The organism is Streptomyces sp. NPDC002795 (assembly GCF_042888725.1).
Taxonomy (GTDB): Bacteria; Actinomycetota; Actinomycetes; order Streptomycetales; family Streptomycetaceae; genus Streptomyces.
Genome location: NZ_JBIAQB010000001.1, coordinates 172298 through 287640, shown reverse-complemented (window position 1 = coordinate 287640; position 115343 = coordinate 172298). Strand labels below are relative to the sequence as shown.

The window sequence follows — 115343 nt, the reverse complement described above, 5'->3', positions numbered from 1 at the left end:
AGCGCGTCCATGCGGCCCTCGCGGGTGAGGCGGAGCTGGAAGTGCGGAGCGACGCCGGGCGTGCGCAGCACGATCTCCTCGACCTGCGTCGGGAACAGGTTCACGCCCCGCAGGATCACCATGTCGTCGCTGCGCCCGGTGATCTTCTCCATGCGCCGGAACGCCGGCCGCGCCGTACCCGGCAGCAGCCGCGTCAGATCCCGCGTCCGGTACCGGATCACCGGCATCGCCTGCTTGGTCAGCGACGTGAAGACCAGCTCGCCGTGCTCACCCTCGGGCAGCACCTCACCCGTGATCGGGTCGACGACCTCCGGATAGAACTGGTCCTCCCAGATGTGCAGCCCGTCCTTGGTCTCCACGCACTCCTGGGCGACGCCGGGCCCCATGACCTCCGACAGGCCGTAGATGTCGACCGCGTCGATCCCGGCCCGCTCCTCGATCTCGCGCCGCATCTCCTCGGTCCACGGCTCCGCACCGAAGATGCCGATCTTCAGGGAGCTGGTGCGCGGATCGATGCCCTGGCGCTCGAACTCGTCGAGGAGCGTGAGCATGTACGAGGGTGTCACCATGATGATCTCGGGCTTCAGGTCCAGGATCAGCCGCACCTGGCGTGACGTCATGCCACCCGACGCCGGGATCACCGTGCACCCGAGCCGCTCCGCCCCGTAGTGTGCGCCGAGCCCGCCGGTGAACAGGCCGTACCCGTACGCCACATGGACCTTGTGCCCCGGCCTGCCGCCCGCCGCGCGGATCGCCCGCGCCACCATGTCCGACCACATCGACAGGTCGGCCCCGGTGTACCCGACGACCGTGGGCAGCCCCGTCGTGCCGCTGGACGCGTGCAGCCGCCGCACCTCGCTCTGCTCCACGGCGAACATCCCGAAGGGATAGTTCTCCCGCAGGTCCGCCTTGGTGGTGAACGGGAAGCGCCCCAGGTCCGCCAGTGTGCGGCAGTCCTCGGGCCGCACACCCGCCTTGTCGAACGCCTCGCGGTAGAACGGCACCCGCTCGTACACCCGGTGCAGCGTCCCGCGCAGCCGCTCCAGCTGCAGCGCGCGCAGCTCGTCCGCGCCGAGCCGCTCGCCCTCGTCCCGCCAGTCCGTCTCCATCGACGCCATCGCACGCACTCCCGAAACTCCCGACCGATCATTCGGTTGCCCTGCTGTCGATCAGTAATTCAAGGAGTGACCACACCCGTCAAGACATGCGACGTGCCGGTTCCGATGTCAGCGGGCGACCGGGGGCTCCCGGACGTACGGCGTGGTGGTCCCGAGCGCCACGAACCCCAGGCGTTCCAGGATCGGCCGGCTGTACGCCGACGCGTCCACCTGGACGTACGCGAATCCGCGCTCGGAAGCGATACGGACCCGGAAGGCGACAAGCGCGCGGTAGATCCCGCGGCCCCGCCATCCGGGGACCGTGCCGCCGCCCCACAGGCTCGCGAAGGCCGTCCCCGGGTGGAGCTCCAGGCGGGCGGCGCTCACCGGCTCGTCGCCGTGCAGCGCGACGACCGCGGGGACCGTGGCCGGGTCCTGGGCCAGCTGCGCCCGGAGCTGGTGGCCGATGGCCGAGCGGACGGAGCCGAAGGCCCGCTCGTGCACCCGCTCGACCAGCTCCACCTGCGCCGCATCGGTGACGGGGAGCAGCCGGATGCCGGCCGGGGGCTCGCTGGCGAGGGGCAGCGCGGCGGTCTCCGCGACGAGCAGGGTTTCCGGCTCCTCCGGTACGAACCCGGCTGCCTTGAGCCGGTCGGCAAGGTCGGCGGGGCGGTCGTGTGTGTACGTCTTCCACTCGAAGGCCTGGCCCAACTCGCCGAAGAACCGCACCTGTTCGGCGATCGCCGCGTCGGCGGACTCGTCGTCGAGCCCCGACCACAGCACCCCGTTCCAGCCGGCCGCCGGGCCGATGTGCCGCACCACGTCCCCGACCCGCTCGACCCGCGCCCCGGCCTCCTCCGGCCGCGCCCCGCGCCGCATCTGCTCGTCGAACAGGTCCCGCACCTTCGCATGATCCATGCGGGCACTTCAGCACCGGGAAGGGGGCCCGGCAACCGATAATTCCTGTCGCGGAACAGAACACCCTTGCTAGGGTGCGCCGATGGCATCGATCAAGAAGGTCCAGATCACTTTCGACTGCGCGGAACCCGTTCGCGTCGCCCGCTTCTGGTGTGAGGTGCTCGGGTACGTCATGCCGCCGGGGGCCGACGAGGACGAGTCCTGGTCCCTTGCCGCCGACCCCGAGGGTGAGGGGCCGCGGCTGTACTTCCAGCGCGTCCCCGAGGGGAAGGTCGCCAAGAACCGGGTGCACCTCGATGTGCGGGCCGGCACCGGGCTCGTCGGCGACGAGCGGCTCGCGGTGCTCGAAGCCGAGGCGAAGCGCCTGTACGCGCTCGGCGCGACGCATGTACTGACGCAGCGCGCCGACGACGAGAACGAGTCCTGCATCACGCTGCAGGACATCGAGGGCAACGAGTTCTGCCTCGACTGAACCCGTGATCCTCTCGCGGAGCGGAACCTACGCGTTCCCGTCCGCGGCCATCTGTCGTGCCCACCGGTAGTCGGCCTTGCCGCTCGGCGAGCGCTGGATGCTGTCCGTCACCACCAGCTGGCGGGGGATCTTGTAGCCGGCGAGGTGGGACCGGCAGTGGTTCTGCACGGCGTCCAGGGTCAACACGTGGGCGCCGTCCATGAGTTGGACGACCGCCGCCACATGGTTGCCCCACTTCTCGTCCGGCACGCCGGCCACCAGCGCGTCGTAGATGTCGGGGTGGGACTTGAGCGCCTGCTCGACCTCCTCCGGGTACACCTTCTCGCCGCCCGTGTTGATGCACTGCGAGCCGCGCCCGAGGACCGTGACGATGCCCTGCTCGTCGACCGTCGCCATGTCACCGAGCAGCACCCAGCGCTCGTCACCCTTCTGGAAGAACGTCTCGGCGGTTTTCGCGGGGTCGTTGTAATAGCCGAGCGGGACGTGCCCGCGCTGCGCGATCCGGCCCACCTCGCCGACGGCGACCGGCTCGTACGTCGACGGATCCACCACCTGCGTACGGGAGTTGACCTGGACGTGGAAGCCGGAGCCCGCGCCCGAGTCGGCCGTCGCCGTGCCGTTGAAGCCGGACTCGGACGAGCCGAAATTGTTGAGGAGCATGGTGTTCGGGACCAGTTCCTGGAACTGGGCGCGCACCGTGTCCGACATGATCGCGCCCGAGGACGAGACACTGAACATCGACGAACAGTCCGTGCCCTTCAGCGGCCCCCTCAGCGCGTCGATGAGCGGGCGCAGCATCGCGTCGCCTACCAGGGACATGCTCGTCACCTTCTCCTTCTCGATGGTGCGCAGCACCTCCTCCGGAGCGAACTTGCGGTGGATGACCACGCGCTGACCGAAGTTGAAGCCGATGAACGCGGTGAGCGTCGAGGTGCCGTGCATCAGCGGGGGAGTGGGGAAGAACGTGATGCCGTCGCCGCCCGCCGCCACCCGCTCGGCCAGCTCCTCGGGCCGTGACACCGGCTCACCCGTGGGTGCTCCACCCCCCAACCCGGCGAAGAACAGGTCCTCCTGACGCCACATCACCCCCTTCGGCATCCCGGTCGTACCGCCGGTGTAGATGATGAACTGGTCGTCGGGGGAGCGCGGCGCGAAGCCGCGTCCGGGCGAGGACTGTGCCGTCGCCTCCTCGAAGTCCACCGCCTTCAGTGGCGGCGCGCCTGCCTCGGGGGCACCCACCCGCACCAGGTGCCGGAGCTTCTCCGCACGCGGCAGCGCCGCCGCCACACGCGGTGTGAACTCCGTGTCGAAGACGAGGGCCGCGAGATCCGCGTCCTGGTAGAGGTAGGCCAACTCCTCCTCCACGTAACGGTAGTTCACGTTCACGGGGACGACCCGCGCCTTGAGGCAGCCGAGCGCCGTCTGCAGGTACTCGGTGCCGTTGTAGAGGTGCAGGCCCAGGTGCTCGCCGGGGCGTATCCCGGCCGCGATCAAGTGGTGTGCGACCCGGTTGGCCGCCGCGTCCAGCTCGGCGTACGTGAGCCGGCGCTCGGCGCCCGTACCGGGATGATCCACGTAGACGAGCGCCTCGCGGTCAGGGACCACGTCGACGACCGACTCGAACAGGTCGGCAAGGTTGTACTCCACCGCGCTCCTCCTGATCCAGATGATCCAGGGCCGGATGTCTCCCGGGCGCCTCCTGGCCGTCATCAGAACAGAACGGGGGGTAAGGGGGAAGGGGCCCCGCACAAGAAAACTGACTGAGTGTCAGAAAACTCTTGAACTGGCACGTGCCCTACTGCAACCTGTTCCAGGTCCGAGGCTGCGGCTGACTGGAGGACCCCTCATGGGTGGGACCGAACATCTCGACATCCGGCGCGAGGGCGCCACGCTCGTACTCACGCTCAACAGGCCGGAGGCCAAGAACGCGCTGTCCCTGCCGATGCTCGTCGGCCTCTACGACGGGTGGCTGGAGGCCGACGCGGACGACTCGATCCGCTCCGTCGTGCTCACCGGGGCGGGTGGCGTGTTCTGCGCCGGCATGGACCTCAAGGCCCTCGCGGGCAAGGGGATGGAGGGCGAGCAGTACCGAGACAGGCTCAAGGCCGACCCCGACCTGCACTGGAAGGCGATGCTGCGCCACCACAGGCCGCGCAAGCCCGTCATCGCGGCCGTCGAGGGACACTGCGTCGCGGGCGGCACCGAGATCCTTCAGGGCACGGACATCAGGGTGGCGGGGGAGTCGGCGACGTTCGGGCTCTTCGAGGTCAAGCGCGGCCTGTTCCCCATCGGCGGCTCAACGGTGCGGCTGCCGCGCCAGGTCCCCCGTACCCACGCCCTGGAGATGCTGCTGACCGGGCGGCCCTACCCGGCGCCGGAAGCCGCGGCGATCGGGCTCGTCGGGCGTGTGGTGCCCGACGGGACGGCGCTCGACGCGGCCCTTGAGATCGCCGAACAGATCAACGCGTGCGGCCCGTTGGCCGTCGAGGCGGTCAAGGCGTCCGTCTACGAGACCGCCGAGATGACCGAAACCGACGGTCTCGCCTCCGAGTTGAAGCGCGGCTGGCCCATCTTCGACACCGCCGACGCGAAGGAGGGCGCCCGCGCGTTCGCGGAGAAGCGGCCCGCCGAGTTCCGGCGCGAGTGAGGCCCGCAGCCGTGCCGTTCCGTCCCGTACGCCCATCCGTCAAGGAGGCCTCATGACATCCACCGCCCAACCGGAGGTACTGCGCGCGCCGTTGGTCGTGGAGTTCCCGTTCACCCGCTCCCTCGGTCCCGTCCAGTCCGCCTTCCTCAGCGGCCTTCGCGACCGCACCGTCCTCGGCGTCAAGACAGGCGACGGGAAGGTCATGGTGCCGCCGGTCGAGTACGACCCCGTGACCGCCGAGGAGATCCGCGACCTCGTCGAGGTCGGCGCCACCGGCACCGTCACCACCTGGGCCTGGAACCCCCAGCCGCGGCGCGGCCAGCCCCTCGACACCCCCTTCGCCTGGGCCCTGGTCAAGCTGGACGGCGCCGACACCGCCCTGCTGCACGCGCTCGACGCCCCGGGCCCCGACGCCGTGCACTCCGGCATGCGCGTCCGCGTCCGCTGGGCCGCCGAACGCGAGGGCGCCATCACGGACATCGCGTGCTTCGAACCGTACGAGAGTGACCCGGATGGCCGCCAACCAGCCCCGCACAGCGGCGAGTTCGAGGACCCCGTCACCGGAATCGTCGCCCCCGCCCGCCTCGACTACACGTACAGTCCCGGTGGCGCGCAGACCCGCTACATCAACTCCCTCGCCGAGCGCCGCACCGTCGGAGAGCGCTGCCCGTCCTGCCGCAAGGTCTACATCCCGCCCCGCGGCGCCTGCCCGACCTGCGGAGTCGCCACCGAGGAAGCGGTCGAGGTCGGACCCGCGGGCACCGTCACCACGTACTGCATCGTGAACATCAAGGCGAAGAACCTCGACATCGAAGTCCCGTACGTCTACGCCCACATCGCCCTCGACGGCGCCGACCTCGCCCTGCACGGCCGCATCGGCGGCATCCCGTACGACCAGGTGCGGATGGGCCTGCGCGTCGAACCCGTGTGGACGGAGGGCGGGCGCTACCCCGACCACTACCGGCCCACCGGTGAACCCGACGCCGATTACGAGACGTACAAGGAGATGGTCTGATGCGGCCGCCGATCCGGGACATCGCCGTCGTCGCCTTCGGGCAGACCGACCACACACGTACCTCCGACGAACAGTCGGAAGTCGAGATGCTGATGCCCGTCCTGCACCAGGTCCTCGACGCCACCAGCCTCAAGACCAGTGACATCGGGTTCACCTGCTCGGGATCGAGCGACTACCTCGCCGGGCGCGCCTTCTCCTTCACCATGGCGCTCGACGGCGTCGGCGCCTGGCCGCCGATCTCCGAGTCCCACGTCGAGATGGACGGCGCCTGGGCCCTGTACGAGGCGTGGACCAAGCTGCTGACCGGCGAGGCCGACACCGCGCTCGTCTACTCGTACGGGAAGTCCTCACCGGGCTCCGTACGTGACGTCCTGACGCGCCAGCTCGACCCGTACTACGTCGCCCCGCTGTGGCCCGACTCCGTCGCGCTCGCCGCCCTCCAGGCGCAGGCGCTGATCGACGAGGGACACACCGACGAGCCCGCGCTCGCCGGCGTCGCGGCCCGCAGCCGCGAGTCCGCCACCGGAAATCCGCACGCCCAGCTGCGGGGGAACGTGCCGCACGGCGATTACGTCGTAAATCCGCTGCGCACCGGGGACTGCCCGCCGATCGGGGACGGCGCGGCGGCCGTGATCCTCGCCGCGGGCGATCGCGCCAGGGAACTGTGCGAGCGGCCCGCCTGGATCCGCGGCATCGACCACCGCATCGAGGCACACAGCCTCGGGGTGCGCGACCTCACCGACTCGCCGTCCACCCGGCTCGCCGCCGAGAAGGCCGGGGCCTTCGAACGGCCCGTGGACACCGCCGAGTTGCACGCCCCGTTCACCTCGCAGGAGGTCGTCCTGCGCCGCGCCCTGAGCCTCGGCGACGACGTCGACGTGAACCCCTCCGGAGGTGCGCTCGCCGCCAACCCGGTGATGGCCGCCGGGCTCATCCGCATCGGTGAGGCCGCCGCCCGCATCCACGGCGGGAACTCTCGGCGCGCCCTCGCCCACGCCACCTCCGGGCCCTGCCTCCAGCAGAACCTGGTCGCCGTACTCGAAGGGGAGGACCAGTGATGTCCAAGGCCGTGTCCCACAAGGAGCCGGTAGCCGTCGTCGGGATCGGGCAGACCAAGCACGTCGCCGCCCGCCGCGACGTGTCGATCGCCGGACTCGTCCGCGAAGCCGCCCAACGGGCCCTCGAAGACGCCGAGTTGACCTGGGCCGACATCGACGCCGTCGTCATCGGCAAGGCGCCCGACTTCTTCGAGGGCGTCATGATGCCGGAGCTGTACCTCGCCGACGCGCTCGGCGCCGTCGGCAAGCCGATGCTGCGCGTGCACACCGCCGGATCCGTGGGCGGGTCCACCGCGCTCGTCGCCGCCAACCTCGTCGCGGCCCGCGTCCACGGCACCGTACTCACCCTCGCCTTCGAGAAGCAGTCCGAGTCGAACGCCATGTGGGGGCTCTCCCTGCCCATCCCGTTCCAGCAGCCGCTGCTCGCGGGAGCCGGCGGCTTCTTCGCGCCGCACGTACGCGCGTACATGCGCAGGACCGGCGCCCCCGACACCGTGGGCTCCGTCGTCGCCTACAAGGACCGCCGCAACGCGCTGAAGAACCCCTACGCACACCTCCACGAGCACGACATCACCCTGGAGAAGGTCCAGGCCTCGCCGATGCTCTGGGACCCCATCCGCTACTCCGAGACATGCCCCTCCTCCGATGGTGCCTGCGCGATGATCCTCACCGACCGCGCGGGAGCGGACCGCTCGTCGAAGCCGCCCGCCTGGATGCACGGCGGCGCGATGCGCAGCGAACCGACCCTCCACGCGGGCAAGGACTTCGTCTCCCCGCAGGCCGGCAAGGACTGCGCCGCCGACGTGTACCGGCAGGCCGGGATCGCGGACCCGCGCCGCGAGATCGACGCCGTCGAGATGTACGTGCCGTTCTCCTGGTACGAGCCGATGTGGCTGGAGAACCTCGGGTTCGCGGACGAGGGCGAGGGCTGGAAGCTCACCGAAGCGGGCGTCACGGAACTCGACGGGGACCTCCCCGTCAACATGTCGGGCGGCGTCCTGTCCACCAACCCCATCGGCGCCTCCGGGATGATCCGCTTCGCCGAAGCGGCGCTCCAGGTGCGCGGTCAGGCCGGGGAACACCAGGTCGACGGCGCGCGGAAGGTCCTCGGGCATGCCTACGGAGGCGGCTCGCAGTTCTTCTCCATGTGGCTCGTCGGCGCCGAACCCCCCACCCGTTGAACGCGCGTTGACCACCATCGCCCTTCGCGGCCTGTGCGCGGCACGGACCGATCGCTAGGCTGACGCACGGACGACGAACCGGGAGGAGCACGGACGTGGCCGAGAGCACCATCGACCAGCACCCGCTCATGGGGTGGCAGAAGCCGGACCTGGATCTCAGCAAAGCGGATTGGCGGTCCAGCAGCGGGGGGCAGGGCGATGTCCAGATCGCCTTTGTCGAAGGCTTCATCGCGATGCGCAACGGCGGACACCCAGAGAGCCCGTCCCTGATCTTCACGCCGGCCGAGTGGGGGGCGTTCGTGAGTGGTGCCCGAGAGGGCGAGTTCGATCTGACGTAGTCGCTTTCACGGCTCTTTGCACACGCGGTTCCGACACGGGACCTACGGCCCTGTCCTGTGGCCCCGGCATTTGCGAGCCTGGCCACAGGAACAGCCGGTCAATGAGGGCGCGGCGACGCGCCCGGTGTCGGAGGCGAAGAGATCATGCCCAGCGCTCACCACCTGCCCGTCCTCACCGCGGTGGACGGCTCTGACGACAGCCTCCGCGCCCTGGAATGGGCGCTCGCCGAGGCGGCCCGGCGCGGCGCCGAGCTGCGCGTCGTACATGTGCAGCAGTACGCGCCGTTCCTCCAGGCCGAGGTGCTCGTGGCGGACTTCGACGAGGAGCCCGAGAACGACACCGTGCTCGCGGAGCTGCGCAAGCACCTGGAGGGGCGCGAGGGGCTGCCGCCACTGGAGTTCATCAGCCGCACCGGTCTTCCGGCCGTGGTGCTGGCCGAGATGAGCGCCGAGGCCCAGCTCCTGGTCGTCGGCTCGCGCGGGCGCGGCGGCTTCGCGGGGCTGCTGCTCGGCTCGAACAGTGTGTCGGCGGCGCGCGACGCGGCCTGCCCGGTCGTCGTGGTACCGAAGCCGGGGCGCGAGGTGCACGGCGACGCGGAGCTGCCGCCAGGGCCGCGCGTCGTGGTCGGACTCAAGGCGGACGCGCCGGACCACGCGGCGCTGGCCTTCGCGTTCGCGCACGCGGCCCGTACGGGTGCCCGGCTGCAGGTCGTCGTCGCGTATCCGTGGCCGGTCCTTGCCTGGACGGCGTACGGGGACTTCACGCCCACGGCCGTCGACCAGGAGGCGGCCGAGCGCGACACGCTTCGAGTGGCCGATGAGAGTCTCGCGGAATTGCGGGACTCTCACCCTAAAGTTGAGGTTGAGGCTTTGGTGGTGCCGGGGGACGCGGCGGGCCATCTCGTCGAGAACTCACGCGACGCGGAACTGGTCGTCGTCGGCCGCCACCGCCGCCGCCTCACCCGCCCCGCCCCGATGCTCGGCTCGGTCACGCACGCGGCCCTGCTGCACGCGGCCGGCCCCGTCGCGGTGGTGCCGCCGGAGGCGGACGCGGACGCGGGCTGAGCCGCTCAGCGCAGCACGACACACCCCCGCCCGGCCAGCTCGTCGAGCAGGCCGGGCGCCAGGCGCACCTCGTTCCAGCGCAGGTCGAGCTTCTCCAGGCAAGGCAGCTCCACGACCCACCCCGGCACCTCGCGCAGCCGATTGCCGCGCAGGTCGAGCCGGCGCAGACGGGGCAGGCCGCGCAGCGCCTCGGGCACGGCGGCGAACGCGTTGTCCCGCAGCTCCACCTCCCGCAGCTCCGCCAGATCCCGAACGGACGCGGGAAGCGCGGACAGCCGATTTCCGCGCAGCCACAGCTCCCGGAGCGCGGTGAGCCCGCCGATGCCGCCGGGCAGCGCTTCGAGCCGGTTGTGCTGCGCACGCAGCTCCACGAGGCCGGTCATCGCGCCGAGCGTGGAGTGCAGCGCCGTCAGCCGGTTCTCGCCGACATTCAGATACGCGAGCCGATCGAGGGCGCCGAGGGATTCCGGCAGCGCGGTGAGCCGGTTGTCGTGCAGATACAGGAAACGGCTCAGGCCGGTGAGCGTACCGAGCTCCGCCGGGACCGACGTGAGCCGGTTGTGCCCGAGGTCGAGGGTGTGCAGCCGCGTCAGCGTGCCGATGCGTTCGGAAAGGTGTGCGAGCCGGTTGTCGGCCAGCAGCAGCACCTCCAGCGCGGGATGCCGCCACACCTCCTCGGGCACGGCGTCCAGGTCGCCCCGCCAGTGGTCGAGCACAGTCACTGTCATGGACGCGTACCTTAATGGCACCCGATTTTCGTACCGAGATTGCCGCATCACGCTCCGGCGGGGGCGCCCCGGCGTACGCTGAGGTGCCTGGAAACCGTGGTGCGCGACCGCGCCGCGGGTGGGGGTGCGCCATGGTGCGGAGCGCCGGCAGGGGCAGGCGGAAGCTGTTCGAGCGGGACAGTGAACTCGCCGTCGTGGACGCGGTGTTGAACGAGCTGACCGGTATCCCGCAGCAGGGCGCGGAGCCCCCGGACCGGCCGCACGGCGCGCTGCTCGCCGTCGCCGCGACCGCCGGACTCGGCAAGACCAGCCTCCTCGCCGAAGTACGCCGCAAGGCCGCCGCCAAGGGCTGCACCGTCCTGTACGCACGCGGCGGCGACCAGGAGCAGGGCGTCGCCTTCCACGTCGCACGCCAGCTCCTCCAGCCGCGCCTCGCGGGCGCCTCCGCCGCCGACCTGCATGCCACGCTGGGCAGTTGGTACGCGATCGTGGGCCCCGCCCTCGGTCTGTGCGCCCCCACCGAAGGCGCGCCACCCGACCCGCAGGGTCTGCGCGACGGCCTCGACTGGGTGCTCACCCACCTCGCCGTGCAACAGGCCCCCATGGTCCTCGTCCTCGACGACGCCCACTGGGCCGACCCGGAATCCCTGAGCTGGCTCGCCGCGTTCGCCCCGCGAGCCGAGGAGCTGCCGCTCCTGCTCGTCGTCGCCTACCGCCCCGAGGAACTCCCGGACCACGCCGAGGCCCTGCGCGGCCTTCCGGGTCGCTCGGGCCGCCGCGCCCTCGGACTCGAACCGCTCAGCGCCACCGCCATCGCAGGCCTCGTCCGCGAATCGCTCGGCGGCCACGCCGACGACGCGTTCTGCCGCGAATGCTGGGCCGTCACCGCGGGCAACCCCTTCGAAGCGGTCGAGCTGACCGCGAAGGTGCGCGACCGCGGCCTCGTCCCCACCGAGACCGGCGCCCACCTGCTGCGCGACCTCGCCGCCGCCGCGAAGGGCAGCGGACTCGTCGCCCGCATCGAACGACTCGGCACCTCCACCGTCCGCTTCGCCTGGGCCTGCGCCGTGCTCGGCACCGAGATCGCGCCCGAACTCGCCGCGAACGTCGCCGGGTTGGGCTCCGAAGAGGCCGCCGACGCCACCGACCGGCTCAGGTCGGCGCGCGTACTCCAGGGCGTGGAGTCGCTCGAATTCGTCCACCCGCTCATCGCCACCGCCGTCTACCGCGCTATCCCCGGCGGCGTCCGCGTCGCCCTGCACGGGCAGGCCGCCTGGACCGTCCTCGACGCGGGCCTCGGCCCCTGCGCCGCCGCCCGGCACCTGCTGGAGACCCACCCCGAAGGCGACGCGTGGGTCGTGCGGCAGCTGCGCGCCGCCGCCGCCGAGACCGTGCGCGCGGGCGCACCCGACGCCGCCCGCCGCTACCTCGCCCGCGCCCTGCGCGAACCCCCGGCCTTCGACGACCGCGCCGCCGTCCTCTACGAACTCGGCAGCGCGTCCCTGCTCACCGAACCCGCCACCACCGTCAACCATCTGCGTGCCGCCCTCGAAGAGCCCATCACCGACCCGGCTCTGCGCCACGGCATCGTCTACCGCCTCTCCCAAGTCCTCGCCCACACCGACCGGTTGGCCGAGGCGTCGGAGACCCTCGCCCGCGAGGCCCGCGTCACCGACGACCCGCGCGTACGCCTGCGTATGCAGGCCGAACAGTTCATGTGGGACGCCTTCCGCGCCGACGAACCCGACTCCCCGGCCCGCTCCCGGCGCCTCGCGAAACTCGCCGACCGGCTCACCGGCCGCGACCTCACCGAGCGCTACCTCATCGGCCTGCGCACCTGGGACGCCACCCTGCGCGGCGAGCCCGCCGACACGGTGATCCAGCACGCCGAGCGCGCCCTGGCCGGCGGCCTGCGCTGGGCCGCCGACGACGACCGCGGCTTCGAGGTCCCCGTCCTCGTCGCCATGGCCTTCCTCTACGCCGACCGTCCGGGCCGCACCGAGGAACTCTTCGTCGAGGGCATCGCCGACTTCGAGCAGGCGGGCTGGCGCGGCGCCCACCTCTCCTTCGCCTACACGCTGCTCGGCTACATCCGCTACCGACGCGGACGGCTCGCCGAGGCCGAGGACTTCGTGCGCGCCGGCCTGCGCCTCGCCCGGCGCGTCGGACCCGGCACCCCGGCCCACTGGTACGCCGTCGGCACCCTGGTCGAGGTGCTGCTCGCGCGCGGCCGGGCCCCCGAGGCCAAGGAGGTGGCGGAGGAGCACGCCTTCGGCCCGCCGTTCCCCGCCGCCGTCGTCTTCCCCGACGCACAGACCGTGTACGGAGAACTCCTCCTCGCGCTCGGCCGCACCGAGGACGCCGTCGAGGAGCTCGCCGCGGCGGGCCGCCGCCTCGACCCGCGCGGCATGCGCAACCCCGCCTGGTGCCCCTGGCAGCTGCACCTCGCCCGCGCCGAGGCGCCCGACGCACCCGGGCGCGCCCGGGCCCTCGCCGCCGACGCCGTCGAGCGGGCCCGGCACTACGGCGCGCCATCCGCCGTGGGCCAGGCCCTGCGGATCATGGCCGAGGTCTCCGCCGGTACCGATTGCGCCAAGCTCCTGGAGGAGTCCGTCGCCCACCTGGAGCGCTCACCCGCCGGCTACGAGCTGGCCTGCTCGCTCGTCGCCCTCGGCGCGGAACTGCGCCGCGAAGGCCGGGCCAAGGAGGCCGCGGACCACCTCTACCGGGGGCTCGACGCGGCGGTCGGCTGCGGCGCCGACGGCCTGGCGCAGCACGCCCGCGACGAACTGGCCGTGGCCGGTCTGCGGCCGCGCCCCCTGCACGGCGCGGTCACGGACACGCTCACCGCGCGGGAGCGGGCCGCGGCACGCTGCGCCGCGCGCGGCCTGTGTCCCGCGGAAGTCGCCGCCGAGCTGCGCCTGGACGAGCCGACCACGGTGCGGCTGCTCTCCGCGGCGTACCGGAAACTGGGCACGAACCCCTCGGGGCTCGCCGCCGCGCTGGACGGGACGCCACCCTGACCCGCCCCCGCACCACGCGCACACAGGCGAAACCCCGACGCAGGCTCACGCCGCGCGTCGACGTACCATGGAGCGCATGTCCTTCCTCCGCCGCCGCGCTGCGACCCCCGCGGGTCCCGACTTCGACGTCCTGGCCATGGATCCGGGCGACTGGCCGGGCAACCTGGGCGCCGGTCTGCTGCCCGCCCCCGACGGAACGTGCCAGGGCGTGTTCCTGCGCTACGACCTGTTCGGCGGCCGCGGCCCCGCGATGGTCATCGGCAACCTGCCCGAGGGCTCACCGGCCCGCGAGGTGGACGACGGGGACATCCCCTTCGAGGTCGCCCAGCTCCTCGTCGCCCTCGAGAACGACGAGGAAGTCACCGTCACCGACGTGGAGGACGTCCCGGTGATGCAGGGCGACAACCTCCTCGTGGTGCGCCGCCTGAAGCTCTCCGAGACGCGGATCTCCTGCGTCCAGTTCGACCGCAGCGACAATGTGCTCGTGACCATCGCGTCCTGGGACCGTCCGATCACGGACGACCTGTACGCGCTGCTCAAGCCGCTGCCGGCGGAACTGTTCCAGCAGGGCTGAGCAGCGCGCACGTCAGGCCCTCAGGACACGGTCGACGGCAGCACCCGTACATCCGCCGCCCGCACCCACGCGACGCGGTGCCCGAACTGGATCTCGTAGTACACGTCCTTGCCCTTGACCACCTTGTGCGACGAGGTGTCGAACGTGGGGGAGTAGAAGTACTCGCCCCTGGTCGTCCCGCCCGTCGCATAGCGCTGGCCCGACAGGAGCTTGTACGGCAGCGGCGAGATCGCCTGCGGCGTCATCCCCGACGGGTAGGCCTCCTTCTCCGGGTAGGCCCGCCCGTACACCGGGACCTCGCTCGCGCCCGGCTTCGGCGTCACCACAAGTCCCTTGGCCGGTACGGCGGTCCGCTGCGCGGACGGGTTCTTGAACCAGGCCTTCTGGCCCAGGTACCAGATGGCCGTCCAGTCGCCCTCGCGGCCCGCGACCGCGTACTGCTGGCCGGCCGAGACCCGCGACGCCATGTCGTTGACGTCGATCGTCGACGGCTCGCCACCCGGGCGCAGCCCGATGTCCTTGATCAGGGGGGCGTCCTCGCGAGGCTCCGAGTAGAGCCGCACGGCGCTCGAACCGTGCGGCGCGCAGGCCACGCCCGCCTTCTCGCAGCCGGTGAACTTCGGCTGGTTCTCGTCGAATTCGGGGGCGACGGTCACGAGGCCGCCGTTCGGCCCCGCCGTCTGATGGAACGGCTTGCCCATCAGGGCGAAGTAGTGCGACCAGTCCCAGTACGGACCCGGGTCCGTGTGCATCGACTTGATGGTGGACGCCGTCGTACCCGGCACCGTGTCATGACCCAGGATGTGCTGCCGGTCCAGCGGGATGTCGTACTTCTGCGACAAGTACTTCACCAGGCGCGAGGACGACCGGTACATCGCCTCCGTGTACCAGGAGTCCGGCTGCGCGAGGAAACCCTCGTGCTCCAGGCCGATCGACTTCGCGTTGACGTACCAGTTGCCCGCGTGCCAGCCGACATCCTTGTTCTTGATGGACTGCACGATGTGCCCGTCCGTCGAGCGCAGCGAGTAGTGCCACGCCAGATACGTCTTGTCCTGGACCAGCTTGAGCGTCTGCTCCCACGTCGCCTCCGTGTCATGGATAACGATGTAGTCGACGCTCTGGTCCTTCGGACGGTCCGCGAGATCGTGATTGCCGTAGTCACCGTCGCCGAACTCCTCGTACGGCGCCGGGATCCACTCGCACGACACCGTCTTCGGGCACTCGGCCCCGCCCGCGTCCACCTTGCGCAGGCCCATCTTCTCGATCTGCGCGGCCTGCGGCTTCGCGTCAGGACGCGCGCGGAGGGTGACCTCCTGGCCGGCGTCCGTGGTGCGCCGCTCGCCGTCGCGGATCACCGCGAACACCTCGTTCGCGTACGTGCCCGCCGTCGCGGCGTCGTCCGCGCCGGAGAACGTCGCGACCGCTCCGTACCAGTCGGCGGGCCGGTCACTGAGCGGCTTGCCGAGCTTCTTCTGGGCGGCCGCGAGGAGGGCGGCGCCGCCCCGCACATTCGCCGCCGGGTCGCCGCGCAGCTGCTCCGCTGACATGCCGGTGAGCTCCGCGGCATGCGGCAACGTCCGCAAACGTGCCGGGAGTTGGGTGTTCTCCGGCACGGCATGCGAGGCCCTGAGCGGGGCCCGTGAGTCGTCGCCGCGAGGGTCGCCCGCCGCCTCGCTGTGCCGCGTCGCGTTCGCGAGCGCGGTGCGCGCGTCCGTCAGGTGCATGGGGCCGTAGCCGCCGGTGACGCTCGGCGCCCCGCCGTGCGCGTCCCACCGCGACTGCAGATACGACACCCCGAGGAGCACGCTCTGCGGCACCTGGTACTCGGCCGCCGCCGAAGAGAACGCGCCTTGCAGCCGGCCCGAAGGGACCTCGGCCGAAGCGCCGGGCGGAGCCGCACCGAGCAACGGCAACAGCAGCGCCGCCACGCCGATGGCGCCGCCCGCCACCCGCACACCCGCACGGGAACGTCTGTTGGTGAAGGATCGGGACAACGGTGCCTCCTGGGAACGCCGGGTTCGGGATGCTGCGCGCGGTGCCTGCGGGCCGATGGTGGGTCAGTGCTATCGGCTCGCCGACGATCCGTCAATCATGCGGTGTGCACCGGTTTTCCCCTCGGATTTCACCGGCCGACGGGCGTGTGCGGAGCTTCCGGCCCCGGACATACGAAAATCCGCGGGGCGGCCCGAATGTTCCGGGCGCCCCGCGGATCCTCGTCCCCGTCAGCGAGTGCCGACTGCTGCTCGCACCGCCTTGCGGGCCATATTGCAGTCGTCGTGCAGGCGGCGCAGCAACAGCCGCTGCTCCTCACCGGACGGCGCAGCACCGGAATGGGCCTGAACCGACGGTGCCGCCGGGGTCTGTTCGTGCAGCGAACGCTGCACCGCCATCTCGTACGTACGGATCTCCCGTGTCAGTACGAGCATCAGGTTGACCAGGAACGCGTCACGCGACGCGGGCCCGCCGGACTGTGCGAGCTGACTGATCTGACGCCGCGCCACCGGGGCGTCACCGAGCACGGACCAGAGCGTCGCCAGGTCGTAGCCCGGCAGGTACCAGCCCGCGTGCTCCCAGTCCACGAGCACCGGACCGGTGGGAGCCAGCAGCACGTTCGACAGCAGGGCGTCGCCGTGGCAGAACTGGCCCATGCCGCCGCGGCCCGCGGTGTGCGCGATCCCGTGCATCAGCTTCTGCAGGTCGCCCATGTCCCGGTCCGTGAGCAGGCCCAGGTCATGGAAGCGGTTGATCCGCACCGCGTAGTCCAGTGGCGCGTCGAAGGTGCCCGCCGGCGGCCGCCACTGGTTGAGCCGGCAGATCGCACCGAGTGCGGCGCGCACGTCCGCCCGCGGCGGAGCCTCGGCCGGGTGGCGCTGCAGGGCCGCCACCCGGCCGGGCATCCGCTCGATCACCAGCGTGCCGTTGTCGGGGTCCGCGGCGATGAGCCGCGGCACCCGCACCGGGGGCCGGTGTCGGACGAACGAGCGGTATGCGGCTATCTCGTGCCGGATCCGCGCCATGTAGGCGGGGGCGTGGTCCAGTAAACACTTCGCGACGGCGGTGCTGCGCCCTGTCGTACCGACGAGGAGCACGGAGCGCGGGGAACGGCGCAACACCTGCACCGGATGGAACTCCGGGCAGATCCGGTGCACCGACGCGATCGCCGTGCGCAGCTGGGCGCCCTGAGGGCCGGACAAGTCGAGTCTCCCGCTGAGCGGTTGAGCGGAGAGCCCCGGGGCGCGACGCGGCCGGGCGATGCCGTTTAGTGCCGGAGCGGCGGGCCGCGCGGGGTCGAGGTACGGGCCGCTTCCGCCGACCGCCGGACGGGCGGGGCGCAGCGGCCGGGGCGGGGCGGACACGGAGGACGATGCTGCGTACATGGGCGAAACAGATCCCTTCGTGTGCCAGTGAGTTGCTGCGCCGTCCCGGCCCGGTCGACTCGGTACACCCTGGGGAATGCCCTGCGGCGACCGGGTCGGGGTGGCGCACTCCTACCTGACACCAGGCGCCCAAGAGCACAACAGCTGGCGCACCCTGGCGAACCCTGGCGAATAGTCGCCCTGCAACTGACAGAGGGCTACTGTCAATTTCAGCCGAGAACCTGGGGGCTTACGTGAACGGACAATCCAACACCCGCCTGAACGACCTGTTCGGCCTGGCCGGCTGGTCCAAGGGCGAACTCGCGAGACTGGTCAACCGGCAGTCCGCGGCCATGGGCCACGCGCAGCTGGCGACCGACACCTCGCGGGTGCGGCGGTGGATCGACATGGGAGAGATCCCGCGCGATCCGGTGCCGAGGGTGCTGGCGGCGCTGTTCACCGAGCGACTCGGCCGTGTCGTGACCATCGAGGACCTCGGTCTCGTCCGACACGGGCGCGTAGGGAAACGGCACGGCGGCGGCCCGGAGGAATCGGGCCCCGACGGAGTGCCTTGGGCGCCCGAGCGGACAGCGGCGGTCCTCACCGAATTCACGGGAATGGACCTCATGCTCAACCGACGCGGCTTGGTGGGCGCGGGTGCCGCGCTCGCCGCAGGCTCCGCACTCAGCAGCGCCATGCACGACTGGCTGCACACCGACCCGGCCCTCGCGGCCGATGCCCCCAGGATCAACGATCCACTGTCCTCTCCGGTCCACGCCGACGCGGCCGGGTCCGACCGCTACGAGGCCGCCCCCATCGGGTCCCAGGAGATCGAGGAACTGGAGCGCTCGGTCGAGGTGTTCCGGGCCTGGGACGCCTCCCGAGGGGGCGGATTGCAGCGCAAGGCGGTCGTGGGCCAGCTCAACGAAGTCGGCGGAATGCTCTCCTACCGCCACCCCGACCATCTGCAGCGGCGCCTGTGGGGCGTCGCCGCCAATCTCGCCGTCCTCGCGGGCTGGATGTCCCACGACGTCGGCCTGGAACCCACGGCGCAGAAGTACTTCGTCATCGCCGCGCACGCCGCGCGCGAGGGCGGGGACCGGCCGCGGGCCGGCGAGGCCCTGTCGCGGGCCGCCCGCCAGAAGATCCATCTCGGAGCGCCCGACGAGGCGCTCGACCTGATGAAGCTCGCCAAGTCCGGCTCCGGCGACCAGGTGTTGCCGCGTACGAAGGCGATGCTCTACACCATCGAGGCCTGGGCGCAGGCGTCCCTGGGCAAGGGCCAGGCGATGCGCCGCACACTGGGCCGGGCGGAGGAGCTGTTCGTCTCCGACCGGGGCGATGTGCCGCCGCCGAGCTGGATGCAGATGTTCGACGAGGCGGACCTGCACGGCATGCAGGCCCTCGCCTACCGCACGCTCGCCGAGCACGAGCCGGCCGCCGCTGTCATCGCGCAGCGGCACGCCGAGGAGGCCCTGGCACTGCGCGCGGGAGGCAGGGACCGCTCGAAGATCTTCGACCATCTGTCGATGGCCTCAGCCTGCTTCATCGCCGACGACCCCGAACAGGCGGACAGGTACGCGCGGTTGGCGCTCAACTCGATGGGCTCCAACTCCTCGCACCGCACCTGGGACCGGCTGCGCGAGATGTACCGGCTCACCGGTCACTACGCGGACTACCCGAAGATCGACGATCTGCGTCAGGAGATCAAGCTGGCGCTGCCGAGGTCGACGGGGAAGCGGATCCAGGCGTAACCGCCGGAGGTACCGGCCGGAAGTACGCGTACGTCGTCAGGAACCGATCCTGGCAACGAGAACACAGGCGTCGTCCTCACGCTCACCCTGACCGAACTCGTCCCGGAGCACGTGCACGCACTCCTGCGCGTCACGGGCCGCGGTCAGCGGCTCCGCCAGCGCGAGCAGTCGGCCCACGGTCGCGGTCGAGCCACGCCGCGGCACGAGCCCGTCCGTGTGCAGGAGCAGCAGGTCTCCTGCGCGCAGCGGCTCTTCGGCCTGCCCGTAGGCGGCGCCGGACGTGGCGCCGAGGAGGACGCCATCGGGGGGCGTGAGCGCACGCCCCGTCCCGTCGCGGAACAGCAGCGGGGCGGGGTGTCCCGCCTGCGCCCACGCCAGTGTGCGGGCCTCGGGGTCGTAGCGGCAGCACAGCGCGCTGCCGAGCGCGGGCTGCGCGGATGAGTCGAGGAGGTGGTTGAGGGAGCCGAGCAGCTCGCCGGGCGGGGTGCCGCACATCGCCATGCCGCGGACCGCGCCGAGCAGCATCGCCATGCCGGAGGTGACGGCCACGCCGTGCCCGGTGAGATCGCCGACGGTCAACAGGGTGCGGCCGCCCGGCAGTTCGAGCGCGTCGTACCAGTCGCCGCCGACGAGGTTGCCGACGGAGGAAGGGAAGTAGTGGGCGGCCAGATCGAGGCCGCCGGGACCGCTGTGCGGGAGCCGCAGGGAGCCACGCCACGGCGGTAGCACGGCTTCCTGCAGCTCGACCGCGAGCCGGTGCTCGGTCTGCGCGATGTGCCGTTGGCGCTGGAGCGAGTCACGGGTCTCGCTCACCGCGCGCTGGCTGCGGCGCAGTTCGCTGACGTCGCGAACGACCGCCCACATCGAGGCGGTCGCGCCGTCGGCGTCGAGCACGGGCTCGCCCATCATGTGCACCGTGCGCACGGATCCGTCCGGGCGTACGACGCGGAACTCCCCGTCGATCGGCTTGCCGTCGATCAGGCAGTCGGTGACCATCGCGGTCAGCTTCGGCTGGTCGTCGGCGTGCACCAGGGCGGGCAGCTCGTCGAGCGTGAGCGGGGGCGCGGCGGGGTCCCTGCCGAGAATCTGGTACAGCTCGGCGGACCAGGTGGCCTCGTCGGTCAGCAGATTCCATTCGGCGCTGCCCACCCGGCTCAGCAGAGAGCCGGGCGGCGGCGTCGCGGTGACCCGCTGGGGCGGCAGGCCCGCCAGGGGGGCGGGGCCCTCCCGCAGCTGTGCCAAGTGCCGGTCGAGGTCGCTGAGTTGGTGCACCGCCAGTTCGTACAGGGCGCGCTGCCAGCGGGACTCGGGGTCGGCCTCGTCCGTCATCACCGATTCGCGGCGCACCGCGTCGACGTCGCCGAGGAGGCGACGCGTCTGCGAGATCAGCGCGTCGACGGCGCCACGCTCCGGCGGTTGGCCGGCGGGGCGGTCCGCGAAGGTATGGGGCGGCATGAGGAAACTCCGATGCGGGCACTGGTGGCCAGGGCTGACGGAAGGACCGCTTAAGACTCTGGCACAGGGCGCGTTGCCCCGTAAGGGATTTGGCCATACACGATGCGGTCGTGCCCATGGTATATGCCCATGTCCTCCGGGTGGACTTTTCCGCGGGCCTGCTTCGAACGCACGGCCGAGAATGGCGTATGCCGCGCTCATACGTCCGGTCATCCGTGCCCCACCGATCGGCGTAGCCAAACCTACGTACGCAGCCAGGCCGCCGTATCGGCCGGCAGTCGCCCGTCGCCGTCCAGGGAGCCGCTGCTCAGCAACACCCCTTGGTGGGGCGGAAGTCGGGCGGGCTCTGTTCCGAGGTTCACGACGCACACGAGGGCGTGTCCGCGCGTGAACGCGAGGATCCCGTCGGGCGCGCTCAGCCACCCCAACTCGGCGCCGCGAAAACCCGGTTGGCATGCCCGCAGGCGCAGTGCCCTGCGGTACAGCGAGAGCATCGAGTGCGGGTCGTCCTCCTGGCCCTCGGCCGCGTACGTCCCCCAGCCGGGCGGCTGCGGCAGCCAGGACTCGCCCGATTCACCGAAGCCGTACGTCGCGCCGTGCGCGGTCCACGGCAGCGGCACCCGGCAGCCGTCGCGGCCGGGGTCGACACCCCCCGACCGGGCGTGCATCGGGTCCTGGATGTGCGCGCGGTCCACCTCCACCTCGGGCAGCCCCAACTCCTCGCCCTGGTACAGGTACACGGAACCGGGCAGGGCGAGCGAGAGCAGCGCCGCCGCGCGTGCCCGGCGCAGGCCGAGTCCGAGGTCGGTGGGGGTGCCGAACCGTTTGGTGGCGAAGTCGAAGCGGGTGTCGGCGCGGCCGTAGCGGGTGACGGTGCGGGTCACGTCGTGATTGCACAGCACCCACGTCGCGGGCGCGCCCACCGGGGCGTGGTAGGCGAGGGTGGCGTCGATGGACGCGCGCAGTGCGGCGGCGTCCCAGGGGCGGGTCAGGAAGTCGAAGTTGAACGCGGTGTGCAGCTCGTCGGGGCGCAGGTAGCGGGCGAAGCGCTCGGGGTCGGGGACCCACAGTTCGCCGATCAGGACGCCGCCGTAGTCGTCGGCGACGGCGCGCCAGGCGCGGTAGACGGTGTGCAGCTCGTCGCGGTCGACGTAACCGCTCGTGTCGTCGTCGCCGGTCGCGTCGGCGAGCTCCGGGTCCTTGGCGAGCAGCGCAGCGGAGTCCACGCGCACGCCGGCCGCGCCCCGCTCGAACCAGAACCGCAGCACGTCCTCGTGCTCCTGACGTACCGCCGGATGCGCCCAGTTGAGATCGGGCTGCTCGGGCGTGAACAGGTGCAGATACCACTCGCCGTCCGGCACCCGGGTCCAGGTGCCGCCCGAGAACTGGGAGGGCCAGTTGTTCGGCGGCAGCTCACCGTGCGCGCCGCGCCCCGGCCGGAAGTGGAACAGCTCGCGCTCCGGGCTGCCGGGGCCCGCCGCCAACGCCGAGCGGAACCAGGGGTGTTGGACCGACACATGGTTCGGCACGATGTCCACGATCACCCGGAGGCCGAGATCGCGCGCCTCCGCGATCAGCTTCTCGGCCTCGGCGAGGGTGCCGAACGCCGGGTCGATCGACCGGTAGTCCGCCACGTCGTAGCCGCCGTCCGCGAGCGGCGAGCGGTACCAGGGCGTGAACCAGATGGCGTCCACGCCGAGCCCGGCCAGATACGGCAGGCGGGCCCGGACGCCGGCGAGGTCGCCGGTGCCGTCCCCGTCGCCGTCGGCGAAGCTGCGGACGTACAGCTGGTAAATGGCAGCACTGCGCCACCAGTCGTCGGCCACCACTAAGGGGTCCTTTCGCGCGAGAGTCACAAGAAGAGGGAGGAGCGGGGCGGGTCAGCCCTTCAGGCCGCCGGCGGTCAGGCCGCTCATGATGTTCCGCTGGAAGAGCAGGAAGACGATCAGCGTCGGCACGGACGCGATGGTGAGCGCGGCGATCAGCTGGTTCTGCGGGACGCCGTTGGACAGCGAGTAGATGCCGACGTTCAGTGTCTGCTTCGACGGGTCCGGCAGCGTCAGCATCGGCCACAGGAAGTCCTTCCACACGCCGACCACCGCGAAGATGGAGACGACGCCGAGGATCGGCCGGGAGATCGGCAGCACCACCGAGCGCAGCGTGCGTAGCGACGAGGCGCCGTCGATGGACGCCGCGTCGAGCAGCTCCTGCGGGATCGAGTCGAAGAACCGCTTGAGCAGGAAGATGTTGAAGGCGTTGGTGACGGAGGGCAGCCAGATCGCCCACGGGCTGTTCAGCAGATTCCGCTCGAAGATCGGCACGTCGAGGACCGTCAGATACTGCGGGACGACGAGCACCGTCGCCGGGATCATCAGCGTCGCCAGCATCATGCCGAGGACAACGTTGCCGAACAGTGGGCGCAGCTTGGAGAGCGAGTACGCGGCGGCGACGTCGAGGACGAGCTGGAAGGCGAGCGCGCCGAACGCGTAGTAGAGCGTGTTGAACAGCAGCTTGGCGAGGTCCATGACCTGCCAGGCGGCCTGGTAGTTCTCCGGGTGCACGCTGTCGGGGACCAGGGTCGGCGGGGACTGGACGATCTCCGCCGTGGTCTTGAGGCCGCCTGTCACCATCCAGTACAGCGGGCCGAGGAAGATCAGCGTGAACAGGGCCATGGTCACGCCGAAGACGGTCCAGTAGAGGATCCTGCCTCGGCGCCGGCCGAGCTGGGCGGGGGAGATCAGGGTGCGGGGGCGCATCGTGTCGGTGGCCATGGGTGCCGTCTCCTCAGTCGTCCGATGCGCGGCTCAGTCGTACGTACACGGCGGAGAACGCCGCGAGCAGGACGAGCAGGACGAGGCCCAGGGCCGCCGCGCCGCCGTAGTTGTTGAAGTTGAAGGCGTACTGGTAGATCAGATAGACGACGGTCGTGGTCGAGCCCTCCGGGCCCGCGCCGTTGGTCAGCAGGAACGGCTCCGTGAAGACCTGCATCGTCGCGATGATCTGCATCAGGAACATCAGCGAGAGGATCAGCCGCGTCTGTGGGATCGTCACGTGCCAGATCTTGCGCCACAGGCCCGCGCCGTCCAGCTCCGCGGCCTCGTACAGTTCGCCCGGGATGCCCTGGAGCGACGCCAGGTAGATGAGCGTCGCGCCGCCCATGTTCATCCACGTCGCCGCGATGACGACGGACAGCATCGCGGTGTCGGTGGACTGGAGCCACTGCTGGTCCGGTATCCCGAAGACGCCGAGGACCCGGTTGAACAGGCCGTACCCCGGATCGTAGAAGTACTTGAACAGGAGCACGGACGCGACCGGCGGCAGCATCACCGGGAGATAGACCAGCATCCTCAAGTAGCCCTGGCCGTGCCGGAATTCATTGAGCAGGACCGCCACGAAGAAGGGGACGGCGAAGCCCAGGAGCAGGGCCAGGGCGGTGAACAGGAGGGTGTTGCGCCAGGCCTGCCAGAAGGCCGGGTCGTTGAAAACGTATGTGAGATTGGACCAGCCGGCCCAGGTGGTGCGGCCGTCCTTCGTCTTCTGGAAGGCCAGCAGGAACTCCCTGACCATCGGGTACCAGGAGAAGAAGGAGAAGCAGAGCACTGCGCCGATCAGGAAGCCGTGGGCGGACAGATTGCGCTTCACCGAGCGCGCCAACGAGCCGTCACGCGGGGCGAGTTGGTGCCTTCGTGTGGGCGGTGCGGACTGCCGGGGCTTCGCGGGCAGCGTAGGGGCCGACATGGTCGCTCCTCGGGTCACAGGTGGTGGCTCGACGGCTTACTGGTTGGCCAGCACCTGGTTGACCTGCTGCTCCGCTGCGGCCAGGAGCTTGTCGACGTCGGCGTTCTTGTTGGTCAGGACGCCCGACATGACGTTGTCGAGGACCTTGTAGACCTCCTGCGCCTTCGGCGGCTCCGCCTTGCCGCGCACCGGGTTCGCCATGAACGGCTCGAAGTTGCGTACGGGCATGGTGGCGTTGGCCGTCCGCGACTTGAGGTCGTCCGCCTTCACCGTGCCGGTGAAGAAGTTGGGCTGCGGGAGGCCGACCGGGAGCTTGTCCCCCTTGGTCCGCGCCCAGTCGAACTGGCCCTTGCCGGGGGTGAGCGTCTTGAAGTTGAGCCAGGCGATCGCGGCCTTGATCTTGTCGGGCGAGGAGCCCTTCTTGATCATGTAGTCGTTGCCGCCGAAGAGCGTGGCCTTGCCGCCGGGGATCGGGCCCATCCCGAAGTTGTCGTAGTCCGCGCCGAGTTGCTGCACCATGTACGTCACGTCGTCGGGCGCGGCGAGGAACATCCCGAGCTTGTCCGACGCGATCTGCTTCTGCAGGTCGCCCCACTTCAACAGCTGCGTCTTGCCCATGCTGTCGTCCTCCCAGCGCATGTCGTGCAGCTGCTTGGCGACCTGCTTGCCGGTGGCGTCGTTGAACGCGGCCTTCTTGCCGTCGGTGGAGACGACGTCGCCGCCGAGCCCGTACATCGTCGCCGTGAAGTGCCAGCCGCCGGTGTTCTCGGCGCTGTACTCGCCGTATCCGGAGATGCCGTCCCCGAGTCCGGAGATCTTCTTCGCGGCCGTGCGGACCTCGGCCCACGTCGTCGGCGGCTTGTCCGGGTCGAGCCCGGCCCGCTCGAACAGCTTGCGGTTGACGAGCAGGCCCATCGTGTAGTTGCTGGTGGGCAGGCCGTAGAGCTTGCTGTCCTTCTTCAGCGCGCCGAGGACGCCCGGGTCGATCGCGTCGAGCGCCGGGACGGTCTTCTTCGTGACGTACGGGGTGATGTCCTCGGCGCCGTCGTTGTCGAGCACCTGCTGGAGATCGGTGAAGTACGTGTAGAAGACGTCCGGTTGGGACTTCGCCTTGAGCGCGGCGGTGAACCGGGCCGGCTCCTCGCACTGTCCCGCGGTCGACTTCCCGTTGATCGTCACGTTCGGATACTTCTCGTTGAACGCCTTGACGTCCTCGTTCCACTGCCGCCGCTCGGCCGCCTTCGCTTTCGGTGGCATGCAGTCGATGGTCAGCGAGACCTTGGTCTTCGGGTCGAGCGGGGCGCTGATGTCGGCCTTCGATCCGGCGCCGCCGGCCTCTTCGCCGTCGTCGGAGCTGCTGGTGCCACAGGCCGCGAGCGAGGCCAGTGCGAACGCGGTGACGACGACCTTCACGGAAGTGCTTCTCATCGGTGGGTCCCCTCAGGGCCTGAGCCTGTGCAGGCAGGAACGTGGAGGCCCGCGGCGCCACCGTCGGCGGGACCGGGGTGCCGGAGCGAGCCACACTCAAGCACCGCCGACCGATGTGAGCAAGATGTCGCGCGTATTCCGCAAAAAATGAACAGGCGGTCCGTGTGGGGGAGTCGAGTCCCTTCTACGATGCCGGGGCCGGTGGCGCCGTGGAGCCGCGCACCACCAACTCCGGCTCGAACAGCAGCTCACCCGGCGGCACCGTGCCCCCCTGGATCTGCGCGACGAGCAGCTCGACCGCGGCCCGCCCCATCGCCTCGATCGGCTGGCGCACCGTGGTCAGCGGGGGCTCGGTGCAGTTCATGAACGCCGAGTCGTCGTAGCCCACCACCGAGACGTCACCCGGCACGGAGAGGCCCGCGCGACGGGCGGCCCGCACCGCGCCGAGAGCCAGGGGGTCACTGGCACAGATGATGCCCGTGATGCCGCGGGAGAGGAGCCGGGCCGCCGCGGCGTGCCCGCCCTCCAGGGAGAACATGGCCCGCTCGACCGCCGAGCCCGGGAGCTTCCCGTCCATGGCGCGGGCCGCGGCGAGTTTGCGCTGCGAAGGCATGTGGTCGTCGGGGCCGAGCACCAGGCCGATGCGCTCATGGCCGAGCGAGGACAGATGCCGCCACGCCTGCTCCACGGCGACCGCGTCGTCGCACGCCACGTAGGGGAAGCCGAGCCGCTCGATGCCCGCGTTGACGAGCACCACCGGCACCTGGCGCTCGGCGAGCCGCTGGTAGTGGCCGTGCTCGGCGTCGCCCTGCGCGAACAGGCCGCCCGCGAACACCACGCCGGAGACCTGCTGTTGGAGCAGCAGCTCCACGTAGTCCGCCTCCGAGACGCCCCCCTTGGTCTGCGTGCACAGCACCGGAGTGAGGCCCTGCTGGGCGAGCGCGCCACCGATCACTTCCGCGAACGCGGGAAAGATCGGGTTCTGCAGCTCGGGGAGGACCAGGCCGACCAGGCGGGCCCGTTCGCCGCGCAGCTGCGTCGGCCGCTCGTAGCCGAGAACGTCGAGCGCGGTGAGCACCGACCGGCGCGTCGCCTCCGACACTCCGGGCTTGTTGTTGAGCACCCGGCTGACTGTGGCCTCGCTGACCCCGACCTTCTTCGCCACCTGAGCAAGTCTGCGTGTCATGGAGCGCAAGATTAGAGCAAGAACTTGCGTCCTGTTTGCGTGACGGGAACATTCGCCGAGGCCACCGGCCCCCGCGCGGTCAGCTGTGCGGGACGATCGCGACCGGGCTGGTCACATGGTGCACCACCGAGTGCGCGGTGCAGCCCAGATGGGACGCGCCGGTCCGCCGACCCACCACCGTGAGGCTCGCCCCCGTGGCCGCCTTGAGGAGATGGTGGCCCGGCTGCCCGTACAGGAGCCGCTCCTCGACCCGCACCTCCGGATACTTCGCCCGCCAGGCCCGCACCGCCTCCGAGAGGGACCGGCGCAGCCGCTCCTCCTGGCTCGCGGCGTCGCCCGGCCTCGCCCCGTCCGGATGGATGCCGCGCATCGGCGGCAGCGTCCAGGCGTGCAGCGCGTGCAGCGGGGCGTCGCGCAGGGCCGCGGCCTCGAACGCGTACGAGAGGAGTTCGTCGGCGGGCGCCGTCACGTCGAGCCCCACGACGACGGGACGGAAGTCGGGGCCCTCCCACTCGTCCTCCGGCAGCCCGCCGGCCCGCACCAGGATCACCGGGCGCGTCGCGCGCGCCGTGACCGCGAGGGCGACCGAGCCGACGAGGAACCCCGAGTAGCCGGTGAAGCCCCGTGAGCCGAGCACCAGGGTCTCCGACTCGGCGGCCGCGTCCAGCAGCGCGGCCACCGGCTGCTCGGGGCGGCGCCGGGCGATGATCTCGAGGGCGGGATGGGCGTACGAGAGCCGGAGCGCGACCACGTCGAGGACGCCGCGGTCGGGCAGATCGACGTCCGGGAGCCGGGGCGCGGGCCGCTCCGCGCCCGCCGCCTGCACGAGCCGCAGCGGCAGGCGGCGGCGCAGTGCCTCGCGTGCCGCCCAGTCCGCGGCGTGCACGCTCTCGCGTGAAGCGTCCGTCCCGACGCTCAGTACGCGACTACTGGTCATGACGGGAACCTCTCCGTGGCGATGACGCGGACGGTGTGCCTCCGGTGCGGGTTCCACGCCTGGCGGTGGTCACTCGTGTGGAGCACGGACGGATCGGGTGCTCACGGGCCCCGGTGTCCGGGACCCTCTCACCGGTCCGACCTGCGCAGGGAGAGGCGAACCGGCCCTCGGCGAGGGGCCGTTCGGCCCCTGTGCCGGGCCGCCCGGGAACGCGAGCGTGGCTTTACTCTGGCAGGGAGGTGACGATGACGACCTGCAAGAAGTTCAGGCAAGCCAAGGGCAACCCCCTGCGGCGCAGGTCGGACGCGGTCGAGGGATGGGCGGCGCTGCTGCTCGGACTGCTCGCCCTCCTGGTGGCGCCCGTCGCGGGTGTGGCGGCCGGCTGGGCGGCCCATGCCGACGCCGCCGTGCACGCCCGCGCCCAGGTGGCGCAGCTGCAGCAGGTGCGGGCCACACTGGTGCGGGACGCCCCGGACTACGTGCCGTCCCAGAGCGGCGTGCAGAACGAGGTCATGTACCCGGTCAAGGTCCGCTGGACCGATGAGGGAGGAGGCCCCGTCGTGGCGACGGCGCCCGTCTCCGCCGGGCTCGAACGGGGCGATCGCACCACCGTCTGGCTCGACCGGCAGGGCCGGGTCGCCACCCAGCCGTGGGGCTCCGAGGCCATCTGGGCCCGCGCGCTCACCGCGGCCTTCCTCGTCACCGTCACCACCGCGACCCTCGCCCTCCTCGCCCGCTGCCTCCTGCGCCGCGCCCTCGACCACCGCAGGATCGCGGCATGGGAGCGCGACTGGCGCCGGGTGGGACCCGAGTGGAGCCGGCGGCACGCGTAGGGCTGGGGCCCCAGGCCGCCGCTGCGCCGGACGGGAGTGCGGCGGCGGCACAGAGCGCCTGCTCAGAGGCCCGACAGGCCCCTCGCCAGAGCCGACAGGGCCCTGCGCAGGAGCCGTTCGGCCCCTGCCTGCGCGGGCGCGGACCGGGCATCGTCGAGGTATCGCAAGGACGCCGTCCGCAAGCCGCGATGACGCCGTCGGGGCCCGGCCCCGCCGACAGCCGGGCCCCGGCGGCGCCCCGAAGCGAAGCGCTCCCGGCCGTCGCCCGAGCCCCGAAGGAGGCCGCTCATGACCACCACGGCACCACGGATGAGTCAGACCCTGCCCGAGGAGTACCGCGGCCGGCTGATGCGCTTCGCCCGCGACGTGAGCTTCCCGGACGGCACCCGGCTCTTCGACGAGGGCTCACGCGCCGACCGCTTCTGGATCCTGCGCAGCGGCACCGTCGCCCTCGACATGCGCGTGCCGGGCCGGCACGCCCCCGTCATCGAATACCTCGGCCACGGCGAACTCATCGGTTGGTCATGGCTGTTCCCGCCGTACGTGTGGCAGCTCGGGGCGCGGACCGAGACCCGGGTCAGGGCCCACGAGTTCGACGCCTTCACGGTCCGCCTGCTGTGCGCCTCGGACCCCGGCCTCGGCTCGTTCGTGGCCCAATGGGTGGGCGGGGTGCTCGCGCACCGGCTCAGCGTCACCCGCACCCGGCTGCTCGACCTGTACGCCCCCTACGGATCGGGGGCCGCGTAGGCCGACCCAGCACGGACGACGGTCCGCCAGGGCCAGGTGGACGGTACCGTTCGGCCCTGGCGGATCAGTCCCTGCGGCCCCAGGATCTAGACGGGTTCGCACCCACCCGTCCGGGAACACCACATCCGAGGGGGCCGTATGCCACAGCCACGTACTTTCTCAGCGGACCGGCCCATTCGCATCCTGCTGCTCGACGACCACGAAGTGGTACGGCGCGGGCTGCGCGACCTCCTCGGAGCGGAACCCGACATGACCGTCGTCGGGGAGGCCGGCACCGCCGCGCAGGCGATCGCGCGGGGACCCGCGCTCCGTCCCGATGTGGCCGTGCTCGATGTGCGTCTCCCGGACGGAGACGGCATCACGATCTGCCGCGAACTGCGCGTGCTCATCCCGGACGTGAGCTGTCTGATGCTGACCTCGTTCGACGACGACGACGCGCTGCTCGACGCCATCATGGCCGGAGCGGGCGGCTACGTACTGAAACAGATCAAGGGCTCCGACCTGGTCTCCGCCGTGCGCACCGTCGCCGCGGGCGAGTCCATGCTCGACCCGGCGACGACGGCCCGCCTGATGCGCAGCCTGCGCGGCCCGGAGCAGGGCGAGCAGGCCGTTCAGGAAACCGCTGGAGCGTCGCCGGCCGAAGGTGTCGAACTGACGGACCGGGAGCGGGACATCCTCGCCCTGGTGGGGGAGGGGCTCACCAACCGACAGATCGGGCGGCGGCTCTTCCTCTCGGAGAAGACGGTGAAGAACAACATCTCGCGGCTGCTCGCCAAGTTGGGCGTGGAGCGCAGGATCCAGGCAGCCGTGATCGCGACGAAGCTGCCGCAGGACAGGTACCGGCCGTGACAGTCACCGGCTCACGCGCCCTGCGGCGGTGAGCCGAGCGGCACCGTCCATTCCAGGAGGGTGCCGCCGCTGTCCCGCGCCGTGGCCGTCAGCGCTCCGCCGCGCCGCGCCGCGCGGGCCGCGAGGTTGGCGAGCCCGCTGCGATGGCCGGCGGACGCCGAAAGGATCCCCACGCCGTTGTCCGCCACGGTCACCGTCAGTGCCCCGCCGCGCACGACGAGGGCCACATCGGCGGACGACGCGTGTGCGTGCCGGGCCACGTTCGTGAGCGCCTCGCCGAGCACGGCCACGGCGTCGTCCGCGCAGGGCCCCGGCACATCCGCGTCGATCAGGCCCTCCATGCGCAACGACGGTGTGAAGCCGAGCACTTGGGACGCGTCCTCCACCGCCCGTACGGCCCGCGACCGCAGCCCTGATCCGGTCGGCGGGACGCCGCGCTCGCGCAGGCCGAAGATGGTCGAGCGGATGATCTTGATGGTGGTGTCCAGGTCGTCCACGGCCCGCAGCAGGCGCTCCGACGCCTCCGGGTGCTGCACGAACCGCTGCGCGCTCTGCAGTGTCATGCCGGTCGCGAACAGCCGCTGGATCGCCAGGTCATGGAGATCGCGGGCGATCCGGTCACGGTCCTCGAGCAGGCTCATCTGCTCCGCGTCCCGCCGCCGGTCCGCGAGCTCCAGGGCGAGGGCCGCCTGCCCCGCGAACCCGCCCAGGGGTATCAACTCGGCGGCGGAGAACGGCGGATGCTCCGCCCGGCGGGCCAGCATCAGCACTCCGCGTACGCCCTCCGACGTGCCGATCGGCACCGCCACGGCCGGACCGAGACCCTCCCAGCGGTCCGGCTGGTAGGTGATCCGCGGGTCCTTGCGGATGTCGTCCGATGTGACCAACCCGCCCGCAGCGAGCGCCGTTCCGGCGAAGGTGCCCTCGCGCGGCAGTGTCACGCCGGTGTGCGCCTTCGCCCGTTCGCCGAGCGCCAGCATCTCGTGCAGCATATGGTCGCCGGGGACGAGGAGGGCCACCACCCCGAGATCCGCCGCGGTGATCTCGCGCGCCCGGTCCACCATGAGCCGCAGCACTTCCGCCTCGTCGGCGCCCGACAGCAGGCTCCCGGTGAACTCGGCGCTCAACTGCAGCCAGCGCTCCCGCAGTCGGACCTCCTCGTACAGCCGCGCGTTCTCGATCGCCACGCCCGCCGCGGCGCCCAGCGTCTGCAGCACCGCCACATCGTCGTCGTCGAAGTCGCCGCCGCCGCGCTTCTCCGTCAGATACAGGTTCCCGAACACGTCGTCACGCACCCGGATCGGCACACCGACGAACGTGTGCATCGGCGGATGGTGCGGCGGGAAGCCCGCGGAGGCGGGGTGCCGTGCGAGCTCCGACAGGCGCAGCGGTTCCGGGTGCCGGATCAGCTCGCCCAGCAGGCCGTGCCCCGACGGCAGGTCACCGATCTCCGCGCGCAGTTCGTCGCTGAACCCGACCGGCAGGAACTGCGAGAGCCCCCTCCGGTCCTCGCCGATCACCCCCAGCGCCCCGTACTCGGCGTCCACCAGGACCACGGCCGACTCCACGATCCGCCGCAGTACCTGGGAGAGATTCAGCTCCTGGCCCACCGAGAGGACCGCCTCGAGCAGTCCCTGCAGGCGGTCCCGGGTACGGCGGACCGCGCCGATGCGTACCTGGAGTTCTTCGAGCAGTTCGTCGAGCCGCAACCTCGGCAGCGGGCCCGACCCCCGTGCACCGTCCTCGGCCATCCGTCCTCCGTGGGCCTCGGTGAGGTGTCGTTCCGTACCCAAGGTAGCGACTGTTCGCGCCCTGACGACCTGCTTCGTCACACCCCGGACGGTGGAACGGCGGAGTCCGCCGAGGAGGTGGCGTGCAGGGCGGCGATCTGGGAACGGGAGGTGAAGCCGAGCTTGGTGAGGATGTGCTCCACATGGGAGTCGATCGTCCGCTTCGACACCACGAGCTTCGCCGCGACCTCCCGGTTGGTGCAGCCCTCGCCGACGAGAGCGGCCACCTGACGCTCGCGTGGCGTCAGCCCGTCGGTGGGGCCCGAGCGCTGCGGCGGCACGTCGGGGGACGGCGCCGACTCGTCGTCGAGCGCCAGGTCCACCACGACGTCGAGCGGCAGCGCCGCGCCCTCCTCGAACGAGTGGTGGTACCCGTCGGCACCGAGCACCTCGCGGGCCAGATCCCCGGCCCGCGCGTGCAGTTCGTGCAGCACGGGGAGGCCGAACCTGGCCTCCTTCGCGGCCCTGCGCCACAGCGCGTCGGCCGCGCCCTGCAGCGTGGCGACCCGCTCGAAGCGCCGCAGCTGCGCCGCGTGCCAGGCCAGGCCCTCCATCAAGTGGGCGAGCCCCATCAGATCGTGCAGCGCCGCCTTGCTGCGGATGCCCTCACGGGCGCACTCCACGGACGCCTCGTGATCACCCTTCAGCCACAGGCCCACGCTCTTGACCCACAGGGCCCAGCTGCGCGCCCACTGCTCGCCCGGATGTGCGGCGCCGCGCGAGAGCGAATCGTCGCACCAGGCGATGCCCTTCTCGTGCTCGCCGGTGATGATCAGCATGAACCCGGCGTAGAAGCCCAGCATGAGCAGGCCGGTGTCGTCGCCGAGCGCCGTCATCCGGGCCCGGACCTCGTCGAAGTCGTCGGCGCAGCCCTCCATCTGACCGAGGAAGTACCGACGATGCGCCTGGAAGGAGAACGTCCACGTGGCGCCGATCCGGTCGCCGATCCGCGCGGCGACCTGCTCGGCCTCCTTCAACAGGGCCTCGTTCTTGCCCCGTTCCCCCTGGATGTCCATGTACCAGCTGATCAGCCACAGCGCCTTGACGCGCTGCGGGGTCTCGTCGCGGCAGCCGTCCAGGGTGCGGCGCAGCCAGTAACGGCCTTCGGTGAGCAGCCCGGTCGCGTGCCAGTAACCCCACAGCGCCGTCGCCATCTCCAGGCCGTCGCAGTGCAGCCGCGGCGTCGCGACGCAGTGTTCCAGGGCGATCCGGACATTGGCCTGGTCCCGTACGAGTGCCCGCAGCAGGGGGATCTGCGCGTCACCCGTCCACTCCTGGTCGAATGCGCGCGCGGCGTCGAGGAAGTATTCCAGGTGGCGGCGCCGGGCCCGCTCCTCGCCGCCGAGCGCGGCGAGCTGCTCATGACCGTACTCGCGGATGGTGTCGAGCATGCGGTACCGCGTGCCCTCGGGGGTCTCGACCCGCACCACGACCGACTTCTCGACGAGGCCGATCAGCGAGGTCAGTACGTCCTCGACGGGCAGGATCTCCTCGTCGGCGCACACCACTTCGGCCGCCTGGAGCGTCAACTCGCCCGCGAACACGGACAGTCGGGCCCACAGCAGCCGCTCCGCCGCGGTCGACAGATCGTGGCTCCAGCCGATCGCCGTACGCAGCGTCTGATGGCGCGGCACCGAGGTACGGCGCCCGCCGGTGAGCAGCCGGAACCGGTCGTCAAGCCGGGCCAGCATCTCGTCGAGCGACAGGACGCGCAGCCGGGAGACCGCGAGTTCGATGGCGAGCGGGATCCCGTCGAGCCGGCGGCACAGTGCCAGCACGTCCGCCCGGTTGTCCCCGCTCACCGCGAACCCCGGCACCGCCGCGGACGCCCGGTCCGCGAACAGGGCCAGCGCGTCGCACTCCCCTCCCGCGACGGCCGCGGGCTCCGGCATGCTCAGCGGGCCGATCGCGAGGACGTGCTCCCCGGGCACGTCGAGCGGCTGCCTGCTGGTGGCGACGATCCTCAACCGCGGCGCCGAGCGCAGCAGTTCGTCGCAGAGCACCGCGCACGCGTCGACCAGATGCTCGCAGGTGTCGAGCAGCAACAGCAGCTCGCGGTCCTCCAGATGGTCGGCGATCACCTCAAGGGCGGGCCGCGCCGCCTGCTCCGGCAGGTCGAGCGCCGCCGCCACCGCGTTCGCCAGTAGTGCCGGGTCACGCAGCGCGGACAGCTCCACGAGTCGCACCCCGTCGGGATACCTCCCCCGCAGATCACGCGCCGCGCGCACCGCGGTACGGGACTTGCCGACGCCGCCGGGCCCGGTCAGCGTGACGAGCCTGGCCCGCGTCAGCACGTCCGCCACCTGGCCCAGCTCCCGGCGCCGACCGACGAAACTGGTGGTCTCGGCGGGCAGATCTCCCGGCGTGCGCCGGGTGGGGCTGGGGCTCATTGCGGGGCTCACCTCGTGCGGTCCGGACTGTGGCGACTGCCGTCGCCAGGCTAGGCCGAATCGGGCGTGAACGGACCTCTTTCACCCGACGGTCGCCCGAACGGGAAGGTCTGCATGGGTAGTTGGCGTATGCCCCGCGATTTCCGCACGCACTTCGGAGAATGCCGTTACACGGAGCGCCCGGCTGACTACAATTCCGGGGGCGCCGCGGCTGCCGCGCCGATCGAGCCGCGCCTCACCGGCACAACCGGAGCCGAGACGTCCGGCCCTCTCCCGAAAGGCCCTCATGACCACCCGTCCGTCATCGACCACCTCCCTGCCAGAGACGTTCGGCACGCTCGGCGTCAGCGCCCGGCGGCTGGCGGCGGGCGCGGGTCCTGGCGGCGGCGCGGGCGGCGATCTGCACGGCGTGGTCGACACGCCGTACGGCACCCGGCTGCTCATCGGGGACGTGATGGGCAAGGGGGACGTGAGGGGCAATGGGGCCGAGCTGTCCCGCACGGCCGACGTGGTCCTGCGCACCTGGCGCCGACTCGCTTGTGTGCAGCGGACGTTGGAGGTGCTCGCAGTGCGGCTGCACTCGCTGGTCGCGCACTCCGAGGAGCCCGACCGGTTCGTCACCGCCACGCTGGTGACGGTCGCGCCCGACGGGTCCGCCGAGGTGGTCTGCTGCGGGCACCCGTCGCCCCTGCTGATCCGTGACGGGGCCGCGGTACCGGCCGCCGTGCCCGCCCCGGCGCCGCCGCTCGGACTGCTCGACCTCGCGCGCGGTTGGTGCGGCGCCGAGCGGATATCCGCGACCGCGTGGGACCGCATGCTGCTGCACACCGACGGCGCCACCGAGGCGCGCGACGCGGACGGCGAGTCCTACCCCCTCGCCGAGCGCGCCACGGAGCTGAGCACGCTGCCGCTCGCCCCGTTCACCGCCGCCCTCTCGGCCGACCTGCTGCACCACGCGGGAGGCGGCCTCCAGGACGACGCCACCCTGCTGGCGCTGGAGCCGAACTCCGCACACTGAAATCCCGTCCCCGGAATCAGTTTTCGTCCCCGGTGGCAGGGGAGCCGGAGGGTGGACCATGTGACAGAAGACAACTACGGAAGGGGAGTGGCGGAACATGCTCCTCGCCCATCCCGCCCTGTTGACCGACCTCGTTCACGAATACGAGACGCTCAGCGTGCTCGACGCCGACGGAGGGGGACCGGCCGCGCAGCGCCGGCTCGATGACGTCGGATACGGCCTCTGCGTCGCCACCGGCACGAACGACGTGGACGCGGCGCTCGTCGCCGCCCGCCACGGGCTGCCCGGCGCACGCGTGCACGACGACTCGATGCTCACCGCGCGCCGCCCCAGGACACCGACGAGGCGTCGCCACCGGTGAGACAGAGGTGTCAGCGCGCCGCGTCGAGGTGTGAGACGGGCCGCTGCGCCGTGCCGTCGACGCCACCGGACGCCGCGATCACACCGATGGTGACGGCGACCGAGTAGCCCCAGGCGAGCACGGTGTCCGGGGCGTCAGACCGCCAGCGTGCCGAGGCCCATGGTCTCCTTCTCCAGCGCCCGCTGGGCCTGCGACGCCGACGACTGCCACAGCGTCGTCACCGGCTCCCACACCCGCACGCCGGTCGGTGAACCGAGGGTGAGTGCCTGGAAGCTGCTGCCCTGGTGATCGGGCACCGCCGTGACCGTCACGTACATGACGGCGGGCGCCTTGTCCTTGGCTTCCTCCGAGTCGGAGACCGACAGGACCGCCGCGTACGCCGTGTCGTGCGCGGCCAGCGTGCGCCCGGCGTGCGGCACCATCGGCAGCGGCAGCGCCGCCCCGTCCAGCTCCCCGTACGTGACCGTCGGGACGCGGTCGACGAGACAGGCCTTCGAGGAGTCGTTGCGCACGCTCAGTCTCAGGATGTCGGCGTTGTCGTCGGAGGGCTCGGCCCGCACGGTCACATCGTTCTCGCCGCAGCGCGCGAGTGCGGCGGAGCCCGCCGCTCCCGCGGCGGGCACGGCGAGTGCGGTCAGGGCGAGGGCGGCGGTGATGGCCGCCGCGGCATGACACGTGACGTGACGAGCGCGCATCGGAAGTCCCCAGTCCGTGGGTGGGTCCGTCGTGGTCGTTTCTCGCCGCCAAAGGGATGAAATACGGCGAATGCAGGCATACGACCCTAACGCGAATGTGTGACCCGGGGCACGCCGCCAGGTGAGGGTGCAGTGCGCGCAAGGTTTGCACGGTGTGCAAGAATCACGCTCGTGACCGTCTCCGACCCGCAGCCGAACGCCCCCGCCGAGGGGCTGCGCGCGCGCAGGCGCCGCCAGACGCGCACCGAGCTGCACGCGGCCACCGTCCGGCTGGCCCGCGAGCACGGCTTCGCGCAGGTCACGGTCGAGATGATCAGCAAGGAGGTCGGCGTCTCACCGCGGACCTTCTTCAACTACTTCCCCAGCAAGGAAGCCGCCCTCTTCGCTCTGCCCGGCACCGTGCCCCCCGCTCTCGCGGACCGGTTCGCCGAGGGGGAGGGGAGCGGAACCGACGCCGTGCTGCGCGACCTCGGCGACATCCTCGCCGACCACCTCCAGGAAGCGGCCCCCGAGCCGCAGGAACTGGAGGACACGCTGCGCATCGCGGAGGGCGTGCCCTCGGTCCTGGCCACGTTCCTCGCCCAGTGCGAGGCGGTCGAACGGGACCTCGCCGGGCTCATCGCCCGGCGCACCGGCACCCCGCCCGACGGCGCTGCGGCCGAACTGCTCGCGGGCGTCGCCATGGCGACCGTACGCAGCGGGATCAAGCGGTGGCAGCAGTCGAGCGACCACCACAACGGACCCGCCGAGTGCGTGCGCGAATCCTTCGACTCGCTGCGCACGCTGCTGGGGCCGGCCGCCGTGAAGTAGGCGCGCCTCCCGTGTGACCACCTCCCCCTCGCGGTCACCCACGGATCTCCCCTCTCCCCGAAGCTTCCCCCCGAAGCGGCACCACCGAAGTACCCCGTACGCGGCAATCGCTCTCCCCGCCGCAGGGTCAGCCCTGTTCCACCCCACTCGCACACCACATCGGAGAACACCGTAATGACGCACGCCCCCGCTTCCGAGGGCATCGACTCCGGCCCCGACCCGGCCAAGGGGATCGAAAGGAACGCAGAGATCGAAGAGGGCGCAGTCAAGCCGCACAACTTCGGCCTGATCTTCGCCGCGCTGATGCTGACCATGCTGCTCGGCGCGCTCGACCAGACCATCGTCTCGACCGCGCTGCCGACCATCGTCGGCGAGCTCAACGGCATCGAGCACATGGCCTGGATCACCACCGCGTACATCCTCGCCGCCACCATCGGCATGCCGGTCTACGGCAAGCTCGGCGACCTCATGGGCCGCAAGAACATCTTTCTCGCGGGCATAGCCCTGTTCCTGGTGGGCTCGGTGGTCTGCGGACTCGCCCAGAACATGGGCACGTTGATCGCGGGCCGCGCACTCCAGGGCCTCGGCGGCGGTGGCCTCATGATCACCTCGCAGGCGATCATCGCCGACCTGGTGCCGCCGCGTGAGCGCGCCAAGTACATGGCCCCGATGGGCGCCGTGTTCGGTCTATCCTCCGTCGTCGGGCCGCTGCTCGGTGGCTGGTTCACCGACGAGCACTCCTGGCGCTGGGCGTTCTGGATCAACCTGCCGCTCGGCATCCTCGCGTTCTTCGTCGCCGTCGTCGCGATCAAGCTGCCCCGCAAGGCGGTCAAGGTCACGCTCGACTACCTCGGCACCGCGCTGATGGCCGCGGCCGTCACCTGCACCGTGCTCTTCGCCAGCTGGGGCGGCACGCAGTACGAGTGGTCCGACCCGCTGGTCATCGGCCTCGGCGTCGGCGCGGTCGTCGCCTGGGTGCTGTTCTTCGTCGCCGAGAAGCGCGCCGATGAGCCGGTCATCCCGCTGCACCTGTTCCGCAGCCCGATCTTCAACGTCGCCACCCTGCTCGGCATGATCGTCATCGGTCTCGGCATGTTCGCGATCGTCGGCTACATGCCCACCTACCTGCAGATGGTCTACGGCAAGTCGGCCACCGAGTCCGGACTGCTGCTGATCCCGATGGTCGTCGGCATCATGGGCACCGCCCTGCCGTCCGGCGCGATCATGTCCAAGACCGGCAAGTACAAGGTCTATCCGATCGCCGGTACCGCGATCATCATGCTCACGGCATACCTGATGTCGACGCTCGACGTGTCCGACCCGGTCTGGCTGGTGTGCGTGTACGTCTTCCTCGCGGGCGCGGGCGTCGGCCTGATGATGCAGACCCTCGTGCTGGCCGTGCAGAACGACTTCCCGGCCGCGGAGGTCGGCACCGCCACCTCCGCGAACAACTTCTTCCGGGAGATCGGCGCGACGCTCGGCGTCGCCGTCGTCGGCGCCGTGTTCGCCAGCCGCCTCACCGACCAGCTGGCGTCGAGCATTCCGCCCGAGGCCGCCGCCAAGATCGGCGACAGCGACTCGCTGACCCCGGCGCTCGTCCGCGCGCTGCCGGCCGACCTGCGCGACACGGTCGTCAACTCCTACCAGGAAGCGCTCGTCCCGATCTTCCTGTACCTGTTGCCCGTCTTCGCGGTCGGCCTGGTCCTCGCCTTCGTACTGAAGGAGAAGCCGCTCGCCGACAACGCCGACTGGCACGCGGAGAACGCGGCTCCCACGGCGGACAAGGAGCCGCAGCCGGTCGGCTGACTCCAGCCCCGCCCCGTACGACAGGTGCCCCCGCCGCGCTCACGAAGCGCGGCGGGGGCACCTGTCGTATGCGATTGTCCTCTACGGTCACCATGGGGTGGCGCACCGCCATGACACGACATCACGGAGGAATGTGACAGATGGCCGACGCCGAAGCCCTCGCCGCCCGTTTCGAGGAGCACCGCCCGCGGCTGCGCGCCGTCGCCCACCGGATGCTCGGCTCGTCCGCGGAGGCCGACGACGTCGTCCAGGAGGCGTGGCTGCGGCTCAGCCGCACGGACGGGGCCGGGACGATCGACAACCTCGCCGCATGGCTGACCACGGTCGTCTCCCGCATTTGCCTCAACGCGCTGCGCGCCCGCGCCACCCGCCGCGAGGACCCGCTCGAGGCCCAGGAGCACGAGAGCGGCGAAGGCCCCGTGGACCCGGTGGACGAGGCGGTCATGTCCGACTCCGTGGGCCTCGCCCTCATGGTCGTCCTCGACCGGCTGGCCCCGGCGGAGCGCCTGGCCTTCGTGCTGCACGACCTGTTCACCGTGCCGTTCGACGAGATCGCGCCCATCGTCGAGCGCACCCCCGCCGCCACCCGTCAGCTCGCCAGCCGTGCGCGGCGCCGGGTGCGCGACGCCGACCCGCGCGCCACGGAGGCGGCGGACCGCGAGCGGCGCCGCGAGGTCGTCGAGGCCTTCCTCGCCGCGACGCAGGGCGGTGACTTCGAGGCGCTGCTCACCGTGCTCGACCCGGAGGTCGTGGTCCGCTCGGACGCCGCGGCGATCGCCATGGGCTCGGAACCGGAGGTCATCGGCGCGCGTGCGGTGGCGTCCCTGTACGCGGGTCGCGCCAAGGCGGCCCGCCTCGCCCTGCTCGACGGCACGGTCGGCGTGGTGTGGACCCACGCGGGCACCCTCAAAGTGGCGTTCGCCGTCGAGGTCGACCTCACGACGGACCCGCCCCGCATCACCGGCATCGAACTCGTGGCGGACGAGAAGCGGTTGGCGTCGATGGACGTCGTACCACTGCGCCGCCGCCGCGGCGGCGGTCCGCCCTCTGACGGCCAGTCAGCGGGCGGCGCCGAGTAGCCGCGCTCTGACACACGTGTCCCCGTTCCGATTGGTGTGCCGCCGTGGATCACTTCTCACGCTCATGGGCCGCGCTGCGCGCGGCCGTCGCCGACCTCCCCGACAAGGCCTTCGAGCAGCCCTCCGGCTGCACCGGCTGGCTGGTGCGCGACCTGGTGTGTCACCTGGTCATCGACGCGCAGGACGTGCTGATCACCCTCGCCACCCCCGCGTCGACGGAGCCGACCGTCGACGCGGTGACGTACTGGCACGTGGGTGGCGAGCCGCCGACCGGCGAGGATCCGCTCGACGCGCTGACCGTCCGCCTCGCCGCCGCCTACCAGGACCCGGCCCTGCTCACGTTCCACCTCGACGACATCGGATCCGCCGCGGGGCGCGCCGCCGGGCTCGCCGCCCCGGACGGCCTCGTGAGCACGCAGGAGCAGGTCCTCACGGTGGGCGACTACCTCACCGCGTACGTCCTGGAGTGGACGCTGCACCACCTCGACCTGATCGCCCACCTCCCCGATGTGCAGGGTCCGCCGGCGGAGGGCCTGGCGCGGGCGCGGGCGCTCCTGGAGGGGATCGCCGGCGCCGCGTTCCCCGCGTCGTGGAGCGACACGGACGTGCTGCTCGTCGCAACGGGGCGCCGACCCGCGACCGAGGTGGAGCGTGGTGAACTCGGCGCCCTGGCGGCCAAGGTGCCGTTCGTCATCGGCTGACCCCGCGGGCCGCCCGAAGGCACCGGCTCAGCGCGGCCGAGCGGAAGCGGCCTCGCCGAGCCGGTCCAGTACGTACGCGGCATCGGGGTGTCCGGCGGTGCCCGCCCGGTACACGGCCCGCACGGTGCGCAGTAGGGGGGAGCGCAGCGGGTGCAGGGAGATGCCCTCCAGGTGTGTCGGCAGGGCAAGTTGGGGCACGAGGGCCACGCCCGCGCCCCGTGCCACCAGGGCCGTCAGGACCCCGAAGTGACTCGCCCGCGCCACCGCGCGCGGCACGAACCCGGCCCGCCTGGGCCGTCATGGGCGCGGCCGTCGTGCAGGCCGTCCACCACTTCGCCATCAAGCCACTGCTGCGGCGACGCACCGGTCTGGAGGTCGCCTGCTACGCGATGTGGGCGGGCACGGCGCTGCTGCTGCCGCTGGCGCCGGGCGCGCTCGGTGAGCTGGTGCGGGCTCCTGCCGGTGCCACCGTCGCGGCGCTGTATCTGGGGCTGCTGCCGTCCGCCGCCGGATTCGTGGTGTGGGGTTACGCGGTGGCCCGGCTGACCGTGACGACGGCGACGGCTGCCCTGTATCTCGTACCCGGCGTGGCCCTCGTGGTCGCTTACCTGTGGCTGGGGGAGACGCCGGCGCCCGTGGAGGCGGTCGGCGGGATCGTGACGCTCGCGGGCGTCGTGCTGCTGGGGCGCGCCGCGCCGAAGCCGAAGAGGTACGGCGCGCCCCCGTCGCGCGAGGCGCACGTCACGCCAGGGACAGGAACAGCTTCTCCAGCTCGTCCTCACTGAGCGGCGGCTGTTCACCGTCCGCCGCGTTCATGCAGTCCCGCATGCCGGAGGCGATGATCTTGAACCCGGCCCGGTCCAACGCGCGTGAAACGGCGGCCAGTTGGGTGACCACGTCCTTGCAGTCGCGGCCCGCCTCGATCATCGCGATGACGCCGGTCAGCTGCCCCTGCGCGCGGCGCAGCCGCTTCAGGACGGCGTCCATCGCCTCCGGGTTGCCCGTACCGCTCACGAGCGAAGGGCCGCGCGGGCGGTGTCGAGGGCGCCGGGCGCGGGTTGGTTGAACGGAAGCTTGCCGAGCATCGCCGCCATGCCGCACGTGTTGCTCACGCCGGAGTACACGAGGCCCGAGGCGATGCCCGCCGCGAGCAGCCGGCCCTTCGGGGCGCGGCGGCCGAGCGCGAGGCCGAGCAGCACGAGCGAACCGGCGGTGAAGCGGACCTGGCGGTCCATCGCCCAGACGGCGCGCTCGGGGCGGGCCGCGGTGTCGACCGGCAGCCCCTCGGCGGCCCAGGCCCGCGTGCCACCGTCCAGCCCGATGGCGTCGACGCCCGCCTCCGCGAGCTTCGCGCAGGCCGCGGCGGAGCGCTGCCCGGCCGCGCACACGACGACGATCCGGCGGCGCCCGGCCGCGTCACGCAGGTCGGGCAGCAGCTCGTCGATGAGGTCCGCGGGCACATTGAGGGCGCCGGGCACGTGCCCCGACGCGTACTCGGCGGGCGCGCGCACATCGAGGACGAGGGTGTCGTCGGCGGCCCGGCCGTGCAGCTCGGCGGGGGCGAGGGTGGGGCTCATACGTCTCTCCTGTCTCGTTGGTATACCCCCGAGGGTATCAATGCGTACCCCCGTAGGTATGTGGCCCCACCGCCCGGGAAAAGTCCCACCGAAAGCAGGACAAGGGATGTCGGGTTTCCGGGACATGCTCGTGAGAGCGAGCCACACGCCACCCCGCGAGCCACACGCCACAACGCGAGACACCGGAAAGCAACGGGAGACGACCTCATGCCTGACACCCCCCACCCGGCGACGGACGAAAAGACCCTGCGCGGCAAGATCGCCCTGGTCGCGGGAGCCACCCGCGGCGCCGGCCGCGGCATCGCCGTCGAGCTCGGCGCGGCCGGCGCCACGGTCTACGTCACCGGCCGCAGCACCCGCGCCCGCCGTTCCGAGTACGATCGCCCGGAGACCATCGAGGACACCGCGGACCTCGTCACCGCCGCGGGCGGCCACGGCATCGCCGTCCCCACCGACCACCTCGAACAGGACCAGGTGCGCGCCCTCGTCGAGCGCATCGACCGCGAACAGGGCCGCCTGGACATCCTCGTCAACGACATCTGGGGCGGCGAGAACCTCTTCGAATGGGAAGCACCGGTCTGGGAGCACGACCTCGACAACGGGCTCAGGCTGCACCGCCTGTCCGTCGAGACCCACGCCATCACCAGCCACTTCGCGCTGCCGCTCCTGCTGCGCAACCCCGGTGGCCTGGTCGTCGAGGTCACCGACGGCACGGCCGAGTACAACAGCACGAACTACCGCGTTTCCTTCTTCTACGACCTGGCCAAGAGCTCCGTCCTGCGTATGGCGTTCGCCCTCGGCCACGAACTCGGCTCGCGCGGTGCCACCGCCGTCGCCCTCACGCCCGGCTGGATGCGCTCGGAGATCATGCTCGGCCACTACGACGTCACGGAGGAGAACTGGCACGACGCGGTGCGGGTCCAGCCGCACTTCGCCATCTCCGAGACACCCCGCTACACCGGCCGCGCCGTCGCCGCGCTGGCCTCCGACCCGGACGTCGCCCGGTTCAACGGGACGTCCCAGTCCAGCGGCGGCCTCGCCAAGATCTACGGATTCACGGACCTGGACGGCAGCAGGCCCGACTCCTGGCGCTATCTCGTCGAGGTGCAGGACGCGGGCAAACCGGCCGACGTCACGGGGTACCGCTGACCGTTGTGCCGATGGGGTCCGACGGGGTCCGACGGGGGAGGCCGCCATGCGTACATGACGGTGAATCAGGCGTGGCGAGGTGGGACGAGAGGGTTGATATGGGGTAAAGGGGACAGGTCGCACTCGCCCTGACATCCGCTCGACGGAGGTACTCCATGGCCCCTCAGCACCGTCTCCGCCGCCGCCACGCGGTGGCCGTCGCCGCTCTGCTGGTCACCACGCTCGCCGGAGCGGGACCGGCGGAGGGGAGAGCCGCCCCCGCCGCCGGCCACGAGTTCGATCAGGGCGTGGGTGTGGGCAAGGGCAGGGGCACGAACCTGCTCGTCGCGGGGCTCGACCGCCGAAAAGGGATGACCCGCGAGGAGATCCAGCGGCTGCACGTCGGCGGGCAGGAGTGCGGCTGCACCGACACGCTGATGCTCGTGCACATCGCCGCCGACGGCCGCCGGCTCAGCGTCGTCTCCCTGCCCCGCGACTCCTTCGTACGCTTCGCCCGGCACGGCCACCCCGCGCACAGCGGAAAGATCAACGGGGCGTACGCCCACGGGGGCCGGGACCTGGCCGTGCGTACCGTCGAACGCGCCACCGGCCTCCGTATCGACCACTACATGGAGGCCGACTTCCGCGGGTTCGTGGCGGCCGTCGACGACCTGGGCGGCGCCGAGGTGTGCAGCGACACGCGGCTGCGGGACGAGAACTCGGGTCTCGACCTCGCCGCGGGAACCCATGACGTCGACGGCGCGAACGCCCTGCGCTACGTCCGCGCCCGGCACCTCAACCCGCCCGGCGACCTCGGACGGGTGCGCCGCCAACAGAAGCTGCTGCTCGGCATGTTGGCGCGGCTCTCCGACGCGAAGGTCTTCAAGGACCCGATGGCCACCGCCCGTACGGCCCGCGCGCTGATGTCCCACGTACGCACCGACGGCCACACGGACATCCGTACGCTGACGTCCCTGGCCTGGAAGCTGCGCGACCTCACGCCACGGCAGACGGAGTTCGCCACCGTGCCCATCTCGAACTTCGACTACCGGGACCCCACCTGGGGCTCGTCACTGCTGTGGGACGACAAGCGGGCGAAGCGGATGTTCGGGGCGCTGGGCGCGGACCGGCCGCTGACGTCCACGCGGAAGTCCGGCGGACCGGTCCCGGTCGGCATGCCGCCCAAGGAGACCAAGGTGACGGTCGACGACCCGCGCGTCGCCGACGGGCTGCGCGAGAGCGGCTTCGACGTGACCGAGGCGCCCGCGCCGAGCAGCCGCCCGAGCGGACCCACCGTCGTCACGTACGATCCCGAACGCGCCCGCTTCGCGCCCTCCCTGGCGGCCGCGCTCCCCGGCGCGAAGCTGCGTTCCGTGGCCGGATTCGGCCCGGTCTTCCGCGTCGCCGTCGGCGGCGACGATCGTGGTGTGACGCAAGTGACGTACGACCGCAGCATGGTGGAAGGCGCCCCGGTTACCGGAGACCGGCTGCGCTGCGGGCACCCTTCGGGCAAAAAGGGCTGAAAACCGACTCCTGCGGGGCCACTTGAGGTTCCGTGACGGCAGCGCGACGCTCTGTGTTGCGGTTACGGTTCTGCTGTGGTGATCAACGCGCAAGGCAACAACGAGGCACATTCCACCGAGCCGGGCACGGCGCTGCTCCTCGCGGCAGCGCCCGCCGGCAAGGCGGGCCTCATCGACGCGGTCTCCGTGCTGCCCACGCTCGCGGCGGTCCCGCCGGGCGTGCTCGCCGGCACGGCGGCGGCGTCCGTCGTCGAACTCGCGGACCCGCTCGACCCGCAGGCCGTCCTCACCCGCCTGCGCACGGCGGCCGCGCAGCCAGGGCCGCTCCACCTGTACATCGCGGGTCAGCTCCATCTGGACCCCCGCCAGCGCCTGTTGCATCTGGCTCTCGCCCGCACCACGCCGTCGACGCTGCGTTACACGGGGCTGCCGTGGCACTGGCTCACCGGTGAACTCACCCGGCGCCGCCCACACACCACGACGGTCGTGGTCGACCTCGTCGCGGACGCGGAGGCCTGGAAGCACGTCGGTGTGGGCGGTCTCGGTCTCGGCCACGGCACCAGTGTCTTCGGCCGGGTGCTGCCGCCTCCGCCCCGCCGCACCACACTCACGCCCGCGTACCTCCGCGCCTACGCCGACATCTGGCGCACCGGCGCCCGCCCCACCCCACCCGACCTCCACGAGACGGCGGCGGCCCACGCGGGCCCGGCGGACGCGTTGTTCGTGGCGTTGGGGTCGGGACACGTGGCCGCTCCGGGCGAACCGGGCGGGCCCACGCGAACGGGGCGGCCCGCCGGTACGGACGCAGCGCCGCCCACTTCGGCAACGGTCCCGGCCTCGGCTCCGCCTGCTGTTCCCGCTACGGGGCCGGCCTCTGCTGCTGTCCCCGGACAGGACCCGTTGGCGGCGCCGGCTGTGTCTTCGGCCGGCGGTGGGGGAGCGGTTTCGGGGCGGGTCGTGGGGGCCGGGCTGCCTGCGGACTCGGCTGCCGGCGAGGGAGCGGGTGCAGGGCCCGACACCGTCCCGGCAACGGCTCCGATACCGGCAGCGCACTCGGCGCCGGGTCCTGATCCGGTCCAGGTTCCGGCTTCGGATTCCGGTTCGGCTGCTGTAGCGGTGTCGGCTCCGACGCCGGAATCGGCACCCGCGTCGGTTGCGGCTTCCGCACCTGCTCCCGCACCTGTACCGGTAACCGCACCCGTACCTGCGGCCGCTCCTGCGGCTGCGGCTGCGCCTGCGGCTGCGCCTGTGCCCGCTCCCGTACCTGCGGCCGCTCCTGCGCCTGCGGCTGCATCTGTAACCGCACCTGCGCCTGCGGCCGCTTTTGCGCCCGCTCCCACACCCGAATCTGCTCCCGCCGCCGCTCCCGCTCCCGCTCCTGCACCTGCATCTGTAACCGCACCTGCGCCTGCGGCCGCTTTTGCGCCCGCTCCCGTACCTGCGCCCGCCGCCGCTCCCGCTCCTGCACCTGCACCTGTATCCGCACCCGTACCTGCGGCTGCGCCTGTGCCCGCTCCCGCACCTGAATCTGTAACCGCACCCGCACCCGCACCCGCACCCGCACCCGCTCCCGCTCCTGCGGCCGCTCCCACACCCGTACCTGCTCCCGCAGCCGCTCCCGCCGCCACACCCGTACCTGCTCCCGCCCGCGCTCCCGCCCCCGCTCCGGATCCCTCAGCGGCTTTCGGCCCAGGCCCGGCCCCGGACGTCGCTCACACTTCGGCTCCCACCCCCACGCCCGGGCCAGCCGTGCAGCTCGTCAAGACTCCGGCCCCGAGCCCGGTCACCCCACCCCCGGTGGCCGACCCCATCAGCCCGCATCCCACCCCCATGCCGCCCAGCCCGGCGCCCGCGCCTGCCATGTCGCCCAGCCCGGCGCCTGCGCCAGCCGTGTCGCCCAGCTCGGCGCCTGCGCCAGCCGTGTCGCCCAGCTCGGCGCCTGCGCCAGCCGTGTCGCCCAGCTCGGCGCCTGCGCCAGCCGTGCCGCCCAGCCCGGCGCCCGCGCCGACCGTGCCGCCCATGCCAGCCGCCGCGCCCGCGCAGCCCCCCGCCCCCGACCCGCACGCTCTGCTGCTCGCTGCCGTGCAGGCGGGGCGGCACGGGGAGGCCGCGTCCATCGCTGCCGCGTGGGAGGGGGAGGCGTTGCGGGTGTACGGGATGCGCTCCGCGGAGGTCGTGCACTGGATGGAGGTGCGGGCCGACCTCGCGAGGCTGGCCGATGAACCGGGGCGTAGCTGCGAGTTGTGGATCGCCGTGGCGCACGCCCGGATCGCACGTGGCGAGGCACCTTCCGACGAGGACGTGGAGGCAGCCGTCGACCGCGCCCACCACCAGTGGGAACAGGTCCGCGACCCGGACCGGGCCCGCGGACACGCCCCCGGTCTGACCGCCCTGCGGGAACAGGTTCCGGGCCGTCGCCCCGGCGCCCTCGACGCGGTCAGGCGCCGCCTCGACGCGCTGAGCGACCCGAGCCGGAAGGCCTGACCCCGCCGCCGCTCAGCAGGCCCGCCGCACATACCCCTTCGTGCCCGCGGGCCGCACGTCCATGTCGCGCAGCACGATCGAGAGCCGGTCGCCCCACGCGCGGCACGCCCGCTCGAAGTCGGCCTCGCGGTACTCCACGGCGAAGACCCGGTCGTCGTACGCCGACGCGTACCCCCGGCACTCGTCGTGGGCCTGGCACTCCTCCGTCACCGCGAAGTCGAACCCGATGACGCGGTGCTTCGGCAGGAGTTCCGCCGAGTTCTTCTGCCCGACCGCGAGCCCGGCCCCGTGCGCCCGGTCCGCGACGAGCTGCGCGAACGCGACCGCGTCGGCGGAGTCGAGCAGTCCGTGGGACCGTTCGTAGGAGTCGAGGTTGTCCGGCTCGACGGCCTGGTAGCCGTCGTCGGCGCAGCCCCGGATCCAGCCGCCCACGATGTTCGCCAGACGTGCGCGCTTCGTCTTCGTGGAGATGTCGAACAGCGGCTCGTGCCAGTCCTCGTCGACCACCGGCTTCCCCTCGCCGTCCCGCAGCAGCAGGTCGTCGTGGTGGGCCCGCCACCACTTCACGGCGTCGGGCTGGGCCTGGAAGGCATTGACGTAGCAGACGTTGTAGAGCCCGCGGGCGGGGGCGTCCCCACGGTCCCGCGAGACGGCCCGCACCCCCGCGGGCGGCTTGTACGCGCCGCCGATCTGGTAGTCGAACTGTGCGTCCGGTGTCGGCCGTTGGACACGCGGGGAGCGGCCCCCGGACTCCGGTGACGAGCAGGCGGAGAACGCGAACGCGGCGGACAGGGCGAGGCACAAGGCCGACAGACGTCGGGAAGCCGGGCGGAAGATCATCGTCGCAGCCTAGAACGCGAGACCGCGCACCCCCTCACAACGGTCGCCGGGAACAACCCCGCCCCCCAGTCCGTTGACTCAGACGTGGACACGGATGGAACAGTGTCCCCGGGCCCAACCCATCGCCCGCAGGGAAGATCGTTCGGCTGAAGCCCTGCGGAGCCTCCCGCCGAGAGGCGACCGCCATCCGTGTCCCACTCTCAGCCGCCCGTTCGCCGCCCGCGCGCCGTCTAGAGTGCGGCCATGACGCGCTTCCACGAGACCAAGCACCGGCTCGTCACCACCTTCCAGCGCCACATCGCCAACCCTGTGGCCCGGCGACTGCCGACCCAGGTCCTCCTGGAGACGACCGGGCGCACGTCGGGCCTCGCGCGCCGCACCCCGGTCGGCGGGCGGCGCGTCGGCGGCGCCTTCTGGCTGGTCTCGGAGTTCGGGTACAAGTCGCAGTACGTGCGCAACATCCAGGCCGACCCCCGGGTCCGCGTCCGCCTGCGCGGCCAGTGGCACAGCGGCACCGCGCATCTGCTGCCCGAGGACGACGCCCGCGCCCGCCTCGGGGCCCTGCCGCGCCTCAACAGCGCCGCCGTCCGCGGCCTCGGCGTCGGCCTTCTGACCGTACGCGTCGACCTCGACGACTGACCTGGCATGATCGGGGGCATGGCAGAACGTTTGATCGCCGCGTGTGACGGCGCGTCCAAAGGAAATCCCGGACCCGCGGCTTGGGCCTGGGTCGTCGCCGATGGTGACGAGAAGCCCGTGCAGTGGGAGGCCGGCGCCCTCGGCACCGCGACGAACAACGTCGCCGAACTCACCGCCCTTGAGCGGCTGTTGAGTACGGTCGCCGCTGATGTGAGCCTTGAGGTGCGGATGGACTCGCAGTACGCGATGAAGGCCGTCACCACGTGGCTGCCCGGCTGGAAGCGCAAGGGCTGGAAGACGGCCGCGGGCAAGCCCGTCGCCAACCAGGAGCTGGTGCAGCGGATCGACGCGCTGCTCGACGGTCGCGCGGTCGAGTTCAAGTATGTGCCCGCGCACCAGGTCGACGGCGACCCGCTCAACGACTTCGCGGACCGCGCCGCCAGCCAGGCCGCCGTCGCCCAGCAGGACGCGGGCAGCGCGCTCGGCTCTCCCGAGCCGCCGCCGTCCAGCCCCTCCTCGGCCAAGCCTCCGCGCGCGAAGTCGGCCCCCGCCAAGCGCGCCTCCTCCGGCTCCTCCTCGCGCACCCTCAAGGCGAAGTTCCCGGGCCGCTGCCGCTGCGGCCGCTCGTACGCCGCGGGGGAGGACATCGCCAAGAACCCCGACGGCTGGGGGCACCCGGACTGCCGCGCGTCGGCCTGACCGGAACCGGAACCGGAACCGGAACTGACGGAGAGGGGCCCGGCGCACCACATGGCGCCGGGCCCCTCGTCGCACCCTTACGTCCTCAGGCGCGCGTAGTCACCACTACGTAGTCACCACCACGTACTCAGGTGCTCACCCGCACGTAATCCACCACCAGCTGCTGCGGGAACTGCGTGCCGGCGTCAGGGTCGCCCGGCCAGTCCCCGCCCACGGCGAGGTTCAGGATCAAGAAGAACGGTTTCTCGAAGACCCACTGGTTGCCGCCGACGTCGGCGGGTGTCCGGGTCTGGTAGACCGTGCCGTCGACCGACCACGTGATCTTGTTCGGTGTCCAGTCCACCGCGAACGTGTGGAAGGCGTCCGCGAAGGCCTGGCCGTCGGGCAGCGAGTGGCCCGCGCCGATCCCGCCGGCGCCGGAGTAGCCGGGGCCGTGGAGGGTGCCGTGCACCGTCGACGGCTCGGAGCCCACGTTCTCCATGACGTCGATCTCGCCACAGTTCGGCCAGCCGGCCGAGCCGATGTCACTGCCCAGCATCCAGAACGCGGGCCACATGCCCTGCCCGCGCGGGATCTTCATCCGGGCCTCGACGTGGCCGTGCGTCGTCTCGAACTTCCCCGACGTGTTGAGGCGCGCCGAGGTGTACTGACAGGACCCGTACCAGCACTGGTAGTTGGCCGGGTTCTCGCGTTTCGCGGTGATGACCAGGTTGCCCTGACCGTCGAGAGCGGCGTTGTCGTTGCCCGACGTGTAGTACTGCCGCTCGTGGTTGCTGACGTTGTCTCCGGTCTCGGTCTGCCACTTCGCACCGTCGACCGCCGAGCCCGCGGGCCCGTCGAAGTCGTCGGAGAAGGTGGCCGCCGCGGTGTGCGCGTCGCCGTCGGTGTCGGCGGCGTTCGCCGTGGGGATGAACGCCGCGGCGACGCACAGCAGCGCCGCGGCACCCAGCGGGAGTCTGCGGCTCAGTGGGCGCAGTGAACTGCGCATGGGACATCACATCACTTCGGGTAGGGGGTCGTGCCGGTCCGCGGCACGCCAGAAAGTGAAGGCAAGAAGGCTGCGCTTGATGTGCTCTGTTCAAGAGTTGATTTAAGGGGTGGGGTGAAAGGGCGTCAAGGGGCTGGGCAAAAGTCCGTACCAGTGCCCGCGGTTAAGGTTTTCCGGAGATCTTCGACACGATCTTCGATGCGGCCTTCGAGGCGACCTTCGAACCAGGAGTGATGTGAGCATGCTGCGGTGCGCTGTACTCGACGACTACCAGGGCGTCGCCCATGAACTGGCCGACTGGGACCGCCTGTCGGACCGCGTCGACGTCACGTACCTGAATCGGTATGTCGACACACACGATGAACTCGTCGCGCTGCTCGGCGACTGCGAGATCGTCGTCGTGATGCGTGAACGCACCCCGTTTCCCGCCGAGTTGATCGCCCGCCTGCCGAAACTGCGGCTCCTCGTCACGTCCGGCATGCGCAACGCGTCCATCGACCTCGACGCCGCCGCCGCGCACGGCGTCACGGTCTGCGGCACCGCGAGCAACCCCGAACCGCCCGTCGAACTCACCTGGGCCCTGATCCTGGGCCTCGCCCGCGGTGTCCTCACCGAGGGCGGCAACCTGCGCGACGGCGGCCCCTGGCAGTCCACCCTCGGCGCCGACCTGCACGGCCGCCGGCTCGGCCTGCTCGGTCTCGGCAAGATCGGCGCGGGCGTCGCGCGCGTGGGCGCCGCCTTCGGCATGGATGTCACGGCGTGGAGCCAGCACCTCACCGCCGAGCGGGCGGCCGAAGCCGGAGCCACCCTCGCCGCGTCGAAGGAAGAACTCCTCGACACCAGCGACTTCGTCTCCGTCCACCTCGTCCTGGGCGAGCGCACCCGCGGCCTGCTCGGCGCCGACGAACTGCGCCGCATGCGCCGCACCGCCTACCTGGTCAACACCTCGCGTGCCGCGATCGTCGACCAGGAGGCGCTGGTGCGGGCGCTGCGCGAGGGCTGGATCGCCGGCGCGGGCAGCGACGTCTTCGACACCGAACCCCTCCCGGCCGACGATCCCCTGCGTACCGCCCCGAACTTCCTCGGCCTGCCCCACCTCGGCTACGTCACGCGCCGCAACTACGAGGGCTTCTTCCAGGGCGCCGTCGAGGACATCGAGGCGTACCTGGCGGGAAGCCCGGTGCGTACGCTCGGCTAGCCAATGCTCTGGCGGGAGTTGGCGTCAGAGCCTCACGCGCGTGCGGCCCGCCGGGATGTTCCGGCCGCGTGGCCTGCCGTTCGCGGGAAACACCTCGATGCGGGCCGGGCCATCGGCGTTGATGTCGAACGCCGCGCCCGCCTTGGTCAGCAGGAAGTGGCGGACCGCCACGCGCGCCCCGGTCGCCCGGAAGACCGTCCTGCCGTCGCGCACCAGCGTGGTGCGGTGCGGGCCCGCGGAGACGGTGTACGTGTGCCCGCGCAGCTCCACGTTGGCGAGGGTGTTGGTGCCCGGCAGTGACAGCGAGCCGAACATGAGAGCCGACGGGTCGCCGTCCCACGGGTTGTCGGAGAGCAACTCGTGCAGGCCCTGCACCGGCATCGCGTTCGACCACGAGTAGGTGCGCCAGGCGGTGTCGACGGCGGAGGCCATGACGGTCTGGCCGGGCTCCGGATCGAAGGACTCGGGGAACCAGTTCTCCTTGTCCCACGCGTCGAGGTACATCGCGGTGGAGCGGGCGGCGAACTGTCCGGCCACGTCGTCAAAGCCGTAGCGTTTGATCCCGTCGTACACGGTGAAGTTCATCGGCGGCCAGCACGCGCCCTTCCACTGCTCGGGCGCGGTGTCCTCGCCGTAGCGGTCGAAGAACTTGAAGTGCTCGGACTTCGGGTGCACCGGGCCGCCGGAGCAGTACGTGGGGTCGTTGCGGGCGACGGACGGGATCACGTAGTCGCCCCAGAACTCCTCGGGGTTCAGCAGGTGGTCCTCGATGAGGGTGCGGGCCCGGTCCGGTGTGGCGATCCCCGCGAACAGCGGGTAGAAGACGGTCGGGGTGACGACCTCGTTCCAGGTGCCGTCGAGCCGGCGGCTGAGGTACAGGCCCTTCTCGGGGTGCCACAGCCGCTCGTTGAGCAGCCGTTTGATGCTCGCGTGCCGCGCGGCGAACCGGGTGGCGTCCGCCTTCTTGCCGAGCACCCGCGCCATCTTCGCCAACGTCTCGGCGAACTGCGCGTAGTACGAGTTGAGGGCCACGTCGGTGAGGTCGGTGTTGTCGCGCTTGTCGCCACTGCCGCCCTGCTTCGGGATGCGCTGGTAGTCCGCGTAGACGGGACTGTCGTCGAGGCCGAGGTGGTTGCCGCGGCCGCCGACCCGGTCGCCGAAGTACGGGGTTTCCAGCAGGCCGTCGTTGTCGGTGTCCCACTCGGGCAGCAGCTCGTAGAAGGTGACGAGGTGCGGGTACGCCTTCTCCAGGACGGTGCGGTCGCCGAACTTGGTGTACAGGCGCCAGATGGCGTAGGCGTGCATCGGGGCGGAGTGCTGCTGGTCGTAGCGCGGGCCCGTGAGGGGGACCTGGTTGGGCGGGGCCGGCGCGTCGAAGATGTCGGTCTCGTGCTGGAGCGCGAGCGGGCGGCTGACGAGGGCGGCCTCGACGGCGTCGAACGCCGAGTCCCAGCCGGTGAACAGGCCGCCACCGCCGCCCCAGCCCCACAGCACGAAGTTGCGCTGGTGGTCGCGGTCGTAATTGGTGTTCAGGGAAAGGGCGTCGCGCACGGCGTCCGCCGCGCGGCCCACGGGCCCGGAGCCGGTGAGCCCGCCGTCGGTCACGTGCGCCGCGGCGGCCGCCAGCGCGCTCTCGACCTCGTGCGCCTCGGGAGCGGCCACGTCCTGCGGGCCCTCGCCCACCCGGGCGGCGAAGGTGATCGTCTGCCCCTTGGCGAGGCGGTAGACCAGCGCGCCGAGCGTCGTCCCGGGTGTGCCGCTGCCGCCCGTGGCGACCGTCGTCAGGTCCGCGAGCGAGGCGTAGCAGCCGGCCGTGTCGGCGGGTTCGCTGGGGGAGAGACGGACGTGGCCGGTGCGGTGTGCGTCGAGGACGCCGGCGGCGCTGCCCGTCAGGTCGTGTCCTTCGAGCGTGAAGGCGGCCGACTCGCCCCAGGGCGTACCCAGTTCGAGGACCACGGTGGTGTCGTTTTCAAGGGCGGTGACCGCGCCGAGCAGTCCGCCGCCGTCGGTGGTGCGCGCGTACCGCACCCGTATCTCACGCCTGTCGCGCTGGGTCTGCTCGTACTTCGCTTCCAGCTGCGGGAGTTTCGCCGTGGCGTCGGCGACCGCGCTCTCCTCCCACTGGTAGGGGTGCGCGATCACCTCGCGCAGCGCGTCGAAGTGCGCGGGCATGACGGTCCGGTCGTCCGTGCTGACGCGCACCTGGCGGAAGGCGCCGTCCGGTGCCATCGGGCCGATCCGCCACAGGTAGTTGGTCATCTTCTCGCGCAGCAGCTTGCCCTGTGCGGTGAGCAGCCCGACGCGCAGCGCGAACCGGGCCTCGCCCTCCCCGACGAACAGGGCCCCGGTCCAGTCCTGGTCCTTGGCGCCGGGCATCGCGAAGGGGCGGTGCAGGGTGGGGTACGGGAGGGTGTCCGCGGAGGGGGCGGCGGCGGTGTGCGGAGCCGCCGCGGCGGTGGGGCTCGCGGCAAGAGAAACGGCCGGAGCGCCGAGTGAGGCGGCTCCGACCGTGGCGAGGAAGTGGCGTCTGGGGATCCGGGGGAGCGGCATGAAGAGGTGGCCTTTCCGTACGGAGCGGGTGCGGAGCGGATGCCGGGAGGTTCGACGTGTCGAACGTGGCTCGACATGTCGGCCATGCCTAGGCGGACGGTAAGAAGGGTGCACCGCGAGTGTCAAGACACCCGCAAGGTCTCAACGGGTGACGAACTCCCGCAGCTCCTCCGCGAGTTGCGGAAACGCGTCCAGTGCGTCACGCGTCGCGAACTCGTGGTCCGTGTAGTCGAAACCCGGGGTGACGACCTCCGCCACCAGGCCGTGGCGAGCGCCGTCGAGCAGGTGCGATGCCTTCCAGTGGCCGCCGGGCACCAGCAGGAAGCGCTCGTCGTCCGGGCCGAGCGTGGTGCGGTCCAGGGTGCCGCCGGGGGTGACGGTCACGTACTCCACGGGGCCGCCGTCGATCAGGAAGTGCAGGATGTCACTGCGGTTGCGGTGCAGCAGGCCGCTGGGCTGCCGCTCGTCGAGCAGGTAGTAGATCGACGTCGCCGAAGGGCGGGGGCCGTGCGGCGTCGACAGGCCGTGCGGGCTCGTGTAGACGCGGCGGAAGTAGCCGCCCTCGCCGTGCGACTCCAGGTCCAGCTCGCGCTGCCAGTCGCGCACGGTGGCTCCTCACGGTGGAACATGGGTGGGTGGTCAAGGGTAGAGGGGCGCGGGGCAGCGGTGCGGGAGGCTCGCGAGTACCGTGCGCTGTCGCCCGCGCACCCGCCGTGACCTGCAACTCCGTGGTGGATGCCGGGAGTTGGCATGACAGACTGCGGGCAGGTCACACGCATCGCCCCGCCCGCACAGCGACGTTGGAGAGTCCTCATGACGGCACCAGCTCCCCGGCCCCGTATCGACACCAGTCAGGCGCACCCCGCGCGGGTCTACGACTGGCTGCTCGGCGGGAAGGACAACTACCCCGTCGACGAGGCCGTCGGCGAGAAGCTGCCGGCCGAGGCGCGGGACGCGGCGCGGCAGAACCGGGAGTTCATGCACCGGGCCGCCGCCTGGCTCGCCGGGCAGGGCGTCGACCAGTACCTGGACATCGGCACCGGCATCCCGACCGCGCCGAACCTGCACCAGATCGTGCAGCGGGTCGTCCCGGCGGCCAAGGTCGTCTACACGGACAACGACCCCATCGTGCTGCGGCACGCGCAGGCGCTGCTCGTCAGCAGCTCCGAAGGTGTCACCGACTACATCGAGGGCGACGTCCGTGAGCCGGACGCCATCCTCGAACACGCCCGTACCGTCCTGGACTTCGACCGGCCGATCGCCCTGTCGCTGATCGCGCTGATGCACTTCGTCCCGGACGACGAGGAGGCGTACGGCATCGTCTCCAGGCTGGTGTCCGAGCTGCCCGCCGGCAGTCACCTGGTGTTGTCCAACGCCTCCAGCGACATCTTCCCCGAGCTGGTCGAGAAGGTCGTGAGCCAGTACGCCAAGGCGGGCATCAAGCTGGGCTTCCGCACCCGCGACGGGGTGGCGCGGTTCTTCAAGGGGCTCGACCTCGTGGAGCCGGGTCTGGTGACCGCCACGGAGTGGTTCCGGGGCGAGTCCGCCCCCGAGCCCGAGCCGAGCGGCATCTACGCGGGCGTCGCCCGGATCTCCTGAGTCACGCGGACGGCGGCGCGCCGTTGAGCCGGGCCGACAGCTGGTGCGCCGCCGCGACCACCGCCTCCACCACCTGCGGCAGCGCCTCCGGCGGCAGCCGGAACACCGGCGCCGACACATTGACCGCCGCCACCACATCGCCCCGGTGATCGTGCACCGGGACGGCGACCGCGGTCAGGCCCGGCTCCATCTCCTCCGCCGCCACCGCGAAGCCGCGCGCCCGCTCCGCCCGCAGCCGCTCCAGGACGGCCACGACGTCGCGGGGCGCCGCGTCCGTTCCGGGCAGCGGCGCCCCGTTCTCGGTCGTCAGGAGCGCCGCCACCTGGTCGTCGGGCAGCCCGAACAGCAGCGCGCGGCCCGCGGACGTGCAGTTCAGGGGCGAGGTGCGGCCGATCCACTCGTGCGCCTGGAGCCCGCGCGAGGTGCGCTCGGTGAGCACCGTCACCACGCCGTGCCCGGACAGCACCGTCAGATACGCCGGCTCCCCGACGCGATGCACCAGATCCCGCAGCACCGGCGGCGCCTCCCCGTAAAGACGCTCCTCGCCCGCCGACGAGGCCAGCGCGAGCAGCTGCCAGCCGACGCGATAGCGCAGCGTGCGCGGATCCCGCTCCAGGAACCCCTCCTGCGCCAGGACCTTCAGGGTCCGTGACACCTGCGTCTTCTCCCGGCCCACAGCCTGGGCCACTTCCTGTACGCCCATCGGGCCCTGCGCGAGCGCGCGCAGCACGTCCAGCGCGCGGTGCACGCTGCTCAGATTCTCAGCCGCCATGACCCAAGACTGCCACAGTGGCGTGCGTATAGAGCAACTCGCATTGTTCCATTCGCACGGACCGGCCTATGGTCGATCCACATGTGCGGAATCGCAGCCATACACAGTCATCAAGGAAGTCTCGACACCGAGTGCGCCGACGCGGCGGCACAGGGAATGCTCGACCGGCTCGCCCACCGCGGACCCGACGACAGCGGGACTCGAACGGTCGGCGGCCACACCTGGCTCGGCCACCGCCGCCTCTCCATCGTCGACCTCGACGGCGGACACCAGCCCCTCGGCGGCACCCACGGCGACGACGACTGGTCACTCGTGTGCAACGGCGAGATCTACAACCACCAGACACTGCGCGAGGAGCTGCCCACCGAGGCCTTCGGCTCCTCCTCCGACTCGGCGGCGGCGCTCGCCGTGCTGCGCACGGACGGGCCCGCGGGCCTGCTCCGGCTGCGCGGCATGTGGGCGCTGTGCGCGGCCACCCCCGGCGGCCGGTTCGTCGCCGCCCGCGACGCCATCGGCATCAAGCCGCTGTACTGGGCGCGCACGGACGCCGCCGTGCACTTCGCCTCCGAACTGCGCGCGTTCCACCCCGACGTACAGCCGAACGCCGAGATCTTCCCGCCCGGACACTGGTGGACGCCCGAGGACGGACTGCGCCGTTTCGCGGACCCGGTTCCCGAGGTGGCGGGCGCCTGGGGCGGGGTGCCCGAGCAGGTCGTCGAGAAGGCCACCTTCGAGGCCGTCGCCGACTCCGTCCGCCGGCATCTGATGGCGGACGTCGAGGTCGGTGTGTTCCTCTCCGGCGGGCTCGATTCCAGCCTCGTCGCCGCGGTCGCCGCCGAGGAGTACGCCCGCCAGGGCCGCCGCCTCAAGACCTTCGCCGTCGGCACGGAGGGCTCCCCGGACCTGCTCGCCGCGCGGGACGCCGCCGCGTTCCTCGGCACCGAGCACCACGAGGCGGTGCTCGACGCCGAGGCCGCGGCGCGGGCGCTCGACGAGGTGGTCGGGTGCGTGGAGTCCTTCGACGCCAGCCTCATCCGCAGCGCCGTCCCGAACTGGTTCCTGTCCGAACTCGCCTCCCGGCACGTCAAGGCGGTCCTCACCGGCGAGGGCGCCGACGAACTCTTCGCCGGATACGGCTACTACCACGAGCGGCACGCCGCGCCCGACGAGCTGGACGCCGAACTGCGCCGCACCATAGGCGCGTTGCACGGCCTGAACCTCCAGCGCTGCGACCGCGTCACCATGGCCCACGGCCTGGAGGCACGCGTCCCGTTCCTCGACCGGGACGTCATCGCGCACGCCATGTCACTGCCCGCGCAGGTCAAGGGGCTTGACGACAACACAGCCGACGGCATGGAGAAGGCACACCTGCGCCGCGCCTTCGCGGGCTGGCTCCCCGAGCACCTGCTGTGGCGGCGCAAGGAGCAGTTCGGCACGGGCAGCGGCGCGGAGAGCCTCCTCAGCCCGCTGTGGGAAAGCCGCATCACGGACGAGGAGTTCGCGACGGCGACCGCCGAGGACGGCGCGCCCGAACTCCGCAGCAAGGAGGAGCTCGGCTACTACCGGACGTTCCGCGCCGCGCTGCCGGGCGTCCGCCCGGAGGCGGTGCTCACGCGGTTCGCGACCGCGTAGCGGTTACGGGAGTTGGGAGCGGGCCGCGGCGACCGCCTGGTCGGCGTAGCCGCGGCCGAACAGCACGGTGTGCACCAGGAGCGGGAAGAGCTGGTGCAGCGGGACGCGGTCACGCCAGCCGTCGGCGAGCGGCGCGACCCGCTCGTAGCCGTCGAGGATCCGGTCCAGGTGCGGCGCGCCGAACAGGTGCAGCATCGCCAGATCGGTCTCGCGGTGCCCGCCGTGCGCGGCCGGGTCGATGAGCCGGGCCGCGTCGTCGGCGCCCCACAGCAGGTTGCCGTTCCACAGGTCGCCGTGCAGCCGGGCGGGAGGCTCGGCGGGGCCCGCGAGTTCGGGCAGCCGCTCGCAGACCCGCTCGATCGGCCGCGCCTCCGCGGGGGAGAGGGTGCCGGCGTCCACGGCTTCGCGCAGATAGGGCAGCACCCGGTGCGTGGCATACCAGCTGGGCCAGTCGTCGCCCGGCACATTGCGCATGGGGGCGAGCCCGATGTACGCCTCCGTCGGCCCACCGGGCGGCGCCGCCCCGAACGCCGGGGCCCCGGCGCCGTGCAGCCGCGCGAGACCTTCGCCGAAGCGCACCGCGGCCTCCTCGGTCGGCCGCCCCTGCGCGACCCGGTCGACGACCAGACACCGCTCGTCGTGACCGTGCACCGTGGGCACCGCCACCGCGTCGGCCGCCGCGAGCCATCGGAGCCCGGCCGCCTCCGCGCGTACCGCCGCCGGGTCGTCGGCCTCCTTCACCATCACCACGCGGCCGTCGTCGAGGGTGACCTCGCCGAGGTGGGACGAGAGACGGCGCTGGGCGGTGGCCGGACGGCCGGTGAAGAGGGTCGCGGCGGCTGCGAGTGCTGACATGGGTCCCAGCGTAGGACGACGGCGGGACGTTGACGTGGTGTGTCGCGTGCTGGTCTGCTGCGTTGATCAATACCGGGCTTGAACACCGGGATCGGACACCGGGCTCGATCCCGGTCGACGTACGGAACGAGGCGAACACGTATGAGTGCCGAGGGAGTTGACCACGGGGAGGCCCCCGTCCTGGTCGTGCAGAACACCAGGAGCGGCGGCCCCGCCCGGGTCGGCGACTGGCTGCGCGAGGCGGGTCTCGCGCTGGAGGTACTGCGTCCGTACGAGGGTCAGGCGCTGCCCGAGACACTCGACGGCAGGCCGTTGCTGGTGCTGGGCGGCGGTTTCCTGCCGGACGACGACGAGCGCGCGCCCTGGCTGCCCGCCACCCGCCGCCTCGTCGCGCAGGCCCTCGACGGTGGCACGCCCGTCCTCGGCATCTGCCTCGGCGGCCAGCTGCTCGCACACGTGGCGGGCGGCCGAGTGCGGGGGAATCACGGGCGGCCCGAGTACGGCAGCACGCGGATCCGGCTGCGGCCCGAGGCCGCCGAGGATCCGCTGCTGCACGGGCTCGGCGCCACGGTTCCCGCGATCGAGCGGCACGTAGACCAGATCACCGAACTGCCGCCGGGCGCCGCCTGGTTGGCGTCCACCGGGGCCTGCCCGCACCAGGCGTTCCGGGTGGGGGAGCGGGCCTGGGGTGTGCAGTTCCACCCGGAGGCCGGGGCCGCGCGGATCGCCGGATGGGACCCCGCGCATCTCGCCCGGCAGGGCTTCGACCGGGACCGGTTGCACGCCGCGGCGGTGGCCGATGAGGGCGCGGCCGTCGCGGCGTGGTCGGAGGTCACACGGAGGTTCGCTCGGGTGTGCGCGACGATGCCGTGACCGGCTGGGCGGCGGGCGCCGACGGGGTGGGGCGGCGCCGCGCCACCGACGCGACGACAGTAGTGAGCACTCCCGCGAGCAGCCCCCAGAACGCGGACCCGATGCCCAGCAGCGTCACACCGGAGGCCGTCGCGAGGAAGGTGACGACGGCCGCCTCCCTGGACCGGGGGTCGGACAGGGCGCCGGCCAGCGCGGACTCGATCGTGGCGAGCATGCCCACCCCGGCGACCGACAGGACCAGCGCGTGCGGCATCGCGCCGAGCAGCGAGGCCACCGTCGCGCCGAGCAGGCCGACGAACAGGTAGAAGACACCCGCCCACACGGCCGCGAGATAACGCCGCTCGCGGTCGGGGTGTGCCTCCTCGCCGGTGCAGATCGCGGCGGTCAGCGCCGCGAGGTTGAGGCCGAACGCGCCGAACGGGGCGAGCACCGCCTGCGCGACACCGGTCCAGGTCAGGACGGGCGAGATCGGCACCTCGTACCCGGACGTGCGCAGCACGGCGACACCCGGCAGATTCTGCGAGGCCATGGTGACCACGAACAGCGGCACACCGACGCTGATGAGTACCTTCCAGTCGAGCTCCGGAGTCGTGAACACCGGCTGCGCGAGCGACAGTCGCACCCGCTCCAGGTGCCAGCCACCGGCGAGGACGGAGGCCACGACGCCGCCGGCGAGCGCGACCACCACGGCGTAGCGCGGCAGCAGCCGACGGGCGAGGAGGTACAGCGCGAACACCGGGAACGCGATCCCGAAGTGCCCGCCCATCTGCGTGAAGAGCCCCGTCCCGAAGTCCAGGAGCACACCCGCGAGCAGCGCGGAGGCGAGCGGCACCGGGATCCGGTCCATGAGCCTCGCGAACCATCCCGTCAGACCGCTCACCACGGTCAGCAGGGCACTGAACACGAACGCGCCCACGGCCTTCTCCATGGACACCCCGCTCAGGCTCGTGGCGAGGAGCGCGGCGCCCGGCGTCGACCAGGAGGTGAGTACGGGCGCCTTGTTGCGCAGCGACAGGCCCACGGTGGTCACGGCGATGCCGACGCCGAGCGCCAGCATCCACGACGACACCTCCCGCGCGTCCGCGCCCGCGGTGCGGGCCGCGGTGAACACGATGGCGGCCGCGCTGGTCACGCCGACGGTGGTCGCGATGAGCCCCGCCGCCACCGCCGAGGGCGGTGCGAGGGCGCGTATGCGGGCGAGCGAGGACATGCGGGTGTCACTTCCGAAGGCAGGATGGTGTGAGCGAACGAAGCGTTCAACGCGGCGTTCCATGAACAGAACGTTCTGTTTGTGGAACACTAAGGACGTGAATGGCGACACGTCAACACGCGCCGAGAGGTGCGGGAGGGGGCCGGGCGATGGGGCTTGGTGACGAAGTGGGGCGCAGGCTGAAGCGGCTGCGCGAGGACAGCGGCCTGTCCCTGTCCGAACTCGCGCGCCGCTCAAGTGTCGGCAAAGGCACACTCTCCGAGCTGGAGACCGGCCGCCGCAATCCCACCCTCGAAACCCTCTACGCCCTGACCACCGCGCTCGGCCGCCCGCTCAGCGCCGTCCTCGACGACCCGCCCGGCACCGCTGCGGGCGCGCCCGGTGTCTCCGGGAGCGCGGTCACCGCCGTACTGATCGAGCGGTACGAGGACGCGGACGCGGCCACCGACGTCTTCCGCGTCACCATCGCCGAGGGCGCGACCCAGGAGTCCGCGGCGCACGTCCCGCGCACCACGGAGAGCCTGATGGTGCTCTCCGGGACGGCCGTCGTCGGCCCGCCGGACGCACCCACGACCGCCGGACCCGGCGGCCACGCCCAGTGGGCCGCGGACGCCCCGCACATCTACGGCGCGCCGGACGGTGACGTCCAGGGAATCCTCTTCGTCCGCTACCCGAAGGAATCGTGACCGCTACGGGGAATCAGGCGGCGTGCGGCGCCTGTGACGGGCCGGTGCCGCGCAGGTCCGAGACATCGATCGAGTCCTCCGCGGACGGTGTCTTCTTCGGTACCGGCTTGCCGTAGTCGGTCAGCGTCATCGACAGGGACTCGTCGGAGCCCTTCTCGGTGGCCCGCACCAGCCGGTGCGGCGCGTCGGCGGTGGCGTAGAGGGTGATGCGTTCCTTGGTGCCGGCGGAGGTCAGCGGCACGACCTCGGTGCCCGCGACCTTCTTCTGGTCGCCCTTCGCGAGCTCGTCCTTGGTGGCACGGTCCGAACCGTCCTTGAGGCGATCGCGGAACGAGTCGAGGTCGCAGGTGCCGGCCAGCCCGTCGAGCATCGGGTCGTCGGTGGTGCCGTGCACATAGCGGTCGCCGATCAGCTCGGCGGCCAAGTCGCCGCTGCGGCCCGGGAGTTGGGTCTTCCAGAACGTGGCGTCCGGCTTGATCCACACCTCGTCGCCGCGCTTGACGAGGTCGACGCTGCCGCCCTTGGCGCCGCCGGTGCCCATGCGCAGCTCGCCCGTGCAGTTCCCGTTCTCGTCGAGGCGCAGATCGACCAGTGCCGGTTTGCGGGTGTCCCGGTCCTCCGCGCTGTTCTTCACCTTCAGATGAAGGGACTTCGCGTCCAGGAGTTCCTTCTTCGCGGCGTCCGCCAGCTCTTGCGCGCTCTTGTCCTCGGCGTCGCCGTCGTCGGCCATGGCGGGTCCCGCGGAGAGCAGGGTCGCGCACACGAACGCCGCGGCGACGGGCGCCCGCGCGGCCCGGTGCAACCGGCTCGGGGTCGGTCCGGCCATGACGCCACCTCGCCTTCCCGGGCGCGCCGCACGTCCGTGCACATCCGTGTGCGTCCGTGCGCGTCCGAAATACCCACAAATTGTACGTTCGATGGGGTGTGGATGTCGTCCGCGGAGGGCGGGTGCGCGTGCGGTGCGCGTCAGTCGTCCTTGCCGCACACCCGCAGGCCCACCGGCGTCCCGCACGGAAGGTGACCGTGCGTGGCGACGACACCCTTGCCCGTGCCGTTGTCGACGGCGTAGGAGAGGAAGCTGGAGGCCAGCGAGTCCGCCGGCGGGCGGCCATAGGTGTACGCGTACTCGATCTCGCGGTACGGATAGCCGCCCGCGTCGAGCCGGTCCGGGTCCGGGGTGTGTCCGTCGAGCGTGAGACGGTGCAGGCCCTTCGGCGCGTCCGGAGGCGACGCGGCGCGCAGCTCGCTGTAGCCGAGGGCGCCGGGGGTGTGCGCCACCGTGTCGAGCACCTGCTCCGTGGAGTCCAGCTCGCACCGCAGTACGTCGGCGGCGGTGCGGGCCGTGCGGTTCACGCAGTCGTCAGAGGAGGCGGGCGGCTCGTCGGCGCCCGCGAGCACCCGCGCCGTGAGCGCGGACCGGGTGCCCGAGCCCGAGGTACGGCTGACGAGGACGAGCGGCAGATCGGGCCCGCCCAGCTGCGACCAGTTGCGGACCTCGCCCCGGTAGACGCGCCGTACATCGGCAACGGACAGGTTCCTGAGACGGACGCCGTCGTGCGCGACGAGCGTGAACAGGGACACCGCGATACGGCTCTCGCTGAGCCGTGTGTAACCGGCGGGGCGGGGCCCGTCGGAGAACGCCATGACGCCCGCCGTACTGCCCGACTCCTCGCCGGACAAGGCGAGTTCACGCACACCGGTGCGACTGCCGCGCGCCGCGACCGTGATGTGCGGCTCGTCCCCGCAGTGATCGCGGTACTTCTGCGCCAGCTCCCTCATCACCGGGGCGAACGCCGTGGACCCGGTCAGTCGCAGCCTGCCCGTCTCGCAGTCGTCCGGCAGCGGCTCCGGCGCGAGCAGCGGCAGGGTCGCCGCCGCGATCAGTGCGACGCCGAGCGTGACGGTGGTCCAGCGGGCCCGGCTGCTGAACACCGGCGGCTTCTCGTCCGGCGTGAGGCTGTGGTTCTCGTGCAGCTTGCCGTCCTTGATGTCACCGGCGACGGTGACCTTGTCCCCTTCGCTGCCGCCGGTGAGCAGCACCAGGATCTTGTAGTACGCGCCCGGCTTCAGGGGGACCTTGGGGATGCGCAGCGTGCCGGGCGCCGCGACGACCAGGCCCGGGTCGCCCTCGAAGTGGCTCCACAGACTGGCGTGTTCGTCGGTCAGCGTGACATCGAGGGCCTGGATGCTGCGGCCGGGGAACTCGGCGGTGAGCCCGTGGTTCGCGTCGATGTAGTCGGACGCCTCGACGTGCCGCGAGCCGTCGTTCTCGATCCGCAGCAGCACCAGCGTTGCATCGCGCATCCCGGGCAGGTCGTTGAAGAGCCCGAAGCGCGGATCGCCGTCGTCGGCCGGGCCGTTGTGCCCTATCGCGATGTCCATCTGCTTGCGGAACCCGACGCGCTTGCTGCGCCGCGCCCTGCGGTCGGAGGCGAACGGCGTGGCGACGGAGACCGCGCCGATCAGCAGCCCCGCGGTGGTGAGGGTGATCTCGAGCCATCCCATGCGGCGACGGTACGGACCCGTCGGGCCGCGCGGAGGCCCGGGCGCCGGGCTTCGCCAACTGTTCGTCGTCCGTTCAACGTCCCCGCCAGGAACCGGCCGCGCGACCAGGACGGACGATCACCGCCTGACGCAGGCGCCCCGTGCGGCCCACCACGTTTAACCACGCCACAGCGGGCTACGCGCAGTCCGGACGGACGTCGACGAGGCAGCGCTGTCGCACGCGGACGGTGCGCGCCGGGACGGATGGGCTATGAGCAGCGGATTCACCGGGCCGGACGGCCACGGACAGGACCCTTTCGGCGACTTCTTCTCGCGGTTCCTCGGCGGTGGCCGACGGCAGATCGACATCGGCAGGCTGATGAGCGGCCCCGCCCGCCACCTCGTCGCCACGGCCGCGAACTACGCCACCGAACACGGCCGGGGCGACCTCGACACCGGGCACCTGCTGTGGGCGGCGCTCTCCCTCGAACCCACCCGCAGCCTCGTGACACGGGCCGGCGCCGATCCCGACCGGCTGGCGGGGGAGATCGACCGGCACGCGGGCAGCGGTGAGCCGAACCGCACCCCGCAGTCCCTCTCCGTGACCCCCGCGGTCAAGCGGGCCCTGCTCGACGCACATGTCATCGCGCGCGAGTCGGGCGTCGCCTACATCGGCCCCGACCACATCGTGATCGCGCTCGCGGCCAACCCGGACTCGGCGGCGGGACACCTCCTCAACCAGGCCCGCTTCACCCCCGACCCGGCGCCGCAGCCCCCGCCGCCCGGATCCGCTGAAACCCGGCCAGGCGGCCAGCAGGGGAAGGCCACGACCGCCACCCCCAACCTGGACCGCTTCGGTGAGGACCTCACCGACCGGGCACGCCAGGGCCTCCTCGACCCGGTCATCGGCCGCGACGAGGAGATCGAGCAGACCGTAGAGGTGCTCTCCCGCAGGGGCAAGAACAACCCCGTGCTCATCGGCGACGCGGGCGTCGGCAAGACCGCGATCGTCGAGGGCCTCGCGCAGCGCATCGCCGACGGCGACGTACCCGAGACACTCTGCGGACGCCGCCTCGTCTCGCTCGACCTGTCGGGCGTCGTCGCGGGCACGCGCTACCGCGGCGACTTCGAGGAACGTCTGGGCGACATCATCGACGAAGTACGCGCCCGCCCGGACGAACTCATCGTGTTCATCGACGAGTTGCACACCGTCGTCGGCGCGGGCGCGAGCGGCGGCTCCGAAGGCGGCTCGATGGACGCGGGCAACATGCTCAAACCCGCCCTGGCACGCGGCGAGTTGCACGTCATCGGCGCCACCACCCTGGAGGAGTACCGGCGGCACATCGAGAAGGACGCCGCGCTCGCCCGCCGCTTCCAGCCGATCCTCGTGCCCGAACCGTCGACGGCCGACGCCGTGGAGATCCTGCGCGGACTGCGCGACCGCTACGAGGCGCACCACCAAGTCCGGTACGCCGACGAGGCGTTGCTCGCCGCCGTCGACCTCTCCGGCCGCTACCTCACCGACCGCTTCCTGCCGGACAAGGCCATCGACCTGATGGACCAGGCGGGCGCCCGCGTCCGGCTGCGCGACCGCACCAAGACCACCGACGTACGCGCCCTGGAACGCCAGGTCGACGACCTCACCCGCGACAAGGACGAGGCGGTGGCCGCCGAGGAGTACGAGCGGGCCACCGAACTGCGCGACCGCATCGGCGAGTTGACGAGCCGGATCGAGGGGGCCCGCGAACCCGACCCCGGCGACGGGCACATCGTCGAGGTGTCCGCCGAGGACATCGCCGAGATCGTGTCCCGGCAGACCGGCATCCCCGTCAGCAGCCTCACCAAGGAGGAGAAGGAGCGCCTCCTCGGCCTCGAACAGCATCTCCACGAGCGGGTCATCGGCCAGGACGAGGCCGTCACCGCCGTCGCCGAGGCGGTCCTGCGATCCCGCGCCGGGCTCGCCAGCCCCGACCGGCCCATCGGCAGCTTCCTGTTCCTCGGCCCCACGGGCGTCGGCAAGACCGAACTGGCCCGCGCCCTCGCCGAGGCACTCTTCGGCAGCCAGGAACGCATGGTCCGGCTCGACATGAGCGAGTTCCAGGAGCGGCACACCGTCTCCCGCCTGGTGGGCGCGCCGCCCGGATACGTCGGCCACGAGGAGGCGGGGCAGCTCACCGAGGCCGTGCGCCGGCACCCGTACTCGCTGGTCCTGCTCGACGAGGTGGAGAAGGCGCACCCCGATGTCTTCCACACGCTGCTCCAGGTCCTCGACGACGGCCGCCTCACCGACGCACAGGGCCGCACGGTGAACTTCACCAACACGGTCATCGTGATGACCAGCAACCTCGGCTCCGAGGCCATCGCCGGACGCGGCGCCGCGCTGGGCTTCCGCGTCGACGGCACCGAAGCCGACGAGGCCGCGCGCCGCGAACAGGTCCTGCGCCCGCTGCGGGAACACTTCCGCCCGGAGTTCCTCAACCGCGTCGACGAGATCGTGATCTTCCGGCGGCTCAGCACCGAACAGCTGGCCGGCATCACCGACCTCCTCCTCGACGAGACCCGGCGCCGCCTGCACGCCCAGGACATCACCATCGAGTTCGCCCCCGAAGCCGTCGAATGGCTGGCCCGGCGCGGCCACCAGCCCGAGTACGGGGCGCGCCCGCTGCGCCGCACCATCCAGCGCGAGGTCGACAACCGGCTCTCCCGGATGCTGCTCGACGGCGAGATCGCGGCGGGCGGCCGGATCCGGGTCGAGGCGGGCGACGGCGAGCTCACCGTCCGGACGCAGGAGACGTAACCCCTGGTCGCGCCCGACGTTGATGCGCGCGAAGCGCGGACACAAGAAGACTTTCTCCTCGCTCGCCGCGGCTGTCGCCGCCCTCGGCTGCGTCATCGCCGTGTGTGGGCCACCAACGGCTGGTCCGCGAACACCAAGGTGGCTTCAGGGGCGGCGCCGGCGTCGGCCTTCCGTGCGTGACGATCACCGGCTGACGGCGGGAGAGGGCCGCAACCACCCGTAGATGACCACCGAGCAGAGCGCGGCAGCGGCGCACCACGTGGAGATGAACTCCCAGCGCCACAGCGCCGTGCACACGGCCGCCGCGAGGGCCACCAGCACACCGAGCAGGACCAGGCCCCGCTCGCCCGACAGCAGCAGCGAGCCGACCGTCGCCAGCAGATAGCCCGCCAGGAGCCACCCCGCCTCTGGCAGGCCGATCGCATAGCCCATGGTGTGTCCGCGGACCTCGGCGGTCACCGTGCTCCTCGCGAGGACGTACCCGAGCACCCCCGCCGTCACGACACCCGCCGCGAGCGGCACGAGCAGCCGACGGCGGGCATGCGGCGTCACAGCGCACCACACACCCGCAGGCACCCACAGCGGCAGCAGGGGCAGTGCGATCACCACCCACGCGACGACGGCGGGGCCGCTGCCACCGCCGTCGTTCCAGATCACCGCCTCGATGATCTGGTGCGCCCCCAGCAGCAGCGGCAGGGCCGCGAGCGGCACGGCCCGAGGCCGGGAACGCACCGCCCGCGCCACACACCCGACGCCCACCGCGGTGACCGCGCCACCCGCCACCAGATCGGCCGTCGCACTCCAGCACATGCGACCACGCTACGTTTCCGGAGGCCGGGCGGCGCGTCATGGGGCCACGGTCCTTCTAGGGTCGGACGTTGTCCCGTGCGGCCGGGTCCGGCTGGATGTTCTGGTTGCCCTGGAACACGTTGTCCGGGTCGAGGGCCGCCTTGACGCGGGCCAGACGGGCGTAATTGCCGCGGTAGCTCGCCCGCACCCGCTCCTGCCCCTCGTCCATCATCATGTTCACGTAGGCGCCGCCCGCCGAGTACGGGTGGAGTGCCTCGAAGTAGTCGACCGTCCAGCGCCGCAGCAGATCGGCGTGGGACGGATCCGGGTCGACACCCGCGTACACACTCGCCCAGCGCGCGTCCCGGTAGCTGAACGCGGTGTCGGACGGGCCGAGGTCATGGGCGGCACCGTCGATCGGGTACAGGTGCATCGTCGACTGCATGGACGGCGTCTGCGGCCCGAACTTGGCGTGCAGCTCCACGGCCTCGTCCGGGATCTCGCGGACGAAGTCGGCGCGCCAGTACCACTGGTCGCCCGGCGGGTACAGGCCGTCGAACATCGACTGCAGCGTGGGGTGCGGCATCGGCGCGACCGCGTGCAGCAGCGGCGCGGGAAGGTCGCCGAGGAGCGGCGCCATGGCCCGGTCGGCCGCCTCCGGATCCCCGGACGTGTGACACCACACGACCCCGCACACCTTCCGCAGATGCAGCTCGTCGGGGAAGGGCGGCGCCGGAGGCACGGACCCGTACAGGAAGAAGCCGTTGACGTCGCGGGGCGCGGAGGGCAGGAACTCCCGGTAGGCGGCGAGGACTTCGGCGCCCTGCTCGGCGGGCCAGAACGTCGGCCCGGCGACCACCGTGCCCACCTGGTGCAGCCGGAACGTGAAGGAGGTGACGACGCCGAAGTTGCCGCCGCCGCCCCGGATCGCCCAGTACAGGTCCGTGTTGGTGTCGGCGTTCGCGCGTACGGCCGTGCCGTCGGCGAGGACGACGTCCGCCGCCAGGATGTTGTCGACGGTCAGGCCGTAGCCCCGGGTGAGGTGCCCGAGGCCGCCGCCGAGCGCGAGGCCGCCGACGCCGGTGGTGGAGATGATGCCGCTGGGTGTGGCCAGGCCGTGCTCGTGCGTCGCCGTATCGACCAGACCCCAGGTGGCGCCGCCGCCGACCTTCACGGTGCGGGCGGCCGCGTCGACCTCGACGGAGTTCATGGGCGCCAGGTCGGCGACCACGCCGGCCTCGCAGGTGCCGAGGCCCGCGCCGTGGTGGCCGCCGCCGCGCACCGCGAGCGGGAGTTCGTGGCGCCGGGCGAAGGCGATCACCTTCGCCACGTCCCGCGTGCCCGCGCAGCGCGCGACGAGCGCGGGACGCCGTTCGATCATCGCGTTGTAGACGGCGCGGGCCTCCTCGTACCCGGGGTCCGTGGGGCCGGTCAACTCCCCCTGGAATCCGGTCAGTTCGCGGCGCGCGGCCTGTGCGGGTGTGATGGTCATGCGGTCCCCCGTGTCGAGTGGGTGTCGTCCGCCCCGTTCTACGGGCGCCCCGCGCGCACGGGCATGCGTGGGGGACACCCACCTCGGGCGGGCGGGTACCTACGTTTCGCCCGTCGCCGTGAGCCCGATCTCCGCGGCCCGCTGGGCGGCCCGGCGCCGGGTGGGCGCGTCGAGTTTCTCCAGGACCGCGCGCACGTGGTTGTCGACCGTACGGACGGAGACGACGAGGCGTGCGGCGATCTCCGCGTTGGTCAGTCCTTCCATCAGGAGCCGTACCACCTGGAGTTGACGGTCGGTCAGGCCCGCCGGATTGCCGCGCGCCGCCGCGTACGGGCCGCGGGGGACGCGGCGTACGCCGAGGTCGCGGAGCTCGGCGCGGATCAGGCGGGCGAGCGGCGCCGCGCCCAGCGCGTCAAGCGTGGCGAGCGCTCCCAGCTTGACGGCCGGGTCGGGGCTCTGGGCGAGCGCGGCCGCCTCCTCGTACGGGCAGCCGGCCGTGTGCCACAGCTCGGCGGCCTTGTCCCACCGGCCCGCGGCCTGAAGTGCGTAGGGGTGGCTCGCCCCGTCGGCTGGCGCGGCCCTGCCCGCCCGCGCCAGCCAGTAGCCGAGCTCGTAGCGCTGCGGTGCGGCGAGCCTGCGGGCCCGCTCGTGCACCCGCTCGGCGGCGGCGATCACACCCGTCCGGTCGCCCCGCAGCCACGCGGCCTCCGCGCGGGCCGCCGCGACCGGCCCGAGGCGCTGCAGCTCATCGGTGCCGACCGCGATCCGCCACGCCTGGTCGAGGAGTTCGCCGCCGCCGGACTCGCCGCGCCGCACCCGAACGCGGGCGAGCACCGTGAGGGCGGGGCAGCGCGCGGGCGGGAAGACGTCCGCGCCGAGCCGCGCGTACCGCTCGGCCTCCGCCCAGTCGCCCGCCGCGAACTTCCGCAGCGCCAGCTCGACATGAAGGTAGGTCAGGAAACCGAGGTGCTCGGCGCGGTCGGCGAGGTCGATGGCGGGGGCGAGATGTTGGTCCGCCTCGGTGAACCGCAGCTCGTCCAGGAGCGACCAGACGATGTTGGCGTAGGCGCGGCACGCGTGCTCCACCTCCCCCGAGTCGAGCGCCACCGCCAGACTCTCCTCCAACTGCCGCTGCCCCAGCGGGTCCCCGTCCCGCCAGCGCGCCGAGCCGACGTTGTTGAGCGCGTGCGCGAGGATCGCAGGGTCGCCCGCCCTGCGGGCCAGCGCGATGGCCCGCTCGCCGTACTCGACGGCCTGGGCGTACGCGTCCGACAGCATCCGCAGCTGCGCCGTATTGCTGAGGGCGAGCGCCAACAGCCGGTCGTCACCGGCCCGTTCGAGCACCGCTAGGGCTTCACGCGCGGCGGCCTGCGCCGACGTCGCGTCGCCCGCCCACCAGTGGATCCGCGACAGCCAGCGCAGATCTGCGCCGAGCGCCCGCGGCTCGCCGAGTCCGCGACGCAGCTCCACCGCCTCCCGTTGCGCGGTGACGGCGGCGTCCGAGTCGCCGATGGTGTAGCTCTCGACCGCGTAACTCTCCAGCAGACCGGCCAGCTCGGCGGGCCCGTAGCGCTCGCGCCGGCGCAGGACGAGGCGCAGATGCGCCGCGGCCTCCCGGTGCGCGCCCGCCCGCGCCGCGTCACGCGCGGCCCGCGGCCCGTACCGCGCCACCGCGTCGAGGTCACCGGCGGCCGCGGCGTGGTGCACGATCCGGGAGCGGTCGGCGTCCGGCCCGGCCACCAGCGCGGCGAGCACCGCCCGGTCGAGCGCGATGCGCCGCGCCGCGGGCAGCGAGTCGGCCACGGCGCGGCGGATGATCTCGTGCCGGAACGCCACCCGGTCGGGCGCCACCACGAGCAGCCCGCCCTGCTCGGCCGCCGCGAGCGCCCCGCAGCCGCCCGGCAGCAGCGCGTCGACGAGCGACTGCTCCACGGCCGATGGCACCACGGCCAGCTGCTCCAGCGCGTCCCGCGAGGCGTCGTCGAGGCGGCGCAGCCGGGCGTGCACCGCGTCCACCACCGTCGGCGGCACCACGCCGGTGCCGCCCGCCGCCACGACCTCGGCGACGAAGAACGGATTGCCCGACGTCACCGCGTACACCTGCGCCGCGTCGAGCCCGGCCGGCGCGCACAGGCTCCCCACGGCCCGGCGCGACAGCGGAGCCAGCGGCAGGCGGTGCACGCGGGCCGCGCCCGACACCTGGCCGAGCAGCTGGCGCAGCGGATGTCCGCGCCCCAGCTCGTCGTCCCGGTAGGTGAGCACGAGCACGGCGGGCAGCCGCTCCATGCGGCGCACCAGGTACCGCAGCGCGTCCAGCGAGGCCTCGTCCGCCCAGTGCACGTCCTCCACGACGAGTACCGCGGGATGCGGGGCGCCGGCCAGCTCGGCGTGCAGCGCCTCGTAGATCCGGTGCCGGTCACCGGCGTCCCGTACGGCGCGGGCCAGATCGGCGCCCACGCTGCCGACGAGGTCGCGCAGCGGGCCGAGCGGGCGGCCGGTGGCCAGGTCGTCGCAGTGCCCGACGAGGAGGCGGGCGGAGGGTGGCAGTACGGCGGGCAGCGCCCGGACCAGGGACGACTTTCCGATCCCGGCCTCGCCGAGGACGAGGGTGATCGAACCGGCCCCGCGTGCGGCGTCCCTTGCCGCGTCGGCCAGTCGATCCAGTTCGAGGTCCCGTTCGAGGATCCCCCCGTCCACGCGGGGATTTTCTCACCAGAGGGCGTCCGCTGGGAGTCGGGATCGGGGTGGATACGTACATCGCCGGATGGCGGGTGGGCGGTTGCGCGGGGGTGCGGTCGCGGGGCGCTGCCCCGGACCCCGCGCCTCAATCGCCGGCGGGGCTCCATAGGGGGAGGCTTGAGCGCCTCCCCTGCCGTCAGCTGCGTGTAAGCCTCATGTATATTCTTTCTATATGCATCTATCTCCGGGGTCCGTCGACGCCACCGAGGCCCAGCGCATCGAAGGCGCCGCCCGAGGGCTCCTGCGGGGGATCGCCCAGCTCGGTCAGTCCCTCTTCAGGGAGGGTGACTTCGGGCTCACGCGCAGCCAGGTCGTACTGCTCGACGCGCTGGAGTGCGGCCCGTGCCGGGTCACCGGGCTCGCCGCCCGCACCGGCATGGCGCAGCCACGGGTCACCGTGCTCCTCCAGAAACTGGGGGAGGTCGGGCTCGTCGAGCGCCGACGCTGCGAGGACGACCGGCGCGCCGTCGAGACCTCGCTCACGCCCGCCGGGCACGCTCTGCTCGAAGCGGGGCGCCAGCGGATGGCCGCCGCCCTGCTGACCTCGCTCGCGGGCGGCGCCGTCGACGACCCGGAGCGCGCGGTGTCCGCCGCGCGGGATGCGCTGAACACCCTGTTGAACGCCATGGAAACGGAGGCCAGTTGACCACCCCGGGCACCTTGCCGGACCAGCACGCCGCCGCGAACGAAGCCCCGCCCGGGGCCGACCTCGCGCCCCACCGCGTGGCCGGGCCCCGCAGATGGTGGGACTGGGTCCTCGCGGCCGACCCCGGACTCGGTCAGCTGCAGACCGGCTGGCGCACCCTCGTCGCCATGGTGACCGCGCTCACCGTCGGCTACGCGATGGCCGAGGCGCTCGGCATCCCCGACATGATCGGCATGATGGTCGCCGGGATGATGGGCCTGATGAGCGCCTTCGCGGTCGCCGAGAACACCTGGGACCGCCTCGCCCGCGCCATCCTGTGGATGCCGTTCCCGTACACCGCCGCGCTGTGGCTGTGCGCGACCATGAACGGCAACCGCGTGCCGCAGATGGTGCTGATGGTCGCGGCGCTCGCCGTGACCTTCCTGCTCGCCAGGTTCGGGGCGATCCCGCTGGTCACCGGCATGATGCTGTTCAACGGCATGATGGTCGGCATGCTCGCGGGCATCCCCGTCGCGCTCGTCGGCAAGGCCTTCGCGGTCGCCCTGGTGTCCGCCGCCGCCGTCCTCCTCACGCGCCTGCTGCTGTGCTACCCGATGCCCCGCGAGGACCTGCTGCGCACCCAGCGCGCCTTCGTCGTCGAGGCACGACGCGTCGCCGACGCAGCCGTGGACGCCGTCGACCCCGACGCCGACCAGGAGCGTGCCGTGCGCCGCATGGACCGCTCGCTGCGCCGCCTCAACATCACCACCGTGACCATCGACGGCCGCCTCGCCCAGCCCGAGGTCGCCGCCGACCCGGACGCCGCCGAACTCCTGCACCGGCACCTCTTCGACGCCGAGCTCGCGCTGCGCGGCATCGGCCAGGCCGTCCAGGAACTGACCCGGCTGCCCGTCCCCGAGCAGCTGCGCGAGGCGCTCGCCGTGGGCCTCGTGCTCGCCCGCGACACCCCGATACGCGAGGCCGAGGGACTCCAGCCGGCCGCCGCCCACATCCAGGAGCGCGCAGAGGCGGTCCTCGCGGACCCGGCCGCCCCCGCCGACGACGTGGAGGCCGCGGTCCTCGCGCGCCGCGTCGGCCACCTCCTCGACTCCCTCGCCCGCGCCCTGCACGACTGGCTCACCCTGGGCGCGAACGCCGTCGCGGGCAAGGCAGAGGTGCCGTTCAAGCCGACCGTCGCCCTGGAGCGGGACCGGCTGCCCGGCTCCGCGGGCCCCACCGGCCGGGCACTCGCCGGCGCCACCGAGTCCGGCTGGCGCCGCGCCATCCCGTACATCCGCGTCCCCGCGCACGCCGCCGTGGCCGCCGCGATCGTCGTCCCGATCTCCGACGCCATCGACCCGCACCGCTTCTACTGGGGCCTCGTCGGCGTGATGATCACGCTGTTCGGCACCAACACCACCCATGAGCGGCTGCGGAAGTTCGGCCACCGCATGGTCGGAACCGTCGTCGGCGCCGTCCTCGGCATCCTCCTCGTCCACCTCATCGGCCGTGACCACGTCCACTGGACGCTCGCCGTCATCGTCGCCGGACTCACCTTCGGCGCCTGGGGCATGGCCCGCGCCTACGCCTGCTGGGTCGTCGGCCTCGTCGTCGCCCTGTGCCAGCTGTACGCGATGACCACGCCCGAGAGCGGCATGGACCACCTGCTGGGGGAGCGGCTCCTGGACAACGGCATCGGCGTCCTCGTCGCCACCGCCTGCGCCGCGCTGATCTTCCCGCTGGCCCGCCGCACCGTCGTCCAGGAGGCCGAGCGCGGCTACGTCGACGTACTCGCCCAGGTCGTCGCGCAGGTCGAGCAGCGCTGGACGCGGCCCGACACCCCGGTGCGGCTGCGCGGCGCCGCCCGCGCCGTGGACGCCGCGCTGCTCCAGGTCCAGGCCGTCGCCAAGCCGCTCGTGCGCATGCCGGTCGGCGTCAGCGGCCCGGCCGCCGAGCACCGCGTCGCCCTGCTGGCCTCCGCCACGGGCCACGCCCGCGCCCTGGCCTCGGCCGCCGACATAGACGTGGACCTGCCGCCGCGCCTCGTCGAGCGGGCCCGCCTGGTCACCAGCACCGTCACCGCGTCCCTCAAGGAACTCGACCGGTTCTTCGCGACCGGCGAGCCCGAGGGCACGTACCGCAGGGTGAGCCCGCTCCTGCGGGAGCTGCGCACCGAACTGGCCCCGGCCAGGTCCGGGCCGCGCGCCCAGCGCCTGCACACCGCGCTGCGCGAGCTCGACGCCCTCGACGAGACCCTGGCCGCCTACGCCGAGCAGGCGGGCCTGCCCGTCGCCACCGGGACCCGCGCCGCGCAGCGGCCCACGACCCCGATGCAGCGCCGCACCCGCGCCGTGATGGCGGCCTGGGGCGAACCGCGGCCGGAGCCGCGGGCACAGCCCCGTCCGGCGCCCACGCCCAAGCCGACGCCGCAGGCCCACGCCCCGCAGCAGCGTCGTGAACCAGCTCCGGTGAGCCGGGCCCGCGTCACCGGCCGGGTGGAGTGCGCCGAGCACCCCGCGGGCTGCCCCGCCTGGATCACCGTGATCAGCGCCCGCGGCAAGCGGCTCGCCAAGGCCGCCGTGAACCAGGGGAGTTACACGGTGGAGGGGCTGCCCACGGGCACCCACACCCTCGTGATCTCCGCGTCCCAGCACACACCGCGGGCCGAACTGGTCAGTGTGGAGGACACGTTGGAGGCCGCGCCGGGCGTCGTACAGCACGACATCCGACTGTCGCACTGACGGCCCACTGCTGCATTCGAGGGAACCGGGGACGCGCGGGCGCGCGTGTCCCCGCTTCCCGCCCCGACGTCCGCTAGTCGTGGTCGTGTCCTGTACACCGGCCAAGGAAGCGACTACCTGATGACGTCCCTGGAGAGCGCGGCGGCGAGCGCCGAGGCACCGGATTCGGAGACCGCACACGCGCGGCGACCCGGTGCGGTGGTGGTGAAGTGGCTCACCACCACCGACCACAAGACGATCGGCTCGCTGTATCTCATCACTTCGTTCGCGTTCTTCTGCTTCGGCGGCATCATGGCGCTCTTCATGCGCGCCGAACTGGCCCGCCCCGGCATGCAGATCCTGTCGAACGAACAGTTCAACCAGGCGTTCACGATGCACGGCCTGATCATGCTCCTGATGTTCGCGACACCGCTGTTCGCCGGCTTCGCGAACTAAATCATGCCCCTGCAGATCGGTGCACCCGACGTCGCGTTCCCGCGACTGAACATGTTCGCCTACTGGCTCTACCTGTTCGGCTCGCTGATCGCGGCCGGCGCGCTGCTCACCCCGCAGGGCGCCCCCGACTTCGGCTGGTTCATGTACGCGCCGCTGTCGGACGCGATCCACACCACGAGCATCGGCGCCGACCTGGGCATCATGGGCCTCGCCTTCTCCGGCTTCGGCACCATTCTCGGCTCGGTCAACTTCATCACCACCATCATCTGCATGCGCATGCCCGGCATGACGATGTTCCGGATGCCGATCTTCACGTGGAACGTGCTGCTGACCGGTGTGCTGGTCCTGCTGGCCTTCCCGGTCCTTGCCGCCGCGCTGTTCGCCCTGGAGGCGGACCGCAAGTTCGGCGCCCATGTATTCGACGCGACCAACGGCGGCGCGCTGCTGTGGCAGCACCTCTTCTGGTTCTTCGGCCACCCGGAGGTGTACATCATCGCCCTGCCGTTCTTCGGCATCGTCTCCGAAGTGATCCCGGTGTTCTCGCGCAAGCCGATCTTCGGTTACTCGGGCCTGGTCGGCGCGACGATCGCGATCGCCGGTCTGTCCATCACGGTGTGGGCGCACCACATGTACGTCACCGGCGGTGTGTTGCTACCGTTCTTCTCCTTCATGACGTTCCTCATCGCCGTGCCAACAGGCGTGAAGTTCTTCAACTGGATCGGAACGATGTGGAAGGGCTCGGTCTCCTTCGAGACACCGATGCTGTGGTCGGTCGGCTTCCTCGTCACGTTCCTGTTCGGCGGCCTGACGGGCGTCATCCTGGCCGCGCCGCCGCTGGACTTCCACGTATCGGACTCGTACTTCGTGGTGGCGCACTTCCACTACGTGGTGTTCGGCACCGTCGTCTTCGCGATGTTCGCCGGCTTCCACTTCTGGTGGCCGAAGATGACCGGCAAGATGCTCGACGAACGCCTCGGCAAGATCACCTTCTGGGCGCTGTTCGTCGGCTTCCACGGCACGTTCCTGGTGCAGCACTGGCTTGGCGTCGAGGGCATGCCGCGGCGTTACGCGGACTACCTCGCGGCCGACGGCTTCACCGCGCTGAACACGATCTCGACGATCTCCTCGTTCCTGCTCGGCCTGTCGCTGCTGCCGTTCTTCTACAACGTGTGGAAGACCGCCAAGTACGGCAAGAAGATCGAGGTCGACGACCCGTGGGGCTACGGCCGCTCGCTGGAGTGGGCCACCTCCTGCCCCCCGCCGCGGCACAACTTCACGACCCTGCCCCGCGTCCGCTCCGAGTCCCCGGCCTTCGACCTGCACCATCCCGGCGTCGCCGCCCTCGACCACGCCGAGAACCCGCACGAGGACGCGTCCGCATGAGCAGCACCGAGCACGACGTGAGCGTGGGAATCCAGCAGATGGAGGGCTTTCTGCTGTGGAACTCGAAGGTCACCGAGGCCCACACACAGGCCGAGGCGTTCACCGACCGGCTCGAATGGCTCACCGGGGCCCAGCGCGAGGAGGTGCGGCGCGTCTTCGTCGAGGAGCGCCTCCTCTTCCACAAGGCAGCGCTCGGCCAGATCGTGGCGCGGGCCGCGGAGCTGCGCACCGAGTACGAGAAGCGCTACGAGCGGCTGAAGGCGCGCTGCGTCGGCATCTGTGGCGGCGTCCTCGTCGGCCTGATGGGGCTGGCGTCGCTGATCGCCCTCAAGTGACGTACGCGGTCGGCGCCTGACCGACCGCCCCGGAAGCCGCCTGGCCCGCTGGACCCAGCGGGCCAGGCTCCTTCACGTCGCGGCAGCGGATCGGCGGTCAGCCGACCGCGAACGAAGGGCTGAAGCCGCGCTCGCCGCCTTCGCGGCTCGCGAGTTCGATCGCGTAGCCGTCGCCCTCCGGCACGTTCGGCAGGACGGTGGACGTCTCGCCGCGCGGCGCCGCGGTCAGCCGCGACGCGAGCTGCACGACGCGGGCGGCGTCGCCCCGTACGAGCCACATGTCCAGCTTCTCGCCGGTGGGGTTGTTCCAGGTGACGAACATGCTGCCGCCCGCGGCGTGCACGGAGTCCGCGACGGGCTTCGTCACGGTCGGGGCCGGCTCCGCCATGGGGGCGAAGGCCAGGAGTGGGGCGGCGGCGAGGGAGAGGAATCCGGTGCGGCGCATGCGACGACCTCGTTCCGTCGGATCGATGGGACAGATTACGGACAGAGGGTCCCTTCCCGTATTCGCGGCCGGGGTCGAGCATTCGGCCGTGGACCCCGCCCCACGAGGGACGATGTTGTCCCCGAACCGGTGGCGTCGGCAGGACAGATCCGGTCCGCGGGTGCATCCTCACGCGCGCGCGAGGCCCCCGAAGCAGCCGTGCGGCGCGTACGGGTGCACGCTGGATATGTGACACGGAGCACGGAGACGAGGTGACGCGGCATGACCGAGCGCAACGACGACTCGGCCATGGGCGACGAGGTGTATCAGCCCTCGGGCCCTGACGTGCGGGACGACGAGGGCATCCTCGAGGTCGAGGACACCCTCAACGACCGTGGCGTCGACCCGTACGACGAGGGATGGTCGCCGCCCGAACGCCCGCTGGCCGTCGAGCACAGCGGCAACACGGCGGCAGAGCGGCTGGCGGGCGAGACGCTCGACGAGCGCCTCGCGGAGGAGCGGCCGGACCCCGCCATCGACGCGTACGAGGCGCTGGAGTCCGGAGAGGGCGAGGAGGACAGCGACGACGTGGACGATCTGCGCGACGGTGACGGCGACGGCCCACCGCTGGGCTCGGACGGCGAACCACTGGAGGTCGGCAATCGGCGAGCCGGCCGCCTGATCGCACCGGACGAGGGCGCCCACGAGGACGCCGAGAAGGACATGCTGGCCCGGGACGCCGGTTACGGCGGGGGAGCGGCGTCGGCCGAAGAGGCCGCCATGCACGTGGTGGACGCCGAGGAGACCTGAGGCCGGTGCGGGGCCTGGCCCCGGTTCACCGGCCGAGGGCCGTCGCCGTCAGCATCAGCGCGGCCGCGGCGAACGCCGTCACCAGGGCCAGGAGCGGCGGGCCGAGGGCGACATCACCGGTCACCATCCGCCGCGCCGTGATGCCTATGCAGACCACGCCGATCCCTCCCAGGATCATGGCCACGAAAATCAGCACGTCAGGCCCCTCCTCCTCACGACCCCCGCTTGTATGTTCGCATCACATCCTCGCCCGGCAAGCCGCGCGTCGCACGTGGGAGAGGCCGGGCCCCGCACCCTCTAGCCTGGGACGACTCGCTCTTTCGCCCCAGGGGGACCGGCATGGACAGCACCGCGTGGATCGTTCTCGCCTCGATCGCGGCAGTCGCGATGCTGGTGGCCGTCGCCGTGCTTCTGGTCCGCGTGTTCAAGGCGCGCCGACTGCTCGTCGACGCCGGTGTCCCGCTGCACAACAAGGCGCTGTTCTGGGCCGCGGTCGCCTACACGATCTCCCCGGTCGACCTGATGCCCGACCCGATCTACCTCGACGACATCGGGGTGCTGCTGGTGGCCCTGAAGATGCTGCACGCGGCCGCACACAAGGCGGGCGTGCGGCGCGACGAGCTGTGACCCCGCCGGGCGGATCACCAACTGCCCATCGATAAACGCCGGTTGACCCTCGCACCGGGGCTTCTCAGGTGTCGGCCCATGTGCTTCCATCTCTGGCATGCCACAGGCATGCCAGAGATGAGGAGCAGATTCCATGCGATCGATGTTCCATCGGCTCGTCTCCACCGTCAGACCGTTGCTGCGCGCCGGACCCCTGGTGGCCGTCCTCCTGATCCCCCTCGGCGCGGCGCCCCCCGCGACAGCCGCCGCGGCCGAGGGCGGAGCCGGACGCCCCGTCTCCCTCGCGCCCGCCGGTACGGGCACCGGGGTGTGCGCCGACACCCCGCTGCGCCTCACCTTCGACTCGGCCGTCCGCCTCGGCACACAGGGGCGGCTGACCGTGCACCGCTCGGACGGCAGCGCGGCGGACGTCATCGACCTCGCCGATCCGGCGACGTACCAGCGCCTCGTCGGTGACGCCCGCTCCGCCTACGGCGAACCGCACCGCTGGACGTACGAGCCCGTGGTCCTGGACGGGCGCACGGCCACCGTCCTGCCGCACCACTCCCTCGAATCGGGGCAGGAGTACTACGTCACCGTCGACGCGGGCTTCTTCGTCGGATTCCCCGGCCTCACCTCGCCCCACGCCTGGCGTTTCAGGACCGCGGCGGAGCCTCGCCAGGGCAGCACGAAGCTGACGGTCGACGCGCGCGGCGGCGGCGACTTCTGCACCGTGCAGGGCGCCGTCGACTTCGTCCCGCGAGGCAACACCCGCAAGGTCACCGTCGACGTCGCGCCCGGCACGTACCGGGAGATCGTGTACGTCGGCCAGGACCGGCCGCACCTGCGCGTGCGCGGCGCCGGAGCGGGCCGCACCGTCATCGGCTACCCGAACAACAACCTCCTCAACGGGGACAGCGCGATGGCCGACGTGCCGCCCGAGCAGAGCTACTGCCCACGCCGTGTGCTGCCGGAGCCCGACCGGTTCAACTGCTGGCGCGCCGCGTTCGGTGTCGACGCCGACGACTTCCGCCTGAGCCGCGCCACCGTGCACAACATGACACCGGAAGGCGGCTCGCAGGCCGAGGCCTTCCGCGGCAACGGCGACCGGATCGTCCTCGACCACGTACGCGTCATCAGCTTCCAGGACAGCCTGCGGCTACAGGGCCGCGCGTTCGTCACCGACAGCTTTGTCGAGGGCGACGTCGACTTCGTGTGGGGCACCGGCGGCGTCTTCGTCCAGAATTCAGAGCTCAAGGCGCTCGACATCGGCTACCTCAGCCAGATCCGCAACGCGGCGGACGGGCCCGGCAACGTCTTCGTCAACACCCGCCTCACACGGGCGAGTTCGGTGGCCGACGGGAGTGTGCTGCTCAGCCGGATCGACAGCCGCTTCCCGACCAGTCAGGCCGTCTTCATCGACACCGCCATGGACCGGCACATCGCGCCCGTCGGCTGGGGACTGACCGGATTCGACTGCACCGGCGCCCAGGGGCTCAGGTTCTGGGAGTACGGCAGCAAGGGCCTCGACGGCGCCCCCGTCGACACCAGCGCGCGTCTCGCCTGCTCGCGGCAGCTCACCGCCGACGAGGCGGGGGAGTGGCGCGACCCGGCCCGGCTCCTCGACGGCTGGGACCCGCGCACCGACTCCGCACGTACTGAAGGGAAGTGAGGCAGCGTCATGACAGAGGTCACGCGAAGAGGTCTGCTCGGAGTGGTGGGCGCCACGGGCGCAGGGGCACTGGTCGGGGGCGCGGCCCCCGCCGCGTTCGCCCAGGAGCCGGCTGCCGCAGTCGCAGCTGGGGCGGCAGCCCGGCCGCGTCCCGTGGCCCCGGTCGACCAGGAGATCGCCCGCGCCCACAGCATCGACTACAGGGCGCTGCCCGAGCAGGTCGTGGGCGTCGACGTCGAGGAGCTGATGACGGTCCACCGTGAGGGCGACCTCGCGCCGCTGCGGGAACGCCTGGTCGCCGAGGTGTGGAAGTCCGCCCACGGAACCCTGCCCGACGCCCTTCCAAAGGTCCAAAAGGGCGTCGCCCCACCGGAGTTGCCCGCCTTCACCGGCCTGCGCCGCATCGACCGGCTCACCGTGGAACTGCCCTACGGGCTCCTCGTCCACATGTTCCTGCTGCTGCCGCGCAAGGCCGCGGACCACGGTCGGTTCGCCTTGTACCACAACGGGCACGGCGAGCCGCTCGACACCATGCAGCGCACCGCTCAGGCGCTCGTCGACGCTGGCTACGGCGTGCTGCTGTGCGCCATGCCGCTCTACCACTGGAACCCCAAGGAGATGCGCAGCGCCACCGACCCGGACACGGTCGTCACCGTCGGCAACCACAACGAGTTCGAGCCCTGGGAGACCCCCGAGTTCTCCACCCTGCGGCTGTTCCTCGAACCCCTCGTCCTGGGGGTCAACCACCTGCGCCACACCTACGACCCGCCGTCCCTGCAGATGATCGGGCTCTCCGGCGGCGGCTGGGCGACCACCGTCTACCCGGCGCTCGACCCGCGCGTCACCCGCAGCTACCCGACCGCCGGATCCCTGCCGTTCTTCCTGCGCTCCGCCCCGCCCAAACCGAGCCCCACCACGGGCGACTGGGAGCAGCGGATGGACCGGCACCCGGCGTTCTACCGCATCTGCGACTGGCCCGACCTGTACGCGCTCGCCGCGGTCGGGCGCGACAGGCGGCAGATGCAGATCCTCAACCGGTTCGACGCGTGCTGCTTCAACGGCGTCGGCCACCGCAGCTACGAGCCCGTGGTCCGCCATCGCGTGCAGGTCATCGGCAACGGCCACTGGGAGCTGCTGGAGGACGCCACGCACGACGAGCACACCATCAGCCCGTACGCGCTCGACGTGATCCAGTGGGACCTCGACGTCAACTGCGCGGGACGCCCCTGACAACCGCGGGGCCGGAGCTTCCCGCCCCGGCCCCGCCCCGCCCCGTCTCGCACTACGGCGCCGGATGCTCGCGCCGGTACCGCGACGCCTCGCCCGACGCATGGGCCGCGAACAGGGACGCCGTCCGCGCCGGGTCGCCGCGGCGCAGTGCCTCCAGCAACTCGACGTGCAGCTCGGCCATCTCCCGCCAGTCACCGCCGTAGCGCGGGTTGCCCACCACGTGCAGGCCCCACATGTTCGGCTCGATGATGCGCCACAGGCGCAGCAGGAGCCCGTTCCCGCACGCGGCGCAGACCGTGCGGTGGAAGGCCATGTCGGCGTCCCGGAAGTCCCCGATGCTGCCGTCCTCCGCTGAGCGCCGCATCGCCTCCACGCTCTGTTCCAAACGGTGCTCGAACTCCTGCGTGAGCCGTCCCGCGGTGCGCCGCGCCGCGTACATCTCAAGAAGCACGCGGATCTCGCGCACGTCGCGCGCCTGTTGGTCGGAGACCTCGGTGACATACGTCCCGCGATGCGGCTGGGAGTTGACCAGACCCTCGTGCGCCAGGCGCTTGACCGCCTCGCGGGCGGGGGCCTGGCTCGTGCCCACCCTGCGGGCGATGTCGGACTCGACGATCCGCTGCCCCGGCGCGAGTTCACCGCTCACGATCAGGTCGCGCAGCAAGGCGTAGACATGGTCGGAGAGCAGCCGGCGGGGGACCGTGGTGGCCCCGGACCGTGCGGGCGCGACCGGAACAGCGGCGGCGGCGGATGCGGAACCGGTGGCGGGCGCGGCGCCCGCACGTTCCGTGGACCGGGGCGTGGGCGTCCGGGCCCCGGCGCCGCCCCGCCACTCCTCACCCGGACTGTGCGCGCGCAACGCCGACTGCTCGTGCCTGATCCGGGCCACCGTCGACTGCGAAAGCCCCAGCTGCTCCGCCAGGACGCGCGTGGAGGGGACCGGCTCGCCGCGCGCCTCCCGCTCGATCGCCGCGCCCACGAGACGCTCGGCGTCGGCCCGCGCCGAGCTGCGCGGGCGGCCCGAACGAGGGGCGTCCGCAAGGCCGTCGAGCCCCCGCTCCGCGTAGCGCCGCACCCATTTCGTGACGGTCGCCGCGCTCACCCCGAGGTCCTGGGCGACCTCCTGGGCGGAGAGCCCGTCGGCGCGCGCGAGGACGATGCGGCTGCGCAATCGCAACGCTCTCGACGTGTCCCGGGTCCATGTGCTGAGTACCGTGCGATCCGTCTCGCTCGGGGGCGTGAACTCCTGCTGCTCCCTCATGTGTTGTTCTCCTCGCAGGACGCGGACTTCTGACTCGTTCGGGCGTCGGCGCCCCAGGAAGCATCATCAACTTTTGGGTGTGCGCGCTATCTTGACGCTGTTTCGCAAGGCACTTATGAAGTAATCGCTGCTCGATTATTGACCCAATAAACCATGCTGGTCCACTGCGCTCCGGCGCCCCGAGCCGACCTGGAGAACCCATGCGGAACCGGCGAACGGCAACAAGTGCAAGCACCGGCACCCTGCCCCGGGCCGCCGTGGCGGCGGCGCTGCTCATGGCGGTGAGCGCCTGCGGCGGCGGTGGCTTCTCGGGCGGCGGTGACGGCGGCGAGGGGGACACGAAGGACGGTGGCGGCACCGTCCGGGTCCTGGTCAACATCACCCCGAACCTGACCAAGAAGTTCTGGAACGACCTCGTCGCACCGTTCGAGAAGGCCCACCCCGGAGTCGACGTCAAGATCGAGGCGCCCACCGGCAAGGGAGTCCCGGACACCCTCCAGCAGCAACTCGCCGCGGGCGACGCCCCGGACGTGGTGGAGACGCTGCTCCCGGACAAGACCCTCGCCCCCCAGATGCTCGACCTCACCGACGAGGCGTGGACCAAGAACACCCCGCTGGTGAAGGAGGCGTCCCTCGACGGGCGTGTCTACGCCGTCGGCGTCGGCGAACAGGCCCAATCGCTCGTCTTCTACAACAAGGACGCCTTCGCCAAGGCCGGAATCCGTGAACTCCCGGAAAATCTCGACCAGTTCACCTCGGCCATGGCCAAGCTGAAGAAGGCCGGGTACCTGCCGCTCCAGACGTCCGGCGACTTCGCCACCGGCCTCCAGCTGCTCCAGTTCACCGACCCCGCGCTCGCCCAGCGCCATCCCGACTGGTACAGCAAGGTCAACTCCGGTGACCTGAAGGCCGGTTCGTCGATGCGCCCTTACCTGAAGCTCTACAAGTCGTGGATCGAGCGCGGCTACATCGACAAGAACGCCCTCGGTGTGAAGTACGCGGACGGCGAGACCCACTTCCTCACCGGCAAGTCCGCGATGTACGTGATGGGCAGCTGGTTCACCGCCACCGAGGCCGCCGCGAAGAAGGACTTCAAGGTCGGTGTGTTCGCCGCGCCCGTCGAGAAGGGCCAGACCTACCCGGGCCCGCAGGGCGCCACCCTCGCCGCCCCGTACATGATCCTCAAGAACTCCGGGGAGAAGCGGCTCGCCCGCGACCTCGTCGAGTTCCTCGTCACCGACAAGAAGGCGGTCACCGCCCAGCTGAAGCAGGACGGCAACTTCCGTTCCGGACTCGACCGCGCGCTGAGCCCGCTGGAGAAGGACGTGCAGCACATCCTCGACGACGCGCCCGACAAGGTCGCCCAGGGCGAGGGCTACGGCGACGACACCCTGCCCAAGGGCTTCAACTCCGCCTGGAACACCGAAGTGCAGGGCCTCTACACGGGCCGCTCGCCCGACGACGTGGCCAAGGCCGTCGACCGCTGGGTCGAGGCCCACTCCTGAACCCGGAGACCCCGGACCCGACCCCCGTCACAGAAGGGACGCCATGCACACCGCCACCGAAGCCGGCCGGCCGCCGCACCGCGGCCGCCGCACCGCCCGCGGCCGACGCGCGGGCCTGGCCACCACCGTCATGGTGCTGCCCGCGACGGTGCTGTACACCGCGCTGCTCGCCGTCCCAGTGGGCCTGGCCGCCTACCTCAGCCTCACCGACTGGGACGGCTTCAGCGCCAGCCCCGCGTTCGTCGGGAGCGCCAACTACGCCGCGCTCGCCGACGACCCGGACCTCGGCCGGGCCGCGTGGGTCACGCTGCTGCTCGGCGGGCTCGGCACCGTCGGCCTGAACGTCCTCGGCCTCGGCTTCGCGCTCCTGCTCAACGGGAGGTCGCGGGTCAACACGTTCTTCCGGATGGTGCTGTTCTACCCGCACGTCCTGTCCGCCCTGGTCGTCGGCTTCCTGTGGAGCGCCATCCTCGGCACGACCGGCGCCGTCAACGGCCTGATCACCTCGCGCGGCGGCGACGTCCTGCCGTTCCTCGCCGACCCGCGATGGGCACTCGCCACCCTCGTGTGCGTCGTCGTGTGGGCGGCGTTCGGGGTGAACGTGGTGCTGTACCTGGCCGGGCTGCAGGCCGTGCCGCGCTCGCTCACGGAGGCCGCCCGCATCGACGGCGCGAGCCGCTGGCAGATACTGCGCCACGTCACGCTCCCGGCGCTCGGCCCGTCGATCACGATCAACATCGTGCTGTCCCTGGTGACGCTCCTGAAGACGTACGACCTCGTGGTCTCGCTCACCGGCGGCGGCCCGGCGGGACAGACCCGGACGCTCGCCTACCTCATCCTCTGGAACTCCTTCCACGACGGCCGCCTCGGCCTCGGCTCCGCCCAGTCCGTGGTGCTCATGGTGGTGACGGCCGCGCTCGCCCTCGCCGTCGCCCAACTGCGGCGCCGCGGGGAAAACGCGGTGTACTCATGAGCCTCGACAGCCTCCCCAAGCGGCCCACCACCGCCCCGCCGAAGCCACCCGCCCCCGTGAAGGCGGACACACCACGCCGACGCGGACCCGGCCGCACCGCACGCCTGACGTTCCTGACGATCGTCGCGCTGTTCATGCTCGTTCCGCTCTACGTCCTCGTCGTCAACGCCTTCAAAACACAGCCGCAGATCCTCTCCGACCCCTTCGGCCTCCCCATCGACGGCACCCTGAAGCCTGTCCAAAAGGCCCTGCGCGGCGAGGAGTTCGACCTCGTCCGCGGCTACGCCGTCACCCTCCTCTTCGTCGTCTGCGTCAACGTCCTGTCCATCGCGCTCGCCGGACCCGTCGCCTACGTCATCGCCCGCAGCGCGCGCCGCCGCTACCGCGCCCTGATGCTGTTCTTCCTCGCCGGAACCTTCATCCCGAGCCAGGTCCTCGTCATCCCGGTCGTCTACGTCCTCAAGACGCTCGGCCTGATGGGCACGGTGCGCGGCTTCGTCCTCTTCGAGACCGTGCTCACCCTGCCGTTCTCGGTCTTCCTCTACGCCGGGTACATCACCACCGTCCCGCGCGAGGTCGACGAGGCCGCGGCCCTCGACGGCTGCGGGCCGATCCGCACCTTCTGGCGGATCGTGTTCCCGCTGATGCGTCCCGTCGTCGCCACGATGGTCATCCTCAACACCTTCTCGGTGTGGAACGACTTCGTGAACCCGCAGATCATCCTCGGCCCGGGCAGCGGCCTCTACACGGTGACGACCGGCGTGTACGCGGCCGTCAGCCAGTTCCAGACCGACTACACGGTCGTCTTCCCCACGCTGCTGCTCGCCGTGGCCCCGCTGATCGTCTTCTTCGTCTTCATGCAACGCCACATCATCAGCGGCCTGACGGCCGGCGCGACGAGAGGCTGACCGTGACCGACCACGACAGACCGCACACCGTACTGACCGCCACCGTCCCCGTCGGCTCCCCGCCCGCCTGGGCGATCCTGCAACGCCGCCTGTTCGACGTACTCGACGACGCCTGGCGCGCCTTCGCCGACCGCTACTGCGCGCCCGACGGCAGCCTTCACTACGGCGGACCCGTCGACGACCGCGACGGCGGCGACGACTTCTACGAGGCGTTCTTCAACTGGCCCGTCCTCTACAAACTCGGCGGCGCCGACGACCTGCTCGACGCCACCAAGCACCACTGGCGCGGCGTCACCGCCCAGCTCACCGAACTCGGCCTGGTCGTCGACGAGTTCGAGCGCGGCTACGACTGGTTCCACCTCGGCGAGTCCATGCTGCTGTTCTACGGGATCTGCGCCGCAGACCCGGCCGACCCGGAATTCCGCGCCCGCGCCCAGAAGTTCGCCGACCTCTACCTGCCCGACTCCCCGGCAGGCAATTACGATCCGGCGGCCCGCATCATCCGCACCCCGCACAACGGCGCCGCGGGACCCCGCCCCGGACTCCAGAAGGAATGGGGCTCGTACGGCGCGGAGCTGGCGGTGATGAGGCCGTACGGTCTCCCGCTGCACGACCTCGACGGCATCGACGCCTGGGACGACCTCGCCGACCCGGAGTGCGCCCGCCGCATGGGCGAGGCCATGGCCGCCAGGCTCGGACGCGGTGACACCGCCGTCGACCTCGCCGCCACCAGCCTCGCCGTCAACGCCTGGCTGTACGACCACGACGACCGCTACCGCGACTGGGCCCTCGACTACCTGGGCGCCTGGCACGAGCGCGCCGCGGCCCGCGGCGGCGTCCTGCCCGACAACGTCGGCCCCAGCGGCGCCGTCGGCGAACTCCACGACGGCCGCTGGTACGGCGGCCTGTACGGCTGGAGCTGGCCGCACGGCCTGTACAGCGTCGGCAACGCCGCCACCGTCGCCTCCCTCAACGCCTCCCTGCTCGGCGGCCCCGACGAGCTGCTCGACCTCGGCCGCGCCCCGCTCGACGAGGTCCTCGCCCACGCCATCGAGGCCCCCGTCACCGGCACCGACATGAGCATCAGCGACCGCTGGCACGCCGAACTCGGCGACGACGCCGACCGGCCCACCCTCCTCGTGCCCAACCGCTACGCGGACGGCGGCTGGTTCGACCACCAGCCACCCCAACTCGCCCTGCCGCTGTGGCTGTGGCACGCCTCCCGCGCCGACACCGACCGCGACCGCCTCACCCGGATCCAGAAGGCCAGTGGCTACGACTGGCGCACCGTGCGCGCCTTCCGCAACAAGGAGGAGGGCGGCCACGAAGCACCCTGGCTCGCCTACCTGGCAGGCGACAACCCCGACTACCCGGCCGAGATCCTGCGCGTCGCCCTCGGGCAGGCGGCCCGCCGCCTGGAACTCATCGGCGCCGACCGCACCGACCCCGCCGAACTGCACATCCACCACTGGCAGCGGGTCAACCCCGTCCTCACCGAAGCGCTCCTCCAGCTCACCACCGGAACGCCCCAAGTCCTCTACAACGGCGGCCTGTTGCCCACCCGGATCGCCTACTGGGACGAGCGGCGCGGCCGACCCGGACTCCCGGCGGACGTCGCCGCGCTGGTCGACACGGTGGGTCCCGACCGCGTGCGCGTCGAACTCGTCCACACCGGGCACGCCCACCCGCGGACCGTCGTCGTGCAGGCCGGCGCCTTCGGCGAGGACCGCATCGACCGCGTCGTGACCGAGCTCGCCGACGACAGCGGCCACCCCGGCGACCCGCGCTCCTACACCCCGCCCGCCGTCACCGCCCGCACCACCGAGATCCCGGTCGACGCCGGACACCTCACGGTCGAACTGCCACCCGGCCGCCGCATCCGCCTCGACCTGCGCCTCACCCCACGCCACCGGCGGCCCGCACACCAAGCCGCCGCACCGACCACCTGAACGCACCATCCACCACCCCCCCAAGGAGACTTCGTGGCCGACGAGCCCATCTGGGAGCTGCCCGTGCGCGGCCCCATGCCCGCCCCCGCAGACGCCGACACCGTCCAGGCCCTGGCCGGTGTGTCCTCCGCCACCGCCTGCGCCAAACTGCACGGGCAGGGCATCCGCCGCACCTTCGTCACGGGGCCCCGCCCCCTGAACCCCGGACAGAAGATCGCCGGACGGGTGCGGACCCTGCAGTTCATGCCGCAGCGCGAGGACATCGCCTCCGGGCTCGGCCAGGAGTACGTCGAGCGGCACACCGCCCTGTGGGCCGTCCTGGAGACCATCGAGCCCGGCGACGTCCTCGTCGTGCAGGCATACGGATCGGGCAGCACCGGATGCTTCGGCGACATGCTGGTGCGCTACTTCCGGCAGAAGGGGGGCGCAGGTCTCGTCATCGACGGCTGCTTCCGCGACTCCCCGCGCGTCAGGGAGACCGGCGTACCGATCTGGTCCACCGGCGTGACCCCGCACTACGCCTCCCAGGCCGAACTCTTCCCCTGGGCCTACGACGTGCCCGTGGCCTGCGGCGGCGTCCTCGCCCTGCCCGGTGACCTGGTCGTCGCCGACGACGACGGACCCGTCGTCGTGCCCCGCCGCACCGCCCCCGACATCATCGCCGCCGCCCACGACCACGAGCAGTGGGAGCGCTTCAGCCGCGCCCGCATCGAGGAGGGCGGCGCCCTGACCGACTACTACCCGCTCACCCCCGACAGCCGCGCCGAGTACGAGCGCTGGCGCGCGGCCGGAAGAGGGTGAGCGACGGCCCCGAGCAACGACACGCGCGCAGACACGGACCCGTACGACCGTCCACGTGGCAAGGAGGCCCCGTGACCCGCACATCCGTCACCGCCGCACCACGCCCCTCCAGACTCACCCGACTCCCCAGACTCGCCCTGCTCGGCGCCGCGGGCCTGCTGCTCGCGGCCGGCGTCACGCTGCCCGGCACGCCGTCGGTCGGCGCCGCAGACTGCAGACCCGCCCAGTTGTTCGTCGCGACCGACGGCGACGACAAGGCGAAGGGCACCGAACAGGACCCCTTCAAGACCGTCACGCGGGCCCGCGACGAGATCCGCGACAAGGACCTCAACCGCCCCGGCCGCATGAAGTGCGACATCCAGGTCAACCTGCGGGCCGGCGACTACCCGGTGGACAAGACGATCGCCCTCGACGAGCGCGACTCCGGCACCGGCGGCCACAAAATCGTCTACCGGAGCGTGGACGGACCGGGCAAGGCCCGGCTGACCGGCTCCGCCCCGGTGAACGACTGGGAGACGTACAAGGACGGCATCTACCGCGCGAAGGTCCCCGTCGACCAGCCCTTCTACACCCTGTACGACGGCGGGAAGCGGGTCACCAACGCCCGCTACCCCAACCGGAAGTCGGCCGACGAGTGGGCCCCGTACATGACGTCCTACCTGCCCGAGCCGACCTACGAAGCGGTGCACACCTGGCTGTGGGCCAACCCCGGTGACTGGGACCCGAAGTGGGACCTGAGCCAGGGACGGGTGACGGTCTGGTCGGGCGGCAGCTGGTCCTGGTTCACCGACACGGTCGACATCCGCGACTACAACATGAAGAAGAGCCAGCTCACCTTCAAATACCCCACCCGCTTCGCGCTCCACAACAGCCGCGGCGGCTCCCGGTACTTCCTGGAGAACTCGCTCGACTTCGTCGACCAGGCCGGCGAATGGTACGCAGACCGCAAGGACGGCTACCTCTACTACAAGCCGCAGGGCGGTGACATCGCGAAGGCGGACGTGCGCAGGCCCGTCGTCAAGACCGTGCTCGACCTGGCGGGTTCGTCGCAGAGCAAGCGGCTGCACGATGTGACCTTCGACGGTCTGGGTGTCACGCAGACCGACTTCCCCGACTGGTACCGCTACGGCTGGAACGAGTCCGGTGACTCCGGTGTGGTGCACGAGTACCCCACGTACGACCGGCAGATCGAGATGCCCCGCAACCGCTTCGGCGCGATCCGCCTCACCAACACCACCGGAATCGACCTGACCCGGATGCACATCACCGACACCGGGTTCACCGCGATCTACCTGCTCACCGCGAACGATCACGTACGTGTCGCGGACAGCCTGCTGGAACGGCTCGGCAGCGACGGCATACGCGTCGAGGGACCGTATCCGGGCGAAGGCGACGTCGCGCACGACAACACCTTCACGAACCTCTTCATCGACCATGTCGGCGAGTTGGTGCCCGGCGACTCCTCCGGCATCGAGCTTCAGGACACGGGACGCAACACGGTCAGCCACATCGTCGTCAACCACAGCGCCCGCTACGGCATCAGCCTGCGCAGTCGCCCCGAGGTCACCACCAACGGCGAGACCTACACCGACGGCAACAAGATCAGTTACGTCCGCCTGGAGAACACCGGTCTGGACAGCGGCGACATGGGCGCCTTCTACACGTACGGCCTGCAGAACGACGCCGAGGACCACCCGATCGTCAACTCCCTGAAGCAGGTGGTGATCGGGGATGTCATCCCGGACGCCTCCATGCCGGACTCCGGCACCCGCGGCGTGCACATGGACGCGGGCGGGTGCGGCTGGGACATCTCCGACGTGCAGGTCGGCAAGGTGACCGACCAGAAGTACCAGGCCTACCAGTGCAACAAGGTCACCAACGGTGACTGGCAGGACGGCTTCGACGCCTCCCGCATGGAGTACGACAAGATCGGCGTCAAGGACTCGTTCCCGTACCGGAAGCCCGGTACGGCGAAGGACTGACGCGCGCGACCGGCGGACGGGCCCGACGGCTCTCCGGGCCCGTCCGCCACCCCAGCCACCGCACCGCTCTGTGCAGGAGTCCCTATGAACCCCTCGTCGAGCAGCCCCATCGACGCGCCGCCCACCACCACCGACGCGCTGCGCGGTGTCAGCAGGGACAAGGCGGGGACGCCCGCGCCGCTCGCCGAACTCTCCCGGATCGACGCGGGACTGCCGCCGGGATGCGAGACCGTCGGCCTGCCCGTGGTGTGGGACCCATGGACGGCGGGCGGCCCGTCGGCCCGGCAACTCGCCGCCGATTACGACCTGGTGACCATCGACCACGCCGACCTGGGAGACGCCGTCGCCGCCGGATGCCTGGTGCCGGTGGACGAACTGGTCGGCGCCGCGGCACTCGAGCGGTGGCGGGCGGGCGCGATCGGGCCCGCGTTCGCCGCCTACGAACACGAGGGCCGGGCATGGGCCGTTCCCTACGTCGTGACCGCGCAGATGTCCGCCGTGCGCGCCGACCTGACGGCCACCGGGCCGCTCCCCGCCACCTGGGACGACGTCGGCGCGTCCACGCTGCCGCTCACCATGTGTCTCGGCGGCGAACACGCCCTGCTGACCCTCGTCGCCCTGTGCCTCAGCGAGGGCGAACGCGTCGGAGAGGGCGACGAGTTCGTGTCCGCAGAGGCCGGAGTGTGCGCGCTGGAACGGCTCGCGGCGCTGGTCGCCCGCAGCGACCCACGCCTGTGGCACCGCGGCCCACGCACCGTCCTGGAAGCGCTGACGCAGGGGGACGGACCGGTGTACTGCCCGCTGATACCGGGACGTGCCACCGCCACGCGAGGCGGCCGCCACCCACTCACCTTCGGTCCGCCGCCCGCGAGCCGCGGCGTCTTCGCCGGTACCGGACTCGCGGCGTCACGGCGCCGCGCACACGACCCGCTGATCCGAGAGGCGCTGCGCGACCATCTCGTGCGGCTGCTCGCCGAACCCGTCCAGTCCGGCCTCTTCCCGGTCACCGGCGCCCAGCCGGCCGCCCGCGCCGCCTGGGCCGACGCCCGTACCGGCCGCCGCTGGGGCGGCTTCTACCGAGCCACCCTCGACACCGTCGAGACCGCGTGGACACGACCGAACCACCCGGGCTACCCGGCCTTCCAGCACACCGCGTCCGAACTCCTGCGCACCGCGCTCACCGAGCGCCACGCCCCACGACGCGTCATCCACGACCTCAACTGGCTGTACAGAAAGAGGAGATGCATATGAGAGACGTCAGCAGACGCGGCGTCCTCGCGGCGGCGGGCGGCACGGCGGCCGCCACCGTCCTGCCCCACGGAGCCGCCACCGCGGCCGCCGCCTCCGCCGCGACCGACCCCCAGAACCCGTTACGACTGTGGTACCGCGCCCCCGCCCAGGAGTGGCTGGAGGCCCTGCCCGTCGGCAACGGCCGGATCGGCGCCATGGTGTACGGCGGCACCGACACCGAACACCTCCAACTGAACGAGGACAGCCTGTGGGCGGGCGGCCCGCACGACTACAACCGGCCCGACGCCGTCGACCACCTCGCCGAGATCCGCCGCCTGATCCTCGCCGAGAAGTGGCACCAGGCCCAACAGCTCGTCGACGCGCACTTCATGGGCAGCCCCAGCGAACAGGCCGCCTACCAGGTCCTCGGCACCCTCGACCTCGCCCTCGACGCAAGCGGCGACGTCAGCGACTACGAGCGAGAACTCGACCTGACCACCGCGCTCACCCGCGTCCGCTACACCCGCGGCGGCGTCCGCCACACGCGTGAGGTCTTCGCCAGCACCCCCGACCAGGTCATCCTCGTACGCCTGACCGCCGACACCCCGGGCTCCGTCGGCTTCACGGCGTCCTTCAACACACCGCAACAGGCGGCGAGTTCATCGGTCGACTCCCGGACCATCGCCCTGGACGGCGTCAGCGGGCCGTGGCAGGGGAGGGACGGCGCCGTGCGCTTCCGGGCCGCCGTGCGCGCGGTCGCCGACGGCGGCAGCGTGAGCACCGACCCGTCCGGCACCCTCACCGTGACCGGCGCCGACGCGGTCACCCTCGTCGTCTCCCCGGCCACCAGCTACCGCAACTACCTGGACGTCGGCGCCGACCCGGCCGCACGGGCCCGCCGCCACCTCGAACCGGCCGCCGGCACACCGTACGGAAAGCTGCGCGAGCGCCATGTCGCCGACCACCGGCGGCTGTTCGGCCGCGTCGGCCTCGATCTCGGCACCTCGGAGCGGGCCCTGCTGCCCACCGACGAGCGGATCGGGCAGTTCGGCGACGGGAAGGACCCGCAACTCGCCACGCTCTACTTCCAGTACGGCCGCTATCTGCTGATGTCCTGCTCGCGCGGTCCTGGCCAGCCCGCCAACCTCCAGGGCCTGTGGAACAACGAGATGGCCCCGGCCTGGGAGTCCAAGTACACCGTCAACATCAACTTCCAGATGAACTACTGGCCGGCCGGCCCCGCCAACCTCGCCGAGTGCTGGGAACCGGCCGCCTCGATGATCCACGAACTGGCCGAGAACGGCGCCCGTACCGCCAAACTGCACTACGGGGCGGGTGGCTGGGTCACCCACCACAACACCGACGCCTGGCGCGGCACCGCCCCCGTGGACTTCGCCCAGTACGGCATGTGGCCGACCGGCGGCGCCTGGCTGAGCCTCATGCTCTGGGAGCGCTATCGCTTCACCGGCGACGAGGCCGCGCTGCGCGCCGACTACCCGGTGCTCAAGGGCGCCGTGGCATTCTTCCTCGACACCCTCACCCAGGACCCCGAGCACGGCTGGCTGATCACCAACCCGTCGCAGTCGCCCGAGGTGACACACCACCAGGACGAGGGCGAGTCCGTCAGCATCTGCGCGGGACCCACCATGGACATGCAGCTGCTGCGCGACCTCTTCGACGCCTACGGGAAGGCGGCCCGCGTCCTCGACACCGACCCCCGCCTGCGTGAACGGGTGGCCGAGGCGCGGAGTCGGCTCGCGCCCACCCGCATCGGTCATCTCGGCCAGATCCAGGAGTGGCTCGTCGACTGGGAGGAGGCCGCGCTCGTCCGCAGCCGCCACGTCTCCCACCTGTACGGACTGTTCCCCAGCGCCCAGATCACCCCGCGCACCACCCCCGACCTGGCCGCCGCGGCCGTCAAGACCCTGGAACTGCGCGGCACCGCGGGACAGGGCTGGTCCCTCGCCTGGAAGATCAACATGTGGGCGCGGCTGCTCGACCGCGAGCAGGCCTACAAGCACCTCGCCGACCTGCTCACCCCCGCGCGCACCGCGCCCAACCTGTTCGACCTGCACCCGCCGTTCCAGATCGACGGCAACTTCGGCGGTGTCTCCGGCATCACCGAGATGCTGCTGCAGAGCCACACCGACGACATCGAGCTGCTGCCGACCCTGCCGGCCGCCTGGCCCACCGGCTCGTTCCGCGGGCTGCGGACGCGCGGCGGCTTCGAGATCGACGCGCACTGGACCGACGGCGCCCTCAAGGGCGCGACCGTGCGCTCGCTCCAGGGCCGCGAGCTGCGGCTGCGCACCGACCGGCCGGTCGATGTGGCGGGAGCCGCCCGCGTCGACCGTCCCGAGCCGAACGTGATCGTCTGCGCCACGCGCTCGAACGGCGTGTACCGCATCGTGCCGCGCACGGCGTAGGCCCCCGCGCGACACCCCGCCAACCCCCTTCCCCACCAACGCACTTGAGGAGTTCTGCCATGCCTGAACTGAACGGGCACGAGGTCGTCGCCCATGAGGACGGACCGGCCACCCCCATGGGCCGCCGCGCCTTCGTCATCGGCGCGGGCGCCCTGCTGGGCGCCGCCGCCCTCAACCTGCCCTCGTCCGCCCGCGCCGCCGAGAAGCTCGCCGTCGCGGCCGAGGCGGCGGACAACGTACCCGCCTTCCCCGGCGCCGAGGGCGGCGGCCGCTGGGCCACCGGCGGTCGTGGCAAGCCCGTCTACGAGGTCACCACGCTGGCCGACTCGGGCCCCGGCTCCCTGCGCGACGCCGTCTCCGCGTCCGACCGCACCATCGTCTTCCGTGTCGCGGGCAACATCGAGCTCAAGGGCGGCCTCGACATCCTCGGCTCGAACCTGACGATCGCCGGCCAGACCGCTCCGGGTGACGGCATCTGTGTCATCGGCAACGAGACGCAGATCAACGACCAGTCGAACATCGTCCTGCGCCATCTGCGCTTCCGCGGCACCGACACCCTCGGCACCCCCATCGACACCTTCGGCGTGGAGGGCTGCAAGAACGTCATCATCGACCACTGCTCCTTCAGCTGGGGGGTCGACGAGTGCTGCTCCGTGTACGGCAACGAGAACGTCACCCTCCAGTGGTGCGTCATCTCCGAGGGCCTGGCGCAGTCCGTGCATCCCAAGGGACTGCACGGTTACGGAGGCCTGTGGGGCGGCGACAACGTCACGTACCACCACAACCTCCTGGTCCACCAGGGCGGCCGCAACCCGCGGTTCAGCTTCGTCGAGGACGTGCCGAGCAACGTGGACCACCGCAACAACGTGATCTACAACTACGGCTACACATCCTGCTACGGCGGAGAGTGGGTCGCCGGGGTGAACATGGTCGGCAACTACTACAAGCCGGGCCCCGACACCCTTGCCGACGTCGCCCCCGTGATCGTCTCGCCCGACCGCGGCGGCGTCTGGCACGTCAGCGGCAACACCATCGAGGGCCACGAAGACATCACCGCCGACAACGTGTTGGGCGTGAAGTTCCCGGTCGGCGGAGTCACCCTGCGCGACGAGCCCATGGAGTTCCCCGATCCGATCGACGCGCAGTCGGCCAAGGACGCCTACGAGGCGGTCCTCAAGGGTGTCGGTGCGATCCTGCCGCGCCGCGACGCCGTCGACGCACGCGTCGTCAACGACGTACGCCACGGAACCGGACGCATGATCAACTCGCAGAAGGAGGTCGGCGGCATCGTCCCGATCGCCGCCGCCGAAGCCCCCAAGGACAGCGACCACGACGGCATCCCCGACGCGTGGGAGAAGGCCCACGGACTCAACCCCAAGGACGCCTCCGACGGCGCCGCGATCGACCCGGCCTCCGGTTACAGCAACCTGGAGCTGTACCTCAACTCCATCGAAAGAAGGGGCGCGTTGAACCCCGAAGTCGCCCTCACGGGACCCGACATCGACACCGTCTACGCGAACTCCACGGGCACCGCCGACGTCACCCTGCACGCCTCGGCCACCGCGCAGGGCAGCGCCACCATCACGTCCGTCGCCTTCTACGCCGACGCCGAGAAGATCGGGGAAGCCACCTCCGCCCCGTACGGAATCACCTGGAAGGGCGCCACCGCCGGCACCCACCACCTCACCGCCCGCGCCACCGACTCCACCGGCACCGCCACCACGTCGTCCCCGGTCCCCGTGCACGTCAACAAGAAGACGGCCATGGGGAGTTGGACGTCCACCGATCTCGGCGACGTGCCCATCGCGGGCGCCGCCGCCCTGGACTCCGGAAAGTTCACGCTGCGCGGCTCCGGCAGGGTCAAGGGCCGCAAGGACAGCTGCCACTTCGTCTACCAGAAGGTCGACAGTGGCGGAGAGGAGGTCGTCGAACTGATCGCTCGCGTGGACACACTCAGCCGCGTCTACTCCGAGGTCATCGCCGGCATCATGATCCGCGACAACCTCACGCCCGACTCACCGTTCAACCTCATCGGTGTCTGCGTCGTCAACGGCGGCCTGAAATGCGCCGTCAAGCGCATCCACTCGCACGGCACCGAGATCAGCGACGGCCGGTACCCGTACGAGGAGGACGAGGTGCTCGACATCAAACCGCAGTGGCTGCGCATCACGCTGCGCGGCGACGAGTTCACCTCCGAGATCTCGCCGGACTCCCTGCAGTGGACGCGGGCCGGCTACGAACGGATCCCGATGGGGGACCAGGTGTACGCGGGGCTGTTCGTCGACGGAGGCAAGGAGGCCAACGACATCGCGCGCTACGTCACGGCGACCTTCAGCCAGGTGAAGATCAACAAGTAGCCGTGCGGTCAGGGGTGCTGGTCAAGCGGCAGGTCGAGCGGCACCCACACCCGCATCGCGCCGTCGCCGCGGTTGTCCCATTGGAAGTAGGGCACCGCGGTGGCGGACGCCGGACGGCGTGTCCGGGGGGTACGTGGATCGAGGTAGGGCAGACCGTCCGGGTGCGGGGCGCCGACCGTCAGCGCGTCCGTCCCGATCTGGACCGTGCGGCCGACACCGGGGAGATCGGGGACCTCGCGCACGCGAAGCTCCGCGTCCGCGGGGAGCGCCAGTTCATCGACACAGGGCTGGTCGGCCTGCTCGAAGCAGTAGACCAACGGACCGCGCTCGACGGCCACGCTGCCGCGCAGGGCATCGATGCGGGGGTGGGCGGCCGTGCGGCGCGGTGTCATGTCGAGGTCGAGGACGACGCTGTCGCCCGCGCCCCAGCGTCGGCGCAGCATTACACGGCCCTGTGTGTCCGGTGTGACGGGCCGGCCGTCCACGAGCGTGCGGCCGCTCCACGGCGGCACGCGCAGCGCGAGCGTCCACTCGCTGCCCGGCGCATCCTCCACGGTGACGCGCACCGAGCCTCGCCACGGGTATTCCGTCTCGACACGTACCGCGACCCGCCCGGCGCCCAGGTCGCAGGCCAGTCGCATCGGCGCGTAAAGGTGCAGGAACAGGGCGTCGTCCGTGGTCGTCGCCGCGTAGTGGGGGAGCGAGGCCATCAGGCGGGTGACGGAGGGCGGGCAGCACGCCGAGTAGAACCATTCGTCGCGCCAGCGCGGATCGCCCACCGCGTCGGCGTGATCGGGGCGGCGTTGCAGCGGATTGCCCTTGTAGTACGTGCGTCCGTCCGCGGAACGGGCGGCGGCGAACGCGTTGTACAGCGTGCGCTCCAGCAGGTCCGCGTACCGCCCCTCGCCGGTCGCGAGCAGCAGTCGCCACGCCCACTGCATGCTCGCGGCGGATGCGCACGTCTCGTTGTACGCGAGGTCCGGCGGGAGTTCGTAGCGTTCACCGAAGACCTCCCCGACCTGCCGCGAACCGAGGCCACCGGTGAGCGCGGTGCGGGAGGCGACCATGTCGGTCCACCGTGCGGCGCTCGCGGCGAGGAGTTCCTTGTCCCCGGTCTCCACGGCCACGTCCACCGCGCCGGCCTCCAGGTACAGGGCGCGCACGACGTGTCCTGTGACGGTGGGCGCCTCGCGGACCGGAAGGTGGTCGATGCGGTGCCGGACGCCGTGCTTGTGCGGGCCGACGAGGCCGCGGCCCCGGCGCTCGACCATGCGGGCGGCGAGGACGAGGTAGCGCTCGGCGCCCGTGGCGCGGTACAGCTCCACCAGGGCCGTCTCGACCTGGGGGTGTCCGTCGAGCCCGGGACCCTCGTCGTCGAGGAAGACGGCGCACAGGTGGTCGGCCAGACGGCGCGCCACCTGCGTCAACTCTTCGTACCCGGTGGCGCGTTGGGCCGCGACGGCGGCCTGGAAGAGGTGCCCCGCGCAGTAGTGCTCGTGGCTGTCGACGAGCCGCGTGTAGCGGTCGGCCGGATTCGTGAGCTGATAGCGGGAGTCGAGATAGCCGTCGGACTGCTGGGCGTCCGCCAGAAGACCGGCCGTCTCGGTGAGGAACGTGGTGAGAGCCGGGTCGGGGGAGTGCTGAAGCTGCCACGCCGCGCTCTCCAGCATCTTGTGCACATCGGAGTCGGCGTAGGGCGGGCCCTGGAAGGACCCCGATGCCCGGCCGGCCGCGGCGCGGAGGTTGGCGAGGGCGCCGGACTCCTCCAGGTGGTGCAGCGCCAGCGGGATGCTCGTGGTGCCGTTGACGTCCAGCCAGCGGCCGAACAGGCCCCCGGTGACGCGCAGGTCGAGATTGCGGGGCGGGCGATGGGGGGACAGTGCGGTGGGCGTGGGGAGTACAGGGCCTTCCATCGGTCTCCTCCGGTTCGGCCTAGAAATTCGGTCGCGCCAGGAACGCGATCGTCTGGTCGCGGACCCGGAGGATGTGGGATTCCAGGCACTCCCGCGCCCGCAGCCGCTCGCCGGACTCCAGCGCGTCGACGATCGCGCGGTGCTCGTCCACCGCGATGTTCAGGCGGGACGGGGTGATCGGCGCCTTCAGGCCCGCCCGGGTCACATGGATGCTGAGGTTCAGGTCGTCGTGCAGGTCGAGCAGCATCGGCAGCCCGCCCAGCTTCACCAGCTCCCGGTGGAAGCGGGCGTCGTTGTCCCGGAAGTCGGGGTAGCGGGACACATCCCGCACCGACAGTGCCGCCAACTCCTCGGCCTGTACGACCAGTTCGCGCAGGAGCGCCGGAGGCTCCCGGTCCGTGCGGTCCGCGAAGAGGCGCAGCGCGTGCGACTCCAGCATCAGGCGCAGCTCGAACAGCTCGTACACGCTGGACAGCGACGGTATCGCCACGGTGAAGCCGACGGAGGGGTCGTAGGCGAGCAGCCCCCGCTCGTAGAGGCGGCCCACCGCGCTGCGCACCGGGGTGCGGCTCATGTCGAGCCGGCGGGCGAACTCCCGTACGGGAACGGCCTGTCCAGGAACAGGGTGTTCCCTCGTGAGCCACTCCACGATCGCCCGGGAGGCGCGCGCCTCCAGGCTCTCCTCTGGGGGCGCGGCTTTTTTGCTCTCCGCGCCCTCCACGCCCGTGCCCTCCTCCGCGCGGGCCTGCTGTGCCGCTCGCGCTCGGATCATTCCGCCTCCCAGTGCCGCCGGTGCAAGTGCGCCTCATGGTATGCCGCAGGTGGGCCGCGCGTCTCGGGGGTGAGCAAGCCGAACTATTGGGTCCGTCACGGGGGTTGACGCCTCCGGTGTCGCTCAACAAACTCATGGCATACCACCGACATCCCTCTGAACCTCTCCGAGGTGACCATGGCGCGACACGCGCTGCAAGGGATCATCGTGCCGACCGTGCTGCCCATGACGTCCGATGGGCTGCTCGACCGGCCATCCCTGGAATGCCACCTGAACGCACTGATCGACGCGGGTGTGCACGGCCTGTGGGTCAACGGGACCACGGGGGAGTTCCACGCCCTGGACGAGGACGCGCGGGGCGCCGCGGTGCACGTCACGGTCAAGACCGCGGCCGGCCGGGTACCCGTCATCGCGCACGTGGGCGACGCCGCGACACCGCTGAGCATCCGCCAGGCGCGCGCCGCTCTGGACGCCGGAGCGGACGAGGTCGCCGTCATCGCCCCGTACTTCACCCCGTACGGACGCGAGGAACTGCGCGACCACTACCGCGCCGTCGCCGACGCCCTGGGCCGCCCCGTCCTCGCCTACCACTTCCCGCAGTTGACCCCCTCGGCACTCACCGTCGACTGCGTGCTGCGACTCACCGAAGAAGGCGTGCTGCGCGGCCTCAAGGACAGCACCGGCGACATGACCTGGCTGCGCCGCGTGCTGCGCGGAGCCGCCCGCCGCGACCTCGACCTCGCCTGTTTCGCGGGAGCGAGCGGCCTGAGCGACATCGCCCTCTACGCGGGCGCCGCCGGAGCCACCAGCTCCCTCGCCAACGTCACTCCCCACACCCTGGTCGCGCTCTACGAGGCGGCCCGCTCGGGCGACTTCACGTACGCCCGCGCGTTGCAGGAGCGCCTGGAGGACCTGCTCGACGCGATGGCCGCGGCCCGCCACGAGCACACCCTGTCCACCACGGTCAGCACCGGCAAGCACATCCTCGCGGCCCTCGGCCGCATCGAATCCGCTCATGCCGCACCCCCGCTGGCCCGCCTGGACGCCGAGGAGGAACGCCGCCTCGACGACAGCGTGGTGCCCCTCGTCCGCGAGCTGGAGGCGGCGGCCCTCGACGCAAAGGAGCGTGGAGATGACGCCTGACCGTACCCCCGTACCACCGAGCCCGCGGAGCCTGGAGCGCCGCACCCTGCTGCGGGCCGGCGGCGGTGTCCTGGCCGCCGCCTCGCTCTCCGGCGCCCTGACCGGCTGCGGCTTCTTCTCGACCGACGCCGAGAACGGCGACTCGGGCGGCGGCTCCAAGGGCAAGGAGGCGCCGTCGCTGAAGAAGCAGGCCGACGCCGGCAAGATCCCCAAGGTCGACAAGCGCCTTCCCGTCAAGCCCCTGGTGGTCAAGCCCCTCCAGGAGACCGGCGTCTACGGCGGCACCTGGCACTCCGCGATGATCACGCAGGAGGACATCGGCTGGCTGCGCTTCAGCGTGGGCTACGAGCCGCTGGTGCGCTGGGCATCGACCTGGCAGGGCGTCACCAAGACCAAGATCGTGCCCAATGTGTGCGAGAAGTACGAAGTGAACGGCGGGGGCAAGGAGTTCGTCTTCCACCTGCGCAAGGGCATGCGCTGGTCCGACGGAAAACCGCTGACCGCCGAGGACTTCGAGTTCGCGTTCAACGACTACAACGCCGACCCCAAAGTGCACCCGTACGGCATCTACGCGCTGTGGCTGAACAAGGACAACAAGCCGGCCCGGTGCGAAGCCGTCGACGACCACACCGTCAGGTATGTCTTCGACGCGCCGAAGGCGGGCTTCCTCGAGGAGGTCGCGGGCACCTCCGGGGTCTTCATGTTCCTGCCCAAGCACTTCTTCAAGCAGTACCTGCCGAAGTACAACAAGGACGCGAACAAGGACGCGAAGGCCGCCGGCGCCTCGGACTGGGTGACACGCCTGGAGACGGTGCAGGAGGTGTGGCAGAACCCGGACCTGCCCACCGTCAACGCCTGGCTGCCCAGGAACCCGGTCACCAAGGGCAGCAACGTCGTCTGCGAGCGCAACCCGTACTACTGGAAGGTCGACCCCGACGGCAGCCAGCTTCCGTACATCGACAAGGTCGTCGTCGACGTCCTTCAAGAGGTCGAGGTCGAGGTCCTCAAGATCTCCAACGGCGATCTGGACATGCAGATGTACCAGTTCGGCACGGTCCGCAACAAGCCGGTGATCTCCCGCAACCGCACCAAGGGCGGCTACCGCATCGCCGAGGTCGAACCCGACTCCGCCAACACGATGATCATCGGCTTCAACCAGACCCACCCCGACAAGAAGAAGCGGGCCCTCTTCGCGAACAAGGACTTCCGAATCGGCCTGTCCTACGCGATCAACCGCAAGAAGATCATCGACACCGTCTTCGCGGGCCAGGGGCAACCCTGGCAGGCGGCCCCCGGCCCCGACAACGAACTCCACGACGAGGAACTCGGCACGCAGTACACCGACTACTCCGTCGCCAAGGCCAACGAGTTCCTCGACAAGGCCGGCTTCACCAAGCGCGACGGCGACGGCATCCGCCTCACCAAGGACGGCGACCCCGTCGCCTTCACCGTGCTCGTCGTCTCCGACATGGCCGACCAGGTCGACGCCATGGACATGATCCGCACCGACTGGCGCAAGGTCGGCGTCGACGTCACCGTCTCCCGGCTGGCCGAGACGCTCTACTGGGAGCGCGTGGAGGCGGGCAAGTCGGAGGCCGCCACCTGGGACTGCAACAACTTCGACGTGCGCACCGGCGAGGGCGGCGACCACTACTACGCGCCCACCAACCCGCGCGGCTCGTCCCGCTTCGGCGGCGAGTGGGCCAAGTGGTACCTGCGCAAGGACAAGGGCACAGGTGGCGACGGCGAGGAGCCACCTGCCCGCATCAAGCACCAGCTGGAGCTCTTCGACGAGATGCGCGACACCTTCGACATCGCCCGGGCCACCAGCCTCGCCAAGCAGATCCTGGAGATCACGAAGGAGGAGTTCTACTACATCGGCATCTCCACGCCGCCCAAGGACTACGCCATCGTCAAGAACACCTTGCGCAACGTGCCGAAGTCCTTCAGCGCGGCCGGCCTGTTCCAGGCGCCGGGCCCCACCAACCCCAGCACGTACTACTTCAAGGCCAAGGCCTGAGGAAGGACGGGGAGTCCAGGCATGCTGTCGTTCCTCGTCCGGCGCACGGGCTGGATGGTCGTCACCCTCTGGGCCATCTCCCTCGCCACCTTCTTCATCATCAGTCTCCCGCCGGGCGACTACGTCGACACACTCCAGGCCAACGCCGAGGAACGCGGCGAGTTCATGGGCCCGGCGGAGGTGGCCGAACTACGGTCCCGCTACGGGCTCGGGCAACCGTTCCTCGCCCAGTACTGGAAGTGGATCAGCAACATCGTCCTCCACGGGGACTTCGGCCAGGCCTTCGCCTGGAACATGCGCCCCGTCAGCGATCTGATCTGGGACCGCGTGGCGCTGTCCTTCTTCCTCTCCCTGGCCACCCTGCTGATCATCTGGGCGATCTCCTGGCCCATCGGCATCTACTCGGCCGTGCGCCAGTACTCGGCCGGCGACTACGTCGCCACGCTCTTCGGCTTCGTGGGCATGGCGGTCCCGGAGTTCATGCTCGCCCTCGTCCTGATGTGGGTCGGCATGCGCTACTTCGGGCAGAGTCCCGGCGGACTGTTCTCGCCCGAGTACCAGGACGCCGCGTGGAACCTCGGCAAACTCCTGGACGGAGCGAGCCACCTGTGGATGCCGATCCTGATCATCGCCGTCTCCGGCACCGCCGGCGGCATCCGCATCATCCGCGCCAACCTCCTCGACGAGCTGTACAAGCCGTACGTGGTGGCCGCCCGCGCCAAGGGACTGCCCGAGTGGAAACTGCTGCTCAAATACCCCGTCCGCACCTCCATGAGCCCGTTCATCTCCACCGTCGGATGGCTGCTGCCCGGACTGATCAGCGGCGAGACGATCATCTCGATCGTGATGAACCTGCCGACCACGGGACCGCTGATGCTCGGCGGCGTCCTCAACCAGGACATGTACCTGGTCGGCAGCTTCATCCTGATCCTCTCCACCCTGACCGTCGTCGGGACCCTGCTCAGCGACCTCGCGCTCGCCTGGTGGGACCCGCGCATCAGGCACAGCTACGAGGGAGGCTGAGCAGGCCGTGCTGACCAAGACACCCCAGCCCGAAGGCGCGGCCGACGTCGTCGACGACACACCCGTCACCGGCGGACAGGCCTCGCCGTGGCGGCTGATCTGGCGGCGCTTTCGCAAGCACCGCCTCGCCCTGGCGGGCGCCGTCATCGTGCTGCTCGCCTACTTCGTCGTCGTCTTCGCCGAGATCCTCGCGCCGGCCTCCCCGAGCAACGTGGACGAGAAACACACCTACGCCCCGCCGCAGATCGTCAAGGTCGACCTCAGCTGGGACGACGGCCTGCGGCTCTACGCCAACGGCTACACCACCAAGCGCGACCCGGAGACCTTCGAGCAGATCCACACCGTCGACCCCGACAAACGGATCCCGCTGAGGTTCCTCGCCAAGGGCGACAGCTACCACCTGTGGGGGATCATCCCCGGCGACCGCCACCTGTTCGGTCCGGCCAACGCGGACCAGCAGGTGTACTTCCTCGGCTCCGACCGCTCCGGCCGCGACGTGCTGTCCCGCATCATCCACGGCGCGCGTGTGTCCCTGTCGATCGGCCTGGTCGGCGTCGCCGTCAGCTTCGTGCTCGGACTGCTCTTCGGCGGTGTCTCCGGGTACTTCGGCGGCAAACCGGACCTGGCCATCCAACGCGTCATCGAGTTCCTGATGTCCATCCCGACACTGCCGCTGTGGCTGTCCCTCTCGGCGGCCGTACCCGACCAATGGGGGCCGCTGGCACGGTACTTCGCCATCACCACCATCCTCTCCGTGATCGGCTGGACGGGCCTGGCGCGCGTGGTGCGCGGGCGGTTCTTCTCGCTGCGCGAGGAGGACTTCGTCATCGCCGCCCGGCTCGACGGCTGCAGCCGCCCCCGGATCATCTTCCGGCACATGGTCCCCTCGATGTCGAGCCACGTCATCGCCTCCCTGACGATGGCGGTCCCCGGCATGATCCTCGGCGAGACCGCGATGAGCTTCCTCGGCCTGGGACTCCAGTCACCCGCCGTCAGCTGGGGCGTGCTGCTCCAGGAGGCGCAGAACATCCGCACCGTGGAGTCGGCGCCCTGGCTGCTGATCCCCGGCGTCGCGGTGTTCGTCACCGTGCTCGCCATGAACTTCGTCGGCGACGGGCTCCGCGACTCCGCCGACCCGTACAAGTAGCCGCACACGTAGCAAAGGGGGGAGAGCCCATGAAGCAGCCGGACACGCTGCTCGAGATCGAGGACCTGCACACCGGATTCGAGCTCGACGACGGGACCGTACGGGCGGTGGACGGCGTCGACCTCACCATCAGCCGCGGCGAAGTCCTCGCCGTCGTGGGGGAGTCGGGGTGCGGCAAGAGCGTCATGGCCCGCTCCGTCCTGCGCCTGGTCGACAAGCCCGGCCGGATCACCGGCGGGCACATCCGGGTGCACGGCGACGACGGAGTCGTCGACATGGTGACGGCGCCGGGCCCGGACCTGCGAGCCGTACGCGGCCGGAAGGTGGCCATGGTGTTCCAGGAACCCATCGCCTCCATGAGCCCCATGCACACCCTCGGCAATCAGATCGGCGAGGCACTGATCCTGCACGGCGAGGCCACCAAGGCCGAGGCCCGCACCCGCGTCGTCGAGCTGCTGCGCAGGGTCGGGATCGCCGCACCGGAGCGCCGCGTGGACGAGTACCCGTTCCAGATGAGCGGCGGCATGCTGCAGCGCGCCATGATCGCGATGGCCCTGTCCTGCGGCCCCGACCTGCTCATCGCCGACGAACCCACCACCGCCCTCGACGTCACCACCCAGGCCCAGATCCTCGACCTGCTGCGGGAACTGCGGCGGGACACGGACATGGCGATCATGCTGATCACCCATGACCTGGGCGTCGCGGCGCAGTTGGCCGACCGCATCGCTGTCATGTACCTCGGCTCGGTCGTGGAGTCGGGCACCACCGACACCGTCCTGGGCAGCCCCCGACACCCCTACACCCGCGCCCTGCTGCGCTCCGTCCCCAAGCTCGGCTCCCGCTCCCGGGAACGGCTGCGACCCGTGCGGGGCATGGTCCCCGGGCCCTACGCACGGCCGCCGGGCTGCCCGTTCCATCCGCGCTGCGACGAGTTCATGGCGGGACGCTGCGACGCGACCGTGCCCCGTGCGGTCCCCGCCCCGCTGCCCGACGGGGCGAAAGGCACCGACGGCACGGTCAGCTGCCTGCTGTACGGCGCCGACTCCGTGCCCCCACAGAAAGGCGAGCCGGCCGCATGAGTGTCACCGAGACCCGCACCCGGTCCGCGCTCCTGGAGACACGGGGCCTGACCAAGCACTTCCCCATCCGCCGCGGCCTGTTCGGCCGCACCGTCGGAGCGGTCCGCGCCGTGGACGGCGTCGACCTGGCGGTACCCGCGGGACGCACCCTCGCCCTCGTCGGCGAGTCCGGCTGCGGCAAGAGCACCCTCGGCCGCTGTCTGCTGCGTGTCCACGAACCCACCTCGGGCGAGATGCTCTACCGGCGCACCGACGGCACCACCGTCGACCTCGCGGCCCTCGACGAGAAGGCGCTCAAGCCGTACCGCAGCGAGATACGCCTGATCTTCCAGGACCCGTTCGCCTCCCTCAACCCGCGCATGACGCTGCTGCAGATCGTCGGCGACCCGCTCCGCGTCAACCTCGGCCTGAGCGTCAAGGACACCGAGGAGCGCGTCGCCGACCTGCTGCGCCGCGTCGGCCTGCGCCCCGAGTACCTGCGCCGCTACCCGAACGCCTTCAGCGGCGGACAGCGCCAACGCGTCGGCATCGCACGGGCGTTGGCGCTCGCGCCCCGCCTCGTCGTCGCCGACGAAGCGGTCAGCGCCCTGGACGTGTCGGTGCGCGCCCAGATCCTCAACCTGCTCAAGGACCTCCAGGACGAGTCCGACCTCACGTACGTGTTCATCTCCCACGACCTGGGTGTCGTCGAGTACATGGCCGACGACGTCGCCGTCATGTACGTGGGCCGTGTCGTGGAGACCGGAGCCACCGGCGAGCTGTACGGACAGCCCCTCCACCCCTACACCGAGGCGCTCCTGTCGGCCGTCCCCGACCCCGACCCTGCCGCGCGCCGCCGCGAGCGGATCGTGCTGCGCGGCGAGGTGGCCGACGCCTCCGCCGTCCCGCCCGGCTGCCCGTTCCATCCCCGTTGCGCCTACGCCCAGGACGTGTGCCGCACCGACGTGCCCGAGTTGCGCCTGGTCGCACCCGGCCGCGCGTCGGCCTGCCACTTCGCCGGCCAGCTCGACCTGAAGGGAGTCGACGTCTCATGAGCGCCGACCCGCGTTTCGACGGGCTCCTGCGCCCGCGCCCGGACGACCCGGACGTGCGCGAGGCCCTGCTGCCGACCCTGCACCCCGGCGACAGCCACGCCGCGTGCCTGCTCGAACTCGCCGACGGCGACGTGCTGTGCGCCTGGTTCAACGGCCCCGACGAGGGCGACCGCGACACCAACGTGATCCTCGCCCGCCTCCCGTACGGCGGCGGCCCCTGGACCGAGCCGATCGCCCTGTCCGCCGACCCCGACCGCGCCGAGCAGAACCCGGTGATCGCGAGGGGCCCCGACGGCGCCGTGCACCTGTTCCACCCCTCCGACGAACCGCACGACCAGAAGACCGCCCGACTCGTCACCCGCGTCTCCCACGACGGCGGCCGCACCTGGGACACCCCGCGCATCGCCCACGAGGGCCCCGGCGTGTTCATCCGCACCCCGCCCCTCGATCCCGGCGACGGCTCCTGGCTGCTGCCCGCCTACCGCTGCGGCAGCGAAGGCGAGCACTCCACGGTGCTGATCAGCGAGGACGCGGGCGGCACCTGGAAGGAGTACGACGTCCCCGGCAGCGATCACCTCGTCCAGCTCAGCGTCGTGCCCCGCGCCGACGGCTCCCTGCTCGGCCTGCTGCGCAGCCGAGCCGCCGACCGCATCCACGCCACCGTCTCCACCGGCGCGGGACGCACCTGGACACCGCCCGTCCCCACCGAACTCCCCAACAACAACTCGGCGGTTCAAGCGATCCGGCTGCGCAGCGGAGCCTTCGCCCTGGTCTACAACCACGCGAGCCTGGAACGCGACGAGTACCGCTGGGTCGGCGAGGGCGCGGGCCGCCGGAAGAAGGCCCTGCGCACCCCGCTCACCCTCGCGCTCTCCGACGACGAGGGACACACCTGGCCCTGGCGGCGAGACCTGCAAGTGGCCGACGAGGAGTACCAGGACACCGAACTCGGCTACTCCTACCCGTGCCTGCTCCAGACCCGCGACGACCGCATCCACGTCGCGTACTCCTACCTGCGCAAGACCATCAAGCACGCAGTGGTGACAGAGGACTGGATCCGGCACGGAGGTCGATCGTGAAGGCGACCGAACGCTGGGACGTCTTCGAACTGACCCTGACAGGACCGGCGGCCGAGAACCCCTACCGGGACGTCGAGTTCGCCGCGGACTTCCGCCACGGCCACCGCGTCGTGCCCGTGGCCGGCTTCTACGACGGGGACGGCACGTACACCGTGCGGTTCATGCCCGACCGGCAGGGCCCATGGACGTACACGACCCGGTCGACGGAGCCCGAACTCGACGGCGTGGACGGCGAGTTCGTGTGCGTGCCGCCAGGGCCGGGAAACCACGGACCCGTACGGGTGGCGGGGCCGCGCACCTTCGCGTACGCCGACGGCGCCCCGCACCACCCCTTCGGCACCACCTGCTACCACTGGACCCACTACGAGGACGACAAGCTGGAGGAGCGCACTCTGCGCACCCTGGCGCAGTCCCCGTTCAACAAGGTCCGGATGTGCCTGCTACCCACGCGCGCCATGACCCCGCCCCGCCTCCCGTACCCGGGCATCGGTGAACGCCCACCCGCACCGCGCGAGTTGGACACCACACGCTTCGACCCGGAGTTCTTCCGCCGCTTCGAGCGGCGCGTCCGCGACCTGCGCGACCTCGGCATCGAGGCGGACATCATCCTCTTCCACCCCTACGACGCGGGGCACTGGGGCGTCGACGACATGAGCCGCGAGGACGACCTCGCCCTGGTCCGCTACGCGGTGGCCCGGCTCGCGTCCCTGCGCAACGTGTGGTGGTCGATCGCCAACGAATACGACTTCAACCAGGCCAAGACCGTCGACGACTGGCACCACATCGGCCGCCAGGTGCAACACGCCGACCCCTACCAGCACATGAGGTCCATCCACAACGGCACCCGCATGTACGAGTACGAGCGCATCTTCGACTTCCGGGCGCCGTGGACGACACACCAGTCCATCCAGCACTGGGACGCCGCCCTCGCCCCCGAGTGGCTCGACCGCGTCCCCAAGCCCGTCGTCATCGACGAGATCGGCTACGAGGGCATCCTCGGCCGCCGCTGGGGCAACCTCACCGGGCAGGCGCTGCTGCGCCAGTTCTGGCACGGCATGGCCGCCGGCGCGTACGTCGGGCACGGCGAGTGCTACCCGGAGCAGGACCCCGACGCCACCGCCTGGGTCTCCCGCGGCGGCACCCTGCACGGCGAGGTGACACCACGCATCGCGTTCCTGCGCACCCTGTGGGAACAGAGCCCCGACGCGGTGTTCACCTACTTCGGCGACCGCCGCCACCGGCACCGCGAGGTGACACTCCCGGAGGCGGGCGGCCCCTGGCACCTCGACCTGATCGACACATGGAACATGACACTCGCCCCGCTGCCGGGCCCACCGCGAACGGGCCGGGTCCGCATCCCCCTGGACCACCGGCCGGACATGGCACTGCGGATGCGGAAGGCCTGACACGCACACTCCCACCTGGAGCGCCATGCACACGAAACCGCGCAGCCCCGCGCCGGTGCACGCCGAAGGCACCCGCTTCCGGCACACCGACGGAACCCCCTACCACCCGCTCACCACCACCGTCCCCCAGGCCGACGACGCCACGGTGCGCGCGCTGACGCTCTCCCCGTTCAACCGAGTCCGCCTCACGCGATCCCGCACACTTCCCCTCGACACACTCGACCGTCAGGTCGCGGCCCTCGCCTCCGTCGGCATCCAGGCGGAAGTGGATGTCGCGGGGCGCGACATCCCGCGGACCGTGGGCCGCCTGGCCCGTCACCCCAACGTGTGGTGGTGCGCCCCGCCCGACCACGAGGCGCAGACGGACATCCGGGAACACGACCCAGGCCACCACCCGCTCACCGTCCACGGCCCGCCCGACACCGACTTCGGCGCCCCCTGGATCACCCACGCCTCCGTGCGCGACCCGCAGACCCGCACCGTCTCCCGCCTCGTCCACGAGCTCGGCAAACCGGTCCTGTTCGACGTGTGCGGCGCCGAGGGCGACGCGCCGGACGACCCCGAACACGCCCTTTCGGGCCAGGAGTTGACGTGTCGCCTCTGGGAGGCGGTGTGCCGCGGCGGCTACGCCACCCATGCCGAGACGTGGGGGCCCACACCATGGAGCGCGTACGGCGGGCGCCTCGCCGGTACGGCCGTGGACCGGCTCGCGTTCCTGCGCGATGTCCTCGACGCGGCGCCCCCCGGCCTGACCCACGCCCCGGAGACGTACGACGCGTCGACGCTGGAGGCGCCGGGGGAGTACCTGCTCCAGTACCTGGGCCCGCACCGCTACCCGCGCCGCCCCTTCACGCTCGCCGAAGGCACCTGGTCGGTCGACGTCGTCGACACCTGGAACATGACGGTGGACCCGCGGCCCGGGACGACAGGCGGCGCCCCGGTCCAGGTGGAGCTGCCGGCGCAGCCGTACCTCGCGATACGGCTGCGCCGGCGGGGCTGACGGGAGTCACCAGTCCTTTCCGGAAGCCGCCTGCGCCTTGATGTACGCGGGGATGTCCACGGTCTCGGCCACCTTCAGCGCGGAGGACACCCGCAGCCCGTCCTTGAGGACGTGCTGCCGGAACACCATGTACATCGGGATGTCCCAGTACTCGGTGTTCTCGTAGTCCTTGACGACGGCGTTGTCACCCCAGAACACGCCGGACGTGTCGACCTTGGCCAGCTCGGGGATCGCCTTGCCGAACGCCGTCTCCACGGCCCCCGAGCGCAGCGCCGGCTTCATGGCGTGCCGGGACAGTTCCACCTGCGCCTCCTGCGACACCAGCCACTTGAGGACCTGGAGGGCCTCGGCCTTCTTCGTCGACTGGGGCGGCAGGAAGGCGGCCATGGCGTTCGGCTGGTAGAGCGCGTTGTCGCCGCTGCCGAGCACCGGCACCGAGGTGACACCCAGCTCGATGTTCTTGGCGAGCTCGCGCCACTCGGCCGCGTCGTCCGGCTCCAGGTACAGGTCGTTGAGGGCGTAGCCGCCGAGCTTGCGCAGGTTGTCGACGGCCATGGCGACGCTGCCGGTCAGCAGGTAGTCGTCGACCGTGGTGAAGATGTTGTGCGGCAGCAGCAGGAAGCGCTCCAGGTTGGCGCCGAGCCGCTGCCAGCCCTCCGACGTGAGGTTCACCTTCACGTCCTCGGGCTTCGGGTTCTCGCTCGAACCCGGCACGAACGGGTACAGGCCCAGCTGGTTGCCCTCCAGGTACTGGTCCGGGTGCTGGAGGTAGCCCTTGTACGCGACGAGGTCCTGCTCGAACGTGAGCTTCTTGGCGAGGCGGAACGCCTCGTCGTAGGTCGTGCCGTTCGTCGGGGGCCGCACCCCCTTCATGTCGAAGATCTTCTTGTTGTAGTAGAGGACGTACTCGTCGATGAACAGCGGCACACCGTACAGTCCGCCGTCCGAGCGGGATTTGACGGTCTCGACCGCGGCCGGGTTGAGCGCGCCCAGGTCGACGCCCGTCGTACGCAGGTCGTCGGTGAGGTCGCGGACCCAGCCGCGCGGCTCCAGATCGCGGTCGATGCGCCGGCGCGGGTCCTCGATGACGATGTCCGGCACGACACCGGCCTTGTCGAGGTCCTCGTAGCGGATCGGGAAGTCCCAGGCGGCCCACTTGAACTTCATGCCGGGGAACGCCGCGCGCAGCTTGTCGCCGATGACCTTCTCGAAGAAGCCCTCGTACTCGAAGGGCTTGTAGTTGGCCATGAAGATGAAGATCTCGTCGTCGCAGACCTCGAACGGCTCGTCGTACTTGTTCGGGATCGTCGTGCAGGTGGCGCCGGTGGCCGACGTCCGCACCGACGTGCGGGCGGTGCTCTTGACGGCCGTGGCCTGCGCCGGGGCCGACGCGGCCAGCGAGAGGCCGGTGAGGGCCGCCGCGCCCACGGCCGCCCCGCTGGTCACGACCTTGCGCCGGCTCGGGCCTGAGGGGTGCTGCTCGGGAGCGTTCGGTGTTGCGCTCATAGAGGCTTCTCCTGTCGAGAACGGTAGGGCACTCCACTGGTATGCCACCTGGATGCCACAATGGTTCCGTCGTCCGTGACGGGGGTCAACACCCGTGCAGGAATGGAGAGTTGAGAATGGTCCGGATATCGGAGAACGGCCGGTTCCTGCGCCTCGACGAGAGGAAGGGAGGTGGGCCCCGCCTCACGCTCGGCACCGTGGGCGCGCCGGACGCCGTCTGCGGCGACCTCGCACTCGACGACCTGTTCGTGGCGTCCTTCGGCAGGCCATGGGCCCCCACAAGGCCGGGCCTGCTGGCGCCCGACGTCACGCGCGACGGCGACACGATCCGCGTGCGCGGCGCCGTCGCCGGACATCGAGATCTCGCCGTCGACCTGCGACTGCGGTTCGACAACGGATTCCTGTACCTGGACGTGGAGTACCGCAACGAGGGCGAAGTCCAGCTCCGGGACGCGGTGTTGGGCATCGCCGTGCCCCTGCCCGCGCGCCGCCCGGAGGCGGTCACCCTGCCGCAGGTGTACTACCGCGGCAACCCCTCGTCCGACCCGGACCGCACCGTGCCCCGCACCACCGGAGCCGAAGGCGCCGGCCTGGTCGTCGAGGACCACCGCCTGCCCGTGCCCTGCGCCCACGCCGAATGGGGAGCGGGCGCGACAGCCTGGTATGCCACCCTCTACGCGGTACGGCCGGGCGACGGATCGCTCGGGGCGCTGCCCGTCGGCCGGGGCGTGACGCTCATCGGGGCGAGCGGCGCCACCCTGTTCGCCGGCCGGCCCGACACGGCGTACGTCCACAAGGGCCGCACCGCCCCGTACGACGGCGGCTACCTCGACCTGCCGCCGGGCGCCGCCCACCGCACCCGCCACGCCCTCGACTGGGGCCGGCCGGTCCGTCGCGGCCACGGATTCCGGTCGATGGTCCACCGCGGCATGGACCTCTACCGGCCGCGCGGCGCACGCCCGTTGAGCCTCGACGCGCTCGTCCGGCTCAAGGAGCGGGCCCTGGACCGCCGCTGGTACGACGCCGAAGGCGCCGCCGGTTACCTCAAGTTCATCGGCCCCGGCCACACGCCCGGCTTCATGTACGGCTGGACAGGCCAGGCCCTCAAACTCGCCTGGTGCGACGCCCGCCTGGGCGTCGACCACGCGGAACGGTGGCGCATCGAACGCGCCCGCCGCGCCGTCGACTTCTACCTCGACGGCAGCGCCGCCCCCCAGGCCCCCGGCCTGCGCCTGAGCTTCTACGCCACCGAGGAGCGCGCCTGGTCGGGCTTCGACCGCGACGACACCGGGCCGTTCGTCTCGGCCCGCGCCTACGGCGACACCCTGTGCGACCTCGCGGACGTGATCGAGGTGTTCCGCGCCCACGGCCACGCCGTCCCGCACCGATGGGTGGCCGCACTCCTCGACGGCGTGCGCACGACCTGCGGCGAGGGCCTACCCCCGTACGGCTGGCTGCTCGACGGGACACCGCTGCCCACGGACGGCTCGGCGGCCGGACTGCCGTGCGTCCTGGCCCTGTTGAAGGCCCACCGTGTCACCGGGGACCGCGAACTGCTGCGCCACGCGGAGCGCCTCACGGACGTCTACCGGCGCCGCAACGCCACCGACTTCGCCACCCCGTTCGCCCACGCCACCCTCGACGCCGCCTGCGAGGACAAGGAGGGCGGCATCGGCTACTTCCTGTGCGCCTACGAACTCCTGCGCCTCACCGGCAAGAAGCGCTGGGCCACCGCCGCACGGGCGGCGGCCGACTGGCTGCTCACCTGGGTCTACCAGTGGGACCCGCCCTTCGAGAACGGATTCCGCACCACCGGCTGGCCCGGCGTCAGCGTCCAGAACCACCACGTCGACGTGTTCTTCCCCGCGTACGAACTCGCCCACCTGGGAGACCTGTTGGACGAGCCGCTCTACCGACACCTCGGCGAGACGACCCTGCACGCGTTCGGCCAGGGCATCTGCACCC

At 71.5% G+C, this 115343-nt stretch carries 93 protein-coding genes and 2 pseudogenes (2 of these 95 running past the window's edge); 58 read left to right on the top strand and 37 right to left on the bottom strand.

From position 1 onward, the window contains the following. Nucleotides 1-1118 carry the 5' portion of a phenylacetate--CoA ligase PaaK gene (gene paaK, locus ACFYWS_RS01185; protein WP_389268172.1) on the bottom strand. 184 nt of this gene lie to the left of the window's left edge, so the window shows 1118 of its 1302 coding nt (coding positions 1-1118); the start codon lies at nt 1116-1118; its stop codon lies off the left edge, out of view. A 108-nt stretch (nt 1119-1226) separates the two neighbouring features. After that, entirely contained in the window at nt 1227-2015 is a 789-nt protein-coding gene (locus ACFYWS_RS01180) for a GNAT family N-acetyltransferase (RefSeq protein WP_389268170.1), read from the bottom strand. Nucleotides 2016-2097: 82 nt separating this feature from the next. On the opposite strand from ACFYWS_RS01180, the gene ACFYWS_RS01175 reads away from it, so the two are divergent. Continuing rightward, complete coding sequence (locus ACFYWS_RS01175) at nt 2098-2487, top strand: VOC family protein (protein WP_389268168.1); 390 nt, start codon at nt 2098-2100, stop codon at nt 2485-2487. A 27-nt stretch (nt 2488-2514) separates the two neighbouring features. Here ACFYWS_RS01175 and ACFYWS_RS01170 read toward each other — a convergent pair whose 3' ends face one another. Continuing rightward, a complete protein-coding gene (locus ACFYWS_RS01170; RefSeq protein WP_389268166.1) occupies nt 2515-4134 on the bottom strand; it encodes an acyl-CoA synthetase in 1620 nt (539 codons plus the stop codon). Between the two features lie 199 nt (nt 4135-4333). On the opposite strand from ACFYWS_RS01170, the gene ACFYWS_RS01165 reads away from it, so the two are divergent. The 6 genes from ACFYWS_RS01165 to ACFYWS_RS01140 all read left to right on the top strand — a co-directional run bounded on the left by ACFYWS_RS01165 (nt 4334) and on the right by ACFYWS_RS01140 (nt 9791). After that, nucleotides 4334-5134, top strand: coding sequence for a crotonase/enoyl-CoA hydratase family protein (locus ACFYWS_RS01165; RefSeq protein ID WP_389268164.1), 801 nt, complete (start codon nt 4334-4336; stop codon nt 5132-5134). Nucleotides 5135-5186: 52 nt separating this feature from the next. Beyond that, nucleotides 5187-6149: a Zn-ribbon domain-containing OB-fold protein gene (locus ACFYWS_RS01160; protein ID WP_389268162.1), complete on the top strand. Its 963-nt coding sequence runs from the start codon at nt 5187-5189 to the stop codon at nt 6147-6149. After that, nucleotides 6149-7207, top strand: coding sequence for a thiolase domain-containing protein (locus ACFYWS_RS01155; protein ID WP_389268160.1), 1059 nt, complete (start codon nt 6149-6151; stop codon nt 7205-7207). Before ACFYWS_RS01160 ends, ACFYWS_RS01155 begins: the two co-directional genes overlap by 1 nt. Next, on the top strand, nt 7207-8388 hold the full coding sequence (locus tag ACFYWS_RS01150; protein ID WP_389268158.1) for a thiolase domain-containing protein: 1182 nt from the start codon (nt 7207-7209) through the stop codon (nt 8386-8388). The genes ACFYWS_RS01155 and ACFYWS_RS01150 overlap by 1 nt, the downstream gene beginning before the upstream one ends. A 95-nt stretch (nt 8389-8483) precedes the next feature. Then, nucleotides 8484-8726, top strand: a complete 243-nt coding sequence (locus tag ACFYWS_RS01145) for a DUF397 domain-containing protein (protein WP_327658884.1) — start codon at nt 8484-8486, stop codon at nt 8724-8726. A gap of 144 nt (nt 8727-8870) precedes the next feature. Continuing rightward, nucleotides 8871-9791: a universal stress protein gene (locus ACFYWS_RS01140; RefSeq protein ID WP_389268155.1), complete on the top strand. Its 921-nt coding sequence runs from the start codon at nt 8871-8873 to the stop codon at nt 9789-9791. Between the two features lie 5 nt (nt 9792-9796). Here the strand turns inward: ACFYWS_RS01140 and ACFYWS_RS01135 are convergent, their stop codons facing one another. Then, nucleotides 9797-10519 (bottom strand): leucine-rich repeat domain-containing protein, encoded by a 723-nt coding sequence (locus tag ACFYWS_RS01135; RefSeq protein ID WP_389268153.1) that lies wholly within the window; start codon nt 10517-10519, stop codon nt 9797-9799. 131 nt (nt 10520-10650) lie between these two features. On the opposite strand from ACFYWS_RS01135, the gene ACFYWS_RS01130 reads away from it, so the two are divergent. Together ACFYWS_RS01130 and ACFYWS_RS01125 are read left to right on the top strand one after the other, a co-directional pair. Beyond that, on the top strand, nt 10651-13542 hold the full coding sequence (locus ACFYWS_RS01130) for an ATP-binding protein (RefSeq protein ID WP_389268151.1): 2892 nt from the start codon (nt 10651-10653) through the stop codon (nt 13540-13542). A 76-nt stretch (nt 13543-13618) separates the two neighbouring features. Continuing rightward, nucleotides 13619-14116 (top strand): hypothetical protein, encoded by a 498-nt coding sequence (locus tag ACFYWS_RS01125; RefSeq protein ID WP_326021568.1) that lies wholly within the window; start codon nt 13619-13621, stop codon nt 14114-14116. 20 nt (nt 14117-14136) lie between these two features. On the opposite strand, the gene ACFYWS_RS01120 is transcribed toward ACFYWS_RS01125, so the two are convergent. Continuing rightward, nucleotides 14137-16110, bottom strand: a complete 1974-nt coding sequence (locus ACFYWS_RS01120; protein ID WP_389268148.1) for an N-acetylmuramoyl-L-alanine amidase — start codon at nt 16108-16110, stop codon at nt 14137-14139. Nucleotides 16111-16338: 228 nt separating this feature from the next. After that, the gene (locus ACFYWS_RS01115) at nt 16339-17493 is read right to left on the bottom strand and encodes an aminoglycoside phosphotransferase family protein (RefSeq protein ID WP_389268146.1); all 1155 of its coding nucleotides are present in this window, start codon (nt 17491-17493) and stop codon (nt 16339-16341) included. Nucleotides 17494-17726: 233 nt separating this feature from the next. Between ACFYWS_RS01115 and ACFYWS_RS01110 the strand changes: the two genes are divergently transcribed. After that, nucleotides 17727-19226, top strand: a complete 1500-nt coding sequence (locus ACFYWS_RS01110; protein WP_389268144.1) for a hypothetical protein — start codon at nt 17727-17729, stop codon at nt 19224-19226. Between the two features lie 36 nt (nt 19227-19262). Here ACFYWS_RS01110 and ACFYWS_RS01105 read toward each other — a convergent pair whose 3' ends face one another. The 7 genes from ACFYWS_RS01105 to ACFYWS_RS01075 all read right to left on the bottom strand — a co-directional run bounded on the left by ACFYWS_RS01105 (nt 19263) and on the right by ACFYWS_RS01075 (nt 27970). Beyond that, complete coding sequence (locus ACFYWS_RS01105) at nt 19263-20681, bottom strand: PP2C family protein-serine/threonine phosphatase (RefSeq protein WP_389268142.1); 1419 nt, start codon at nt 20679-20681, stop codon at nt 19263-19265. Between the two features lie 242 nt (nt 20682-20923). Continuing rightward, nucleotides 20924-22507: a glycoside hydrolase family 13 protein gene (locus tag ACFYWS_RS01100; protein ID WP_389268140.1), complete on the bottom strand. Its 1584-nt coding sequence runs from the start codon at nt 22505-22507 to the stop codon at nt 20924-20926. Between the two features lie 54 nt (nt 22508-22561). Further along, on the bottom strand, nt 22562-23437 hold the full coding sequence (locus ACFYWS_RS01095; protein WP_389269429.1) for a carbohydrate ABC transporter permease: 876 nt from the start codon (nt 23435-23437) through the stop codon (nt 22562-22564). A gap of 28 nt (nt 23438-23465) precedes the next feature. Further along, nucleotides 23466-24419, bottom strand: a complete 954-nt coding sequence (locus ACFYWS_RS01090; protein ID WP_389268138.1) for a carbohydrate ABC transporter permease — start codon at nt 24417-24419, stop codon at nt 23466-23468. A 36-nt stretch (nt 24420-24455) separates the two neighbouring features. Next, nucleotides 24456-25847 carry an ABC transporter substrate-binding protein gene (locus ACFYWS_RS01085; RefSeq protein WP_389268136.1) on the bottom strand — a complete coding sequence of 464 codons (1392 nt, stop codon included), beginning with the start codon at nt 25845-25847 and terminating at the stop codon, nt 24456-24458. A gap of 184 nt (nt 25848-26031) precedes the next feature. Further along, complete coding sequence (locus tag ACFYWS_RS01080) at nt 26032-27033, bottom strand: LacI family DNA-binding transcriptional regulator (protein ID WP_389268134.1); 1002 nt, start codon at nt 27031-27033, stop codon at nt 26032-26034. A gap of 79 nt (nt 27034-27112) precedes the next feature. Further along, nucleotides 27113-27970: a universal stress protein gene (locus tag ACFYWS_RS01075; RefSeq protein WP_389268132.1), complete on the bottom strand. Its 858-nt coding sequence runs from the start codon at nt 27968-27970 to the stop codon at nt 27113-27115. A 245-nt stretch (nt 27971-28215) separates the two neighbouring features. Here ACFYWS_RS01075 and ACFYWS_RS01070 point away from each other — a divergent pair, with 245 nt between their 5' ends. The 3 genes from ACFYWS_RS01070 to ACFYWS_RS01060 all read left to right on the top strand — a co-directional run bounded on the left by ACFYWS_RS01070 (nt 28216) and on the right by ACFYWS_RS01060 (nt 30399). Then, nucleotides 28216-28803 carry a hypothetical protein gene (locus ACFYWS_RS01070; protein WP_389268130.1) on the top strand — a complete coding sequence of 196 codons (588 nt, stop codon included), beginning with the start codon at nt 28216-28218 and terminating at the stop codon, nt 28801-28803. Between the two features lie 288 nt (nt 28804-29091). Next, the gene (locus tag ACFYWS_RS01065) at nt 29092-29550 is read left to right on the top strand and encodes a Crp/Fnr family transcriptional regulator (RefSeq protein WP_389268128.1); all 459 of its coding nucleotides are present in this window, start codon (nt 29092-29094) and stop codon (nt 29548-29550) included. A gap of 138 nt (nt 29551-29688) precedes the next feature. Next, on the top strand, nt 29689-30399 hold the full coding sequence (locus tag ACFYWS_RS01060; protein ID WP_389268126.1) for a response regulator: 711 nt from the start codon (nt 29689-29691) through the stop codon (nt 30397-30399). Between the two features lie 11 nt (nt 30400-30410). Here the strand turns inward: ACFYWS_RS01060 and ACFYWS_RS01055 are convergent, their stop codons facing one another. Both ACFYWS_RS01055 and ACFYWS_RS01050 read right to left on the bottom strand, forming a co-directional pair. Next, nucleotides 30411-32150, bottom strand: coding sequence for a GAF domain-containing protein (locus ACFYWS_RS01055; RefSeq protein WP_389268124.1), 1740 nt, complete (start codon nt 32148-32150; stop codon nt 30411-30413). Nucleotides 32151-32227: 77 nt separating this feature from the next. Beyond that, nucleotides 32228-34579 carry a LuxR C-terminal-related transcriptional regulator gene (locus ACFYWS_RS01050; protein WP_389268122.1) on the bottom strand — a complete coding sequence of 784 codons (2352 nt, stop codon included), beginning with the start codon at nt 34577-34579 and terminating at the stop codon, nt 32228-32230. Between the two features lie 286 nt (nt 34580-34865). Between ACFYWS_RS01050 and ACFYWS_RS01045 the strand changes: the two genes are divergently transcribed. Next, the gene (locus tag ACFYWS_RS01045) at nt 34866-35597 is read left to right on the top strand and encodes a PP2C family protein-serine/threonine phosphatase (RefSeq protein WP_389268120.1); all 732 of its coding nucleotides are present in this window, start codon (nt 34866-34868) and stop codon (nt 35595-35597) included. Nucleotides 35598-35694: 97 nt separating this feature from the next. Further along, nucleotides 35695-35958, top strand: a complete 264-nt coding sequence (locus ACFYWS_RS01040; protein WP_389268118.1) for a DUF5133 domain-containing protein — start codon at nt 35695-35697, stop codon at nt 35956-35958. Nucleotides 35959-36092: 134 nt separating this feature from the next. On the opposite strand, the gene ACFYWS_RS01035 is transcribed toward ACFYWS_RS01040, so the two are convergent. Next, the gene (locus ACFYWS_RS01035) at nt 36093-36653 is read right to left on the bottom strand and encodes a DUF4232 domain-containing protein (protein WP_389268116.1); all 561 of its coding nucleotides are present in this window, start codon (nt 36651-36653) and stop codon (nt 36093-36095) included. A gap of 171 nt (nt 36654-36824) precedes the next feature. Between ACFYWS_RS01035 and ACFYWS_RS01030 the strand changes: the two genes are divergently transcribed. The 4 genes from ACFYWS_RS01030 (at nt 36825) to ACFYWS_RS01015 (ending at nt 41049) form a co-directional block, all read left to right on the top strand. Next, a complete protein-coding gene (locus ACFYWS_RS01030; protein WP_389268114.1) occupies nt 36825-37463 on the top strand; it encodes a TetR/AcrR family transcriptional regulator in 639 nt (212 codons plus the stop codon). Between the two features lie 174 nt (nt 37464-37637). Continuing rightward, nucleotides 37638-39269: an MDR family MFS transporter gene (locus tag ACFYWS_RS01025; protein WP_389268112.1), complete on the top strand. Its 1632-nt coding sequence runs from the start codon at nt 37638-37640 to the stop codon at nt 39267-39269. Nucleotides 39270-39409: 140 nt separating this feature from the next. Further along, entirely contained in the window at nt 39410-40348 is a 939-nt protein-coding gene (locus ACFYWS_RS01020; protein ID WP_389268110.1) for a sigma-70 family RNA polymerase sigma factor, read from the top strand. A gap of 44 nt (nt 40349-40392) precedes the next feature. Then, nucleotides 40393-41049, top strand: coding sequence for a maleylpyruvate isomerase N-terminal domain-containing protein (locus ACFYWS_RS01015; protein ID WP_389268108.1), 657 nt, complete (start codon nt 40393-40395; stop codon nt 41047-41049). A gap of 27 nt (nt 41050-41076) precedes the next feature. On the opposite strand, the pseudogene ACFYWS_RS01010 reads toward ACFYWS_RS01015, so the two are convergent. Further along, nucleotides 41077-41328: pseudogene (locus ACFYWS_RS01010) on the bottom strand (LysR substrate-binding domain-containing protein); the annotation flags it as partial. Between the two features lie 20 nt (nt 41329-41348). Between ACFYWS_RS01010 and ACFYWS_RS01005 the strand changes: the two are divergent. After that, nucleotides 41349-41834 carry a DMT family transporter gene (locus tag ACFYWS_RS01005; RefSeq protein WP_389268106.1) on the top strand — a complete coding sequence of 162 codons (486 nt, stop codon included), beginning with the start codon at nt 41349-41351 and terminating at the stop codon, nt 41832-41834. Here the strand turns inward: ACFYWS_RS01005 and ACFYWS_RS01000 are convergent. Both ACFYWS_RS01000 and ACFYWS_RS00995 read right to left on the bottom strand, forming a co-directional pair. Next, nucleotides 41791-42036, bottom strand: coding sequence for a metal-sensitive transcriptional regulator (locus tag ACFYWS_RS01000; protein ID WP_389269427.1), 246 nt, complete (start codon nt 42034-42036; stop codon nt 41791-41793). The genes ACFYWS_RS01005 and ACFYWS_RS01000 overlap by 44 nt on opposite strands. Nucleotides 42037-42059: 23 nt before the next feature. Next, on the bottom strand, nt 42060-42626 hold the full coding sequence (locus ACFYWS_RS00995; protein ID WP_389268104.1) for a rhodanese-like domain-containing protein: 567 nt from the start codon (nt 42624-42626) through the stop codon (nt 42060-42062). Between the two features lie 207 nt (nt 42627-42833). Here ACFYWS_RS00995 and ACFYWS_RS00990 point away from each other — a divergent pair, with 207 nt between their 5' ends. The 3 genes from ACFYWS_RS00990 to ACFYWS_RS00980 all read left to right on the top strand — a co-directional run bounded on the left by ACFYWS_RS00990 (nt 42834) and on the right by ACFYWS_RS00980 (nt 47761). After that, nucleotides 42834-43775 carry an SDR family oxidoreductase gene (locus ACFYWS_RS00990; protein ID WP_389268102.1) on the top strand — a complete coding sequence of 314 codons (942 nt, stop codon included), beginning with the start codon at nt 42834-42836 and terminating at the stop codon, nt 43773-43775. 155 nt (nt 43776-43930) lie between these two features. Beyond that, nucleotides 43931-45277 carry an LCP family protein gene (locus tag ACFYWS_RS00985; RefSeq protein WP_389268100.1) on the top strand — a complete coding sequence of 449 codons (1347 nt, stop codon included), beginning with the start codon at nt 43931-43933 and terminating at the stop codon, nt 45275-45277. A 2019-nt stretch (nt 45278-47296) separates the two neighbouring features. Further along, on the top strand, nt 47297-47761 hold the full coding sequence (locus ACFYWS_RS00980; protein WP_389268098.1) for a hypothetical protein: 465 nt from the start codon (nt 47297-47299) through the stop codon (nt 47759-47761). Between the two features lie 12 nt (nt 47762-47773). Here the strand turns inward: ACFYWS_RS00980 and ACFYWS_RS00975 are convergent, their stop codons facing one another. Further along, on the bottom strand, nt 47774-48601 hold the full coding sequence (locus ACFYWS_RS00975) for an endo alpha-1,4 polygalactosaminidase (protein ID WP_389268096.1): 828 nt from the start codon (nt 48599-48601) through the stop codon (nt 47774-47776). A gap of 243 nt (nt 48602-48844) precedes the next feature. Between ACFYWS_RS00975 and ACFYWS_RS00970 the strand changes: the two genes are divergently transcribed. After that, the gene (locus ACFYWS_RS00970; protein WP_389268094.1) at nt 48845-49240 is read left to right on the top strand and encodes a nitroreductase/quinone reductase family protein; all 396 of its coding nucleotides are present in this window, start codon (nt 48845-48847) and stop codon (nt 49238-49240) included. A 6-nt stretch (nt 49241-49246) separates the two neighbouring features. Continuing rightward, a complete protein-coding gene (locus tag ACFYWS_RS00965; RefSeq protein ID WP_389268092.1) occupies nt 49247-49939 on the top strand; it encodes a ribonuclease H in 693 nt (230 codons plus the stop codon). A 127-nt stretch (nt 49940-50066) separates the two neighbouring features. Here ACFYWS_RS00965 and ACFYWS_RS00960 read toward each other — a convergent pair whose 3' ends face one another. Then, nucleotides 50067-50927 carry a family 16 glycosylhydrolase gene (locus ACFYWS_RS00960; RefSeq protein WP_389268090.1) on the bottom strand — a complete coding sequence of 287 codons (861 nt, stop codon included), beginning with the start codon at nt 50925-50927 and terminating at the stop codon, nt 50067-50069. A 241-nt stretch (nt 50928-51168) separates the two neighbouring features. On the opposite strand from ACFYWS_RS00960, the gene ACFYWS_RS00955 reads away from it, so the two are divergent. After that, nucleotides 51169-52125: a D-2-hydroxyacid dehydrogenase family protein gene (locus tag ACFYWS_RS00955; RefSeq protein WP_389268088.1), complete on the top strand. Its 957-nt coding sequence runs from the start codon at nt 51169-51171 to the stop codon at nt 52123-52125. A gap of 24 nt (nt 52126-52149) precedes the next feature. Here the strand turns inward: ACFYWS_RS00955 and ACFYWS_RS00950 are convergent, their stop codons facing one another. Next, nucleotides 52150-54675 carry a trehalase family glycosidase gene (locus ACFYWS_RS00950; protein WP_389268086.1) on the bottom strand — a complete coding sequence of 842 codons (2526 nt, stop codon included), beginning with the start codon at nt 54673-54675 and terminating at the stop codon, nt 52150-52152. Nucleotides 54676-54816: 141 nt separating this feature from the next. Next, nucleotides 54817-55281 carry a cupin domain-containing protein gene (locus ACFYWS_RS00945; RefSeq protein ID WP_389268084.1) on the bottom strand — a complete coding sequence of 155 codons (465 nt, stop codon included), beginning with the start codon at nt 55279-55281 and terminating at the stop codon, nt 54817-54819. 207 nt (nt 55282-55488) lie between these two features. On the opposite strand from ACFYWS_RS00945, the gene ACFYWS_RS00940 reads away from it, so the two are divergent. Beyond that, nucleotides 55489-56274 carry an SAM-dependent methyltransferase gene (locus ACFYWS_RS00940; protein ID WP_389268082.1) on the top strand — a complete coding sequence of 262 codons (786 nt, stop codon included), beginning with the start codon at nt 55489-55491 and terminating at the stop codon, nt 56272-56274. 1 nt (nt 56275) lies between these two features. Here ACFYWS_RS00940 and ACFYWS_RS00935 read toward each other — a convergent pair whose 3' ends face one another. Then, nucleotides 56276-57046 carry an IclR family transcriptional regulator gene (locus tag ACFYWS_RS00935; protein WP_389268080.1) on the bottom strand — a complete coding sequence of 257 codons (771 nt, stop codon included), beginning with the start codon at nt 57044-57046 and terminating at the stop codon, nt 56276-56278. Nucleotides 57047-57127: 81 nt separating this feature from the next. Here ACFYWS_RS00935 and asnB point away from each other — a divergent pair, with 81 nt between their 5' ends. After that, nucleotides 57128-58678, top strand: a complete 1551-nt coding sequence (gene asnB, locus ACFYWS_RS00930) for an asparagine synthase (glutamine-hydrolyzing) (RefSeq protein ID WP_389268078.1) — start codon at nt 57128-57130, stop codon at nt 58676-58678. A gap of 3 nt (nt 58679-58681) precedes the next feature. Here the strand turns inward: asnB and ACFYWS_RS00925 are convergent, their stop codons facing one another. Then, nucleotides 58682-59533 (bottom strand): fructosamine kinase family protein, encoded by an 852-nt coding sequence (locus ACFYWS_RS00925; RefSeq protein WP_389268076.1) that lies wholly within the window; start codon nt 59531-59533, stop codon nt 58682-58684. A 141-nt stretch (nt 59534-59674) separates the two neighbouring features. Between ACFYWS_RS00925 and ACFYWS_RS00920 the strand changes: the two genes are divergently transcribed. Then, complete coding sequence (locus ACFYWS_RS00920; protein WP_389268074.1) at nt 59675-60406, top strand: type 1 glutamine amidotransferase; 732 nt, start codon at nt 59675-59677, stop codon at nt 60404-60406. Here the strand turns inward: ACFYWS_RS00920 and ACFYWS_RS00915 are convergent. Then, nucleotides 60366-61616, bottom strand: a complete 1251-nt coding sequence (locus ACFYWS_RS00915) for a benzoate/H(+) symporter BenE family transporter (RefSeq protein ID WP_389268072.1) — start codon at nt 61614-61616, stop codon at nt 60366-60368. The two genes, ACFYWS_RS00920 and ACFYWS_RS00915, sit on opposite strands and share 41 nt — an antisense overlap. A gap of 149 nt (nt 61617-61765) precedes the next feature. Here ACFYWS_RS00915 and ACFYWS_RS00910 point away from each other — a divergent pair, with 149 nt between their 5' ends. Beyond that, the gene (locus ACFYWS_RS00910; protein WP_389268070.1) at nt 61766-62302 is read left to right on the top strand and encodes a helix-turn-helix domain-containing protein; all 537 of its coding nucleotides are present in this window, start codon (nt 61766-61768) and stop codon (nt 62300-62302) included. A 13-nt stretch (nt 62303-62315) separates the two neighbouring features. Here the strand turns inward: ACFYWS_RS00910 and ACFYWS_RS00905 are convergent, their stop codons facing one another. Then, complete coding sequence (locus tag ACFYWS_RS00905; RefSeq protein ID WP_389268068.1) at nt 62316-63128, bottom strand: hypothetical protein; 813 nt, start codon at nt 63126-63128, stop codon at nt 62316-62318. Between the two features lie 140 nt (nt 63129-63268). Next, entirely contained in the window at nt 63269-64807 is a 1539-nt protein-coding gene (locus ACFYWS_RS00900) for a PstS family phosphate ABC transporter substrate-binding protein (RefSeq protein ID WP_389268066.1), read from the bottom strand. A 250-nt stretch (nt 64808-65057) separates the two neighbouring features. Between ACFYWS_RS00900 and ACFYWS_RS00895 the strand changes: the two genes are divergently transcribed. Continuing rightward, the gene (locus tag ACFYWS_RS00895; protein WP_389268064.1) at nt 65058-67583 is read left to right on the top strand and encodes an ATP-dependent Clp protease ATP-binding subunit; all 2526 of its coding nucleotides are present in this window, start codon (nt 65058-65060) and stop codon (nt 67581-67583) included. Between the two features lie 183 nt (nt 67584-67766). On the opposite strand, the gene ACFYWS_RS00890 is transcribed toward ACFYWS_RS00895, so the two are convergent. From ACFYWS_RS00890 to ACFYWS_RS00880, 3 genes are all read right to left on the bottom strand, one after another. Further along, nucleotides 67767-68393 carry a DUF6629 family protein gene (locus tag ACFYWS_RS00890; RefSeq protein WP_389268063.1) on the bottom strand — a complete coding sequence of 209 codons (627 nt, stop codon included), beginning with the start codon at nt 68391-68393 and terminating at the stop codon, nt 67767-67769. A 55-nt stretch (nt 68394-68448) separates the two neighbouring features. Further along, the gene (locus ACFYWS_RS00885; RefSeq protein ID WP_389268061.1) at nt 68449-69864 is read right to left on the bottom strand and encodes an FAD-binding oxidoreductase; all 1416 of its coding nucleotides are present in this window, start codon (nt 69862-69864) and stop codon (nt 68449-68451) included. Between the two features lie 99 nt (nt 69865-69963). Further along, complete coding sequence (locus tag ACFYWS_RS00880; RefSeq protein WP_389268059.1) at nt 69964-72561, bottom strand: ATP-binding protein; 2598 nt, start codon at nt 72559-72561, stop codon at nt 69964-69966. A 214-nt stretch (nt 72562-72775) separates the two neighbouring features. Between ACFYWS_RS00880 and ACFYWS_RS00875 the strand changes: the two genes are divergently transcribed. The 4 genes and pseudogenes from ACFYWS_RS00875 to ACFYWS_RS00860 all read left to right on the top strand — a co-directional run bounded on the left by ACFYWS_RS00875 (nt 72776) and on the right by ACFYWS_RS00860 (nt 78122). Then, complete coding sequence (locus tag ACFYWS_RS00875) at nt 72776-73249, top strand: MarR family winged helix-turn-helix transcriptional regulator (RefSeq protein WP_389268057.1); 474 nt, start codon at nt 72776-72778, stop codon at nt 73247-73249. Continuing rightward, nucleotides 73246-75969, top strand: a complete 2724-nt coding sequence (locus ACFYWS_RS00870; RefSeq protein WP_389268055.1) for an FUSC family protein — start codon at nt 73246-73248, stop codon at nt 75967-75969. Before ACFYWS_RS00875 ends, ACFYWS_RS00870 begins: the two co-directional genes overlap by 4 nt. 120 nt (nt 75970-76089) lie before the next feature. Continuing rightward, a pseudogene (gene ctaD / locus ACFYWS_RS00865) lies at nt 76090-77787 on the top strand (cytochrome c oxidase subunit I). Then, entirely contained in the window at nt 77784-78122 is a 339-nt protein-coding gene (locus tag ACFYWS_RS00860; RefSeq protein WP_389268053.1) for a hypothetical protein, read from the top strand. The pseudogene ctaD and the gene ACFYWS_RS00860 overlap by 4 nt, the downstream one beginning before the upstream one ends. Nucleotides 78123-78219: 97 nt before the next feature. Here ACFYWS_RS00860 and ACFYWS_RS00855 read toward each other — a convergent pair whose 3' ends face one another. After that, complete coding sequence (locus tag ACFYWS_RS00855; protein WP_389268051.1) at nt 78220-78567, bottom strand: Ser-Thr-rich GPI-anchored membrane family protein; 348 nt, start codon at nt 78565-78567, stop codon at nt 78220-78222. Between the two features lie 261 nt (nt 78568-78828). Between ACFYWS_RS00855 and ACFYWS_RS00850 the strand changes: the two genes are divergently transcribed. After that, nucleotides 78829-79356, top strand: coding sequence for a DUF5709 domain-containing protein (locus ACFYWS_RS00850; RefSeq protein ID WP_389268049.1), 528 nt, complete (start codon nt 78829-78831; stop codon nt 79354-79356). A gap of 25 nt (nt 79357-79381) precedes the next feature. Here ACFYWS_RS00850 and ACFYWS_RS00845 read toward each other — a convergent pair whose 3' ends face one another. Next, nucleotides 79382-79552: a hypothetical protein gene (locus ACFYWS_RS00845; protein WP_326014437.1), complete on the bottom strand. Its 171-nt coding sequence runs from the start codon at nt 79550-79552 to the stop codon at nt 79382-79384. Between the two features lie 143 nt (nt 79553-79695). Here ACFYWS_RS00845 and ACFYWS_RS00840 point away from each other — a divergent pair, with 143 nt between their 5' ends. The 3 genes from ACFYWS_RS00840 (at nt 79696) to ACFYWS_RS00830 (ending at nt 82864) form a co-directional block, all read left to right on the top strand. Next, nucleotides 79696-79983, top strand: coding sequence for a YkvA family protein (locus ACFYWS_RS00840; RefSeq protein WP_389268047.1), 288 nt, complete (start codon nt 79696-79698; stop codon nt 79981-79983). A gap of 133 nt (nt 79984-80116) precedes the next feature. Next, a complete protein-coding gene (locus tag ACFYWS_RS00835) occupies nt 80117-81634 on the top strand; it encodes a pectinesterase family protein (RefSeq protein WP_389268045.1) in 1518 nt (505 codons plus the stop codon). 9 nt (nt 81635-81643) lie between these two features. Then, nucleotides 81644-82864 carry a hypothetical protein gene (locus tag ACFYWS_RS00830; protein ID WP_389268043.1) on the top strand — a complete coding sequence of 407 codons (1221 nt, stop codon included), beginning with the start codon at nt 81644-81646 and terminating at the stop codon, nt 82862-82864. 52 nt (nt 82865-82916) lie between these two features. Here ACFYWS_RS00830 and ACFYWS_RS00825 read toward each other — a convergent pair whose 3' ends face one another. Continuing rightward, nucleotides 82917-84125 (bottom strand): FCD domain-containing protein, encoded by a 1209-nt coding sequence (locus tag ACFYWS_RS00825; RefSeq protein WP_389268041.1) that lies wholly within the window; start codon nt 84123-84125, stop codon nt 82917-82919. A 200-nt stretch (nt 84126-84325) separates the two neighbouring features. Between ACFYWS_RS00825 and ACFYWS_RS00820 the strand changes: the two genes are divergently transcribed. From ACFYWS_RS00820 to ACFYWS_RS00780, 9 genes are all read left to right on the top strand, one after another. Then, nucleotides 84326-85630 carry an ABC transporter substrate-binding protein gene (locus ACFYWS_RS00820; RefSeq protein WP_389268039.1) on the top strand — a complete coding sequence of 435 codons (1305 nt, stop codon included), beginning with the start codon at nt 84326-84328 and terminating at the stop codon, nt 85628-85630. 43 nt (nt 85631-85673) lie between these two features. Continuing rightward, nucleotides 85674-86603, top strand: coding sequence for a carbohydrate ABC transporter permease (locus ACFYWS_RS00815; protein ID WP_389268037.1), 930 nt, complete (start codon nt 85674-85676; stop codon nt 86601-86603). After that, nucleotides 86600-87511 (top strand): carbohydrate ABC transporter permease, encoded by a 912-nt coding sequence (locus ACFYWS_RS00810; protein WP_389268035.1) that lies wholly within the window; start codon nt 86600-86602, stop codon nt 87509-87511. Before ACFYWS_RS00815 ends, ACFYWS_RS00810 begins: the two co-directional genes overlap by 4 nt. 2 nt (nt 87512-87513) lie before the next feature. Further along, on the top strand, nt 87514-89460 hold the full coding sequence (locus ACFYWS_RS00805; RefSeq protein WP_389268033.1) for a hypothetical protein: 1947 nt from the start codon (nt 87514-87516) through the stop codon (nt 89458-89460). A gap of 33 nt (nt 89461-89493) precedes the next feature. Beyond that, complete coding sequence (locus ACFYWS_RS00800) at nt 89494-90261, top strand: ribonuclease activity regulator RraA (protein WP_389268031.1); 768 nt, start codon at nt 89494-89496, stop codon at nt 90259-90261. Between the two features lie 71 nt (nt 90262-90332). Then, nucleotides 90333-92243, top strand: coding sequence for a right-handed parallel beta-helix repeat-containing protein (locus ACFYWS_RS00795; protein ID WP_389268029.1), 1911 nt, complete (start codon nt 90333-90335; stop codon nt 92241-92243). Nucleotides 92244-92327: 84 nt separating this feature from the next. Beyond that, nucleotides 92328-93494: a hypothetical protein gene (locus tag ACFYWS_RS00790; protein ID WP_389268027.1), complete on the top strand. Its 1167-nt coding sequence runs from the start codon at nt 92328-92330 to the stop codon at nt 93492-93494. Then, nucleotides 93491-95899 carry a glycoside hydrolase N-terminal domain-containing protein gene (locus ACFYWS_RS00785; protein WP_389268025.1) on the top strand — a complete coding sequence of 803 codons (2409 nt, stop codon included), beginning with the start codon at nt 93491-93493 and terminating at the stop codon, nt 95897-95899. The genes ACFYWS_RS00790 and ACFYWS_RS00785 overlap by 4 nt, the downstream gene beginning before the upstream one ends. A 59-nt stretch (nt 95900-95958) precedes the next feature. Next, entirely contained in the window at nt 95959-98256 is a 2298-nt protein-coding gene (locus ACFYWS_RS00780) for an Ig-like domain-containing protein (protein ID WP_389268023.1), read from the top strand. Nucleotides 98257-98264: 8 nt separating this feature from the next. On the opposite strand, the gene ACFYWS_RS00775 is transcribed toward ACFYWS_RS00780, so the two are convergent. Together ACFYWS_RS00775 and ACFYWS_RS00770 are read right to left on the bottom strand one after the other, a co-directional pair. Beyond that, on the bottom strand, nt 98265-100169 hold the full coding sequence (locus ACFYWS_RS00775; RefSeq protein ID WP_389268021.1) for a glycoside hydrolase family 127 protein: 1905 nt from the start codon (nt 100167-100169) through the stop codon (nt 98265-98267). Between the two features lie 19 nt (nt 100170-100188). Further along, a complete protein-coding gene (locus ACFYWS_RS00770; protein ID WP_389268019.1) occupies nt 100189-100941 on the bottom strand; it encodes a GntR family transcriptional regulator in 753 nt (250 codons plus the stop codon). Nucleotides 100942-101118: 177 nt separating this feature from the next. On the opposite strand from ACFYWS_RS00770, the gene ACFYWS_RS00765 reads away from it, so the two are divergent. Genes ACFYWS_RS00765 through ACFYWS_RS00725 form a run of 9 tightly spaced genes read left to right on the top strand, consistent with a single transcriptional unit; the run spans nt 101119 to nt 111872 of the window. After that, nucleotides 101119-102084: a dihydrodipicolinate synthase family protein gene (locus tag ACFYWS_RS00765; protein ID WP_389269425.1), complete on the top strand. Its 966-nt coding sequence runs from the start codon at nt 101119-101121 to the stop codon at nt 102082-102084. Further along, nucleotides 102074-104104, top strand: a complete 2031-nt coding sequence (locus ACFYWS_RS00760) for an ABC transporter substrate-binding protein (protein ID WP_389268017.1) — start codon at nt 102074-102076, stop codon at nt 104102-104104. The genes ACFYWS_RS00765 and ACFYWS_RS00760 overlap by 11 nt, the downstream gene beginning before the upstream one ends. A gap of 21 nt (nt 104105-104125) precedes the next feature. Further along, entirely contained in the window at nt 104126-105127 is a 1002-nt protein-coding gene (locus ACFYWS_RS00755) for an ABC transporter permease (protein ID WP_389268015.1), read from the top strand. Between the two features lie 7 nt (nt 105128-105134). Further along, the gene (locus ACFYWS_RS00750; protein WP_389268013.1) at nt 105135-106274 is read left to right on the top strand and encodes an ABC transporter permease; all 1140 of its coding nucleotides are present in this window, start codon (nt 105135-105137) and stop codon (nt 106272-106274) included. Between the two features lie 29 nt (nt 106275-106303). Continuing rightward, complete coding sequence (locus ACFYWS_RS00745) at nt 106304-107353, top strand: ABC transporter ATP-binding protein (protein WP_389268011.1); 1050 nt, start codon at nt 106304-106306, stop codon at nt 107351-107353. Then, entirely contained in the window at nt 107350-108387 is a 1038-nt protein-coding gene (locus tag ACFYWS_RS00740) for an ABC transporter ATP-binding protein (protein ID WP_389268009.1), read from the top strand. The genes ACFYWS_RS00745 and ACFYWS_RS00740 overlap by 4 nt, the downstream gene beginning before the upstream one ends. Continuing rightward, entirely contained in the window at nt 108384-109466 is a 1083-nt protein-coding gene (locus tag ACFYWS_RS00735; RefSeq protein WP_389268007.1) for an exo-alpha-sialidase, read from the top strand. Before ACFYWS_RS00740 ends, ACFYWS_RS00735 begins: the two co-directional genes overlap by 4 nt. Beyond that, nucleotides 109463-110872 (top strand): DUF5060 domain-containing protein, encoded by a 1410-nt coding sequence (locus ACFYWS_RS00730; protein ID WP_389268005.1) that lies wholly within the window; start codon nt 109463-109465, stop codon nt 110870-110872. Before ACFYWS_RS00735 ends, ACFYWS_RS00730 begins: the two co-directional genes overlap by 4 nt. A gap of 25 nt (nt 110873-110897) precedes the next feature. After that, a complete protein-coding gene (locus tag ACFYWS_RS00725; protein WP_389268003.1) occupies nt 110898-111872 on the top strand; it encodes a DUF5605 domain-containing protein in 975 nt (324 codons plus the stop codon). A gap of 6 nt (nt 111873-111878) precedes the next feature. Here ACFYWS_RS00725 and ACFYWS_RS00720 read toward each other — a convergent pair whose 3' ends face one another. Continuing rightward, nucleotides 111879-113378, bottom strand: coding sequence for an ABC transporter substrate-binding protein (locus ACFYWS_RS00720; RefSeq protein ID WP_389268001.1), 1500 nt, complete (start codon nt 113376-113378; stop codon nt 111879-111881). Between the two features lie 116 nt (nt 113379-113494). Here ACFYWS_RS00720 and ACFYWS_RS00715 point away from each other — a divergent pair, with 116 nt between their 5' ends. Then, nucleotides 113495-115343, top strand: the 5' portion of a protein-coding gene (locus ACFYWS_RS00715) for a hypothetical protein (protein ID WP_389267999.1). The gene runs 152 nt beyond the window's last position; only the first 1849 of its 2001 coding nucleotides appear in the window; its start codon is at nt 113495-113497; its stop codon lies off the right edge, out of view.

What these genes read in the sequence shown, in the direction of transcription:
- ACFYWS_RS01180 (WP_389268170.1), bottom strand. Translation starts at nt 2,015, where the DNA reads ATGGATCATGCGAAGGTGCGGGACCTGTTCGACGAGCAGATGCGGCGC.
- ACFYWS_RS01175 (WP_389268168.1), top strand. Translation starts at nt 2,098, where the DNA reads ATGGCATCGATCAAGAAGGTCCAGATCACTTTCGACTGCGCGGAACCC.
- ACFYWS_RS01165 (WP_389268164.1), top strand. Translation starts at nt 4,334, where the DNA reads ATGGGTGGGACCGAACATCTCGACATCCGGCGCGAGGGCGCCACGCTC.
- ACFYWS_RS01160 (WP_389268162.1), top strand. Translation starts at nt 5,187, where the DNA reads ATGACATCCACCGCCCAACCGGAGGTACTGCGCGCGCCGTTGGTCGTG.
- ACFYWS_RS01155 (WP_389268160.1), top strand. Translation starts at nt 6,149, where the DNA reads ATGCGGCCGCCGATCCGGGACATCGCCGTCGTCGCCTTCGGGCAGACC.
- ACFYWS_RS01150 (WP_389268158.1), top strand. Translation starts at nt 7,207, where the DNA reads ATGTCCAAGGCCGTGTCCCACAAGGAGCCGGTAGCCGTCGTCGGGATC.
- ACFYWS_RS01140 (WP_389268155.1), top strand. Translation starts at nt 8,871, where the DNA reads ATGCCCAGCGCTCACCACCTGCCCGTCCTCACCGCGGTGGACGGCTCT.
- ACFYWS_RS01135 (WP_389268153.1), bottom strand. Translation starts at nt 10,519, where the DNA reads ATGACAGTGACTGTGCTCGACCACTGGCGGGGCGACCTGGACGCCGTG.
- ACFYWS_RS01130 (WP_389268151.1), top strand. Translation starts at nt 10,651, where the DNA reads ATGGTGCGGAGCGCCGGCAGGGGCAGGCGGAAGCTGTTCGAGCGGGAC.
- ACFYWS_RS01125 (WP_326021568.1), top strand. Translation starts at nt 13,619, where the DNA reads ATGTCCTTCCTCCGCCGCCGCGCTGCGACCCCCGCGGGTCCCGACTTC.
- ACFYWS_RS01115 (WP_389268146.1), bottom strand. Translation starts at nt 17,493, where the DNA reads ATGTACGCAGCATCGTCCTCCGTGTCCGCCCCGCCCCGGCCGCTGCGC.
- ACFYWS_RS01105 (WP_389268142.1), bottom strand. Translation starts at nt 20,681, where the DNA reads ATGCCGCCCCATACCTTCGCGGACCGCCCCGCCGGCCAACCGCCGGAG.
- ACFYWS_RS01095 (WP_389269429.1), bottom strand. Translation starts at nt 23,437, where the DNA reads ATGCGCCCCCGCACCCTGATCTCCCCCGCCCAGCTCGGCCGGCGCCGA.
- ACFYWS_RS01090 (WP_389268138.1), bottom strand. Translation starts at nt 24,419, where the DNA reads ATGTCGGCCCCTACGCTGCCCGCGAAGCCCCGGCAGTCCGCACCGCCC.
- ACFYWS_RS01085 (WP_389268136.1), bottom strand. Translation starts at nt 25,847, where the DNA reads ATGAGAAGCACTTCCGTGAAGGTCGTCGTCACCGCGTTCGCACTGGCC.
- ACFYWS_RS01080 (WP_389268134.1), bottom strand. Translation starts at nt 27,033, where the DNA reads ATGACACGCAGACTTGCTCAGGTGGCGAAGAAGGTCGGGGTCAGCGAG.
- ACFYWS_RS01075 (WP_389268132.1), bottom strand. Translation starts at nt 27,970, where the DNA reads ATGACCAGTAGTCGCGTACTGAGCGTCGGGACGGACGCTTCACGCGAG.
- ACFYWS_RS01070 (WP_389268130.1), top strand. Translation starts at nt 28,216, where the DNA reads ATGACGACCTGCAAGAAGTTCAGGCAAGCCAAGGGCAACCCCCTGCGG.
- ACFYWS_RS01065 (WP_389268128.1), top strand. Translation starts at nt 29,092, where the DNA reads ATGACCACCACGGCACCACGGATGAGTCAGACCCTGCCCGAGGAGTAC.
- ACFYWS_RS01060 (WP_389268126.1), top strand. Translation starts at nt 29,689, where the DNA reads ATGCCACAGCCACGTACTTTCTCAGCGGACCGGCCCATTCGCATCCTG.
- ACFYWS_RS01055 (WP_389268124.1), bottom strand. Translation starts at nt 32,150, where the DNA reads ATGGCCGAGGACGGTGCACGGGGGTCGGGCCCGCTGCCGAGGTTGCGG.
- ACFYWS_RS01050 (WP_389268122.1), bottom strand. Translation starts at nt 34,579, where the DNA reads ATGAGCCCCAGCCCCACCCGGCGCACGCCGGGAGATCTGCCCGCCGAG.
- ACFYWS_RS01045 (WP_389268120.1), top strand. Translation starts at nt 34,866, where the DNA reads ATGACCACCCGTCCGTCATCGACCACCTCCCTGCCAGAGACGTTCGGC.
- ACFYWS_RS01040 (WP_389268118.1), top strand. Translation starts at nt 35,695, where the DNA reads ATGCTCCTCGCCCATCCCGCCCTGTTGACCGACCTCGTTCACGAATAC.
- ACFYWS_RS01035 (WP_389268116.1), bottom strand. Translation starts at nt 36,653, where the DNA reads ATGCGCGCTCGTCACGTCACGTGTCATGCCGCGGCGGCCATCACCGCC.
- ACFYWS_RS01025 (WP_389268112.1), top strand. Translation starts at nt 37,638, where the DNA reads ATGACGCACGCCCCCGCTTCCGAGGGCATCGACTCCGGCCCCGACCCG.
- ACFYWS_RS01020 (WP_389268110.1), top strand. Translation starts at nt 39,410, where the DNA reads ATGGCCGACGCCGAAGCCCTCGCCGCCCGTTTCGAGGAGCACCGCCCG.
- ACFYWS_RS01005 (WP_389268106.1), top strand. Translation starts at nt 41,349, where the DNA reads ATGGGCGCGGCCGTCGTGCAGGCCGTCCACCACTTCGCCATCAAGCCA.
- ACFYWS_RS01000 (WP_389269427.1), bottom strand. Translation starts at nt 42,036, where the DNA reads ATGGACGCCGTCCTGAAGCGGCTGCGCCGCGCGCAGGGGCAGCTGACC.
- ACFYWS_RS00995 (WP_389268104.1), bottom strand. Translation starts at nt 42,626, where the DNA reads ATGAGCCCCACCCTCGCCCCCGCCGAGCTGCACGGCCGGGCCGCCGAC.
- ACFYWS_RS00990 (WP_389268102.1), top strand. Translation starts at nt 42,834, where the DNA reads ATGCCTGACACCCCCCACCCGGCGACGGACGAAAAGACCCTGCGCGGC.
- ACFYWS_RS00985 (WP_389268100.1), top strand. Translation starts at nt 43,931, where the DNA reads ATGGCCCCTCAGCACCGTCTCCGCCGCCGCCACGCGGTGGCCGTCGCC.
- ACFYWS_RS00980 (WP_389268098.1), top strand. Translation starts at nt 47,297, where the DNA reads ATGCCAGCCGCCGCGCCCGCGCAGCCCCCCGCCCCCGACCCGCACGCT.
- ACFYWS_RS00975 (WP_389268096.1), bottom strand. Translation starts at nt 48,601, where the DNA reads ATGATCTTCCGCCCGGCTTCCCGACGTCTGTCGGCCTTGTGCCTCGCC.
- ACFYWS_RS00970 (WP_389268094.1), top strand. Translation starts at nt 48,845, where the DNA reads ATGACGCGCTTCCACGAGACCAAGCACCGGCTCGTCACCACCTTCCAG.
- ACFYWS_RS00965 (WP_389268092.1), top strand. Translation starts at nt 49,247, where the DNA reads ATGATCGGGGGCATGGCAGAACGTTTGATCGCCGCGTGTGACGGCGCG.
- ACFYWS_RS00960 (WP_389268090.1), bottom strand. Translation starts at nt 50,927, where the DNA reads ATGCGCAGTTCACTGCGCCCACTGAGCCGCAGACTCCCGCTGGGTGCC.
- ACFYWS_RS00955 (WP_389268088.1), top strand. Translation starts at nt 51,169, where the DNA reads ATGCTGCGGTGCGCTGTACTCGACGACTACCAGGGCGTCGCCCATGAA.
- ACFYWS_RS00950 (WP_389268086.1), bottom strand. Translation starts at nt 54,675, where the DNA reads ATGCCGCTCCCCCGGATCCCCAGACGCCACTTCCTCGCCACGGTCGGA.
- ACFYWS_RS00940 (WP_389268082.1), top strand. Translation starts at nt 55,489, where the DNA reads ATGACGGCACCAGCTCCCCGGCCCCGTATCGACACCAGTCAGGCGCAC.
- ACFYWS_RS00935 (WP_389268080.1), bottom strand. Translation starts at nt 57,046, where the DNA reads ATGGCGGCTGAGAATCTGAGCAGCGTGCACCGCGCGCTGGACGTGCTG.
- asnB (WP_389268078.1), top strand. Translation starts at nt 57,128, where the DNA reads ATGTGCGGAATCGCAGCCATACACAGTCATCAAGGAAGTCTCGACACC.
- ACFYWS_RS00925 (WP_389268076.1), bottom strand. Translation starts at nt 59,533, where the DNA reads ATGTCAGCACTCGCAGCCGCCGCGACCCTCTTCACCGGCCGTCCGGCC.
- ACFYWS_RS00920 (WP_389268074.1), top strand. Translation starts at nt 59,675, where the DNA reads ATGAGTGCCGAGGGAGTTGACCACGGGGAGGCCCCCGTCCTGGTCGTG.
- ACFYWS_RS00915 (WP_389268072.1), bottom strand. Translation starts at nt 61,616, where the DNA reads ATGTCCTCGCTCGCCCGCATACGCGCCCTCGCACCGCCCTCGGCGGTG.
- ACFYWS_RS00910 (WP_389268070.1), top strand. Translation starts at nt 61,766, where the DNA reads ATGGGGCTTGGTGACGAAGTGGGGCGCAGGCTGAAGCGGCTGCGCGAG.
- ACFYWS_RS00905 (WP_389268068.1), bottom strand. Translation starts at nt 63,128, where the DNA reads ATGGCCGGACCGACCCCGAGCCGGTTGCACCGGGCCGCGCGGGCGCCC.
- ACFYWS_RS00900 (WP_389268066.1), bottom strand. Translation starts at nt 64,807, where the DNA reads ATGGGATGGCTCGAGATCACCCTCACCACCGCGGGGCTGCTGATCGGC.
- ACFYWS_RS00895 (WP_389268064.1), top strand. Translation starts at nt 65,058, where the DNA reads ATGAGCAGCGGATTCACCGGGCCGGACGGCCACGGACAGGACCCTTTC.
- ACFYWS_RS00890 (WP_389268063.1), bottom strand. Translation starts at nt 68,393, where the DNA reads ATGTGCTGGAGTGCGACGGCCGATCTGGTGGCGGGTGGCGCGGTCACC.
- ACFYWS_RS00885 (WP_389268061.1), bottom strand. Translation starts at nt 69,864, where the DNA reads ATGACCATCACACCCGCACAGGCCGCGCGCCGCGAACTGACCGGATTC.
- ACFYWS_RS00875 (WP_389268057.1), top strand. Translation starts at nt 72,776, where the DNA reads ATGCATCTATCTCCGGGGTCCGTCGACGCCACCGAGGCCCAGCGCATC.
- ACFYWS_RS00860 (WP_389268053.1), top strand. Translation starts at nt 77,784, where the DNA reads ATGAGCAGCACCGAGCACGACGTGAGCGTGGGAATCCAGCAGATGGAG.
- ACFYWS_RS00855 (WP_389268051.1), bottom strand. Translation starts at nt 78,567, where the DNA reads ATGCGCCGCACCGGATTCCTCTCCCTCGCCGCCGCCCCACTCCTGGCC.
- ACFYWS_RS00850 (WP_389268049.1), top strand. Translation starts at nt 78,829, where the DNA reads ATGACCGAGCGCAACGACGACTCGGCCATGGGCGACGAGGTGTATCAG.
- ACFYWS_RS00840 (WP_389268047.1), top strand. Translation starts at nt 79,696, where the DNA reads ATGGACAGCACCGCGTGGATCGTTCTCGCCTCGATCGCGGCAGTCGCG.
- ACFYWS_RS00835 (WP_389268045.1), top strand. Translation starts at nt 80,117, where the DNA reads ATGCGATCGATGTTCCATCGGCTCGTCTCCACCGTCAGACCGTTGCTG.
- ACFYWS_RS00830 (WP_389268043.1), top strand. Translation starts at nt 81,644, where the DNA reads ATGACAGAGGTCACGCGAAGAGGTCTGCTCGGAGTGGTGGGCGCCACG.
- ACFYWS_RS00825 (WP_389268041.1), bottom strand. Translation starts at nt 84,125, where the DNA reads ATGAGGGAGCAGCAGGAGTTCACGCCCCCGAGCGAGACGGATCGCACG.
- ACFYWS_RS00820 (WP_389268039.1), top strand. Translation starts at nt 84,326, where the DNA reads ATGCGGAACCGGCGAACGGCAACAAGTGCAAGCACCGGCACCCTGCCC.
- ACFYWS_RS00815 (WP_389268037.1), top strand. Translation starts at nt 85,674, where the DNA reads ATGCACACCGCCACCGAAGCCGGCCGGCCGCCGCACCGCGGCCGCCGC.
- ACFYWS_RS00810 (WP_389268035.1), top strand. Translation starts at nt 86,600, where the DNA reads ATGAGCCTCGACAGCCTCCCCAAGCGGCCCACCACCGCCCCGCCGAAG.
- ACFYWS_RS00790 (WP_389268027.1), top strand. Translation starts at nt 92,328, where the DNA reads ATGAACCCCTCGTCGAGCAGCCCCATCGACGCGCCGCCCACCACCACC.
- ACFYWS_RS00785 (WP_389268025.1), top strand. Translation starts at nt 93,491, where the DNA reads ATGAGAGACGTCAGCAGACGCGGCGTCCTCGCGGCGGCGGGCGGCACG.
- ACFYWS_RS00780 (WP_389268023.1), top strand. Translation starts at nt 95,959, where the DNA reads ATGCCTGAACTGAACGGGCACGAGGTCGTCGCCCATGAGGACGGACCG.
- ACFYWS_RS00775 (WP_389268021.1), bottom strand. Translation starts at nt 100,169, where the DNA reads ATGGAAGGCCCTGTACTCCCCACGCCCACCGCACTGTCCCCCCATCGC.
- ACFYWS_RS00770 (WP_389268019.1), bottom strand. Translation starts at nt 100,941, where the DNA reads ATGATCCGAGCGCGAGCGGCACAGCAGGCCCGCGCGGAGGAGGGCACG.
- ACFYWS_RS00765 (WP_389269425.1), top strand. Translation starts at nt 101,119, where the DNA reads ATGGCGCGACACGCGCTGCAAGGGATCATCGTGCCGACCGTGCTGCCC.
- ACFYWS_RS00760 (WP_389268017.1), top strand. Translation starts at nt 102,074, where the DNA reads ATGACGCCTGACCGTACCCCCGTACCACCGAGCCCGCGGAGCCTGGAG.
- ACFYWS_RS00755 (WP_389268015.1), top strand. Translation starts at nt 104,126, where the DNA reads ATGCTGTCGTTCCTCGTCCGGCGCACGGGCTGGATGGTCGTCACCCTC.
- ACFYWS_RS00745 (WP_389268011.1), top strand. Translation starts at nt 106,304, where the DNA reads ATGAAGCAGCCGGACACGCTGCTCGAGATCGAGGACCTGCACACCGGA.
- ACFYWS_RS00740 (WP_389268009.1), top strand. Translation starts at nt 107,350, where the DNA reads ATGAGTGTCACCGAGACCCGCACCCGGTCCGCGCTCCTGGAGACACGG.
- ACFYWS_RS00735 (WP_389268007.1), top strand. Translation starts at nt 108,384, where the DNA reads ATGAGCGCCGACCCGCGTTTCGACGGGCTCCTGCGCCCGCGCCCGGAC.
- ACFYWS_RS00725 (WP_389268003.1), top strand. Translation starts at nt 110,898, where the DNA reads ATGCACACGAAACCGCGCAGCCCCGCGCCGGTGCACGCCGAAGGCACC.
- ACFYWS_RS00720 (WP_389268001.1), bottom strand. Translation starts at nt 113,378, where the DNA reads ATGAGCGCAACACCGAACGCTCCCGAGCAGCACCCCTCAGGCCCGAGC.